The sequence below is a fragment of the Citrobacter sp. Cpo074 genome (assembly GCF_030332745.1).
GTDB classification, from domain to species: domain Bacteria; phylum Pseudomonadota; class Gammaproteobacteria; order Enterobacterales; family Enterobacteriaceae; genus Citrobacter; species Citrobacter portucalensis.
The window spans coordinates 167,538-282,880 of sequence record NZ_JAOWHG010000033.1; the positions used below are offsets into that span (position 1 = coordinate 167,538).

At 50.5% G+C, this 115,343-nt stretch carries 104 protein-coding genes, 1 pseudogene, 1 riboswitch and 1 other annotated feature (2 of these 107 cut by a window edge); of the genes and pseudogenes, 40 read left to right on the top strand and 65 right to left on the bottom strand.

The window, feature by feature from the left end; all coding sequences use genetic code 11:
• The 14 genes from OGX83_RS15145 to pduF all read right to left on the bottom strand — a co-directional run.
• Nucleotides 1-238, bottom strand: partial view of a cobalt-factor II C(20)-methyltransferase gene (locus tag OGX83_RS15145; RefSeq protein WP_234096303.1) — the start only. It extends 476 nt beyond the left edge of the window; the window shows 238 of its 714 coding nt (coding positions 1-238); it begins with the start codon at nucleotides 236-238; its stop codon lies off the left edge, out of view.
• Nucleotides 235-1,029 (bottom strand): sirohydrochlorin cobaltochelatase, encoded by a 795-nt coding sequence (cbiK, locus tag OGX83_RS15150; RefSeq protein WP_008785135.1) that lies wholly within the window; start codon nucleotides 1,027-1,029, stop codon nucleotides 235-237. The genes OGX83_RS15145 and cbiK overlap by 4 nt, the downstream gene beginning before the upstream one ends.
• Nucleotides 1,030-1,039: 10 nt before the next feature.
• A complete protein-coding gene (locus OGX83_RS15155) occupies nucleotides 1,040-1,825 on the bottom strand; it encodes a cobalt-precorrin-6A reductase (RefSeq protein WP_008785136.1) in 786 nt (261 codons plus the stop codon).
• Nucleotides 1,822-2,547, bottom strand: coding sequence for a precorrin-3B C(17)-methyltransferase (locus OGX83_RS15160; protein WP_003030278.1), 726 nt, complete (start codon nucleotides 2,545-2,547; stop codon nucleotides 1,822-1,824). Before OGX83_RS15160 ends, OGX83_RS15155 begins: the two co-directional genes overlap by 4 nt.
• Nucleotides 2,547-3,602, bottom strand: a complete 1,056-nt coding sequence (cbiG, locus tag OGX83_RS15165; protein ID WP_003834107.1) for a cobalt-precorrin 5A hydrolase — start codon at nucleotides 3,600-3,602, stop codon at nucleotides 2,547-2,549. The genes OGX83_RS15160 and cbiG overlap by 1 nt, the downstream gene beginning before the upstream one ends.
• Nucleotides 3,583-4,356, bottom strand: a complete 774-nt coding sequence (locus OGX83_RS15170) for a cobalt-precorrin-4 methyltransferase (protein ID WP_003030275.1) — start codon at nucleotides 4,354-4,356, stop codon at nucleotides 3,583-3,585. The genes cbiG and OGX83_RS15170 overlap by 20 nt, the downstream gene beginning before the upstream one ends.
• Complete coding sequence (locus OGX83_RS15175; RefSeq protein WP_048235107.1) at nucleotides 4,349-4,918, bottom strand: decarboxylating cobalt-precorrin-6B (C(15))-methyltransferase; 570 nt, start codon at nucleotides 4,916-4,918, stop codon at nucleotides 4,349-4,351. The genes OGX83_RS15170 and OGX83_RS15175 overlap by 8 nt, the downstream gene beginning before the upstream one ends.
• On the bottom strand, nucleotides 4,908-5,513 hold the full coding sequence (locus OGX83_RS15180) for a cobalt-precorrin-7 (C(5))-methyltransferase (protein WP_100272193.1): 606 nt from the start codon (nucleotides 5,511-5,513) through the stop codon (nucleotides 4,908-4,910). The genes OGX83_RS15175 and OGX83_RS15180 overlap by 11 nt, the downstream gene beginning before the upstream one ends.
• Nucleotides 5,507-6,643, bottom strand: coding sequence for a cobalt-precorrin-5B (C(1))-methyltransferase CbiD (gene cbiD / locus OGX83_RS15185; RefSeq protein ID WP_032943892.1), 1,137 nt, complete (start codon nucleotides 6,641-6,643; stop codon nucleotides 5,507-5,509). The genes OGX83_RS15180 and cbiD overlap by 7 nt, the downstream gene beginning before the upstream one ends.
• Nucleotides 6,640-7,272, bottom strand: coding sequence for a cobalt-precorrin-8 methylmutase (locus OGX83_RS15190; protein ID WP_008785140.1), 633 nt, complete (start codon nucleotides 7,270-7,272; stop codon nucleotides 6,640-6,642). Before OGX83_RS15190 ends, cbiD begins: the two co-directional genes overlap by 4 nt.
• Nucleotides 7,273-7,282: 10 nt before the next feature.
• Entirely contained in the window at nucleotides 7,283-8,242 is a 960-nt protein-coding gene (gene cbiB, locus OGX83_RS15195; protein ID WP_286588421.1) for an adenosylcobinamide-phosphate synthase CbiB, read from the bottom strand.
• Entirely contained in the window at nucleotides 8,239-9,618 is a 1,380-nt protein-coding gene (locus OGX83_RS15200) for a cobyrinic acid a,c-diamide synthase CobB (protein WP_204192293.1), read from the bottom strand. The genes cbiB and OGX83_RS15200 overlap by 4 nt, the downstream gene beginning before the upstream one ends.
• 88 nt (nucleotides 9,619-9,706) lie before the next feature.
• Nucleotides 9,707-9,881, bottom strand: a riboswitch (cobalamin riboswitch).
• 332 nt (nucleotides 9,882-10,213) lie between these two features.
• Nucleotides 10,214-11,125 carry a transcriptional regulator PocR gene (gene pocR, locus OGX83_RS15205; RefSeq protein WP_003834122.1) on the bottom strand — a complete coding sequence of 304 codons (912 nt, stop codon included), beginning with the start codon at nucleotides 11,123-11,125 and terminating at the stop codon, nucleotides 10,214-10,216.
• Nucleotides 11,126-11,328: 203 nt separating this feature from the next.
• A complete protein-coding gene (gene pduF, locus OGX83_RS15210) occupies nucleotides 11,329-12,138 on the bottom strand; it encodes a propanediol diffusion facilitator PduF (RefSeq protein ID WP_286588425.1) in 810 nt (269 codons plus the stop codon).
• 525 nt (nucleotides 12,139-12,663) lie between these two features.
• Between pduF and pduA the strand changes: the two genes are divergently transcribed.
• The 21 genes from pduA (at nucleotide 12,664) to OGX83_RS15315 (ending at nucleotide 29,424) form a co-directional block, all read left to right on the top strand.
• On the top strand, nucleotides 12,664-12,945 hold the full coding sequence (gene pduA / locus OGX83_RS15215) for a propanediol utilization microcompartment protein PduA (protein ID WP_003030255.1): 282 nt from the start codon (nucleotides 12,664-12,666) through the stop codon (nucleotides 12,943-12,945).
• Nucleotides 12,945-13,757, top strand: a complete 813-nt coding sequence (gene pduB / locus OGX83_RS15220; protein WP_003834129.1) for a propanediol utilization microcompartment protein PduB — start codon at nucleotides 12,945-12,947, stop codon at nucleotides 13,755-13,757. Before pduA ends, pduB begins: the two co-directional genes overlap by 1 nt.
• Before the next feature lie 18 nt (nucleotides 13,758-13,775).
• Nucleotides 13,776-15,440 carry a propanediol dehydratase large subunit PduC gene (gene pduC, locus OGX83_RS15225; protein WP_003030249.1) on the top strand — a complete coding sequence of 555 codons (1,665 nt, stop codon included), beginning with the start codon at nucleotides 13,776-13,778 and terminating at the stop codon, nucleotides 15,438-15,440.
• A 10-nt stretch (nucleotides 15,441-15,450) separates the two neighbouring features.
• Nucleotides 15,451-16,125, top strand: coding sequence for a propanediol dehydratase medium subunit PduD (pduD, locus tag OGX83_RS15230; RefSeq protein ID WP_003834131.1), 675 nt, complete (start codon nucleotides 15,451-15,453; stop codon nucleotides 16,123-16,125).
• A gap of 14 nt (nucleotides 16,126-16,139) precedes the next feature.
• A complete protein-coding gene (gene pduE / locus OGX83_RS15235) occupies nucleotides 16,140-16,658 on the top strand; it encodes a propanediol dehydratase small subunit PduE (RefSeq protein ID WP_103285490.1) in 519 nt (172 codons plus the stop codon).
• Nucleotides 16,659-16,673: 15 nt separating this feature from the next.
• Entirely contained in the window at nucleotides 16,674-18,506 is a 1,833-nt protein-coding gene (locus tag OGX83_RS15240) for a diol dehydratase reactivase subunit alpha (protein ID WP_286588428.1), read from the top strand.
• Nucleotides 18,496-18,846: a glycerol dehydratase reactivase beta/small subunit family protein gene (locus OGX83_RS15245; protein ID WP_136392085.1), complete on the top strand. Its 351-nt coding sequence runs from the start codon at nucleotides 18,496-18,498 to the stop codon at nucleotides 18,844-18,846. Before OGX83_RS15240 ends, OGX83_RS15245 begins: the two co-directional genes overlap by 11 nt.
• A gap of 19 nt (nucleotides 18,847-18,865) precedes the next feature.
• A complete protein-coding gene (gene pduJ, locus OGX83_RS15250; protein ID WP_001057752.1) occupies nucleotides 18,866-19,141 on the top strand; it encodes a propanediol utilization microcompartment protein PduJ in 276 nt (91 codons plus the stop codon).
• A gap of 24 nt (nucleotides 19,142-19,165) precedes the next feature.
• Nucleotides 19,166-19,630: a BMC domain-containing protein gene (locus OGX83_RS15255; protein ID WP_241177184.1), complete on the top strand. Its 465-nt coding sequence runs from the start codon at nucleotides 19,166-19,168 to the stop codon at nucleotides 19,628-19,630.
• Entirely contained in the window at nucleotides 19,630-20,262 is a 633-nt protein-coding gene (locus tag OGX83_RS15260) for a phosphate propanoyltransferase (RefSeq protein WP_008785145.1), read from the top strand. The genes OGX83_RS15255 and OGX83_RS15260 overlap by 1 nt, the downstream gene beginning before the upstream one ends.
• A complete protein-coding gene (pduM, locus tag OGX83_RS15265) occupies nucleotides 20,259-20,750 on the top strand; it encodes a microcompartment protein PduM (protein WP_008785146.1) in 492 nt (163 codons plus the stop codon). The genes OGX83_RS15260 and pduM overlap by 4 nt, the downstream gene beginning before the upstream one ends.
• A 3-nt stretch (nucleotides 20,751-20,753) precedes the next feature.
• Nucleotides 20,754-21,029 carry a EutN/CcmL family microcompartment protein gene (locus OGX83_RS15270; protein ID WP_003030211.1) on the top strand — a complete coding sequence of 92 codons (276 nt, stop codon included), beginning with the start codon at nucleotides 20,754-20,756 and terminating at the stop codon, nucleotides 21,027-21,029.
• An 8-nt stretch (nucleotides 21,030-21,037) separates the two neighbouring features.
• On the top strand, nucleotides 21,038-22,045 hold the full coding sequence (pduO, locus tag OGX83_RS15275; RefSeq protein WP_032943899.1) for a two-domain cob(I)yrinic acid a,c-diamide adenosyltransferase PduO: 1,008 nt from the start codon (nucleotides 21,038-21,040) through the stop codon (nucleotides 22,043-22,045).
• Nucleotides 22,042-23,427 (top strand): CoA-acylating propionaldehyde dehydrogenase PduP, encoded by a 1,386-nt coding sequence (pduP, locus tag OGX83_RS15280; RefSeq protein WP_286588431.1) that lies wholly within the window; start codon nucleotides 22,042-22,044, stop codon nucleotides 23,425-23,427. The genes pduO and pduP overlap by 4 nt, the downstream gene beginning before the upstream one ends.
• Before the next feature lie 10 nt (nucleotides 23,428-23,437).
• A complete protein-coding gene (locus OGX83_RS15285; protein WP_286588433.1) occupies nucleotides 23,438-24,550 on the top strand; it encodes a 1-propanol dehydrogenase PduQ in 1,113 nt (370 codons plus the stop codon).
• Nucleotides 24,547-25,902, top strand: coding sequence for a cobalamin reductase PduS (gene pduS, locus OGX83_RS15290; protein WP_286588435.1), 1,356 nt, complete (start codon nucleotides 24,547-24,549; stop codon nucleotides 25,900-25,902). The genes OGX83_RS15285 and pduS overlap by 4 nt, the downstream gene beginning before the upstream one ends.
• Before the next feature lie 2 nt (nucleotides 25,903-25,904).
• Nucleotides 25,905-26,459 carry a propanediol utilization microcompartment protein PduT gene (pduT, locus tag OGX83_RS15295; RefSeq protein WP_003030201.1) on the top strand — a complete coding sequence of 185 codons (555 nt, stop codon included), beginning with the start codon at nucleotides 25,905-25,907 and terminating at the stop codon, nucleotides 26,457-26,459.
• Nucleotides 26,459-26,809, top strand: coding sequence for a propanediol utilization microcompartment protein PduU (gene pduU / locus OGX83_RS15300; RefSeq protein ID WP_286588437.1), 351 nt, complete (start codon nucleotides 26,459-26,461; stop codon nucleotides 26,807-26,809). The genes pduT and pduU overlap by 1 nt, the downstream gene beginning before the upstream one ends.
• A 4-nt stretch (nucleotides 26,810-26,813) precedes the next feature.
• Entirely contained in the window at nucleotides 26,814-27,266 is a 453-nt protein-coding gene (gene pduV / locus OGX83_RS15305; RefSeq protein ID WP_008785152.1) for a propanediol utilization protein PduV, read from the top strand.
• On the top strand, nucleotides 27,251-28,465 hold the full coding sequence (locus OGX83_RS15310) for an acetate/propionate family kinase (protein ID WP_008785153.1): 1,215 nt from the start codon (nucleotides 27,251-27,253) through the stop codon (nucleotides 28,463-28,465). The genes pduV and OGX83_RS15310 overlap by 16 nt, the downstream gene beginning before the upstream one ends.
• A gap of 92 nt (nucleotides 28,466-28,557) precedes the next feature.
• A complete protein-coding gene (locus OGX83_RS15315) occupies nucleotides 28,558-29,424 on the top strand; it encodes a GHMP family kinase ATP-binding protein (RefSeq protein ID WP_003834174.1) in 867 nt (288 codons plus the stop codon).
• 40 nt (nucleotides 29,425-29,464) lie between these two features.
• Here OGX83_RS15315 and OGX83_RS15320 read toward each other — a convergent pair whose 3' ends face one another.
• The 7 genes from OGX83_RS15320 to phsA form a co-directional block, all read right to left on the bottom strand.
• Entirely contained in the window at nucleotides 29,465-29,800 is a 336-nt protein-coding gene (locus tag OGX83_RS15320) for a DUF496 family protein (RefSeq protein WP_003834176.1), read from the bottom strand.
• 238 nt (nucleotides 29,801-30,038) lie between these two features.
• Nucleotides 30,039-31,097 carry an FUSC family protein gene (locus OGX83_RS15325; RefSeq protein WP_008785155.1) on the bottom strand — a complete coding sequence of 353 codons (1,059 nt, stop codon included), beginning with the start codon at nucleotides 31,095-31,097 and terminating at the stop codon, nucleotides 30,039-30,041.
• 107 nt (nucleotides 31,098-31,204) lie between these two features.
• Nucleotides 31,205-31,672, bottom strand: coding sequence for a DNA gyrase inhibitor SbmC (gene sbmC / locus OGX83_RS15330; protein ID WP_008785156.1), 468 nt, complete (start codon nucleotides 31,670-31,672; stop codon nucleotides 31,205-31,207).
• A 123-nt stretch (nucleotides 31,673-31,795) separates the two neighbouring features.
• Complete coding sequence (dacD, locus tag OGX83_RS15335; protein WP_032941959.1) at nucleotides 31,796-32,968, bottom strand: serine-type D-Ala-D-Ala carboxypeptidase DacD; 1,173 nt, start codon at nucleotides 32,966-32,968, stop codon at nucleotides 31,796-31,798.
• 139 nt (nucleotides 32,969-33,107) lie between these two features.
• The gene (phsC, locus tag OGX83_RS15340) at nucleotides 33,108-33,875 is read right to left on the bottom strand and encodes a thiosulfate reductase cytochrome B subunit (protein WP_286588440.1); all 768 of its coding nucleotides are present in this window, start codon (nucleotides 33,873-33,875) and stop codon (nucleotides 33,108-33,110) included.
• Nucleotides 33,872-34,450 (bottom strand): thiosulfate reductase electron transport protein PhsB, encoded by a 579-nt coding sequence (phsB, locus tag OGX83_RS15345; RefSeq protein WP_003834185.1) that lies wholly within the window; start codon nucleotides 34,448-34,450, stop codon nucleotides 33,872-33,874. The genes phsC and phsB overlap by 4 nt, the downstream gene beginning before the upstream one ends.
• 14 nt (nucleotides 34,451-34,464) lie before the next feature.
• Nucleotides 34,465-36,738 (bottom strand): thiosulfate reductase PhsA, encoded by a 2,274-nt coding sequence (gene phsA, locus OGX83_RS15350; RefSeq protein WP_286588442.1) that lies wholly within the window; start codon nucleotides 36,736-36,738, stop codon nucleotides 34,465-34,467.
• Between the two features lie 400 nt (nucleotides 36,739-37,138).
• On the opposite strand from phsA, the gene sbcB reads away from it, so the two are divergent.
• Complete coding sequence (gene sbcB / locus OGX83_RS15355; RefSeq protein ID WP_286588444.1) at nucleotides 37,139-38,563, top strand: exodeoxyribonuclease I; 1,425 nt, start codon at nucleotides 37,139-37,141, stop codon at nucleotides 38,561-38,563.
• Nucleotides 38,564-38,621: 58 nt separating this feature from the next.
• On the opposite strand, the gene plaP is transcribed toward sbcB, so the two are convergent.
• The 4 genes and pseudogenes from plaP to OGX83_RS15370 all read right to left on the bottom strand — a co-directional run bounded on the left by plaP (nucleotide 38,622) and on the right by OGX83_RS15370 (nucleotide 42,048).
• The gene (gene plaP / locus OGX83_RS15360) at nucleotides 38,622-39,983 is read right to left on the bottom strand and encodes a putrescine/proton symporter PlaP (RefSeq protein ID WP_003834188.1); all 1,362 of its coding nucleotides are present in this window, start codon (nucleotides 39,981-39,983) and stop codon (nucleotides 38,622-38,624) included.
• Complete coding sequence (gene yoeI, locus OGX83_RS22805; RefSeq protein WP_099045591.1) at nucleotides 39,973-40,035, bottom strand: membrane protein YoeI; 63 nt, start codon at nucleotides 40,033-40,035, stop codon at nucleotides 39,973-39,975. The genes plaP and yoeI overlap by 11 nt, the downstream gene beginning before the upstream one ends.
• A 162-nt stretch (nucleotides 40,036-40,197) precedes the next feature.
• A pseudogene (locus OGX83_RS15365) lies at nucleotides 40,198-41,182 on the bottom strand (LysR family transcriptional regulator).
• Nucleotides 41,183-41,223: 41 nt separating this feature from the next.
• Entirely contained in the window at nucleotides 41,224-42,048 is an 825-nt protein-coding gene (locus OGX83_RS15370) for an SDR family oxidoreductase (RefSeq protein WP_008785162.1), read from the bottom strand.
• Nucleotides 42,049-42,222: 174 nt separating this feature from the next.
• Here OGX83_RS15370 and hisL point away from each other — a divergent pair, with 174 nt between their 5' ends.
• The 9 genes from hisL (at nucleotide 42,223) to hisIE (ending at nucleotide 49,576) form a co-directional block, all read left to right on the top strand.
• On the top strand, nucleotides 42,223-42,270 hold the full coding sequence (gene hisL, locus OGX83_RS15375; RefSeq protein ID WP_100250077.1) for a his operon leader peptide: 48 nt from the start codon (nucleotides 42,223-42,225) through the stop codon (nucleotides 42,268-42,270).
• Nucleotides 42,246-42,368, top strand: a sequence feature (His leader region). It overlaps the preceding gene by 25 nt.
• Before the next feature lie 46 nt (nucleotides 42,369-42,414).
• Nucleotides 42,415-43,314, top strand: coding sequence for an ATP phosphoribosyltransferase (gene hisG, locus OGX83_RS15380; protein WP_003834191.1), 900 nt, complete (start codon nucleotides 42,415-42,417; stop codon nucleotides 43,312-43,314).
• Nucleotides 43,315-43,441: 127 nt separating this feature from the next.
• Nucleotides 43,442-44,746 (top strand): histidinol dehydrogenase, encoded by a 1,305-nt coding sequence (gene hisD / locus OGX83_RS15385; protein WP_048235082.1) that lies wholly within the window; start codon nucleotides 43,442-43,444, stop codon nucleotides 44,744-44,746.
• Nucleotides 44,743-45,822, top strand: a complete 1,080-nt coding sequence (gene hisC, locus OGX83_RS15390; RefSeq protein WP_071445374.1) for a histidinol-phosphate transaminase — start codon at nucleotides 44,743-44,745, stop codon at nucleotides 45,820-45,822. The genes hisD and hisC overlap by 4 nt, the downstream gene beginning before the upstream one ends.
• Nucleotides 45,819-46,886, top strand: coding sequence for a bifunctional histidinol-phosphatase/imidazoleglycerol-phosphate dehydratase HisB (hisB, locus tag OGX83_RS15395; RefSeq protein WP_286588448.1), 1,068 nt, complete (start codon nucleotides 45,819-45,821; stop codon nucleotides 46,884-46,886). Before hisC ends, hisB begins: the two co-directional genes overlap by 4 nt.
• A complete protein-coding gene (hisH, locus tag OGX83_RS15400; protein ID WP_001103544.1) occupies nucleotides 46,886-47,476 on the top strand; it encodes an imidazole glycerol phosphate synthase subunit HisH in 591 nt (196 codons plus the stop codon). Before hisB ends, hisH begins: the two co-directional genes overlap by 1 nt.
• Nucleotides 47,476-48,213 (top strand): 1-(5-phosphoribosyl)-5-[(5-phosphoribosylamino)methylideneamino]imidazole-4-carboxamide isomerase, encoded by a 738-nt coding sequence (gene hisA / locus OGX83_RS15405; protein ID WP_057067501.1) that lies wholly within the window; start codon nucleotides 47,476-47,478, stop codon nucleotides 48,211-48,213. The genes hisH and hisA overlap by 1 nt, the downstream gene beginning before the upstream one ends.
• Complete coding sequence (hisF, locus tag OGX83_RS15410) at nucleotides 48,195-48,971, top strand: imidazole glycerol phosphate synthase subunit HisF (RefSeq protein WP_019077116.1); 777 nt, start codon at nucleotides 48,195-48,197, stop codon at nucleotides 48,969-48,971. Before hisA ends, hisF begins: the two co-directional genes overlap by 19 nt.
• Nucleotides 48,965-49,576, top strand: a complete 612-nt coding sequence (hisIE, locus tag OGX83_RS15415) for a bifunctional phosphoribosyl-AMP cyclohydrolase/phosphoribosyl-ATP diphosphatase HisIE (protein WP_286588450.1) — start codon at nucleotides 48,965-48,967, stop codon at nucleotides 49,574-49,576. The genes hisF and hisIE overlap by 7 nt, the downstream gene beginning before the upstream one ends.
• A 55-nt stretch (nucleotides 49,577-49,631) precedes the next feature.
• On the opposite strand, the gene wzzB is transcribed toward hisIE, so the two are convergent.
• Complete coding sequence (gene wzzB, locus OGX83_RS15420) at nucleotides 49,632-50,615, bottom strand: LPS O-antigen chain length determinant protein WzzB (protein WP_071445370.1); 984 nt, start codon at nucleotides 50,613-50,615, stop codon at nucleotides 49,632-49,634.
• Between the two features lie 399 nt (nucleotides 50,616-51,014).
• On the opposite strand from wzzB, the gene OGX83_RS15425 reads away from it, so the two are divergent.
• Complete coding sequence (locus tag OGX83_RS15425; RefSeq protein WP_286588452.1) at nucleotides 51,015-52,019, top strand: NAD-dependent epimerase; 1,005 nt, start codon at nucleotides 51,015-51,017, stop codon at nucleotides 52,017-52,019.
• A 201-nt stretch (nucleotides 52,020-52,220) separates the two neighbouring features.
• On the opposite strand, the gene OGX83_RS15430 is transcribed toward OGX83_RS15425, so the two are convergent.
• The 34 genes from OGX83_RS15430 to OGX83_RS15595 form a co-directional block, all read right to left on the bottom strand.
• Nucleotides 52,221-52,646 carry a MaoC family dehydratase gene (locus OGX83_RS15430; RefSeq protein ID WP_286588455.1) on the bottom strand — a complete coding sequence of 142 codons (426 nt, stop codon included), beginning with the start codon at nucleotides 52,644-52,646 and terminating at the stop codon, nucleotides 52,221-52,223.
• 3 nt (nucleotides 52,647-52,649) lie between these two features.
• Nucleotides 52,650-53,303, bottom strand: a complete 654-nt coding sequence (locus tag OGX83_RS15435) for an acetyltransferase (protein ID WP_071445365.1) — start codon at nucleotides 53,301-53,303, stop codon at nucleotides 52,650-52,652.
• A gap of 269 nt (nucleotides 53,304-53,572) precedes the next feature.
• A complete protein-coding gene (gene ugd, locus OGX83_RS15440) occupies nucleotides 53,573-54,739 on the bottom strand; it encodes a UDP-glucose 6-dehydrogenase (RefSeq protein WP_071445414.1) in 1,167 nt (388 codons plus the stop codon).
• 1,157 nt (nucleotides 54,740-55,896) lie between these two features.
• Entirely contained in the window at nucleotides 55,897-57,051 is a 1,155-nt protein-coding gene (locus OGX83_RS15445) for a glycosyltransferase family 4 protein (protein WP_071445363.1), read from the bottom strand.
• A gap of 1 nt (nucleotide 57,052) precedes the next feature.
• Nucleotides 57,053-58,333 carry an oligosaccharide flippase family protein gene (locus tag OGX83_RS15450; RefSeq protein ID WP_286588458.1) on the bottom strand — a complete coding sequence of 427 codons (1,281 nt, stop codon included), beginning with the start codon at nucleotides 58,331-58,333 and terminating at the stop codon, nucleotides 57,053-57,055.
• 1,748 nt (nucleotides 58,334-60,081) lie between these two features.
• Nucleotides 60,082-61,491 carry an NADP-dependent phosphogluconate dehydrogenase gene (gnd, locus tag OGX83_RS15455; protein WP_286588459.1) on the bottom strand — a complete coding sequence of 470 codons (1,410 nt, stop codon included), beginning with the start codon at nucleotides 61,489-61,491 and terminating at the stop codon, nucleotides 60,082-60,084.
• Between the two features lie 107 nt (nucleotides 61,492-61,598).
• Entirely contained in the window at nucleotides 61,599-63,515 is a 1,917-nt protein-coding gene (locus OGX83_RS15460; RefSeq protein ID WP_286588461.1) for a polysaccharide biosynthesis protein, read from the bottom strand.
• A gap of 84 nt (nucleotides 63,516-63,599) precedes the next feature.
• Entirely contained in the window at nucleotides 63,600-64,775 is a 1,176-nt protein-coding gene (locus OGX83_RS15465; RefSeq protein WP_286585885.1) for a DegT/DnrJ/EryC1/StrS family aminotransferase, read from the bottom strand.
• Between the two features lie 259 nt (nucleotides 64,776-65,034).
• Nucleotides 65,035-65,637: a sugar transferase gene (locus tag OGX83_RS15470; RefSeq protein ID WP_071444759.1), complete on the bottom strand. Its 603-nt coding sequence runs from the start codon at nucleotides 65,635-65,637 to the stop codon at nucleotides 65,035-65,037.
• A gap of 1 nt (nucleotide 65,638) precedes the next feature.
• A complete protein-coding gene (locus OGX83_RS15475) occupies nucleotides 65,639-66,847 on the bottom strand; it encodes a glycosyltransferase family 4 protein (protein WP_071444760.1) in 1,209 nt (402 codons plus the stop codon).
• A 55-nt stretch (nucleotides 66,848-66,902) separates the two neighbouring features.
• A complete protein-coding gene (wecB, locus tag OGX83_RS15480; RefSeq protein WP_286588465.1) occupies nucleotides 66,903-68,033 on the bottom strand; it encodes a non-hydrolyzing UDP-N-acetylglucosamine 2-epimerase in 1,131 nt (376 codons plus the stop codon).
• A 3-nt stretch (nucleotides 68,034-68,036) separates the two neighbouring features.
• The gene (wbjC, locus tag OGX83_RS15485; RefSeq protein ID WP_071444762.1) at nucleotides 68,037-69,149 is read right to left on the bottom strand and encodes a UDP-2-acetamido-2,6-beta-L-arabino-hexul-4-ose reductase; all 1,113 of its coding nucleotides are present in this window, start codon (nucleotides 69,147-69,149) and stop codon (nucleotides 68,037-68,039) included.
• Nucleotide 69,150: 1 nt separating this feature from the next.
• On the bottom strand, nucleotides 69,151-70,185 hold the full coding sequence (fnlA, locus tag OGX83_RS15490; protein WP_071444763.1) for a UDP-N-acetylglucosamine 4,6-dehydratase/5-epimerase: 1,035 nt from the start codon (nucleotides 70,183-70,185) through the stop codon (nucleotides 69,151-69,153).
• 497 nt (nucleotides 70,186-70,682) lie between these two features.
• On the bottom strand, nucleotides 70,683-71,576 hold the full coding sequence (galF, locus tag OGX83_RS15495) for a UTP--glucose-1-phosphate uridylyltransferase GalF (RefSeq protein ID WP_286588467.1): 894 nt from the start codon (nucleotides 71,574-71,576) through the stop codon (nucleotides 70,683-70,685).
• Between the two features lie 165 nt (nucleotides 71,577-71,741).
• Nucleotides 71,742-73,136 carry a colanic acid biosynthesis protein WcaM gene (wcaM, locus tag OGX83_RS15500; RefSeq protein ID WP_286588469.1) on the bottom strand — a complete coding sequence of 465 codons (1,395 nt, stop codon included), beginning with the start codon at nucleotides 73,134-73,136 and terminating at the stop codon, nucleotides 71,742-71,744.
• A gap of 11 nt (nucleotides 73,137-73,147) precedes the next feature.
• Nucleotides 73,148-74,368, bottom strand: coding sequence for a colanic acid biosynthesis glycosyltransferase WcaL (gene wcaL / locus OGX83_RS15505; protein ID WP_286588472.1), 1,221 nt, complete (start codon nucleotides 74,366-74,368; stop codon nucleotides 73,148-73,150).
• Nucleotides 74,365-75,645, bottom strand: coding sequence for a colanic acid biosynthesis pyruvyl transferase WcaK (wcaK, locus tag OGX83_RS15510; RefSeq protein ID WP_286588474.1), 1,281 nt, complete (start codon nucleotides 75,643-75,645; stop codon nucleotides 74,365-74,367). Before wcaK ends, wcaL begins: the two co-directional genes overlap by 4 nt.
• Before the next feature lie 23 nt (nucleotides 75,646-75,668).
• Nucleotides 75,669-77,147: a colanic acid undecaprenyl disphosphate flippase WzxC gene (gene wzxC / locus OGX83_RS15515; RefSeq protein WP_286588476.1), complete on the bottom strand. Its 1,479-nt coding sequence runs from the start codon at nucleotides 77,145-77,147 to the stop codon at nucleotides 75,669-75,671.
• Between the two features lies 1 nt (nucleotide 77,148).
• On the bottom strand, nucleotides 77,149-78,543 hold the full coding sequence (gene wcaJ / locus OGX83_RS15520) for an undecaprenyl-phosphate glucose phosphotransferase (protein WP_100272160.1): 1,395 nt from the start codon (nucleotides 78,541-78,543) through the stop codon (nucleotides 77,149-77,151).
• A 54-nt stretch (nucleotides 78,544-78,597) separates the two neighbouring features.
• Nucleotides 78,598-79,968, bottom strand: a complete 1,371-nt coding sequence (cpsG, locus tag OGX83_RS15525) for a colanic acid biosynthesis phosphomannomutase CpsG (protein WP_286588479.1) — start codon at nucleotides 79,966-79,968, stop codon at nucleotides 78,598-78,600.
• Between the two features lie 135 nt (nucleotides 79,969-80,103).
• Nucleotides 80,104-81,540, bottom strand: coding sequence for a mannose-1-phosphate guanyltransferase (gene cpsB / locus OGX83_RS15530; RefSeq protein WP_008785192.1), 1,437 nt, complete (start codon nucleotides 81,538-81,540; stop codon nucleotides 80,104-80,106).
• Nucleotides 81,540-82,766, bottom strand: a complete 1,227-nt coding sequence (gene wcaI, locus OGX83_RS15535) for a colanic acid biosynthesis fucosyltransferase WcaI (protein WP_286588482.1) — start codon at nucleotides 82,764-82,766, stop codon at nucleotides 81,540-81,542. Before wcaI ends, cpsB begins: the two co-directional genes overlap by 1 nt.
• Nucleotides 82,763-83,242 (bottom strand): GDP-mannose mannosyl hydrolase, encoded by a 480-nt coding sequence (locus OGX83_RS15540; protein ID WP_079934509.1) that lies wholly within the window; start codon nucleotides 83,240-83,242, stop codon nucleotides 82,763-82,765. Before OGX83_RS15540 ends, wcaI begins: the two co-directional genes overlap by 4 nt.
• A 2-nt stretch (nucleotides 83,243-83,244) precedes the next feature.
• The gene (gene fcl / locus OGX83_RS15545) at nucleotides 83,245-84,210 is read right to left on the bottom strand and encodes a GDP-L-fucose synthase (RefSeq protein ID WP_286588484.1); all 966 of its coding nucleotides are present in this window, start codon (nucleotides 84,208-84,210) and stop codon (nucleotides 83,245-83,247) included.
• Between the two features lie 2 nt (nucleotides 84,211-84,212).
• Nucleotides 84,213-85,334, bottom strand: a complete 1,122-nt coding sequence (gmd, locus tag OGX83_RS15550) for a GDP-mannose 4,6-dehydratase (RefSeq protein WP_048235024.1) — start codon at nucleotides 85,332-85,334, stop codon at nucleotides 84,213-84,215.
• A 24-nt stretch (nucleotides 85,335-85,358) separates the two neighbouring features.
• Nucleotides 85,359-85,913: a colanic acid biosynthesis acetyltransferase WcaF gene (gene wcaF / locus OGX83_RS15555; RefSeq protein ID WP_048235022.1), complete on the bottom strand. Its 555-nt coding sequence runs from the start codon at nucleotides 85,911-85,913 to the stop codon at nucleotides 85,359-85,361.
• Nucleotides 85,914-85,922: 9 nt separating this feature from the next.
• Nucleotides 85,923-86,669, bottom strand: coding sequence for a colanic acid biosynthesis glycosyltransferase WcaE (wcaE, locus tag OGX83_RS15560; RefSeq protein ID WP_048235020.1), 747 nt, complete (start codon nucleotides 86,667-86,669; stop codon nucleotides 85,923-85,925).
• A 5-nt stretch (nucleotides 86,670-86,674) separates the two neighbouring features.
• The gene (wcaD, locus tag OGX83_RS15565) at nucleotides 86,675-87,892 is read right to left on the bottom strand and encodes a colanic acid polymerase WcaD (RefSeq protein WP_234102665.1); all 1,218 of its coding nucleotides are present in this window, start codon (nucleotides 87,890-87,892) and stop codon (nucleotides 86,675-86,677) included.
• Nucleotides 87,867-89,084, bottom strand: a complete 1,218-nt coding sequence (gene wcaC, locus OGX83_RS15570; protein ID WP_286588487.1) for a colanic acid biosynthesis glycosyltransferase WcaC — start codon at nucleotides 89,082-89,084, stop codon at nucleotides 87,867-87,869. The genes wcaD and wcaC overlap by 26 nt, the downstream gene beginning before the upstream one ends.
• Complete coding sequence (wcaB, locus tag OGX83_RS15575; protein WP_286588488.1) at nucleotides 89,081-89,569, bottom strand: colanic acid biosynthesis acetyltransferase WcaB; 489 nt, start codon at nucleotides 89,567-89,569, stop codon at nucleotides 89,081-89,083. Before wcaB ends, wcaC begins: the two co-directional genes overlap by 4 nt.
• A gap of 2 nt (nucleotides 89,570-89,571) precedes the next feature.
• Nucleotides 89,572-90,414, bottom strand: a complete 843-nt coding sequence (gene wcaA / locus OGX83_RS15580; RefSeq protein ID WP_000206145.1) for a colanic acid biosynthesis glycosyltransferase WcaA — start codon at nucleotides 90,412-90,414, stop codon at nucleotides 89,572-89,574.
• Between the two features lie 72 nt (nucleotides 90,415-90,486).
• Nucleotides 90,487-92,649: a tyrosine-protein kinase Wzc gene (gene wzc / locus OGX83_RS15585; RefSeq protein WP_186413195.1), complete on the bottom strand. Its 2,163-nt coding sequence runs from the start codon at nucleotides 92,647-92,649 to the stop codon at nucleotides 90,487-90,489.
• Nucleotides 92,646-93,095 (bottom strand): low molecular weight protein-tyrosine-phosphatase Wzb, encoded by a 450-nt coding sequence (wzb, locus tag OGX83_RS15590; protein ID WP_032949610.1) that lies wholly within the window; start codon nucleotides 93,093-93,095, stop codon nucleotides 92,646-92,648. The genes wzc and wzb overlap by 4 nt, the downstream gene beginning before the upstream one ends.
• Nucleotides 93,096-93,100: 5 nt before the next feature.
• Nucleotides 93,101-94,240, bottom strand: coding sequence for a polysaccharide export protein (locus OGX83_RS15595; protein ID WP_003834266.1), 1,140 nt, complete (start codon nucleotides 94,238-94,240; stop codon nucleotides 93,101-93,103).
• Between the two features lie 655 nt (nucleotides 94,241-94,895).
• On the opposite strand from OGX83_RS15595, the gene OGX83_RS15600 reads away from it, so the two are divergent.
• Nucleotides 94,896-96,479 carry a TerC family protein gene (locus tag OGX83_RS15600; RefSeq protein ID WP_032943936.1) on the top strand — a complete coding sequence of 528 codons (1,584 nt, stop codon included), beginning with the start codon at nucleotides 94,896-94,898 and terminating at the stop codon, nucleotides 96,477-96,479.
• A 44-nt stretch (nucleotides 96,480-96,523) separates the two neighbouring features.
• Here the strand turns inward: OGX83_RS15600 and asmA are convergent, their stop codons facing one another.
• From asmA to udk, 3 genes are all read right to left on the bottom strand, one after another.
• A complete protein-coding gene (gene asmA, locus OGX83_RS15605; protein ID WP_286588490.1) occupies nucleotides 96,524-98,377 on the bottom strand; it encodes an outer membrane assembly protein AsmA in 1,854 nt (617 codons plus the stop codon).
• A 26-nt stretch (nucleotides 98,378-98,403) separates the two neighbouring features.
• Nucleotides 98,404-98,985: a dCTP deaminase gene (dcd, locus tag OGX83_RS15610; protein WP_003834269.1), complete on the bottom strand. Its 582-nt coding sequence runs from the start codon at nucleotides 98,983-98,985 to the stop codon at nucleotides 98,404-98,406.
• 91 nt (nucleotides 98,986-99,076) lie between these two features.
• Nucleotides 99,077-99,718: a uridine kinase gene (gene udk / locus OGX83_RS15615; RefSeq protein WP_003036776.1), complete on the bottom strand. Its 642-nt coding sequence runs from the start codon at nucleotides 99,716-99,718 to the stop codon at nucleotides 99,077-99,079.
• Between the two features lie 315 nt (nucleotides 99,719-100,033).
• Between udk and OGX83_RS15620 the strand changes: the two genes are divergently transcribed.
• Nucleotides 100,034-103,363, top strand: coding sequence for a diguanylate cyclase (locus OGX83_RS15620; protein ID WP_286588492.1), 3,330 nt, complete (start codon nucleotides 100,034-100,036; stop codon nucleotides 103,361-103,363).
• On the opposite strand, the gene alkA is transcribed toward OGX83_RS15620, so the two are convergent.
• Nucleotides 103,331-104,200: a DNA-3-methyladenine glycosylase 2 gene (gene alkA / locus OGX83_RS15625; RefSeq protein WP_234102669.1), complete on the bottom strand. Its 870-nt coding sequence runs from the start codon at nucleotides 104,198-104,200 to the stop codon at nucleotides 103,331-103,333. The two genes, OGX83_RS15620 and alkA, sit on opposite strands and share 33 nt — an antisense overlap.
• A gap of 136 nt (nucleotides 104,201-104,336) precedes the next feature.
• On the opposite strand from alkA, the gene yegD reads away from it, so the two are divergent.
• Entirely contained in the window at nucleotides 104,337-105,689 is a 1,353-nt protein-coding gene (yegD, locus tag OGX83_RS15630) for a molecular chaperone (protein WP_032943940.1), read from the top strand.
• Between the two features lie 99 nt (nucleotides 105,690-105,788).
• Here yegD and OGX83_RS15635 read toward each other — a convergent pair whose 3' ends face one another.
• Nucleotides 105,789-105,848, bottom strand: coding sequence for a type I toxin-antitoxin system Ibs family toxin (locus OGX83_RS15635; protein ID WP_100280300.1), 60 nt, complete (start codon nucleotides 105,846-105,848; stop codon nucleotides 105,789-105,791).
• 279 nt (nucleotides 105,849-106,127) lie between these two features.
• On the opposite strand from OGX83_RS15635, the gene OGX83_RS15640 reads away from it, so the two are divergent.
• The 5 genes in view from OGX83_RS15640 to baeS are tightly spaced (each overlapping or abutting the next) and all read left to right on the top strand, a layout consistent with a single transcriptional unit that may run on beyond the window.
• Nucleotides 106,128-107,375 (top strand): MdtA/MuxA family multidrug efflux RND transporter periplasmic adaptor subunit, encoded by a 1,248-nt coding sequence (locus tag OGX83_RS15640; protein ID WP_137377509.1) that lies wholly within the window; start codon nucleotides 106,128-106,130, stop codon nucleotides 107,373-107,375.
• Entirely contained in the window at nucleotides 107,375-110,497 is a 3,123-nt protein-coding gene (locus OGX83_RS15645) for an MdtB/MuxB family multidrug efflux RND transporter permease subunit (protein ID WP_008785211.1), read from the top strand. Before OGX83_RS15640 ends, OGX83_RS15645 begins: the two co-directional genes overlap by 1 nt.
• Nucleotides 110,498-113,578, top strand: coding sequence for a multidrug efflux RND transporter permease subunit MdtC (mdtC, locus tag OGX83_RS15650; protein WP_128612022.1), 3,081 nt, complete (start codon nucleotides 110,498-110,500; stop codon nucleotides 113,576-113,578).
• A complete protein-coding gene (locus OGX83_RS15655) occupies nucleotides 113,575-114,987 on the top strand; it encodes an MFS transporter (protein ID WP_003834276.1) in 1,413 nt (470 codons plus the stop codon). Before mdtC ends, OGX83_RS15655 begins: the two co-directional genes overlap by 4 nt.
• A protein-coding gene (gene baeS, locus OGX83_RS15660; protein WP_286588497.1) for an envelope stress sensor histidine kinase BaeS crosses the window boundary here: on the top strand, nucleotides 114,987-115,343 show its 5' portion. It continues 1,047 nt past the right edge of the window; 357 of the gene's 1,404 nt are visible here — the first part of the coding sequence; it begins with the start codon at nucleotides 114,987-114,989; its stop codon lies off the right edge, out of view. Before OGX83_RS15655 ends, baeS begins: the two co-directional genes overlap by 1 nt.

The following is a 115,343-nucleotide window of genomic DNA, read 5'->3' on the forward strand; positions in this document are numbered from 1 at the left end:
CTTCATCCCAGACGGCCTCTTTTTCAGCGCTATCGGCACTCATAGGAAAATGGCAGCAGCGGACTTCGGTCTGTTCACCGATATACTCACGTACAATCGACAATGCCAGACTGTCGCCGCCTTTACGCCCGGCAGGCGCATAGAGAATATCCAGCGCGCCCAGCGTGCGTGCGGCACGCACGGTAATCAAGTCGGAAGCACCTGGCCCGGTGCTCAATGCATACAGTTTTCCGCTCATGCTGCTTCCTCCAGCGCCACATTAAGCGCCTGCTGTAAATGTGCCACGAACATGGCGCGAACCGCTGGGTTCTCACCCAGACCACTAAGCCACGGAGTAGCCGGTATCCCTGCTGCATTGAACAACGTTTTCCAGGAATCATCTTCGTCGGAGGCCATATCGTTGATGGCATGGTCACCAGCGACTAACATCAGCGGCATCAGATGCACCGCCGTCACCCCTTCCTGAGATAAACTTTCAATCAGCACATCCACTTCCGGATAGCTTTCCACCGCCCCAACCCGCGCCGGAAAGCGCTGCGCCGTCATCATGTGGTCGAGACAGGCATAGGCGGCAAAAGCATGGTGGCTGGCACCGTGTCCCATAAAGACCACTTTTTCACTTTCGCCAAGCGCCGGCATCTGCTGTTGCAGCGCCAGCATCAACTGTGCGTAATCTTCATGGCTGCTCAGCAGCGGTACACCCAGCGTCAGGCGTGAAAACAGCGGACGCATACTTTGCACTTCGCGGACAATTTTTTCGTATTCGTCACCATTAATAATGTGCAGCGACTGAATAGCCACATCCTGATACCCCTGCTCCGCCAGTTTTTGCAGCGCCTGCAGCGGCGTGTCGATTTCAATGCCGTCGCGCTGCTTGAGCTTGCGGATTATCATCCCGGAGGTAAACGCCCGGAACAGGTCGCGGTCAGGGCAGCTAGCTGCGAGATCGCGCTCACAGGCCACAATATTTTTCTCGCAGGTGTCGTGATAGCTGGTGCCAAAGCTGACCACCAGAAGCGCCTTTTTCATCTCAAACTCCTTAAGCAGTGGCCAGCCAGCGCGTTAAACGCGCCCCAAAGGCGGCCTGACTTTCCAGTAACTCTTCTCCCGTCACCAACGGTGCCGGACGTGTAATCACGATGCAGGGGATTCCGGCATCCAGACAGGGTTGAACCTTTTCCTGATAACCACCTTCAGCGCCAGATGCTTTGGTGATCACCACATCAGCCTGGCACTGGCGATAAAACGCAGCGTTGAACTCGGCGCTAAACGGTCCGCACAGTGCGAAGATTTCACCGACGCCAAATCCCAGATCCGCGCATTGCTGAATGACCTCAGGAACAGGCAGAACGCGCGCCAGCAGCGTTTTTTCAGGCAACCCTTCGCGCCAGATAGCCAGATCTTTACTGCCGGTCGTCAGCAGCACACGATCGCCGAAGCGTCGCGCCAACTCACAGGCTTGCTGAATGCTTTGTACGGTATACAGGTGCGGGTGAGTTAAACCACTCAACTGCTCAGGACGCTGGTAGCGGCTCAGCAGTACGCCCGCCGCTTCGCAGGCGCTCATGATGTTGCGGCTCACCACCTCGGCGTACGGATGCGAGGCATCGATCACCCAGCGCGTCCGATTTTCCTGTAGCCAGGCAATCATTTGTTCGCGCTCCAGACGCCCGCAGCGCACCTGGCCTTTGATATCTCCCGCCAGTTGTTTCCCTGTTGGGGTTGCAACTGACAGGGTGTAGGCCACGTTTGCCGCATCCAGTTGCTGGCACAGCATGCGCGCATCGCTCGTACCGCCCATGACCAGCACATCACCGTAATTCACAGCACATAACCTCGTGGCGTGATCATCAGGCCGTCCTGAACATAGGTTGTTTTGTTACCCACGATCACAAGGCTGGTCATATCAACCGGTTCGAAATCCATTTCACCGAGCGTGGTTAACCATTTTTCCTGCTTTTTACGTCCGGCAGACTTCACAATACCAACCGGCGTTTGTGCGCTTTTGCTGGCGGAAAGCAGCTCAAATGCGCGCGCCAGATGACCTTCGCGACCCCGACTGCGCGGGTTGTAGAAACAGATAACAAAGTCTGCCTCACCGGCGGCAACGATGCGTTTTTCGATAACCGGCCATGGCGTTAACAGATCGCTTAAGCTGATGTGGCAGAAGTCGTGCATCAGCGGCGCGCCCAGCAAAGAGGCCGCGGCAATACTAGCGGTCATGCCAGGTATTAGCCTGACCTCAACATCCAGCTTTTGCTTGCTGACCAGTTCAAGCACCAGCCCGGCCATACCGTAAATCCCCGCGTCACCGCTACTGATCAGCGCCACGTTGTGACCCGCCTGTGCCAGTTCGATCGCCGCCTGGCAGCGTTCAATCTCTTTGCACATTCCGGTTTTGATCACCTGCTTGTCACCCGTGAACGCTTTTACCAGATGGGTGTAGGTTTTATAGCCAACGATGATTTCCGCTGCCTGCAGTGCTTCAACGGCTTCCATGGTCATCATTGCCTGCGAGCCAGGGCCAATTCCAATTACGCTTAACATCAGTGTGAAACTCCCAAAGTGATAGTGACGCCCTGTTCTCGCAGGGTCTCGCCTAACAGTTTTCCGTGGCTCAACAGCCAGGCTGCAGGACCGGAAACGCTTCCTGTACCCACCGTTTTGCGAACAAACGATGAGGCTGGAAAACGGTGCTCATGCTCACGCAGCGCGTCAGCGGTAAAGGTTTCGAAAGGAACGCGGCAGCACGAAGCCAGTTGGATCAGTCCCTGTTCATCCTTTTTCAGCGTGATGCTGCCAATCGCTTTTAGCGCCAACGGATCGAGCTGTTGAGCTTCAAGTTGCCGGGCAAGCAGCGCGGCCAGCAGAGGGAACGGCGTATCACGGCGACAGCCGATTCCGGCTACAACGCGCTGTGGCACCAACTTCCAGTGCGGAACAGGCAGGTCAGGTAAATTGGTGCGTAAGGTGATGCACACCAACGCATCCAGTTCAGGGAGCTGGTTGAGATCGGTAACCGTGATAAATCCGCGCCGGTCGCAATGGCTGACATCCTGCGTCAGTTCGTCATCCCACCACAGACCAACCCGCTTATTGCTAACCAGCATCTGATTCACGATCTTCACCGCCGAACGGAAATCACTCATCCGGGCATTCAGTTGAAATGCCAGCGTATCCAGTGCCGCCATATCGTTCACATCCGTCGCGGTAGTGATAACCGGGTCAGCGCCCAACATGCCCGCCAGATAACGCGCCAACGCATTGGCACCGCCCGCGTGACCGGAGAGCAGGCTGATGACGTGCTGGGCACGTTCATCAATAACCACCACCGCCGGATCGCAGAATTTGTCATTGACCAGCGGGGCCAGTACGCGCACCGCAATACCGGTCGCACCGATAAAAATCAGCGCCGAGTAATTCGTAAACGCTTCGCGTGCGGTATTCGCAAAGCCGTTTTCGAAGGGAATAAACCCCTCCTCCAGCAGCTTTTCACTGGTAAAACAGGTAACCGGCAGCATGGCTGCCAGACGTTTCGCCAGCACAACGCCGCCAGGAGTCAGGCAAAAAAGCGCAATTGACTCAGGCTTTACGGTATTCATGGCTAAAGTCCGCCGCATAGAGTTTGGAGTAGTGATACTCCGAGCCCAGGAAATTACCGACCAGAATAAGGGCCGTTTTACGGATGCCCGCATCGCGAACCTTGTCGCCAATATCCGCCAGGGTCCCGCGCACGGTCTGACTTTCCGGCCAGGTCGCTTTATAGATCACCGCCACGGGCGTGGTCGCCGGATAGCCGCCTTCAATCAGACGCTCAGCCACCCGATGAATGCGCTGGACGGAAAGATAAATCGCCATTGATGTCTGGTGGCTGGCAAAAGACTCCAGCTGTTCACGCTCTGGTACCGGGGTGCGACCTTCCAGGCGCGTAATGATCAGGCTCTGTGAAACTTCGGGCACGGTATACTCAACGCCCAGCTCTGCCGCCGCGCCGAGGAACGCGCTGACGCCGGGTACCACCTGCCAGTCAATCCCGCGTTTGGTCAGCTCCTCACCCTGCTCGCGTACGGAACCGTACAACGAGACATCGCCGGTTTGCAGGCGCACAACGGTCTTGCCCGCTTTCACTCCGGCCTCCATCAGATCAAGGATCTGCTCCAGATGCAGTTCGGCACTGTCGTGACATTCAGCACCGGCAGGGCAATACTCCAGCAATTCAGTGTTAATCAGCGATCCGGCGTAGATAACAACCTGCGCCTGCTGCAGCAACCGGTAACCTTTGAGGGTAATCAGCTCGCGATCGCCAGGACCTGCGCCAACAAACCACACGCTACGGGGATCAAAAATCTCAGACATGGTTTCCTTCCTTCTGACAGGCGATAACAAATACGGGGTTATTCGGTTTAAAATAGTGACCATTGCCAAGCGAGGTAAGCGAGGAAACCTGTAGCTGCAGGCAATCCACTCCCTGTACGCCAAGATGATCCAGATGTGCCAGCGCGGTGTTGAGGTTTTCCTGGAGGATAAACGTCATCACCAAACGCCCTGCGGGATGCAATTGGCGCATCGACCAGTCAATCAGTTCGGTCAGATGGCCGCCGCTACCGCCCATAAAAATGGCATCGGCTTTTTCCGCGATGGTCATGGGAGCAACGCCGGGAAAAATATCGATATTTGCGCAGGCAAAATGCTGGCGGTTTTCATCCAGCAACCTGAGCGCCGCCGGGTTACGTTCGATGGCCGTTACACGTAATCCGGGATATTGCAACGCGGCTTCTATCGACACGCTGCCGGTTCCGGCACCAATATCAATCAGGTGACTGGCGCGGTGTAATTCAAGTTTTGAGAGGGCAAGTGCGCGTACCGCTTCTTTGGTCATCGGCACTTTCTCTCCACGCAGAAACAGCTCATCTTTCATCAAGGATCACCACTGCATTCATGTCATAGTCAGCGTTAACTTCACGCACAGGCAGGAAATGGATCTGTTCGTTTTCCATCGCCAGGTTTTCGCCAATCACCATCCAGCGATGCCCCTTGCCTCGGGCAATGAGCTGCTGCGCGATTTCACGCGGGCCACACAGCGCATCAGTCACCATCGCCACCTTGTTATGTCGCGCCAGCTCATCAAAACAGACGCTGCGGCCATGGCTACTGGTCAGCCACATATCGTTCATATCAATACCGGACTGCGCGCACAGGTACTGCACCGCACTAATGCCGGGAATAATCCGCACATTCTCAATACCAAAATGCGCCACCATGCGCGTCCCGATGCCGTAAAACAGGGGATCGCCAGACGCCAGTACCACAACATGCTTCTCCTGGTGCGCGCTAATCCAGCTCAGGAGTTCCGGGATATTGGCGCCAAGAGCAAACTGTTCACCGGTAAAATCCGGGAATTGCTGCAAATGCCGCTTTCCACCGACCAAAACATCTGCCGCCGCGACCGCTTCACGTGCCGCAGGCGTCATCAAATGCAAACCGGCGGGGCCCATCCCTACAACGGTTAACATTGCATCTCCTCAGCAATCTCTGCGACCGGACGATTACTGCCAAGAACCTGATTATCAAAAGAAAACATGATGGCATCGCAGGTCGGGGGATTTTTGGTAAAGCGCAATGTTTGCAAGACACGCATACAAATGCGCTGAGCCAGATGGTCATAAATGTGCTGGAAACCGTACGCCTCGATATGTTCCATCGCCGCTTCGGTGGTATCGCACTCGCTGACCAACGTCAGCAGTTCCAGCGGTGCGCCAAGTAGCGCGAGGTGAGCCACCAGCGTTTCCATGCGGGCATCGGCAATATGGCTATGGGTATGGAAAATCCCCGCCGCGATTTTGACGAGCTTGCCTGGATGTCCCACCAGCACGATTTGCCGGAACCCCAGACGTACGGCTTCTTCAATCATGTAACCGACAAAGTTGCTCATGGTGACCACAACCTGGGTGTCGATACCCATCTGCTCGCGCACAAAACGCTCGCCGTGGTTTCCCGGCACCAGTACAACACGCTCCAGCCCTGCCGCCCGCTTAATTTCCAGCTCAAGCGACAGTGAACGCTTCCAGCTCTCTTCTGACATCGGCGTGACAATACCCGTGGTGCCGATAATCGAAATGCCGCCAAGAATGCCAAGGCGAGAGTTGTAGGTTTTTTGCGCCCGTTCTTCGCCTTCTGGCGCGAAGATTTCAATCTGCGCCCCACGATTTGGGCCAATCGCTTCGCGGACAGCTGATTCAATGGTCTGGCGAGGTGTACGGTTAATCGCCGAACTGCCCACCGGCAGGCCAATCCCCTTGCGGGTTACCGTACCGACCCCTTCACCGCCCTGTAAGGCAATCACGCCACTATCGTCTAACGTCACGCGGGCAAAAATCAGCATGCCGTGGGTGGCGTCCACATCATCTCCACCGTCTTTGCGGATGGCCGCTATTGCCTGCTGCCCTTCGATATGCGGTGACTCCACGTTCAGGCACAGCGTCACCCCGGAAGGCGTCACGATGGAAACCTGATGGATGAGGTGTTGGCGCAATACCATCAACGCGGCAACTTTTGCTGCCGCCGTGGCGCACGATCCCGTGGTATATCCTTTACGCAGCGCTTTACCGTTGTGCCACACCGGCGTATCGAAGGCCTCGCTCATCGCGCCCCCTGCATGTGATAAAGCATGGCGTTGACGATAGCGGCGGCAACGTTGCTTCCCCCTTTGCGGCCTAACGCTGCAATGGCGGGCAAATTGCTTTGGGTCAGGGCATCTTTCGACTCTTCAGCACCAACGAACCCGACCGGTACACCCACCACACCGCTGACGGCAACATCATGCTCAAGCAGGCGGAACAGCGCAGTCGGCGCGTTGCCAAAGACAAACAGCTTTTCCCCCTCTTCCTTCACCGCAATGTCGACTGCCGCCATGGACCGGGTAATACCCTGCTCTTTTGCCGTACGCACAACCCGCGGGTCGCTGATGTAGCAGCGGCATTCACCGCCGAATTTTGCCAGCAGCGTTTTATTGATCCCGGAAAGCGCCATCGTGGTGTCGGTGTAAATCACGCTCGAACGGCTAAGCGCCGCACAAAACTGCTCCAGCACATCACTGGAAAACCACAGAATGTCCAGCCAGTCGAAATCTGCCGTCGTGTGAATAACCCGCTTGATAATGGCTTCATGTAACGGACTGGCAAACTGATAGTCCGGACGGGTTTCACGGATGATCTCGCCAATAATGTCGAAACTTTTGGCTTCAATCGCCTGGGGTTGCTGGATGTATTGCATTATGTTGTCCTCAGGCTACACCGACCCACAGCCACCGCAGCGCAATAAACAGCGCCAGTGCCAGCGTCGATGCCACCCACATCAGTCGAATCGTATGGGAAATGTCGTCTACCGAAATGTCGCGTTGTGCATCACCGATCCACGGTTTCTCAACGCGCTCGCCAAAGTAGTCATTAGGACCACCCAGACGAATGCCTAATGCCCCGGCTACGGATGCCTCTGACCACGCACAGTTTGGGCTACTGTGGTTGTAGCGATCGCGCCAGCCAATCTGTAAAGCTCGCGAGCCGTCTTTACGGCATAAAAATGCCGCCACACCCAGCAGCAGCCAGCTCAGTCTTGCAGGAATAAAGTTCGCGACATCGTCCAGACGCGCGCTGACCATACCAATAGCGCGGTATTTTTCATGTTTGTAGCCCACCATGGAGTCAAGGGTGTTTACCGCTTTGTAGGCCATCGCCAGGGGCGCACCGCCGAGGAGGAGAAAGAACAACGGTGCGATAATGCCGTCTACGGTGTTTTCAGCCACGGTTTCCACCACCGCGCGATTGATCTGCTGCGGTTGCAGCTGTGAGGTATCACGCCCCACAATCCACGATAGTTTTTCCCGACTCTGAGCAAGGTCACCGGCCCGTAGCGGACGTTTGACATCCTGCGCGGCCTTTGCCAGGCAGCGTCCGGCCAGCACGGTAAAGATCATCCATACCTCTACCACCCACCCCAACCAGGGATGAATAGATTCTGCCAGTGCCAGCACGCCCCAGGACACAGCCCAGGTCAGACCAACCACCACAATCCACATCACCGCGCCGCCGATGCGCAGCGCACGGTCGCTATGGCAATAACGCCGAATAACTCGCTGCACGGCAGAAATCAGATTGCCAATCCAGCGCACCGGATGTGGCCAGTTCTGCGGATCGCCGATGATAAAATCAAGCAGCCAGGCAATACACCATGCAAGGATCGTCATAGCGCACTCCTCGCAGCTGCCAGCCAATGGTTAAGCATCTGCGGACGTTGAGCAAAATGAACGTGTAGATAGCTGGCGAAGGTGTTTCCGACCTGCCAGCCGCCGGACCAGGCTTGCAGAGTTTTACCATCGCGCACTTTGCGACAGTTCATCACCGCTGGCGTTTCAGGGGTAAAATCGGAGTAGTGGAATTCATGTCCGCGTAGCACTTCGCCTTCTGCAGCTAACAATGTTTGCTGCGCGGCCTGTGCTTCGCAGTAGCCAAATCGGGTCAGACGTTTCCCCATTTTGCTGTGGCCGGGAATGATATCCGCCATCAGCCAGGTATCGCCGTTGCTGTCCTCAAGCGAACTGCCGAGATACATCAGCCCGCCGCACTCTGCATAAATCGCGACGCCACGTTGATGTGCCTCTCGCAGTTGATTCAGCATCGAGACATTGCGAGCCAGCGCCGCAGCGTGTAGCTCTGGATATCCGCCGCCTAACCAGATCATCTGACAGTCCGGTAAACAGGTGTCGTGCAACGGGCTAAAACGGACAACTTTAAGCCCCGTACGTTCCAGCAGCGTAATGTTATCCGGGTAGTAGAAGTTGAAGGCTTCGTCATCGGCAATTGCAAGCGTTAGCCCTGCTCCGGCGTCTGCGGCAGGAAGCGCGGGCCATTCGGCAGCAGGAAGATTGGTTGACTGGCTTAATGTCAGAAGCGCGTCGATATCAAGGGTTTGCTCCAGCGTCGCGGCAAAAGCCTGCCACGGTTGCTGATTGATAACCGACTCACGTGCGGTTACTAAACCCAGATGACGTTCGGGAAGGGCAACACCCTCCATACGGGGTACGTAGCCCAAGACGGGTACATCGCAGTATCGTTCGATTGCGACTTTCAGTAACTGGTAATGCGTTTCGCTGTTAACCCGATTAACAATAACCCCGGCGATGTTCAGGGTGGAATCAAAATGCTGAAAACCCATTACCGTGGCGGCGATTGAAGTGGAAACGGCTTTGCCATCAACCAGTAAGATGACCGAACAGCCTAACTGTTTAGCCATCGCGGCGGTGCTGCAGTAGTTTGGATCGGTACCATAGCCGTCATACAGCCCCATCACACCTTCAATAACGGCGATATCCGCATGTTGCATCTGCTCGTTGAATAGAGCGTTCAGCGTGGGGACGGGAAGCATGAAGCTATCAAGATTGCGGGAAGCGGTACCGCATACCGCTGTATGCCAGCCGGTATCAAGGTAATCAGGACCCACTTTGCAAGGCTGGACGCGCAAACCGCGTTTTTTCAACAAGCTCAACAAGCCCAGCGTCACCGTGGTTTTACCACAGCCACTTCCGGTACCTGCAAGAACAAATGCGTGAAAATTGGCCGCCATACCCTGATCCTGTTCAGGGTGGTAGGGGTGTAGAGATACCCAGTCTCTCGACTGTATGCATCTGAACCACCCACTTCCCACCGAAGTTGTTGGTAGTCACTGACAGGCAGGTCTTCTGGCTTAGCGTCATCCTCACCCGTCCTTCCCAATCTTGCGATCAGTGGTCCATACGGGGTCGTCAGCATCACAGCAGCGGGGGCTGCGGGGGATTCTCACCCCCTTCCCTACCACAAATGTGGCAAACCTGTCAGTTCAAGAGCCTGGTTAATTAAGCTCTCTGTTATGAGGTAAATTCACGACCTCATGACAATAATTCAATTTAATATCTTTCCGAGTTCATTCAGCCAATTTTCTGGCCTTAACCCACTTATTCATACGTTCACTTTTTGAATGAAAGTATCAGCTAAGAATAAAGAAAGTCATTCACACAGACACTGTATCTCATCACAAAAATAAAAACTGGTGCAGTTTATCCCTCTAATACCATTATTTTGTTGCGCTATGACAATTTATTGACTGCTGTTGTCACATTTCATTTTATAATGACTAACATAGCGCCCGATATCAAAAATCGGCAATAGCAAAATATTGCTATTTAAGCGGATTCACCACGTGAAATGACATTTATTTGCTGGCGAAATGCCTGCGGCGTAACCTGATAGGTCTGGCGGAAAACTTTGCAAAAATAACTTGTTTGCGAAAAGCCTAAATTACGCGCAATGCTGGCTATGCTCCAGTCACTGTGACAAAGCAGCTCTTTGGCACTGGCCATTCTTTGCTGGTTTACCCATGCGTTAAAACCAATACCCTGATATTTTTTGAACAATTTGCTGAAATAGTACGGGCTAAGGAAAACATGAGAGGCAACATCTTCCAGACGTAGATCGTCTGATAAATGTGCATCAATATAGCGCAGGGCTTTTTTCATTTTACTGTCATGAGGGTTGGTACTACGGTTAGCGCGTACCGGCTCTGACTGCTGCGGGTTATCTTTGATAACAACAAAATTAAGTTGTTTCTTAAGGCAATTTTCGACAATGAGCTTGAGTAAATCCGCTGAAGCAATGACGCGAGAATAGTCCATTTCAGGTACATTACGGAACTCGTTTACCAGCTCTGGATCGGCTTGCCAGCGGTCATCGACGTTCAGAATATCAACGAGGCCTACATCGTTACTTAAGCGTACTTGTCCACAAAGCACGAACCCTACCAGGTGTCCCGCGATGACCAGCGGAATTGAGAAATCGGTAAGCCCGGCATGGCAGCGATAAATGCAGGGTTGATCGGATTTAGAGGCTTCCAACCCTCCACAGCGGTCGCTCATACGACAACGCGTACTATGCTGAGGATGCTGGCGCATCAACTGGCAAAAAGGAGTGAAATTAAAAAGCTCAGAAATTTCATCACCGTGAATATTGACAACCACAACAGCCAGACTGGTGGCCTGTGCAAAATCCTGTGCGATTTTATTAATGAGTTCTGAGTTCAGGGCACTCGCAGAAATCATGATAAAACCTCTCAGTTAATTTATTGTTATAAATAAAACATATTATTCACACATTCATTTTCATCTCGCGATCCAGCGCTCTGATGAAAGTCAGCATTGAACATAACAAAAGTCTCCCATTGTTGGGAGACTTTTTAAGCCGTTCAGGAAACCGGATCACGAAAACAGTTTTTACCTTTCAATAATAAACATCTTTCGTGAAGCTAGCTCTCGTTTTCCTCCAACTTACACGAATTACACGGTAAATTTTTGCCAATAAAATAACGATAAATTGCTGCGCCCGCACAGGCGCCGATGATGGGTGCCACAATCGGCACGATGAAATAAGGGATATCGCGCCCCCCGGTCATCGCAATATCACCCCACCCGGCCATCCAGGCAAACAATTTAGGACCAAAGTCACGTGCCGGGTTCATCGCAAAGCCGGTAAGTGGACCGGTTGATGCGCCGATAACAGCAACCAGAATACCAATCAGCAGTGGTGCTAACGGGCCTTTGGGAACACCGTTACCGTCGTCCGTTAGCGCCATAATCATCCCCATCAGAATGGAGGTAATCACCACTTCGACCAGTGCGGCCTGCCAGACACTCAGTGCGGCGGCAGGATACGTACTAAAAATGCTGGCAAGTTGCAGGCTTTCCAGACTACCGCGTACCATTTGATGGGCTGATTCATACTCAATAAATAAGCTGCCGTACAACAAATAGGCCAGCATAGCGCCACCAAAGGCCCCCGCTATCTGAGCGACAGAATAAGGTAGTACCTTACGACCCGGAAAACAGGCAAACAACCAAAGTGCGATGGTAATAGCGGGGTTAAGATGGGCCCCAGAAATCCCGGCTGTCAGGTAAACTGCAAGCGAGATCCCCAAGCCCCATATGATGCAGATCTCCCACAATCCCAAACTGGCACCCGCGACCTTCAGGGCGCTCAGGCACCCAATACCAAAAAACAAAAATAGCCCGGTACCCAAAAACTCAGCAATACATTGCGCTCTTAGTGAATCGTTCATTGTGACACCTTCTAAGCAGAGTTCGTGTCTTTACCAGCGGACTCCTTGCTGGCAGGAAGATTACTTCAAGGCTTACTATAAAAATCTGTATCGGCAAATTGTTGGCAATCTGCAAGCGACATGCCCTTAAAAATCGTGTTGTGATAGCAAATTCTTGCTATCACCATTATTAAAGCAGGCGGTAAAACGAGGATTTACCCTATTAAAAGTACATTTTCAAAATAATAAAATATTGCGAAAAGCAGAATTCTATTTTCAAACGATCATCACAATTTCATTTTTCTCGCATAGCAAATGATATTTAAACTGTCACTCGGAAAAGTGTAAATATGGAATTAACATAACCAAATAGTCACATTACTTAAACTAAAAATAACCAACAAAAACAAATTGTTATGATGATATATAGCAATTTTATCTCACCATAACCCCACTATTTTTTCACTCTTACTTTCAACTCAGCCATTCTTTTTCCTCGCTTCTTTTTATAGTCATGAAAATCGGGACAACCCAGGCGAGGTCTTTATGCAACAAGAAGCGTTAGGAATGGTAGAAACCAAAGGCTTAACTGCAGCCATAGAGGCCGCAGATGCAATGGTGAAGTCAGCCAATGTAATGCTGGTCGGCTACGAAAAAATTGGTTCGGGGCTGGTAACAGTCATTGTCCGTGGCGATGTCGGCGCAGTCAAAGCAGCAACAGATGCAGGTGCCGCCGCAGCCCGTAATGTGGGAGAAGTGAAAGCCGTACACGTCATCCCACGCCCGCATACCGATGTAGAAAAAATCTTACCGAAGGGAATTAGCTAATGAGCAGCAATGAGCTGGTTGAACAGATCATGGCGCAGGTGATTGCTCGCGTGGCAACGCCGGAACAGCAGGCTATCCCTGAAAATAATCCTCCAACACGAGAAACGGCTATGGCAGAGAAAAGCTGCAGTTTAACGGAGTTTGTCGGTACCGCGATTGGCGACACCGTCGGTCTGGTAATCGCCAACGTAGACAGCGCCCTACTGGACGCGATGAAACTTGAAAAACGGTATCGCTCCATTGGCATCCTTGGCGCCCGTACTGGCGCAGGCCCGCACATCATGGCCGCCGATGAAGCGGTAAAAGCCACCAATACTGAAGTCGTCAGTATTGAGTTACCACGTGATACCAAAGGCGGCGCAGGTCATGGCTCGCTGATTATTCTTGGTGGCAACGATGTTTCCGACGTGAAACGCGGCATTGAAGTCGCACTGAAAGAACTGGATCGCACCTTTGGCGATGTTTATGCCAACGAAGCCGGTCACATCGAAATGCAGTACACCGCACGCGCCAGCTACGCGCTGGAAAAAGCCTTTGGCGCACCGATTGGCCGTGCCTGTGGCGTTATCGTCGGCGCGCCAGCATCCGTTGGTGTCCTGATGGCCGATACGGCCCTGAAATCCGCCAACGTGGAAGTTGTGGCCTACAGCTCCCCTGCCCATGGCACCAGCTTCAGTAACGAAGCCATTCTGGTTATTTCGGGTGACTCTGGCGCTGTTCGTCAGGCCGTTATCTCCGCCCGTGAAATCGGTAAAACCGTACTCGGGACCCTCGGCTCAGAGCCGAAAAACGATCGTCCGTCCTACATCTGATATCAGTGAGGCTGATTCATGAGATCGAAAAGATTTGAAGCACTGGCGAAGCGCCCTGTGAATCAGGATGGTTTCGTTAAGGAGTGGATCGAAGAAGGCTTCATTGCGATGGAAAGCCCGAACGACCCCAAACCGTCGATTAAAATCGTCAACGGTACAGTCACTGAACTGGACGGTAAATCCGCCAGTGAATTTGACTTAATCGACCATTTCATTGCCCGCTATGGCATTAACCTGGCGCGCGCTGAAGAGGTCATGGCGATGGACTCGGTCAAACTGGCCAATATGCTTTGCGACCCTAACGTGAAGCGCAAAGACATTGTGCCGCTGACCACCGCAATGACGCCGGCAAAAATTGTCGAAGTGGTGTCCCATATGAACGTCGTTGAGATGATGATGGCGATGCAGAAAATGCGTGCTCGTCGTACACCATCTCAACAAGCGCACGTCACTAACGTCAAAGATAACCCGGTGCAGATTGCCGCTGATGCCGCTGAAGGCGCATGGCGCGGGTTTGACGAACAGGAAACAACCGTTGCCGTTGCACGTTATGCGCCATTTAACGCCATTGCGCTGTTAGTCGGCTCACAGGTTGGACGCCCGGGCGTATTAACCCAGTGCTCGCTGGAAGAAGCTACCGAACTTAAACTCGGCATGCTAGGCCACACCTGCTACGCGGAAACCATCTCCGTCTATGGTACTGAACCCGTCTTTACCGACGGCGATGACACGCCATGGTCGAAAGGCTTCCTCGCCTCGTCCTATGCTTCCCGTGGTCTGAAAATGCGCTTTACCTCCGGCTCTGGCTCAGAAGTTCAGATGGGTTACGCCGAAGGCAAATCGATGCTTTATCTGGAAGCCCGCTGCATTTACATCACCAAAGCTGCGGGTGTACAGGGCCTGCAAAACGGTTCAGTAAGCTGCATCGGTGTCCCTTCCGCCGTGCCGTCAGGCATTCGTGCAGTGTTGGCTGAAAACCTGATTTGTTCCTCTCTGGATCTGGAATGCGCCTCCAGCAACGACCAAACCTTTACCCACTCGGATATGCGTCGTACTGCGCGTCTGCTGATGCAGTTCCTGCCGGGTACTGACTTCATTTCTTCTGGTTATTCCGCGGTGCCGAACTACGACAACATGTTTGCGGGTTCGAACGAAGATGCTGAAGATTTTGACGACTACAACGTTCTCCAGCGTGACCTGAAAGTAGACGGTGGTCTGCGCCCGGTTCGGGAAGAAGACGTTATCGCCATTCGTAACAAAGCGGCACGTGCGCTGCAGGCCGTCTTTGCCGGGATGGGATTACCACCAATCACTGATGAAGAAGTGGAAGCTGCGACCTACGCCCACGGTTCGAAAGATATGCCGGAACGTAACATCGTTGAAGACATCAAGTTTGCACAAGAGATCATCAATAAAAACCGTAACGGTCTGGAAGTGGTGAAAGCCCTAGCTCAGGGCGGATTTACCGATGTCGCTCAGGACATGCTCAACATCCAGAAAGCCAAGTTAACCGGGGATTACCTGCATACCTCCGCCATTATCGTTGGCGACGGACAGGTGCTATCCGCCGTCAATGATGTTAACGACTATGCCGGTCCGGCAACAGGTTATCGCCTGCAGGGCGAACGCTGGGAAGAAATCAAAAACATCCCTGGCGCACTTGATCCCAACGAGCTTGGCTAAGGGGTGAAAAATGGAAATTAATGAAAAACTACTGCGCCAGATAATTGAAGATGTGTTGTCTGAAATGCAGACCAGCGACAAACCCGTCTCTTTCCGCGCATCTACAGCGGCAAGCGCACCTCAGGCTGCGGCGACACAGGGAGACAGCTTTCTGACCGAGATTGGTGAAGCCAAACAAGGCCAGCAACAGGATGAAGTGATTATTGCCGTAGGGCCGGCGTTCGGGCTCTCGCAAACCGTCAATATCGTAGGTATCCCGCATAAGAATATCTTGCGCGAAGTGATTGCCGGTATTGAAGAAGAAGGTATTAAAGCGCGCGTTATTCGCTGCTTTAAATCCTCCGATGTGGCGTTTGTCGCCGTTGAGGGGAACCGTCTGAGCGGTTCCGGGATCTCTATCGGCATCCAGTCAAAAGGTACCACGGTTATCCACCAGCAGGGGTTACCGCCGCTTTCAAACCTGGAGCTGTTCCCTCAGGCACCGCTTCTGACGCTGGAAACCTATCGTCAGATCGGTAAAAACGCCGCGCGTTATGCCAAGCGTGAATCTCCGCAACCGGTCCCTACTCTGAATGACCAGATGGCCCGTCCTAAGTACCAGGCGAAATCAGCCATTCTGCACATTAAAGAGACCAAATACGTTGTGACAGGCAAAAACCCGCAGGAACTGCGCGTGGCGCTTTGATAAAGGATACCTCCATGAATACCGACGCAATTGAATCGATGGTTCGGGATGTGTTGAGCCGGATGAACAGCCTGCAAGGCGAGTCTGCGACTCCGCCCGCGGCGAGTTCATCAGCACATACCGCGAAAGTCACGGATTACCCTCTCGCGAATAAACATCCTGAGTGGGTAAAAACTGCGACCAACAAAACGCTGGACGACTTCACGCTTGAAAATGTTCTGAGCAACAAAGTGACCGCGCAGGACATGCGCATCACCCCTGAAACACTGCGCCTGCAGGCGGAAATCGCCAAAGATGCCGGACGTGACAGGCTGGCGATGAACTTCGAGCGTGCAGCCGAGCTAACCGCCGTTCCTGACGATCGCATTCTTGAGATCTACAACGCGCTGCGCCCGTACCGCTCAACAAAAGATGAGCTGATGGTTATCGCCGACGATCTCGAAAATCGTTATCAGGCAAAAATCTGTGCAGCTTTCGTTCGTGAAGCGGCAGCGCTGTACGTTGAGCGTAAAAAACTCAAAGGCGACGACTAACTCAGGGAAAGGATCATGCGATATATAGCTGGCATTGACATAGGCAACTCGTCAACAGAAGTCGCTCTGGCTACTCTGGATGAGTCTGGCGTGCTGAGCATCACTGGCAGCGCGCTGGCAGAAACCACCGGAATTAAGGGCACATTACGTAATGTGTTTGGCATTCAGGAGGCCCTTACGCTGGCGGCAAAAAACGTCGGTATCAATGTCAGCGATATTTCGCTCATCCGTATTAACGAAGCCACCCCGGTCATTGGCGACGTGGCGATGGAAACAATAACCGAAACCATCATCACTGAATCCACCATGATCGGCCATAACCCTAAAACACCGGGCGGCGTCGGGTTAGGCGTGGGCGTCACTATTACGCCGGAAGACCTTCTCAGCCGCCCGGCGGATACGCCCTATATTCTGGTGGTGTCATCGGCATTTGATTTCGCCGATGTCGCTACGATGATTAATGCCTCCGTCCGAGCTGGATACCAGTTAACTGGCGTTATTTTGCAGCAGGACGATGGCGTGTTGGTCAGCAATCGTCTGACTCACCCCCTGCCCATCGTCGATGAAGTCCTTCATATCGACCGAATCCCGTTGGGGATGCTGGCTGCCATTGAGGTCGCTGTACCAGGAAAGGTCATTGAAACCCTTTCTAACCCCTACGGCATTGCAACTGTCTTTGGCCTCAATGCCGATGAGACTAAAAACATTGTTCCGATGGCACGGGCGCTGATCGGCAACCGTTCAGCCGTGGTGGTGAAAACGCCGTCAGGTGATGTGAAAGCGCGAGCGATTCCTGCCGGAAATCTGGAGCTACAGTCTCAGGGTCGTACCGTACGGGTCGACGTTGCCGCGGGCGCCGAAGCGATTATGAAAGCGGTTGGTGAATGCCGAAAACTGGATAACGTGACCGGAGAAGCTGGCACCAATATTGGCGGTATGCTGGAGCATGTGCGCCAGACGATGGCTGAATTAACCAACAAACCCAGTCATGAAATTTTTATTCAGGATCTGCTGGCGGTCGATACCTCGGTTCCCGTCAGTGTGACGGGTGGACTTGCCGGTGAGTTCTCGCTGGAGCAGGCTGTCGGCATAGCCTCCATGGTGAAATCAGACCGCCTGCAAATGGCGATGATTGCCCAGGAGATCACGCAAAAGCTCAACATTGATGTCCAGGTTGGCGGGGCCGAAGCCGAAGCTGCCATTCTGGGAGCCTTAACAACTCCGGGCACAACACGACCACTGGCTATTCTGGATCTCGGCGCGGGTTCAACCGACGCTTCTATCATCAATCCTAAGGGCGAAATTATTGCCACGCACCTGGCAGGCGCAGGCGATATGGTCACGATGATCATTGCCCGTGAACTGGGTCTGGATGACCGTTATCTCGCTGAAGAAATTAAAAAGTATCCGTTGGCGAAAGTTGAGAGCTTGTTCCACCTTCGCCACGAAGACGGCAGCGTTCAGTTCTTCCCTACGCCTCTCCCACCAACGGTTTTTGCGCGCGTGTGCGTAGTGAAACCCGATGAACTGGTGCCACTGCCTGGTGAACTGGCGCTGGAGAAAGTACGGGCCATTCGTCGCAGCGCCAAGGAGCGCGTTTTCGTTACTAACGCACTCAGAGCGCTACGTCAGGTCAGTCCGACCGGGAACATTCGGGATATTCCCTTTGTGGTACTGGTTGGCGGCTCATCTCTGGATTTTGAAGTTCCACAGCTGGTCACCGATGCTCTGGCGCATTATCGACTGGTTGCCGGGCGCGGCAACATTCGTGGTACCGAAGGTCCGCGCAATGCGGTTGCGACAGGACTGATTCTCTCCTGGCATAAGGCATTCGCTCATGGAAAGTAATCTCACCACCCCAGCCATCGTTATCTTCACCAGTGCTGACTGTGCTGACGTCTGGAATGACGTACTGCTGGGTATTGAAGAAGAAGGGATTCCCTTTGTGATTCAGGAGAGTGGCTCAGCTGACGTTATCCACAACGCATGGTTGGCCGCCTGCCAGTCTCCATTGCTGGTCGGTATTGGCTGTAGCAGCGAAAAACTGGTCGTGCACTACAAAAACTTACCCACGTCAGCACCACTTTTTACGCTGACGTATCAACAAAATAGCCACGATCGCCGCAGCATTGGTAACAACGCTGCGCGGCTGGTTAAAGGCATTCCGTTCCGGGAATGCCACTCATAACCCACAGGAGAAAAGCAGTATGAATAACGCACTGGGACTGGTTGAAACAAAAGGGCTTGTCGGCGCTATTGAAGCCGCTGATGCCATGGTGAAATCCGCAAACGTGCAGTTGGTTGGTTACGAAAAAATCGGCTCTGGCCTTATCACCGTTATGGTTCGCGGTGATGTCGGCGCAGTGAAAGCAGCCGTAGATGCTGGAAGCGCAGCCGCAAGCGCCGTTGGTGAGGTGAAATCCTGCCACGTTATCCCGCGTCCGCACAGCGACGTTGAAGCCATTTTACCTAAATCCGCATAAGTCGTTGCAACCAAGGAGCACAGCGTGAAGCAATCACTGGGATTACTTGAAGTTAGTGGTCTGGCATTAGCCATCAGTTGCGCGGACGTCATGGCGAAAGCCGCCTCCATCACGCTGGTGGGCCTCGAAAAAACCAACGGCTCAGGCTGGACGGTGATCAAGATAATCGGGGATGTGGCCTCCGTCCAGGCGGCCATTTCCACCGGTGTCAGTTTCGCTGACCAGCGAGATGGACTGGTGGCGCACAAAGTCATTTCCAGACCCGGGGACGGGATCCTGTCGCATAGCGTTGTCCTGGAGCCTGAGCCAACGCCCGAACCCATACCAGCCGTACCGCATGAAAAGATATTTGTGGACCATGCAGCCCCCGAAGAGCCACAAGATGCAGAGTTGATTAGCTGCAATTTGTGTCTTGATCCTGCCTGCCCTCGTCAAAAAGGCGAGCCGCGCACGCTTTGTCTTCACTCTGGCAAACGAGGTGAAGCGTAATGGATAAACAGCAACTGGAGACCACTGTCGCTAAGGTTCTGGATGAAATGCGCGAGCGCCCGATTCCGCTGGGGATCTCTAATCGTCATATTCATCTGTGCGCTGAAGATTACGGTCGCTTGTTTCCCAATCACCCCATTAGTGAGAAAAAAGGGCTGTTGCAGCCAGGACAATATGCAGCAGAGCAGACTGTCACGCTGGTGGGGCCAAAAGGCCAGTTAAAAAATGTGCGTTTACTCGGCCCGCTGCGCAGTACCAGCCAGGTCGAAATTTCTCGTACCGACGCCCGCACGTTGGGAATTGCTGCTCCGCTGCGGATGTCGGGCAATATTCAGGGCACACCCGGTGTTCGTCTCGTCAGCCCATTTGCTGAACTGGACTTAGCATCTGGGGTGATCGTCGCCCAACGGCATATCCATATGTCGCCGCTCGATGCTCTGATTCTGCGGGTTTCCCATGGTGATAAAGTCTCGGTCGCCATTAATGGCGATGAACGTCGACTGATTTTCGATAACGTCGCCGTACGCGTTTCGCCGGATATGCGCCTCGAAATGCATATCGATACAGACGAAGCCAATGCTGCAGGCGCTGATAATCCCCAGGCATTCGCCACACTGGTGACCTCACGATGAACAACGAACTGCTGCAACGCATTATCGAGGAGGTTGTTTCCCGATTAAAAAAACGCGCGGAAAGCACGCTCACTCTTAGCGTCGCGCAGTTACGGGAAATCGATTCACGGACAGTATGCTGCCAGTACTCGTCGCTCCATCTCCAGCAAGTGGATCTGCCATTACTGGAGCAAATTGCCGAAGGCTGCCCAGCCAACATGTCGGTGGGAAAGATTCACGACGCGCTGGCATGCGGAGTCCGCGTGAAAATTTCACTACAACACCGATTGTTACCCGCAATCCCCGTGAAAAAACTCGCACGTCTGCCGCTGGAGTTCAATGACGAACGGGGACGAATCATCTTTTTGCATCCTGAGAAGCTTCTCAGCTATGCCGACGTCGCCCAATTAAGGGATGGCGTACTGGTGTTGCGCCGTCGGTGTGTCGTGACGGCTCTGGCTCAGGAAGCAGTCAGTCTGCGGAATGTCCAACTAATTAAGCAGGAGTGAGCTATGCATCTGGCCCGGGTTACAGGCGTTGTGGTTTCCACGCAAAAATCCCCATCACTGGTGGGAAAAAAACTGTTGCTGGTACGTCGGGTAAGTGCTGACGGAGAGCTTCCTGCCTCCCCTGTGAGTGGAGATGAAGTCGCTGTTGATTCTGTCGGCGCAGGGACCGGCGAACTGGTATTACTCAGCAGCGGATCCAGCGCCAGACACGTTTTTTCTGGCCCTAATGAGGCCATCGATCTGGCTATCGTCGGCATTGTCGACACGCTTTCTCGTTAGGAGGAACTATGGCGATTTATACCCGCACTGGTGATGCCGGAACAACAGCCCTCTTTACCGGACAGCGCGTGAGCAAAACGCATCCACGCGTGGAAGCCTACGGTACGCTGGACGAACTGAATGCGGCGCTAAGTCTGTGCGTTTGTGCAGCGAAAACCCCGCAGCACCGGCAGTTACTTGAAAATATCCAGCTGCAGCTTTTTTGGTTCAGCGCCGAACTGGCAAGCGAAAGCGAAGAACCAACGCCAGAGCAGCGCTACATCAGCTCAGAAGAAATTGCGGCACTGGAAGCGGCCATCGATACCGCAATGGGAAGAGTACCGCCCCTGCGCAGCTTTATTCTACCTGGCCGCAGCGAAGCCGCCAGCCGACTGCACTTTGCCCGTACGCTGGCACGCCGTGCAGAGAGACGACTGGTCGAACTCTCCACCGAGATATCCGTCAGACACGTGCTGATGCGTTATATCAATCGCCTGTCCGACTGCTTATATGCGCTTGCACGGGCAGAAGATCATGACGCCCATCAAAACGACATCATTCAGAAAGTGGCTGAGCGCTATCTCGCTGCCGTTCAAGCACCAGCCATAAAGGAGCCGACTATGTCTCTGTCTTTTCAGGAGCTCCACCAACTCACTCGCGCTGCGGTGACGAGAGCAGAAGAACTTCAGGTTCCGGTCGTCATTAGCATTGTTGATGCGAACGGGACCCAAACGGTGGTCTGGCGCATGCCTGACGCATTACTCGTGAGTAGCGAACTGGCACCCAAAAAAGCCTGGACTGCCGTGGCGATGAAAACCGCCACACATGAGCTGACATCGGCAGTGCAACCCGGCGCTGTGCTTTACGGTCTGGAAAGCCATATGCAGGGAAAAGTCGTCACCTTCGGTGGCGGGTACGCATTATGGCGTGAGGGTTTACTCCTCGGGGGTCTTGGCATCAGCGGAGGAAGCGTTGAACAGGATATGGACATTGCAGAAACGGCCATTGCGGCGATTAACGTGAGAACACATCAATGAATACTTCAGAACTTGAAACCCTTATTCGTAACATTTTGAGTGAGCAACTCGCCCCGGCAAAAGCAGAAGTTCAGGGTAACGGTATTTTTCCGTCCGTTGGCGAAGCTATCGATGCAGCGCATCAGGCTTTTCTGCGTTACCAGCAATGTCCATTGAAAACCCGCAGCGCCATCATAAACGCCCTACGCGAAGAACTGACGCCTCATCTTGCTTCACTGGCCGCTGAGAGCGCAGCTGAAACAGGAATGGGCAACAAAGAGGATAAATTCCTCAAGAATAAAGCCGCGCTGGACAACACTCCAGGAATCGAAGATCTCACTACCACGGCGTTAACCGGTGACGGCGGCATGGTGTTATTCGAGTATTCCCCATTTGGCGTGATTGGTTCTGTCGCCCCCAGTACTAACCCGACAGAGACCATTATTAACAACAGCATCAGCATGCTGGCGGCAGGGAATAGCGTTTACTTCAGTCCGCATCCGGGTGCTAAAAAGGTTTCACTCAAGCTGATTGCCATGATCGAAGATATTGCTTTCCGTTGCTGCGGAATTCGTAATCTTGTCGTCACGGTCACAGAACCCACTTTTGAGGCTACCCAGCAGATGATGGCGCACCCTAAAATCGCAGTTCTGGCGATTACCGGTGGCCCAGGTATTGTTGCTATGGGCATGAAAAGCGGGAAAAAAGTCATCGGCGCAGGCGCAGGAAATCCACCCTGCATTGTTGATGAAACGGCCGACCTGGTTAAGGCGGCAGAAGATATCATCAATGGCGCATCCTTTGATTACAACCTCCCCTGCATTGCTGAGAAGAGCCTGATTGTTGTTGATGCCGTTGCCGAACGACTGGTTCAACAGATGCAGTCTTTTGGTGCGATGCTTCTCAATAGCGAAGAGGTAGACAAACTGCGCGCTGTCTGTCTACCAGAAGGCATAGCCAATAAAAAACTGGTGGGTAAAAGCCCGGCAACCTTACTGGAAGCAGCAGGAATACCGGTTCCGGCAAAAGAACCTCGATTACTGACAGGCATCGTCAAGGCTGACGACCCGTGGGTTACCAGCGAGCAATTGATGCCAATGCTCCCCGTCGTAACGGTGAGCGATTTTGACAGTGCATTAACGTTGGCCCTGAAAGTTGAAGAGGGATTGCATCACACCGCCATTATGCATTCGCAAAATGTGTCACGTTTGAACCTTGCCGCGCGCACGCTTCAGACCTCCATCTTTGTGAAAAATGGCCCCTCTTACGCCGGGATCGGCGTTGGTGGCGAAGGTTTTACAACCTTCACTATTGCGACGCCAACCGGTGAAGGAACAACATCTGCGCGCACTTTCGCACGCTCTCGTCGTTGCGTGCTGACAAACGGTTTTTCTATTCGCTAATGGGGCCGTTATGAATAGCTTTTCACTGCAAACTCGATTGTACAGCGGCCAGGGAAGTCTGGATGTGCTCAAGCGTTTCACGAATAAGCATATCTGGATTATTTGCGATGGTTTTCTCGCGCGTTCTCCCCTGATTGAAAAGCTGCGCAACGCTCTGCCAGCGGATAACCGCATCAGCATTTTCAGCGATATCACCCCCGATCCCACCATCGGCACGGTAGTTCAAGGGATTGCACAAATGCAGTCCCTGCAACCAGACGTCGTGATGGGTTTTGGTGGCGGCTCAGCACTGGACGCCGCAAAAGCCATCGTCTGGTTCAGCCGACAGTTCGGTATTGAAATTGAAACCTGTGTCGCAATTCCCACCACCAGCGGCACAGGCTCCGAGGTAACCAGTGCCTGCGTGATTAGCGATCCGGATAAAGGCATTAAATATCCATTATTCAATAATGCGCTTTACCCGGACATGGCCATCCTTGATCCAACGTTGGTCGTCAGCGTACCACCTGCCATCACCGCGAATACCGGCATGGACGTGTTAACGCATGCACTGGAGGCTTACGTGTCCACGAAGGCCAGCGACTTCACAGACGCACTGGCTGAAAAAGCGGCTCAAATCGTCTTCCAGTACCTGCCTGTCGCCGTCAGCAAAGGCGACTGTCTGGCAACCAGGGGGAAAATGCACAATGCATCAACGCTCGCGGGAATGGCATTTAGTCAGGCTGGACTGGGGATCAATCATGCGATTGCCCATCAGTTGGGCGGTCAGTTTCATCTGCCGCATGGACTTGCCAATGCGCTGCTGCTGACCCATGTCATTCATTTTAATGCCCGCGACCCGCGGGCTGCGAAGCGCTATGCCCGTTTTGCTAAAGCCTGCCACCTATGCCCGGATAACGCGAACGATACAGCGGCATTGAATGCGCTCATTCATCATATCGAGCTACTGAAAAAACAGTGTGCGTTGCCTTCTTTTGTTGACGCGCTTAAAGACGGAAAGCAAGCCTGGTCACAACGTATCCCATTGATGGTTCAGGCCGCGCTGGCTGACGTCACGCTGCAAACCAATCCTCGTGTTGCCGATGCCAGTACCATGCAGGAACTGCTTGAGGAATTATTATGAAGACAGCCATGACGGCAGAGTCCACGCTTTATGATGCGCAGACCATTCGCGAACGCGTTCGCGCAGCGGGTGTTGTCGGCGCCGGAGGCGCAGGCTTTCCTGCTCACGTAAAATTACAGGCGCAGGTCGATACCTTTCTGGTCAATGCGGCTGAATGTGAGCCAATGCTGAAAGTTGACCAGCAGTTGATGGCCGTCGAGGCTGATCGACTTATCCGCGGCGTTCAATATGCCATGACGGCGACCGGAGCCAGTGCCGGGATTATTGCGCTCAAAGAGAAATACCAGAAGGCTATCAATGCATTAACGCCCCTTCTGCCTACCGGGATCCGCTTACATATTTTGCCCGATGTCTACCCGGCTGGTGACGAGGTTCTGACCATCTGGATGGCAACAGGTCGGAGAGTTCCGCCTGCCGCGCTGCCAGTCAGCGTCGGTGTAGTGGTCAATAACGTCCAGACCGTACTCAACATCGCCAGAGCAGTTGAGCAGCAGTACCCCGTGACGCGTCGTACCCTGACCGTTAACGGTGCAGTCGCCAGTCCCATCACACTCACTGTCCCTATCGGAATGTCTTTGCGTGACGTTCTGGCGCTGGCCGGTGGCGCAACCGTTGACGATCCCGGCTTTATTAACGGTGGTCCGATGATGGGCGGCCTGATTACTTCACTGGATACCCCCGTAAGCAAGACCACCGGGGGCCTGCTGGTTTTGCCTAAGTCTCATGCGTTAATTCAGCGGCGGATGCAGGATGAACGCACCGTGCTTTCTGTAGCAAAAACCGTTTGCGAGCAGTGCCGTTTGTGTACGGATTTGTGCCCAAGGCATTTGATCGGCCATGAATTATCCCCGCACCTGTTGGTTCGTGCGGTTAATTATCAGCAGGCGGCCACACCACAGCTGCTGCTCACCGCCCTGACCTGTTCAGAATGCAACGTGTGTGAAAGCGTAGCCTGCCCGGTTGGGATTTCACCGATGCGCATCAACCGTATGCTGAAACGCGAACTACGGGCGCTCAACCATCGTTATGAAGGGCCGCTCAATCCTGAGGATGAAATGGCGAAATACCGGCTCATCCCGGTTAAGCGTCTTATTGCCAAACTGGGCCTTAGCGACTGGTATCACGATGCGCCACTGACTGAGACTGATTATTCCACAGATAAAACGACGCTGTTGTTACGCCAGCATATTGGTGCCAGCGCCATCCCATGTGTAGAACAAGGCGAACGCGTTGTTCGCGGTCAATGCGTTGCCGATGTGCCGTCCGGTGCATTAGGCGCGCCTGTTCACGCCAGCATTGACGGTATTGTCAGCGAAATCACTGAGCAATCTATCACGGTAATTAGAGGTTAATCATGTCTCAGGCTATAGGGATTTTAGAACTCACCAGCATTGCCAAAGGGATGGAAGCTGGTGATGCCATGTTAAAAAGCGCGAATGTGAATTTACTGGTCAGCAAGACCATCTGCCCGGGAAAATTTCTACTCATGCTCGGTGGTGACGTAGGTGCCGTACAACAGGCGATTGCCACTGGAACATCTCTTGCTGGCGATATGCTCGTTGACAGTCTGGTACTCCCCAACATTCATGCCAGCGTACTCCCCGCAATCAGCGGACTAAACAGCGTGGATAAGCGTCAGGCAGTTGGTATTGTCGAAACATGGAGCGTTGCTGCCTGCATCTGCGCCGCCGACCGGGCGGTTAAAGCCTCCAACGTCACGCTGGTACGCGTCCATATGGCATTTGGTATTGGCGGCAAGTGCTACATGGTCGTTGCTGGCGATGTATCCGATGTGAATAACGCAGTGACTGTTGCCAGTGAAAGTGCGGGTGAAAAAGGCCTGCTGGTTTACCGCTCGGTCATACCTCGCCCGCATGAAAGCATGTGGCGACAAATGGTGGAGGGATAATGGAAAGACAACCCACCACGGATCGAATGATTCAGGAATATGTACCAGGCAAACAGGTCACGCTGGCGCATCTTATTGCTAATCCAGGTAAAGATTTGTTCAAGAAGCTGGGATTACCAGATTCGGTTTCCGCAATCGGTATTCTGACCATTACCCCCAGCGAAGCCTCAATCATCGCCTGTGATATCGCCACGAAATCCGGGGCGGTAGAGATTGGTTTTCTCGACCGGTTTACCGGCGCGGTGGTACTGACGGGTGATGTTTCCGCCGTTGAGTACGCGCTGAAACAGGTAATCCGAACGCTCGGCGAAATGATGCGTTTTACCGCGTGTCCCATCACCCGGACGTAATCTCATGAAACGTATCATGCTAATTGGCCCCAGCCAGTGCGGTAAAACGTCGCTCACGCAGTGCATGCGGGGAGAGGCGCTTCACTATCAGAAGACCCAGGCCATAGTCTGGTCTCCTACGACAATAGACACACCGGGTGAATATCTTGAGAACCGCTGCCTGTACAGCGCGCTGCTGGCCAGCGCCTGTGAAGCAGACATTATTGCGCTGGTACTCAATGCTGACGCGCCGTGGTCACCATTTTCTCCCGGTTTTACCGGACCAATGAACCGACCCGTTATTGGCCTCGTTACCAAAGCCGATTTAGCCAATCCGCAGCGTATTTCTCTTGTGGAGAGTTGGTTAGTTCAGGCTGGTGCGCAAAAAGTATTTGTCACCAGCGCGCTGGAGAATACTGGGGTCGATGAGATGTTCATTTTTCTGAATGCAAAGGAACCTTCATGTCTCACAAAATAATGGCCATTAATGCAGGTAGTTCCTCGCTTAAATTTCAACTACTGGCGATGCCGCAGGGTGAAATGATCTGTCAGGGGTTGATTGAACGTATCGGTTTGTCTGATGCGCAGGTCACCCTAAAAACGCCAGCGCAGAAATGGCAGGAGACTTTGCCCGTAGCCGATCACCGTGAAGCCGTAACGTTGCTCCTGGAAAAACTGCTCAACCACCACATTATCAACAGTCTGGAAGAGATCGACGGCGTGGGTCATCGCGTCGCGCACGGCGGAGAATCTTTTAAAGACTCCGCGCTGGTAACTGATGAAACGCTGGCAGAAATCGAGCGACTCGCGGAACTGGCCCCTCTGCATAACCCGGTAAATGCGTTGGGGATCGCGGTATTCCGCCAGCTATTGCCCAAAACACCAGCCGTTGCGGTGTTCGACACCGCCTTTCATCAAACGCTTGATGAGCCTTCTTTCATCTATCCCCTGCCCTGGCGTTACTATGCAGAGTTGGGTATTCGTCGCTATGGTTTTCATGGTACCAGCCACAAATACGTTAGCTCACAGCTTGCTGAAAAACTGGGTGTACCACTCAGCGCCCTGCGCGTTGTTTGTTGTCATCTGGGCAACGGCAGCAGCATCTGCGCCATCAAAGGCGGACAATCGGTGAATACGTCAATGGGCTTTACGCCGCAGTCTGGCGTGATGATGGGCACGCGAAGTGGCGATATCGATCCGTCCATTTTACCGTGGATTGCCCTGCGAGAAGGCAAAACACCGCAGCAGCTCAACCAATTGCTCAACAATGAGTCCGGATTGCTCGGTGTTTCTGGCATCTCACCTGACTACCGCGACGTTGAACATGCCGCAGATACGGGCAATCACCAGGCGGCGCTGGCGTTGACGCTTTTTGCTGAGCGCATTCGTGCCACCATTGGTAGCTATATTATGCAGATGGGCGGTCTGGATGCCCTGGTGTTTACCGGTGGTATTGGCGAAAACTCCGCACGGGCGCGCGCTGCGATTTGTCGTAATCTGAATTTCCTGGGGCTGGCCGTTGATGAGGAAAAAAATCAGCGTAATGCCACCTTCATTCAGACTGAAAATGCGATGGTCAAAGTGGCGGTGATTAATACCAATGAAGAGCTGATGATTGCGCAAGACGTTATGCGTTTAGCGATATCTGAAACTGTGACATTGGGCATTCCTGCATAATACTGCCGCACCGCAAATTGCGGCAAATCATGGTAATAGCGCGATCGCCATGACACTATGCGCCGAAGATTGCTGATCACATAGGTGAAGACGTGGCTGTTGCGCAATGTCCCGCATCGTGCGGAGAACTTATCCAGGGCTGGATTCTGGGCAGTGAGAAATTGGTCTCCTGCCCGGTTGAATGGTATAGCACCGTTGAGGTCACTTCAGGTTCACCGCTGACAGATGAACGTCCACTTTCGCGGGCGATGGTTGAGAGGTTATTGCTGCACTGGCAATACCCGGCACAAATGAGTCAGGATATTCGAATTGATGTCCAATCAACCATTCCTGTCGCTAAAGGGATGGCCAGCAGCACAGCGGATATCGCCGCCACGGCAATCGCCACGGCGCAGTATCTGGGTCATCAGCTAGACGAATCTACTCTGGCGCAGCTTTGCGTTTCGCTGGAACCTACCGACAGCACCGTTTTCCGCCAGCTTACGCTGTTCGATCATAACGACGCCTCCACGCAAATTGCTTGTGAAGCCCAGCCTCAACTCGATCTGCTGGTTCTCGAAAGTCCGGAAACCTTGCTTACTGCTGATTATCACCGTACTCCACGCCAGTCAGGGTTACTGGCAGGCGCTCCAGCGCTGAAACGCGCATGGGAAAAGGTACAGGAAGCCTGTATCAGTCAAAATCCTTATCGGATGGGTGAAGCCGCCACGCTGAGCGCGATCGCCAGCCAGTTGCTGTTACCTAAACCAAATTTTGATTCACTTTTAGCGCTGGTAGAAGAATGTGATTTATACGGTGTCAACGTTGCGCACAGTGGCAGCGTAGTCGGTCTGATGCTCGACAGAAAGCGTCATGATGTGGACTACATTAAATGGATGCTGACGCAGAAAAAATTGACGGAACACTGGCCGGAACAGCATTTGTTGCGGATGGTAACTGGCGGGGTCGAACTGCAATAAGGGCCGCCGCTAAGCAGCGACCCGGACAAGCATAAAATCGTTACTCGGCTTTCGCTTCGCCGTTTTTCACTTCGCCCATCGCTTTCAGCTTTTTAGAGATGTCGCGGCGCTCTTTAGAGATCTCAGCGTTTTTGATGATGTAATCATCAACACGATCTTCATAATCGCTTTTCATGCTGGCGATAATGCCCTGAATCGCTTCCACGCTCATTCCAGGCTTGATGTAGTCGCTCAGGTTGTCCAGCAGCAGAACACGTTTCTGGTTGTCACGGATCTTTTTCTCAACGTCCTGGATTTCACGTTGCAGTTTGTTTTTACGACGGAACAGACGAACAAATTCCAGCACGTCCTGGAATGAAGGCTTGGTAGTTTCCATTTTTACACCCCTGATAATGTGAGATTCGGATTCGTTAAAACAACGGCTAAAGTGGGTCAACATTACTTTCATGCCCGCCATACTTCAAGTTGCATCTGCATCGACCATGCATGGTTGAAACCTGAATTATCGAGGGTAAAGCCATTGCAGTTACCAATGGTTTTAGCCTTTTTCAGTATCATACCTCTATTCGTTGCTGAATCGAAGCAGCAGTAGAACCAATCCCCTCATCTGCTCTTTATTTGCGCAGCGCGCGACAGATCAAATGAGAGAGCAACTCCAGCTGTCGCGCCATTTCCATATTTAGCCAAACGTAGCCGTGAATGGGCGTTTCAGCGACATTATCGCCCTTATGCTCAGCAATAAGCTGTCGTAACTCCACCACGGTGTCATTGAGTTTTTCCGTATTGGCAAGCACCGGTTGTGGATTACCTTCATACAATGCGTGGGTTATCGTCAGTAGCGCCTGTTGTGTCCTGAGCTGTGTTTCACGCAAAGTATGCGCATTCAACATGACAAAGTGGCTGGTACGGCTGGCCCAGAGCGCATTGATTTGCAGCTCAAGCATGCAGACCAGGTTGCGATTAACCGTCTGAATAGCTTCAAAGATTGATTTTTGAATGCGGGTTTCTTTGCTGGCAGGAACGATGAGCCCACGCATTTTGACAACATCGCTTAAAAGCTGTTGTAAATGCTTTTCCAGTCGCGGTTGCTCCAGCAGGTTGGGAGATAGCGCAGCCTGATACACCCGATTGTACCCCGTTACGCAATGCGCCAGCTGAATTCGCCAGTGTATAAATGCCCGCTGCGGCCAGATACCGGTAAACAGCATTGCCAGTAATGAACCCAAAATAACATCGCCACCGCGCCATAACGCTGTGTTCATATCACCAGCGGGAGCGCCCACAACAACCGCAAGCGTTATACCAATCAGCAACGCCTGATACGGCTTTTTACCCAGTGCCAGCCAGCCGCAGAGAAACATCGCCACCGCGCACCATATCAGCATTAGCGGAAGTGAAAAGAGCTCCAGACGAAGAGCCACCAGCCCAAGTACCGAACCCAGAATTGTCCCGCCAATACGCTCAAACGCTCTGGGGACAACGTTCCCCCAAAAGGAAATAGGCCCCATGATTACCACCAGCGTAATCAGAGGCCATGTACCTTCAGGAATGTTCAACAGGCGAACCAACAGAAAAGTAAAAAGAAACGCCAGCGCAATGCGAACACCATGCACCACACGATAATGACGATACAAACGAATTTCAAAAGGACTCAGTGACTTATCTGCACGCACTCATGCACTCCGTCAGGGAATTGCAAAGAACAGAATTGTACCTGTTTTTTGAGTGAAAACATCACCCTGATGACCAGGACATTCATCCTGATTTACACCAAAAACAGTTACTTCGACTGTACCGGCACGTACATTTCAATGTCCCAGTAGCCGTCCTCCATGCCATTGTTCATATAAACTTCAAAGCAGGGTTTAGCGGCTATCGCATACGTTGAATCCTGCAGCAGGCGTTCAAAGAACTGATACCACGGCGTCGCGAAGTCATGATTTTCAACGCGCGCAACGGCGATAGCATAGTCGCCCCCCGCCAGTTCGGTCTGGATCACCCCTTCGCTGTTTTCTGGGATCTCAAAACCTTCAGGCACAGACACCACGGTATCACAACGCAGTTTTTCCGCCGGAACAACGTCAGGATTGTCGTAATAAACGGCTATCCATTCCAGCGGTACGATCTGCTTACCGTCAACCCACATCATTAACTGCTCGAAACCCTGCTTTACCGTTTGTTCCCACGGTCCAACCATATGGAAACCGGCAATTATGCGTTTCTCGACCTGCTTTATCTCGTACTCCATATAACCTCCGCTATTACACTGTATTTATATACAGTGTAATTTTTAGGTATGACGGCCACAAGGAATCAGTGATTATTATGTGAGCAGATTCGCACTCTTGCCAGTCAGGCACATCAGGAAAAACTACGCCTTGTGGTGGAAGTAATCGCTCAAACGCGAGAAGACGCCGCCTTCGTTGACAGACTCCAGCGTAACAAGAGGCCAGTGCGCCACCAGTTTATCCCGATCGTAGAGTTCAATTTCCCCCACACGTTGATGGGCAGCAATGGGGGCAACCAGTTCTTTCTTATCAAGAACATATTTTGCCTTGATATTCGCGACTTCGGCTTTAGGCAGGGCCATCCAGAAATCCTGCTCTGTGCCAAGGCTAATTTTTTCTTTATCGCCGTACCAGATCCGTTCAATACCAACCTGCTTACCGCTACGTAATACCTGCACAGTATCGAAGTTCTGTTGTCCCCATTGCAGCAGTTTTCGCGCCTGGTCTTCACGCCCTTTCGCACTCTCCGCCCCCATCACAACTGCAATCAGGCGGCGCTGCCCATCAACGGCAGAAGCAATCAGGTTGAATCCAGCGCCGGAGGTATGTCCTGTCTTCAGACCATCGACGTTCATGGTTTTATCCCACAACAAACCGTTACGGTTTTGCTGCGTGATTCCGTTCCAGGTAAGGCTTTTTTCACTGTACATATGATAGAAATCCGGCTCTCCATGGATGATAGCTCTCGACAGCACGGCCAAATCGTATGCTGAGCTGTGCTGACCTGGCGCATCCAGACCATGTACCGTTTCAAAATGCGTGTCCCGCAAGTTCAGTTTTTGCACATAGTTGTTCATCATCGCGACAAACTGCGGCTGCCCTCCGGCGATGTAATCCGCCAGCGCCACACAGGCATCATTACCGGAATCAACAATTAACCCGCGACTCAGATCGCGCACAGAAACGCGATCACCTTCTTTCAGGAACATTAAGGATGAACCGACGAATACCGGATTATCTTTCGCCCAGGCATCTCGTCCTACAGTGACAATATCTGTCGGACTAATACGCTTGCTGTCGATTGCGCGATCGACAACATAGCCGGTCATCAGCTTGGTCAGGCTGGCAGGGTTGCGCTGCTGGTGTTCATTTCCGGCTGTCAGGATTTGGCCCGTGGTGTAATCCATTAATACCCACGCACCGGCATTAATTGCCGGAGGCTGTGGAGCGAAACTGGCGACGTCGGTCGCGTACGCGGGCGAAAAACTCATCGCAAATAGTGAAGCGGCAATAAACAAACGGCGTTTCAACAGCATGTCCTCAGAAAATGGAGAAATAGCCGTTCTTTTTACGGAAGTTCTGGCGAACAAACATGGATAAATTGCAAGAAAATGTGACATAAGGCACATTTTCTTGCTGTAAGGAAAGGTTTTCAGATATCAACCGCGGCGGGCATTACCCTTTGCGCGGTGCCGTTTCTGCGTGATGGCTGCGATGACGATGATAGCCATCTATCATGCTGCGGAAAATTTGCCCCGGAGTGTCACCCAGCGTGCACAGGTAAATATGTGCACAGATGAACAGTAAGCCGACAATCGCCAACACCATATGCAGCACCAGCATCACAGGCCCTGCCCCTATCACCTGCGGGTAGAGGCATAACAACCCGGTGATGATTAGCAGCGGAACCAGCGCATACATGATGGCCAGATAAGCCAGCTGTTGTAGCGGGTTAAATTTACTCTCTGCCGTTGCGGCAAACGGGTGTGGTTCACCCTTCATGATGCCATACAGATAAAAGCGCGTTTGCAACAAGCAGCGTGATATCAACCCATTAAACTTCACCCGGTAATGACAACCGTTGCCGCTGGTTGCGTTGATTAGCACAAAACCAACCCAGAAGGCCAACAAGGCGAAACCGCACCAGGTATGTACCTGCACCATCAATGCCACCGGTCCGACAGAGAAGTGACCAAACAGGCCACTCAGCAAAAGCAGGATAAAAAGCAGCGCATTACCCCAGTGCCAGCGGCGGACTGCCAGAGAATAAAGGTAATCCCGGTGCTCTTCTCCGGTTGCCGTCTTGGGTGCCAGCATCCGACGTAACAGCGCGTGCATAACCAGGCCCGCAATCATCAGCACAACAACAACGCCTGCATAAATGAGCCACAGCGGCCAGTAGTCCGGCGCATAGTTAAGCTCTGCTCCCCAGATAGAATTCATGCTTTACCCTCCTGATGGATCTCTTTACGCCGATAAACACTCACCGGACCGCTACGCGTATCCTGCTGGCGATAAACCTCTTTTTGATTTATCCAGTGCTGAATTTCCGGATCGTCACGACGACCAAATTTCAGCGCATCCGTCGGACAAACGGAAACGCATGCGGGCGATTGACCGCTCTCGAGTCGGGTATCTGCGCAGAAGTTACATTTGTCGGCAATTCCCGTTTGCGGATTGAGATAACGGACATGGAACGGACAAGCGGCAACGCAGTAGTCACAGCCAATACAGCGAGACTTATCCACTTGCACAATGCCATTTTCGTCGCGAAATGATGCACCGGTCGGACAAACGCTGACACACGGCGCATCTTCACAATGCTGACAGGAAACGCGAACAAACTGGAAGTGGGACAGCACCTCGGGTTCATGTTCGGGTGAACGGATCTGCACCTGTAGACGGCTAAATCCCTCTGGCACATCATTCAGAACTTTGCAGGCAACCGTACATGCCTGACAGCCGATACAGCGTTTCTCGTCATGCAGCATGACATAAGGGTTCGTAGATTGATTCATGATGTTCTCCTTTCTCATGCCCGACGAAGCGTAACGCCAGCGGTGTGGACCACCGTACCGGAAACCGGACTGGTAACATGCGGAAGCAAATTACCGCAATGGATACCGTGCGTTGTCGCAGCGGTTTTGGCTCCCGCCTTGGCGCCAAATCCCATATAAACAAACAGCGTATCGGGCCGAATTCCGGCGGTGACCAGCGCTTTGCCTTTTTCCTTGCCGGTCGCATTTTCCAGCCAGATGTCATCACCGCTTTTGATGCCTTTTTCACGGGCCGTTTGCGGGTGGATCCACACCGCGTTATCCCACATCAACTCGCTAAGCAGTGGCACGTATTGCGTCGCACCGTTGGTATGAACCGCCACTTTTCCCTGGATAAAATAGAGTTCACTGTCGCCTTTAAGCGCAAAATTGCGCGCGCGCGGAATACCGTATCCAGGCAGGAGCGTTTCCAGCTCTTCGGAATAGAGTTCGATTTTTCCTGACGGAGATTTAAAGCGCAGTTGCTCGCCATAGGTACCGTCGCTGTCAACCGCCACCGCGTCCGGATAGCGTTCCACAAACTGACGCACCGCTTCAGGTTCACGCAGCAGCAACGGAACACCCCACTCCCGATACCCTTTCTGACGCAATTCAGCAGATAGCGCATGATCGCCATTAAGCTGGTATAACTGACGCGTTTGCATATCCTGCCATGGGTAGAATTGGCCAAGGCCTAACTGCACGGCCAGCTCTTTCCAGATTTGCCAGCTCGGACGCGCATCACCAATAGGTTCTACTACCTGCTGACGCAGGGCATAGGCTGGATTCAGACCCGACATGTCTGAAACTTCTTCATCGCGCTCAAGGTAAGTACATTCAGGCAAAAGGTAGTCGGCATACGCCGCGCTTTCGCTTAGGTAGACATCACAACTGACCACAAGGTCGAGCTGTTCAACGGTTTTGACCAGATCTGGTCGACAGGTTACGGTTTGGAAAGGGTTGTGTCGGGACATAATCCATCCCTTCACCGGATAAGGCGTCTGGTTTAACACAGCATCAATGATGCTTTGCACCACACCACCGCCCGCCGCGATGTACTTAAACTGCGGGGCTACCAGATCGATACGCTGCGCCGTTGGCTTGGGTAATTTGACATCGGGTTTTGCCAGCACCGGAGCGACCTTCTCTCCAGCCAGCTTATTGTAAGTTGCCGCCGCTTTTTTCTGGTACATACCGCCTTCACGCTCAATATTGCCAAGCAGCACATTGAGGGTAAAAATCATGCGCCGCATATCAATTTCTTCTTGCGAAAACGTCGCGCGATGGCCCGGACTGACGATGGCATGAGGCGCGCAGGCGGCCATTTCGCGGGTGACCCGAACAATGACATCAGCAGGCACATCCGCGAGCTGCTGCGCCCATTCCGGCGTGGTCTCTTGTACCGCTTCTGCCAGTTGCTCAAACCCCGTGGTGTAGCGCGCAACAAAGTCCGCGTCATACAGATTTTCATTGATCATGACGTGACACATGGCCATCAGCACCGGTAAATCGCCGCCCGGCTTGAGCGCATGCCATTCATCCGCCTTGCTGGAGAATACGGACAGACGGGGATCGAAGCTGACCATCTTCGCCCCCTTCTCCTGCGCGGTCATCAGCTCATGCGTATCAGCAACCTCGATCCCTTCATAGAGGTTATGGCCAAAAGAGACCATATAACGGGTATTGGCGATATCCATGGCTAAATCGCCACCCATCATAACTTTAGCGGCAATGGCTTTACCGGCAGGACACGTTGATGCGTGAGTAAAGGTATTCGGTGACCCGAAAGCCGTCGCGAGGTGAAATAAATGGCCAGACAGCGAGCCAGATTTAGACGAGAAGACGACTCCCTGGGGACCATATTGCGTTTTTATTGCCGTCATTTTTTCGGCGATTTCTTTATACGCCTGTTCCCAGCTAATAACCTGCCAGTCACCGCTCCCGCGAGGTCCTGTGCGTTTCATGGGTTTAACAATGCGATGAGGGTCGTTGACCAGGCTAACGCCGCTGCCGCCGCGAGCGCAGACACGTGTCCCCTGCTGTGGCGCATTAGGGTTTCCCTGAATAAAAACCGTTTTATTATTAATCACCTGAGCCTGAATTGGGCAGCGAAAAGAACACATCTCGCACAAACTTGGCGTCAGGGATGTTTTCCCTTTGATACTCTCTGGAGAATTTCGCGCCAGTGCCCCAGGCGGGAAACTGCCTATCGCACAGGCTGAACAGCCTATACCCACTCCTCGCAAAAAATTACGCCGACTAATGCTCATATAACCTCCTGTTATTAGATATATCCAATAATTATATGGCGTTTAGATTATTTATTTTTTACATCAATCACATTTCATTACAATGCATGACAGCGAATTGACATAAATAAAAAAACCATTGTTTATAAAAGATTTTTAAAGTTTCCAGAACACAGTAAATAAAAGGGAAATAACAATAATGGTTATCAGTTAGATTATTTACAAACCCGCAACCTCAAGATATTTTATTTCCGTAATTTATTTTAACAGTGCGGAATTTATTAATTAATTCCATTAATGTCCTGTTTATCTCAATTTTATTGCGTACACAATCCAGCTTCGATAATGCCATAGCTGATTATCTCGCTATTTTTTGGTATTCTTGAACCAGCGCTAAATTGATCCCGGACATAACTGAACAATGAATGACGGCAAGCAGCAACCTGGTTTTCTCTTCCACGATTACGAGACCTTTGGTACCCATCCAGCGCTGGACAGACCCGCGCAATTTGCGGCTATCCGCACAGATAATGATTTCAACATCATCGGTGAACCAGAAGTCTTTTATTGCAAACCCGCGGACGATTATCTGCCGCAGCCTGAGGCGGTGTTGATTACGGGTATCACACCGCAGGAAGCACGAGAAAAGGGAGAGAATGAAGCCGCTTTTGCTGCACGCATCCACGCCCTGTTCACCGTGCCGAAAACCTGTATCCTGGGCTATAACAACGTGCGCTTCGATGATGAGGTGACGCGCAACATCCTGTATCGCAATTTCTACGATCCCTATGCCTGGAGCTGGCAGAACGATAATTCGCGCTGGGATCTGCTGGATGTGATGCGCGCCTGCTATGCCCTGCGCCCTGAAGGCATTAACTGGCCGGAAAACGACGACGGCTTACCCAGCTTCCGCCTGGAGCATTTGACCAAAGCCAACGGTATTGAGCATACCAATGCTCACGATGCTATGGCGGACGTATATGCCACAATCGCAATGGCGCAATTAGTGAAGTCGCGCCAGCCGCGTCTGTTTGATTATCTCTACAGCCATCGTAATAAGCACAAGCTGGCCGCGCTGATTGATGTCCCGCAAATGAAGCCGCTGGTCCATGTCTCTGGTATGTTCGGCGCATGGCGCGGCAACACCAGTTGGGTAGCGCCGTTGGCGTGGCATCCGGAGAATCGTAACGCGGTTATTATGGTCGACTTAGCCGGTGATATTTCGCCGCTGCTCGAACTCGACAGTGACGCCCTGCGCGAGCGGCTCTACACGTCTAAAGCGGATCTGAGTGATAACCCGGCCGTACCGGTTAAACTGGTGCACATCAACAAATGCCCGGTACTGGCACAGGCGAATACCCTGCGTCCGGAAGATGCCGACCGTCTTGGCATTAACCGCCAGCACTGTCTGGATAATCTCAAAGTCCTGCGCGAAAATCCGCAGATACGCGACAAAGTGGTCGCGATCTTTGCAGATGCGGAACCCTTTACACCATCAGATAACGTAGATGCCCAACTTTATAACGGCTTTTTCAGCGATGCTGACCGTGCGGCGATGAAAATCGTTCTGGAAACCGAACCACGCAATTTACCGGCGCTGGATATCTCCTTTGTCGATAAGCGCATTGAAAAACTGTTGTTTAATTACCGTGCACGTAACTTCCCGGGAACGCTGGACGAAGCAGAACAGCAACGCTGGCTGGACCATCGCCGCCAGGTATTCACACCGGAGTTTTTGCAAAATTACGCCAATGAACTGCAGTTATTGAGCCAGCAATATGCGGATAACAAAGAAAAGTTGATGCTGCTGAAATCACTCTGGCAGTATGCCGAAGAGATTGTATAAATCCCACGTATAAAAAAACGGAGAACATGTCTCCGTTTTTTTTAGTTAAATGCTGTTATTACGCGACATCTTCGTCGTACTGCGGTACCGGGTTGCGGAAGCTTTTGGTCACACAAGCCAGGTAAATCAGACCGATACCGGCCCAGATCAGACCCAGAACCATTGAGCTCTCTTCCAGATTCACCCACAGCGCACCAACGGTCAGCGCACCGCACATCGGCAGGAACAGATACTGGAAGTGGTCTTTCAGCGTCTTGTTACGCTTCTCACGGATCCAGAACTGGGAGATCACCGACAGGTTAACGAAGGTAAACGCCACCAGCGCACCAAAGTTAATCAGCGCCGTCGCCATCACCAGGTCGAAGTTGATTGCCAGCAGAGCAATCGCACCAACCAGAATGATGTTCATAGACGGAGTACGCCATTTCGGGTGTACATAACCGAAGAAACTTTTCGGGAACACGCCGTCACGCCCCATCACGTACATCAGACGCGCTACGCCAGCATGCGCCGCCATACCGGACGCCAGTACGGTAATGGTAGAGAAAATCAGCGCGCCAACCTGGAAGAACTTACCGGCGACGTACAGCATGATTTCCGGCTGTGAAGCGTCTGGATCTTTGAAGCGCGAGATATCCGGGAAGTACAGCTGCAACAGATAGGTGGAGACGATAAAGATCAGGCCACCAATCAGCGCGGTCAGGAAAATCGCACGCGGGATCACACGCTCAGCGTCTTTGGTTTCTTCTGACAGGTTGCTGATACCGTCAAAACCGGTGAACGAGAAGCACAGGATCGTAGCGCCCGTGATCATCGGGATCACGTGTGCATCACCTGACCAGAACGGACGGCTGCTCGCCAGCGTACCGGCACCTTCCCCTTCGAACACGCCATAAACGACCATGCCGAGGATCACTGCAATCAGCACCACCTGCAACAACACGATTACGGTGTTGAAATTCGCAACGGATTTAAGGCTGCGCAGGTTAAAGGCGGTCATAAAGGCCACCAGCGCCACCACGAATATCCATGACGGTATCGACGGCACCAGGGCTTCAAAATAAATTTTTGCCAACAGAATGTTGATCATCGGAGCGAACAGGTAGTCCAGCAGTGATGACCAACCCACCATAAAGCCAACGGTCGGGCTAATGGATTTCTGGGCGTAAGTGTAGGCAGAGCCTGCAGACGGATAGCGACGCACCAGTTTACCGTAGCTCAGTGCGGTAAAGAGGATGGCGATCAGTGCAAAGGCGTAAGCTGTCGGGACGTGACCATCGGTCATTCCTGATACGATACCGAATGTATCGAACAGCGTCATCGGCTGCATATAGGCAAGGCCCATCATGACAACCGGAACCAGCGTAAGCGTTTTACGTAATTCCACGCGAGAGGTGTTTGGAGTAGCGTTATGCGACATGGTTATCCCCCATTACGGCGAAAACCGTCGCGTAAGCAAAAAATTGCCCCATTTTTTGTTAATCCTCAGCGACAACAACTGTCGATTTTTAAGTAAGTATCTATCCGGTACGAAGCCCGGCCTCTTTTATGAATGATTGGTTTGATGCAAAAAAATAACCGACGCGTATTAAAACGTCGGTTAATGTCATTTTTTGCAAGCGGCGTATTTTGCCCTAAATTGGGGAGAAATAACAAGAGATTGAAGTAGCCACAAAAGAATATTTTTTCTTAACTGATTGATTTATCAGCAGCCGTTTTAACATACACCCCCGCAATAGCACTATTTGCTAAAATCTCATCCCGCCACCAGGCACTGGCCAACCCGGCGGTCTGTTCATTCCAGCCTATCCACACGGGTTCAAAGACAATTTGCGCGACCACTTTTTTCTCAATCAGTGCGCCGCTCTCCAGAAATCGCTGCGCCAGGTAGCGCGGAATATAGCCACATCCCAGACCGCTGATTTGCAGTTCCAGCTTGGTTTTGAAGTCAAAAACGGTAATGGCTTCTTGATCGTCAAGCACCTGGGAGCCTGAGACGTTGGCATGCTGCGCATTGTCCCCCACCACAATGGCGCGAAAACGGCGAACGGTACGACGATTTAACGGTTCCTGTTCCTGCGCCAGCGGGTGATGCGGCGCAACCACAAACACCTGTTCCAAAACCCCGAGCCGTGCAAAGCCAAATTCACTCGCTGCAGGGGGTTCATGCATGGCGCCAACGATAATATCCGCCCGGCCCTGAGTCAGGGCATCCCAGGAGCCGCCCAGCACGCCATTGATAAATTTCAGGCGCGTCACGCTGTGGTGTTGATAGAAAGATTCGATGAGTGGGGCCAGCAGTGAAAAGGGAAACGTATCATCTACGCCAATAACCAGTTCATTCTCCCAGCCTTCGTGAAGTTTAATCGCCTGCTTTTCAAGTTCGCGGACGGTGTGCAGCACCTCCCGCCCCTTTTCCAGCAGCATCTGCCCGGTGCGGGTGAACTTAGCCCGGTGTCCGCTGCGATCGAGTAGCTGAATATTAAGATCGCTTTCCAGCTTATGGACGGTGTAGCTGAGCGCAGACGGCGTCTTAAACAATTTTGCCGACGCCGCCGCGAAACTGCCCTCTTTTTCTAATGCATCGAGGATGATAAGAACGTCCAGCAGTGGTTTCATACTCGCCCCCTGGCGGTATACAGCGGCACTCTGCTGGATTGTCACTCCATCGGCATCACCAGCGGGTCAGGATACTGGTACTCAAACCCAAGCTCATTACAAATACGGTTGCCATCAATGACTTTACCTTTACCGTTATCCGTACCGCCGCGAAATTCCGGCGGCTCCATCCCCAACTGGCGGGCCATCTGCGGATAGAACACGTTACGCGCCGGATGCATAGGCGCACATATATTATAGATGTGTCCCCCTTTAGGCGCTTGCAGCAGTAACGTGATGGCAGAAACCACATCGTCCAGATGCACCAGATTGACGCCATGATGTCCGTCTGGTGCCGTCTTGCCGGCAAAGAAGCGACCAGGATGTCTTCCCGGACCGACCAACCCGGCCAGACGCAAAATATCCACCGACGTGCCTGGCAAATTGTGCAACCAGTCTTCAAGTTCTTTCAGGACACGACCGCTCGCCGTGACCGGATTACGCGGCGTCCCCTCTTTCACTGTGCCTTGAACGTCACCATAGACTGACGTCGAACTGGTAAAAATAATTCGTGGGATCCGATACGCCAGCGCGCTGTCGACCAGCTCCTGCATTGCCTGCAAGTAAAATGCTTCCCCAGGACCGCTACGACGCGCAGGCAGCGTAATAACCAGCGCATCGGCGTCCATCAGTGCATCGAGATCGTCAGCCTCACAGACCAGTTCAGGTTCCAGGCGCAGCGAATAACTCTCGATACCGCTCATGCGGGCCGCTTCCACCCCATCCAATGTGGTTTTGCTGCCGGTAACCTGCCAGCCTCTCGCCGCCAGCGACATGGCTAACGGCATGCCTAACCAACCTAACCCGACAATTGCGACCTTTTTCATGCCTTCTCTCCTGACTTTTGGCCTATAACGCAAGGCTACGCCAGCCCACGGTGGCTGACAATTCATAGTATCAATATGAAATGAATTAATGATCAAAAAAAGCCCTTGCTTTCCGTAGCTAAAGTGGTTTAGGTTAAAAGACATCAAATGAATAAACATTCATCGAGAAAATTTATGACACGCGCTCAATTCAAACACCATCATCACCATCATCCTGACTAGTCTTTCAGGCGATGTGTGCTGGGAGACGTTTAAATCTTCCAGCGGTGCATGAGCGTATGAGAAAGCCCCCGGAAGATTTCTTCCGGGGGCTTTTTTTTTGTGCGTGACCCAAACTGATTCAGACAGGATAACGAGGAATAAAGAATGTTAGACAACACCCGTTTACGCATAGCTATGCAGAAATCAGGCCGCTTAAGCGATGATTCACGCGAATTACTGGCCCGTTGCGGCATTAAAATTAATCTTCACACCCAGCGCCTGATTGCGATGGCGGAGAACATGCCGATCGATATTCTGCGCGTGCGTGATGACGATATCCCCGGTCTGGTGATGGACGGTGTCGTTGACCTCGGCATCATCGGGGAAAACGTTCTGGAAGAGGAACTGCTCAACCGCCGGGCACAGGGTGAAGACCCTCGCTATTTTACTCTGCGCCGTCTGGACTTCGGCGGCTGCCGTCTCTCGCTGGCTACCCCGGTTGATGAAGCCTGGGATGGTCCGGCAGCGCTGAACGGTAAACGTATCGCGACCTCTTACCCACACCTGCTCAAACGTTATCTCGATCAGAAAGGAGTTTCGTTTAAATCTTGTCTGTTAAACGGCTCAGTAGAAGTCGCTCCCCGTGCGGGTCTGGCTGATGCGATTTGCGATCTGGTGTCCACCGGCGCAACGCTTGAAGCCAACGGTCTGCGCGAAGTAGAAGTGATCTACCGCTCTAAAGCCTGTCTGATTCAGCGCGACGGCGAAATGGCCGAAGCCAAGCAACAACTGATCGACAAACTGCTAACCCGTATCCAGGGGGTTATTCAGGCCCGTGAATCCAAATACATCATGATGCACGCGCCGAGCGAGCGTCTGGACGAGGTCATCGCCCTGCTGCCCGGCGCTGAGCGCCCTACCATTCTGCCTCTGGCAGGCGACCAGCAGCGTGTTGCCATGCACATGGTCAGCAGCGAAACCCTGTTCTGGGAAACAATGGAAAAACTGAAAGCGCTCGGTGCCAGCTCAATTCTGGTGTTGCCGATTGAGAAGATGATGGAGTGATCTGATGCCTGATGGCGCTTCGCTTATCAGGCCTACAAGAATTGTCACAATCATTGATATTACGGGTTTTGTAGGCCGGATAAGGCAGCGCCGCCATCCGGCAACACCCGATAATGGAGTAACGACCATGAGCTTCAATACCCTGATTGACTGGAATAGCTATAGCCCTGAGCAGCAGCGCGAACTGCTGATGCGCCCGGCGATTTCCGCCTCTGAAAGCATCAGCCGTACGGTGGCCGAGATCCTTGAGAACGTCAAAAATAACGGCGACCGGGCGCTGCGTGAATACAGCGCAAAGTTCGATAAAACCGAGGTTGGCGCGCTGCGCGTGACCGAGGAAGAAATCCAGCAAGCCAGCAGTCGCCTGAGCGACGAACTGAAACAAGCCATGCAGGCGGCGGTGCGTAATATTGATACTTTCCACACCGCGCAGATCCTGCCACCGGTGGATATCGAGACCCAGCCAGGCGTGCGTTGCCAGCAGGTTACCCGCCCTATCGCTTCCGTGGGCCTGTATATTCCTGGAGGTTCGGCGCCGCTGTTTTCCACCGTATTAATGCTGGCGACCCCGGCGCGCATCGCCGGTTGCAAAAAAGTGGTACTGTGCTCACCGCCGCCGATTGCCGATGAAATCCTCTACGCCGCGCAGCTGTGTGGCGTAAAAGAGGTGTTTAATGTGGGCGGTGCGCAGGCTATTGCCGCGCTGGCGCTGGGCACCGAATCTATTCCTAAGGTCGATAAAATCTTCGGGCCGGGCAATGCGTATGTGACCGAAGCCAAACGCCAGGTCAGCCAGCGTCTTGACGGCGCGGCCATCGACATGCCTGCAGGCCCGTCAGAAGTGCTGGTTATCGCCGACAGCGGCGCGACGCCGGACTTTGTTGCCTCTGACCTGCTTTCTCAGGCAGAACACGGCCCCGACTCGCAGGTTATTCTCCTGACGCCAGACGCTACGCTTGCCGAAGGCGTTGCCAAAGCCGTTGAACGCCAGCTCGCTGAGCTTTCCCGCGCTGAGACCGCACGTCAGGCTCTCTCCGCCAGCCGCTTAATCGTGGCGAAAGATCTGGCGCAGTGCGTTGAAATATCTAACGCCTACGGTCCGGAACACCTGATTATTCAGACCCGCAACGCGCGTGAACTGGTTGATGAGATCACCAGCGCCGGTTCGGTGTTCCTCGGTGACTGGTCGCCGGAATCCGCAGGCGACTATGCTTCTGGCACCAACCACGTTCTTCCGACCTACGGCTATACCGCGACCTGCTCAAGCCTTGGGCTGGCTGATTTCCAGAAACGGATGACCGTACAGGAATTAACCCCACAAGGTTTCTCTGCCCTGGCCTCAACCATTGAAACACTGGCCGCTGCTGAACGACTGACTGCCCACAAAAATGCCGTCACCCTGCGCGTTAACGCCCTGAAGGAGCAAGCATGAGCACTGACAACTTTCTCAGCGTCACTGATTTAGCCCGTAAGAATGTTCGCGAATTAACGCCCTATCAGTCTGCCCGTCGTCTCGGCGGTAACGGCGATGTCTGGCTCAACGCGAATGAGTACCCCACCGCCGTTGAGTTCCAGCTCAGTCAGCAAACGCTGAACCGCTACCCGGAATGCCAGCCGAAAGCGGTGATTGAGAATTACGCGCAGTATGCTGGCGTCAAACCGGAGCAGGTGCTGGTCAGCCGCGGCGCAGATGAAGGGATCGAACTGCTGGTGCGCGCGTTTTGCGAACCCGGTAAAGATGCCATTCTCTACTGCCCGCCGACTTACGGCATGTACAGCGTCAGCGCCGAAACGATTGGCGTCGAATGCCGCACCGCTCCAACCCTTGATAACTGGCAACTTGATTTGCAAGGCATCGCGGACAAGCTTGATGGCGTGAAGGTGGTCTACGTTTGCAGCCCTAATAACCCAACCGGCCAGCTGATTAACCCGCAGGATCTGCGTTCACTGCTCGACATGACGCAGGGTAAAGCTATTGTGGTCGCTGATGAGGCCTATATTGAGTTTTGCCCGCAGGCCACGCTGGCAGGCTGGCTGTCTGAGTATCCGCATCTGGTGATATTACGCACGTTGTCCAAAGCGTTTGCTCTCGCCGGTTTACGCTGCGGGTTTACGCTGGCGAATGAAGAGGTTATCAATCTGCTGTTGAAGGTGATTGCCCCTTACCCGCTCTCTACGCCGGTGGCAGATATCGCCGCCCAAGCGCTGACGCCGCAAGGGATTTCCGCCATGCGTAAACGCGTAGAGCAGATCCTGGAAGAGCGTCAGTATCTGGTAGATAACCTGAAAACAATTCGCTGTGTAGAGCAGGTATTCGATTCTGAAACCAACTATGTTCTGGCGCGCTTCACCGCATCAAGCAGTGTATTTAAATCTTTGTGGGATCAGGGCATTATCTTACGAGATCAGAATAAACAACCTTCGTTAAGCGGCTGCCTGCGAATTACTGTCGGAACCCGTGAAGAGAGCCAGCGCGTCATTGACGCCTTACGTGCGGAGCAAGTATGAGCCAGAAGTATCTTTTTATTGACCGTGATGGAACCCTGATTTCCGAACCGCCAAGTGACTTTCAGGTCGATCGCTTTGACAAACTCGCCTTCGAGCCGGAAGTTGTTCCCGTTTTGCTGAAACTGCAAAAAGCAGGTTTTAAGCTGGTTATGATCACTAACCAGGATGGACTCGGAACCCAGAGTTTCCCGCAGGCTGATTTTGACGGTCCGCATAACCTGATGATGCAAATTTTCACCTCTCAGGGCGTGAAGTTTGATGAGGTACTGATTTGCCCGCACCTGCCAGCGGACGATTGCGATTGCCGTAAGCCAAAAGTGAAGCTGGTTGCACAGTATCTGGTTGAACAGGCCATGGATATGGCGAACAGCTACGTCATTGGCGATCGGGCGACCGATATTCAGCTCGCGGAAAACATGGGCATTAGCGGATTGCGTTACCATCGCGATACCCTGAACTGGGCGATGATCGGCGAGCAGTTGACCAAACGTGACCGCTACGCACACGTTGAGCGTAATACTAAAGAAACGCAGATTGACGTCAAAGTCTGGCTGGACCGCGAAGGCCGCAGCAAAATCAATACCGGCGTTGGCTTCTTTGACCACATGCTGGATCAAATCGCCACCCACGGCGGTTTTCGCATGGAGATTGCCGTCAAGGGCGATCTGTATATAGACGATCACCACACCGTTGAAGATACCGGTCTGGCGCTGGGCGAAGCCTTAAAGCTGGCGTTAGGCGATAAACGCGGCATCAACCGTTTTGGTTTTGTGCTGCCGATGGATGAGTGTCTGGCACGTTGCGCGCTGGATATCTCCGGCCGTCCACACCTGGAGTACCGCGCGGAGTTTACCTACCAGCGCGTTGGCGATCTGAGCACGGAGATGATCGAACACTTCTTCCGTTCACTTTCTTACACTATGGGCGTCACCCTGCACCTGAAAACCAAAGGCAAAAATGACCACCACCGTGTGGAGAGCCTGTTTAAAGCCTTTGGCCGTACGCTGCGTCAGGCGATTCGTGTAGAAGGCGACACGCTGCCCTCCTCAAAAGGAGTGCTGTAATGAACGTGGTGATTCTGGACACCGGTTGCGCCAACCTGCATTCGGTAAAATCCGCCGTCGCACGCCACGGATACGATCCTGTTGTCAGTCGTGACCCGGACGTGGTGCTGCGCGCCGATAAACTATTTCTGCCGGGCGTAGGCACCGCGCAGGCGGCTATGGACCAGTTGCACGAGCGCGAACTGATTGAACTGATAAAAGCCTGTACTCAACCGGTACTGGGGATCTGTTTAGGTATGCAACTGCTGGGCCGCCGCAGCGAAGAGAGTAACGGTGTCTCCCTACTGGGCATTATTGAGCAGGACGTCCCGAAGATGACCGATTTCGGTCTGCCGCTGCCGCATATGGGCTGGAATCGCGTCTATCCGCAGGCGGGAAATCGTCTGTTCCAGGGCATTGAAGATGGCGCCTATTTCTACTTTGTACACAGCTACGCTATGCCGGTAAACCCGTGGACCATCGCCCAGTGCAATTACGGCGAACCGTTTACCGCGGCAGTACAAAAGGACAATTTCTTTGGCGTACAGTTTCACCCGGAACGTTCGGGCGCGGCTGGGGCACAGTTGCTGAAAAACTTTCTGGAGATGTAATGATTATTCCGGCATTAGATTTAATCGACGGCACGGTGGTGCGTCTTCATCAGGGCGATTACGCTAAGCAACGTGATTACGGTAACGATCCTCTCCCCCGTTTGCAGGATTATGCAGCCCAGGGTGCTGAAGTGCTACACCTGGTAGATTTAACCGGCGCGAAAGATCCGGCGCAGCGCCAGATCCCGCTGATCAAAACGCTGGTCGCTGGCGTCAATGTTCCGGTACAGGTTGGCGGCGGCGTGCGTACGGAAGCAGACGTGGCGGCGCTTCTTGACGCAGGTGTGGCGCGCGTGGTGGTGGGTTCGACGGCGGTAAAATCCCCTGAGGAAGTCAAAAGCTGGTTTTCCCGTTTTGGTGCCGACGCACTGGTGCTGGCGCTGGACGTTCGTATTGACGAGCACGGGAATAAACAGGTGGCGGTTAGCGGCTGGCAGGAAGATTCCGGGGTTTCACTGGAAGAACTGGTTGAGACCTATTTACCCGTCGGCCTGAAGCACGTGCTGTGCACCGATATCTCCCGCGACGGTACGCTGGCAGGCTCAAACGTCGCGCTGTATGAAGAAGTGTGCGCCAAATACCCGCAGGTGGCATTTCAGTCATCTGGCGGCATTGGCGGAATCGAGGACGTAGCGGCCCTGCGCGGGACCGGAGTTCGCGGCGTGATCGTCGGACGCGCCCTGCTGGAAGGAAAGTTCACCGTTGAGGAGGCCATTCAATGCTGGCAAAACGCATAATTCCTTGTCTGGATGTCCGTGATGGGCAGGTGGTAAAAGGCGTCCAGTTCCGCAATCACGAGATTATTGGTGACATCGTCCCGCTGGCAAAACGCTATGCCGATGAAGGCGCAGATGAACTGGTGTTCTACGATATCACCGCTTCCAGCGATGGACGCGTAGTGGATAAAAGCTGGGTATCACGCGTGGCGGAAGTGATTGATATTCCGTTCTGCGTAGCCGGCGGCATTAAATCCATCGACGATGCGGCGCGCATTCTCTCCTTTGGGGCGGATAAAATCTCCATCAACTCCCCGGCGCTGGCCGAACCGGAACTTATCACCCGTCTGGCTGATCGCTTTGGCGTGCAGTGCATCGTGGTGGGCATTGATACCTGGTATGACGCCGAAACCGGCAAATATCATGTAAATCAGTATACCGGAGATGAAAGCCGTACCCGCGTCACTCAGTGGGAAACACTGGACTGGGTGCAGGAGGTCCAAAAACGCGGCGCGGGCGAAATCGTCCTGAACATGATGAACCAGGACGGCGTACGTAACGGTTATGACCTGGAGCAACTGAAAAAAGTGCGTGATGTTTGCCACGTTCCGCTGATTGCCTCCGGCGGTGCGGGCACCATGGAACACTTCCTGGAAGCCTTCCGGGATGCCGACGTTGACGGCGCGCTTGCCGCCTCCGTCTTCCACAAGCAAATTATCAATATTGGCGAATTAAAAGCGTACCTGGCAACACAGGGCGTGGAGATCAGGATATGTTAACGAAGCAACAATGCCGCGAGCTGGACTGGGAAAAAACCGACGGACTGATGCCAGTCATCGTGCAGCATGCGGTTTCCGGTGAAGTACTGATGCTGGGGTATATGAACCCGGAGGCGCTGGATAAAACGATCGAAAGCGGCAAAGTGACCTTTTTCTCACGGACCAGGCAGCGCCTGTGGACCAAAGGAGAGACCTCCGGTCACTTCCTGAATGTGGTGAGCATTGCGCCTGACTGCGACAACGACACCCTGCTGGTGCTGGTTAACCCGATTGGCCCGACCTGCCATAAAGGCACTTCAAGCTGCTTTGGCGACATTAGCCACCAGTGGCTGTTCCTGTATCAGCTGGAGCAACTGCTGGCCGAACGTAAAACTGCTGACCCAGCCAGCTCCTACACCGCGAAACTGTATGCCAGCGGCACCAAACGCATCGCACAGAAAGTAGGCGAAGAAGGCGTAGAAACCGCGCTGGCTGCGACCGTTAACGACCGTTTTGAGCTGACAAATGAAGCTTCTGATCTCATGTATCACCTGCTGGTGCTGCTGCAAGACCAGGACCTCGACCTGACGGCGGTGATTGAGAATTTACGTAAGCGTCATCAGTAAGTTGCAGATATGAAAAAACCGGGCACTGCCCGGTTTTTTGTTGTCAGCTTTAGACTTACTCAGCTTTGGCTTTGTAACCACGCAAAGCATTTCGCCCCAGCACCACACCGGCACCAATCATCCCACCGAGCAGAACCGCCAGCACGAGGGTAATCGCTTTTTTCGGGCTGTCACGACGAATCGGTAACGTTGGTTTCATCACATAGCGGTAGGCGTGTAACTCAGCCCCTTCAAGCTTAAGACTTTCAATATCCAAAAGCTTTTGCTTGGTCTGGAAGTAGTTATCAGACAATATCAAAGGACGTGTAGATTCGTGCTCAATCATGGACTTCAGGGCATCACTACCCAACAGGAACATACTGTCCTGTGTCACATCCTGCGTCTGCTGAATTTGCGGCTTAGTCACCCCGGCCTGCTCTGCATAACGCAGCGCTTCCTGAATTTGCTTAATTCGCAGATCTTTTTGCTCCTGCGCGACCACTTCCTGAGTTTTCAAAGAGTCCTGAATCGTGGTTGTTTGCAACTTGATATTATCAACCAGGTCAAGCTCCAGCTCTTTAGCAACCTTTTCATCTGTTTGTTGAATGTATTCAGCCAGTTGACGCTGAGCGTCTTCTGGTGAGCCACTCACATAAGAAATCGCCAACGGCAGTGGTTGACCTTTAACAGACTGATCAATCGTCAGTTTTTCTGGTTTTTCCTGATTATCTAGCATTTCAGCCAATGCGGATAAAGAGGTGCTGAATCGCCCGATCACATTTGCCTGAAGTTCAGTGGTCTTAGGCGCACTGGCACCATACAACACATTGAGGGCGTTGTTATATGTGGCGATCTGACCCACATCCGGTTGAGTAATAATGGCTGTTGAGGTCCATTTCTCCTTAGCAACTGCCAAATAGCCCACAGCAAGCACTATGGCAATAACAATTGCGGTAACGATTGTTACTTTCCCACGCCACAACTGTACCAGTAAATCAATCAGATCAATCTGTTCCGGATCGTGACTGCGTCCGGACATGTTGTTATCACTTACAGACATAGAAACCCTAGATAAGGAAAGACTTAAACTGGGATCAGTTTAGCTATAAATTGAGGTAATGCCATAGGATTAATGATAAAAAAATCAAATTGTTTCAGGGATTTTGATTGGTATTTCAATCACTACTGAAAAACGATACGATTAAACAAAGGTGTCAATACTCAAAGACCATCTTCATGCGCAAAAAACCATCAACACACAGGTTTCATGCCCGCTAATCGTTATACTTTACAATTCATTTTATTGAATTCATATCGTGAATACTTACCTTCTGACCAGTAAAAATGGTAGGTGTAAATAATATAACAATTAGCTTTTTTACCATCTAACGGTATCATTCCACTTTTTAGTAGCACCTGTTGGTGCCTGGCTATTATGTGGCCAAAAAGAGGAATAAACATGAAATACCTGGTTACGGGCGCCGCTGGTTTCATCGGCTTCCACGTTAGCAAACGCCTCCTTGAGGCTGGCCATCAAGTAGTCGGTATTGATAACCTGAACGATTACTACGACGTCAGCCTTAAACAAGCTCGTCTGGAATTACTGGCGCAGCCTGGTTTCCAGTTTCATAAAATTGATTTAGCCGACCGCGAGGGTATGAGTGAACTTTTCGCATCCGGGCATTTTGAACGTGTGATTCATCTCGCCGCACAGGCTGGTGTACGTTATTCACTCGAAAACCCGCATGCCTATGCAGACTCAAATCTCACAGGCTTTCTGAACATACTGGAAGGGTGTCGCCATAATAAAATCCAGCATTTACTCTACGCATCCTCCAGTTCAGTTTACGGCCTGAATCGCAAAATGCCTTTCTCTACGGATGATTCCGTTGATCACCCCGTATCCCTTTATGCGGCAACCAAAAAAGCCAACGAACTGATGGCCCATACTTATTCCCATTTGTACGGATTGCCCACAACCGGATTGCGTTTCTTTACCGTGTACGGTCCTTGGGGTCGTCCTGATATGGCGCTGTTCAAGTTCACCAAAGCGATGCTGGAAGGGAAAAGTATTGACGTCTATAACTATGGCAAAATGAAGCGTGACTTTACCTATATTGATGATATCGCAGAAGCAATCATTCGCCTGCAGGATGTCATTCCACTCACAGACACGCAATGGACCGTTGAAACAGGCACGCCAGCAGCCAGCATTGCGCCCTATCGCATCTACAATATCGGCAATAGTTCACCGGTTGAGCTAATGGACTATATCCAGGCTTTGGAAGATGCGCTGGGTATTGAAGCGAAGAAAAACATGCTACCGCTACAGCCTGGTGATGTACTGGAAACCAGCGCGGACACTAAAGCGCTGTATGATGTTATTGGTTTTACACCTGAAACCACGGTTAAAGATGGGGTGAAGAACTTTGTTGACTGGTACCGCGTGTTTTATAAAGTGTAACATAATGAATGCTAAAGCTAAGTATTTACTAAATCCCTAAATACCCCACTGATTGTGCAAAAATCCGTAGCCACTATGGGATAACGGATTTTTGCTCTTCTACATGGTCTGAATTCTATCTTATGATAAGCATCATAAATCTCCTCTGTACTTAGTGGTCTTTTTACATTCAGTACAAATTTAAGCTCTGAACTATGCCTATCATTTCTTTTCAGGAATATAGATCTCTGCTTCTCCAGTAATTACTTTTTTCCTTCCAACTTGACAGATGGTATCAAAAGTAATCTTTCTCTTTTCTATATCAACTGATTTTACAGTCACAGTAGCTAGTACCGTATCGCCAATAAAAACAGGATACTTGAAATTGAGCGTTTGTGAAGCATATACACAACCATAACCTGGTAATCTGGTTCCGAATAATGCAGAAAAGAAACCTGCTGATATTAAACCATGCGCAATACGTTTACCAAACCTGGATTCTGAAGCATAGGTATCGCTGACATGTACAGGATTATGATCCCCAGATACTCCAGCAAACGCTTTGATATCAGCATCAGTTATAGTTTGAGTATAACTTGCGCTCATGCCAACTTGTATTTCCTCGATTGAAACAGTATTACTAATCATTGTTCATCCCTTTCCAAGAGGCTTAGCTGGATTGCCAAAAACTGTAACCCCAGGAGGTACACTCTTAGTAACAACGGCCCCCATACCCACAATAGCCCCCTTTCCAATGACAATAGGACGCTTAGGCGTACCTTGTTTTATGACTACTCCAGTCCCTATATAGGCATGATCTTCTATGACAACACTGCCATTACATTTTACTGAAGGTGCAAAAGTAACGTAGTCTCCTATAATGCAATCATGTGCAACATAGGAATAAATATTGGCATGGAAGAATTTACCTATCTTCGCGTTTGATGTCACAGTAACGAATGGACATAATATCGCCCCCTCACCAATTATTGTATTATCAAGAATAACAACATTATCATGAGCAATAGTGAAGGCTTTGGCCTCCTTGGCGATCATTTCCGCAGAAATTCTTTCGCGTATCTGGCTATCGCCGATTGCAATATTGAATAACTTTTCTTCGAAATCTGAATCAAGGAAGTCCTTTAAGGACATTACCTTATAACCATTGACCTTATCAAGCGCATCGTTATCATCAATAAAAACCAGTTCAGAGGTTTCCCCTGAATCATCGATCATTTTTTTTACAAGAGGGATAGCCTCACGGCCAAAACCACCTGCCCCAACAACGCCATATATTTTTTTCATTGTCACCTCAATAAGCCCATGATAACAAGATATTAAAGCCACTAAAAAGTTATAACAAGTAGCAGCAAAAATGAAACCACTTTTAGAAACCCTTTATTCAAAATCTCAGCATTTTCTAGCCCTATTGACAGGGCTTTAAACGTTTGAACACAACTACGGAAGAGAATGACCACAACGTTAACCGTTGAGGTCATTTCTAAAAGTTGGTAAGACCCGCAAAAGACATACCTTGAAATCATCTGGCAGAATTAAAGAAAGTCGGATCAGATTTAGTCATTACCAAACAAATCACGGGTATAGACTTTACTTGCAACGTCCACCAACTCATCGGCCATGCGGTTAGAGATTATCACATCGGCTTCCTGCTTAAACGCCTCCAGGTCACACACCACACGAGAGTGAAAGAATTCATCTTCCGACATTACTGGTTCGTAGATGATGACCGTAACGCCCTTGGCCTTAATGCGCTTCATGATGCCCTGAATCGATGATGCCCGGAAATTATCGGAACCACTTTTCATGATCAAACGGTACACGCCGACCACTTTGGGCTTACGCGCCAGGATGGAATCTGCAATAAAGTCTTTGCGCGTACGGTTCGCATCAACGATCGCGCCAATAATGTTATTCGGCACAGACGCATAGTTCGCCAGCAACTGCTTAGTATCTTTCGGCAAGCAGTAGCCACCATAACCGAATGACGGGTTGTTGTAGTGATTACCGATACGCGGATCCAGGCACACACCTTCAATAATCTGCCGTGAGTTCAAACCAAGGCTTTCTGCATAGCTATCCAGTTCGTTAAAGTAGGCCACACGTAACGCCAGATAGGTGTTAGCGAACAACTTGATGGCTTCAGCCTCAGTCGAGTCGGTAAACAGAGTTGGAATGTCTTTTTTAACCGCACCTTCCTGCAGCAACGCGGCAAAACGCTCGGCGCGTTCAGAACGTTCACCAATAACGATACGGGACGGATGCAGGTTGTCGTACAGTGCACTACCTTCACGCAGGAATTCTGGAGAAAAGAATATATTGTCGATGCCCAACTGTTCTTTAATGGAGTTCGTAAAGCCAACCGGAATCGTTGATTTAATTACCATCACCGCATTTGGGTTGATTTCGACCACATCGAGGATCACTGACTCGACGCTGGAGGTGTTGAAGTAGTTGGTCTTCGGATCGTAATCAGTCGGTGTCGCGATGATAACGTAGTCCGCGTCGCGGTAAGCATCATACTTATCGGTCGTTGCACGGAAATTCAGCTGTTTTGTCGCCAGATATTCTTCGATCTCCTTATCAACGATCGGCGATTTTTTCTGATTCAGCATCTCAACCTTAGTCGGGACGATATCCAGAGCAACCACTTCATGGTGCTGGGCAATCAGAATACCGTTGGATAAGCCGACATAACCGGTACCGGAAATAGTTATTTTCATTTGATAGAAACTTTTTTGAGTTAAACCACGGTGAAAGTCCATCGACCATCACAAGAATTAGTTTTTTAACTCTGACATCTAGTTAATGTCAAGGTTGAGTCCTGTTACCGGGAGGATGTTAAGGCCCAATTAACGGTTCGCAATTTCAGCGATACCACAGAACCTCGGCATCTTGGGCACAAAGAAGGCCGATAATAAACTTCGGGGCTGGAGATTATGGATGATTAAATCAGATTAATCTGCAGGTAGTGATTGTATAACTACGCGCTGTGGTTTTGAACGTTAGAACACCCATTCCTCCCCATAATCAAGTTAAAAAGTAGCATTAATCATCATGAAAATGGTGGAATACAGTCGCTCTGGTATACAGTTCTATTCTATGCTCACGATGATACCTATCCGAAGGCTTTCATACTGACACCACCAAAATGACTATGGCGTCGGTTACAGTTGTAGAACACTTCAATGTAATCGAAGATATCCACTGGCCATGCTACAAATTTTATATAACTTCTTCCTGATGTGTTCTTTTCAGAGAACAACTCAGGTACAGGATTTTCCCTGCAGCGGCCCATGCTCAGTGCCTGATTATTAACGCAATAGAACAGTGGCCATGCTCATTCCCCTGATCTCTGCACACCATGATGTTTTCGCCGCCAGACCGCAATTCAAGTGCATCCAACGACAGCACTCGTAACAGTTTGGATTTCATCGTTCAGCCCACCATTTATGACTATGGCCAGATTCAATCAGTCCTGCCAGATACTGATGTAAGTAATATCGGTTGTCCTCACTTGATGAAGCTTCAGAGCAGTAAATTCATGCTGTAAGCAATTAGACACTATAAGTGATGGTCGAGTCGGAGTCCGCCAGGCACCTTATAACCATGTATATCTGTATCCTATTTTCCTCGTAACTCAAGCATCACGGTTGCTGCAGCACACCTCACAGATTTCAGAAAGAACACCGTAGATCCGGCGGTAACCATGAACTCCACTTCTCAGCGTATAAGTGCCACGGATGAGGTCGAGAAGCCGCTGGTTATCCTTTTCTCCGGCGGATACAGCTACATGGAACCAGACATAAAATCCATCTCAGACAACATTTTCCATAAATTCAGGGGGAGTCTATAGACTCCTCCGGCATTGTTTTATGATTTAGGGATTTAACGCTGATTTTAATCTCTTAGTAATAAACTTAACTGCCAAATTCGCCTGATAGTATTCCGCACCATTTTTACCTAATTCTTTACAATGGGAGGGATTATTCATCATTGTTTGTATACAGTTAACGACCTCATCAATTTGTTTATGGGTAAAACTATATCCAGCACAGGCTACTTTCTCAACAAACGTTCCATAGTCAGTAGATTCCTCAACTAAAGAAATAACGGGAATGGAACACCTAAAATAATCAATAGTTTTTGATGGAAATGTAGGAACATCAACATTATCGACTGTAGCAACTATTCCTAATTGACATGCTGACACCAACGCCAAATATTCATCACGTGGAACATAGTCATATAACAGAACATTTTTAATATTTTCATCAAAGATTCTTTTCTCAACGTCAGACTTTAATGAACCACTTCCCAATATAATAAACTTAACTCTATCAGAGTTTATATTCTTTTTAATATCTAATATACTATCAATACCACGTCCAGCTTCTAATTGTCCACCAAACACACAGACAAAATCATCACCAGCAATATGATATTTTTCTTTAATCAAACTTAGGCATGTGTTTTCCTGAAATATTTCATTTGGCCCCCATATGGGAATTATTTTCTTTTCACCGCAATAGTCAGGGTATTTATTATTGAAATACTCCATATTACGCTGACTCATCAACCCAACAAAATCACTTTTATAGATGTAAAATTTTTCAATCAATGAGAAAGGCTTAAGTAACAGTTTGGGCAGCAACCCTATCTGATAGTGATGATAAGGGAAAAAGTCCCATAGTATAAAAACAGATGTGCATTTATATTTTCTTTTAAAAATCCAGTTAAGAAAACCACAAGTCATCGCAGGTGAAAAATGAATAATTAAATCATATCTATCTCTATTTATTTTTTGTGACACATCACGCCACATCCCAACACCAGAAGTAAGCCACTTATGTAATTTACCATATTTATTACTTCTTGGACGAATAAGAAAAACACTCCCATCAGGCAATTCTATAGACTGTTCCACATTAATGGAACTCCAGTCATTAAATATAACATCCACTACATCACCTTCGGTTTTGAATTGTTCTATTAACTCATTAGTTAACCATGGTGATTTCCCAGAAACATCCATTTTACTGCACAATATCAGTATATTCAATTTTTCGAACCTTCTCATAATAAAAATATACATACAACAAAGTAATACTTTGAGTTATTACATATCCTATCAATGGAGCTCGCCACCCAACATATGAAATTAAAAACAAAGTAGCACCTATAAAAACTATAGAATTCAAAAACTCTACCGTAATAGAATATTTAACCTTTCCACAAGAAAGTATGTACATCAGAAGAGAACTATACAGAAGCTTAATGACATCACCAATGATTTGTAATTGTACATAGCTTGCTACTAACTTAAATTCCTTACCGAGCAGCAACCAGACAATAATATCCCTACCAAAATAAACGACAATAAGGCTACTAATTAACATTGGTATATAGAACACCATGAATCCTTTGAAATTTTTAACCTTAATGTCATTTTTATTTACAGATGAAAGCTTAGGATATAGATAACTTAATAAAAATATAGAAAAAAATTGAATATAAGCATCTGAAATTTTTATGCTTGCGAACCAGTAACCTACAACCCCCCACCCTAATTCAGTACCAATTTCCTTTCTCAAAATAAATTGTGAAACAGGCCACAGCACCGCACCTGAAATAGTAACCATTGCGTAACCGGATAGTTTTTTTACATACCCAGACTCTATTCTTGTTAATGAAAAAATTCCACAATATTGTTTTCTTTTTTTAAAGAAATATATTACCCCATATATCCCCATAAATAAATTAACAAACATAGCTGTATAGATCAAACTTTTTTCAGTAAAGAATAAAACCCCAATCAATACAGTAATCAAAAATAAAGCTGAGTTAAAAACTGTCTGCAGACTGCTATTCCACGTATCAACACTACTAATAAAAAACACATTCGAATATAAACCAAAAGCAACAAAAAGCTGCACTATCGCATAATATCGGATTATGTCTGCGTGCAAAACACTTGTGAAAATTAAGAATGAAAATTCATTTGCAAAAAAAAACAAAATAAAAAACAGTAAAATGTTTATAATGGCTATAATTGTAAAATTCTGATTAAAAACCTTAAGCCAACTATTATAATCTCCTTTATTTTCCGACAAATATTTAACCATTCCATTATTTCCTCCTCCCAGAGATAACATGGAAACAATAGCGACAAAGGTTAAAAACTGTCCTAAACTACCAAACTCTTCCGGAGTAATATAACTTGATAAAATCTTAAGATATATAAAACCCACCAACATTTTTATTAAGTTACTGCTACCTAACTTAATAAAATGTAGAGTCATACTGTTTTTTTCCACTTAACATCCTTAATAAAAATAACAATCCAAACTATGAATGCAGTATAGATTTCAGGTGCAATTGCGAGTTGGTTGCTCGCAGTGGAAAAATGACACCATAAAAAAAAATATAAAGACCATCACAGCAGAAAAAAAATCTCTAATACAGCAATCTTCCATGCAATTGCTAAGAACAGAGAAATTAATAATATAAAAGGAACAACAAGATAATAGGAAATATCATTAGCCAACCATGGATAGTTGATACTCCATGTATAACCATCACTCCAACCGACTCCATTTAGTTGTCCCATAAGCGAGCAACTATATAAATCAATATTCAATAGTTTATCAATTGCTGAAACAAGGAATGGAGAATGACCAACAAAGAAGATAAAACACTGATCCATTTCCAATGTTAAGTAGAGTCCATAATATCCCTGGGGTAGATAAGACGTAACATGCTAACCGAAAAAATATCTCGTCCGACATAAACGAATGAAATATGGAGTTTTGATTGGCGTAAGCAATATTATAAACACAAAAATCAAGATCTCCACTCAACCGCTCATATTTCCTAAAGAAAAAAACAATGAAGAACAACAAAACAAAATTATAAGAATTAAGAATACCCTTAAAAAATTAATAAGTCGAAAACTCGCCACTTCTAATTTTTTGAGCAATCTATACAAGCGTTATGCTAACAAGAAGAATGACTAACTCACCAATTTCTCTATCAGTACCTCGGAAGATTAAAAATAAGATCATTCCAATTGCAAATATAAATATAAACCCAAAGAATACTTGCTTTCTTGTTAAGTATTTCCAGCGCATAACCATTAAGGGAATGACCGCATAATACAAAGGAGCCATTATTATGGAGAGTATTATGTAAAGATAAAATCTCCGCTTCCTTTTTCTGCCTCGTATGTCAACATTGTCTGATAGGCTAATCGAGGATCAATCGCTAATTCAAAAATATTACCAAGCGAGTTTCCTGTATAGATAAAGATCGCCATTAGTGTAATGGTGAAAAGAATCGCTGCTATTGTCGAAAAATGCCTTGCTATTTTAGCCCAGAAACATAATTTTTTGATGATATAAATGCTTTCACATTTAGGCCTAAATAAATTCCTAGGTATGATGCACATATAATACAAGCTATAAATAGACTTAGTATCCACACCCCATTTGTATCTATTGGCCATAGAATAATATCTGACAGGAATAGCAAAAAGGTAAATAGCACATATAGCGGTAACAAATAAATTAGTGAGAGAAATTGAAACCTCAATATTTTTTGGTTTGAGAGTTTAGCTTATGATAGGGATTACCTCCACCTACAGCATATAAAACTGAAGAGAGATTTACTATATCTACGAAGTTATCGAAGTTTACACCAGAAAACACCATCACCCACTGAGAGTTAATATCTCTATAGTAAACTCAATGAAAACTTACATGATATTCCAACTATTAGCTATGCCCCGAAAAAAACATACAACTATAAAGATTATATATCAATAGCGATAAAATCACTTTACTAGCGGAATTGAATATAAGTATTGAAATTCCATATTATGTGTAACTTAGTCTCATTCCAATCATTTTTGTATTTGTCGCATAGCAAATAAACTATTAAGCTTAGCAAGATCTTATAGTGAGTAACTGCAAGAATTAACTCAGATATATAAAATGGAGAAATACAGCATCACTTAATTAAGCCAATAAGTAATTCAACTCTACTTATTGGCTATTAATAAAAACGGTTACTCTTGGAACCACTCAGTGTGGAACACACCTTCTTTATCGGTGCGTTTATACGTATGTGCACCAAAGTAGTCGCGCTGGGCCTGGATCAGGTTAGCCGGCAGTACCGCAGAACGGTAGCTGTCGTAGTAGGCTACCGCTGCAGAGAAGGTCGGTACCGGAATACCGTTCTGCACAGCATAAGCCACTACATCACGCAGCGCTTGCTGATATTCGTCAGCGATATTTTTAAAGTACGGAGCCAACAGCAGGTTCGCGATACCTTTGTTTTCAGCATAAGCGTCAGTGATTTTCTGCAGGAACTGCGCGCGAATAATGCAGCCCGCGCGGAAGATCTTCGCGATTTCACCGTAGTTCAGATCCCAGTTGTATTCGTCGGAGGCTGCGCGCAGTTGAGAAAAGCCCTGCGCGTAGGAGACGATTTTACCCAGATACAGTGCGCGACGAACTTTCTCAACAAACTCAGCTTTATCGCCAGCCAGTTTAGCCTGCGGGCCAGACAGCACTTTAGATGCCGCAACGCGCTGGTCTTTCAGAGAAGAGATGTAACGCGCGAATACGGATTCGGTGATCAGCGACAGCGGTTCGCCCAAATCAAGAGAACTCTGGCTGGTCCATTTACCTGTGCCTTTGTTGGCCGCTTCGTCGAGGATCACATCAACAAGGTATTTACCTTCTTCATCTTTTTTGGTGAAGATGTCTTTAGTGATGTCGATTAGGTAGCTGCTCAGCTCGCCTTCATTCCACTCAGTGAAGGTGGTAGCCAGCTCTTCGTTAGACAGGTTCAGGCCGCCTTTCAACAGGGAATAGGCTTCAGCAATCAGCTGCATATCGCCGTATTCGATACCGTTGTGCACCATCTTCACATAGTGACCGGCGCCATCGGCACCAATATAGGTTACGCACGGCTCGCCATCTTCGGCAATCGCAGCAATTTTGGTCAGAATAGGAGCAACCAGCTCATACGCTTCTTTCTGGCCGCCAGGCATGATAGACGGGCCTTTAAGTGCGCCCTCTTCACCACCGGAAACACCGGTACCAATGAAGTTAAAGCCTTCCTCGGACAGTTCACGGTTACGACGGATAGTGTCCTGGAAGAAGGTGTTACCACCATCAATAATGATGTCGCCTTTGTCCAGATACGGCTTCAGAGAATCAATGGCAGCATCGGTGCCAGCACCCGCTTTCACCATTAACAGGATACGACGAGGGGTTTCAAGAGACTCGACGAACTCTTTCATCGTGTAGTAAGGAACCAGTTTCTTCCCCGGGTTCTCGGCAACAACTTCTTCAGTTTTTTCGCGGGAACGGTTGAAGATAGAGACGGTATAACCACGGCTTTCGATGTTGAGCGCCAGGTTGCGCCCCATCACTGCCATACCGACGACGCCTATCTGTTGCTTGGACATTACATACTCCTGTCTGGTGTGGTCGCCGCGCTACTTATGCGCGGCTTGAATGTATTCTAGATGTTAACTCAGGATACTTGAAAGTAGATAGCAGTTGATGCGCTAACTCAACATGTCACATTCAAAGCGCATCCAGAGACATTATGCTTTGCATGCCATACCAGATCACAAATGCCATCAGTAGGCTGAAAACCTGTTGGAATTTTCAGTAAAAGATTACGAATGATATCATGCTCAAATTTAGTACATGCCTCATCCATTTGCTTAAGGTAACTTTCAAGTTCTGTCCAACTGAGCATATCTTCATGTGCAGTCATAATTCTCGGATGAGATGTACCAAGAACTTGCTCGCCAATCAGCAATTCTTCGTAGAGCTTTTCTCCTGGGCGCAACCCAGTGACTCTAATTTCTATATCGCCATCCGGATTTGATTCATCTTTAATTTTTAAGCCGCATAGTTTGATCATACGAGTAGCAAGGTCATATATTCGAACAGGATCACCCATGTCGAGCACAAAGACATCTCCACCTTTAGCCATGGCACCGGCCTGGATAACCAACTGAGAAGCCTCTGGTATTGTCATGAAATAGCGGATGATATCTTTATGCGTCAGAGTAACAGGCCCGCCTTGCTCAATTTGCTTTTCAAACAATGGAACAACCGATCCTGATGAGCCTAAAACATTTCCAAATCTAACCATGCTAAAGCAAGTTGTCGATTGTTCCTGTGCTAATGCCTGTAAGACTAGTTCAGCAACACGTTTTGTAGCTCCCATCGTATTAGTCGGTCTTACCGCTTTATCGGTTGAAACCAGGATAAAAGTCTCTACATTGGACGATATTGCTGCTTGAGCACAATATAATGTTCCGAAAATATTATTTCTGACACCTTCCACAACATTATACTCAACCAAAGGAACATGTTTGTATGCTGCTGCATGATAAACAGTATTAACGTTAAAAATTCGCATAATTGTTTCTAAACGATGTAATTTTTGTACTGAGCCCATTAATGGAATTATTACAACGTCATTATTGTTATTATGCGCGAGCGTAGTTAATTCTTTTTCAACCGAATAAAGTGCAAATTCAGACACTTCAAACAAAATCAATATCTTTGGATGTTGGAAGATAATTTGTCGGCAGATCTCAGAGCCAATTGAGCCACCAGCTCCAGTAACCATGACAACTTTATCACGAATATTTTTTGCTAATAATTCTGCGTCAGGAGAAACTGGTTCTCTTCCGAGCAGATCATCAATAGACACTTTTTTGAGTGCCATAATTTGAGCCTTTCCTTCAATAAGATCTACCATACCTGGTATGGATAAAACCTCACATGGAAAATCCTCTAAATATGTAATTACTTCCTTTCTTTTCTCAATTGAAATTGAAGGCATCGCTAGTAGTATTTTTTTAATGCCATAGCGATGAACTAATTTTTCAATATTTTTACGAGAATAAACAGTTACACCATGAATAACGACTTTATTCAATAGTGGATTATCATCAATAAATGCAACCGGAAAATATTCATCTACCTGCCTTAGTGCTGTTAAAAGTTGTCTGCCAGAAGCACCTGCCCCATAAATAATGACGGGCGTTCGTCCACGCACAGCATAGGTAAGCAACATTCTAAATAATAGTCTCGACCCGCAAATGAATAATAAAGAAAAAGCAAAATAAATTATTGGTATTGCTCTTGGAAGAAATATATCAAAGAAATAAGATAATGTTATAAGCAGTACGGTTGATATGCTAAGGCCTAGCAGGACGGTAACAAATATCTTCGCTGTCACATATCTTAAGACTGTACGATATAAACCGGTTCTTGCAAAGATACATACAGTAACAACAATAAGACAAGCCAGTAACTTCCAGTGCTCGTAGCTAGTATAAGGTGCAGAAACATCCATCCGGACCCAAAAAGCTCCCCAGAAAGCGATAAGCAATAAAACAAAATCTATTGCCACCATGATTATGCGTTTTATATTACGAGGCAAACTGAGTAGTTGCGTTAACATTCTATACCACATTTTTAAAAGAGGAGGCGGCGTAATCAGCCACCTCATATCAGATTAATCAATACTTATCGTTGCCAATAGATGTTAATTAAGTGCATTTTTCAAAACCTTATATGCAACTTCGCATGTTAGTTCAATTTCCGAACATGTTAGCGTCGGGTGTACCAGAAACATCAAGCTAGTCTCACCTAATTCAAACGCATTAGGTAGAGGAGTTTCAGGACGCCATGGAGTGTTATCGAATGCTTTTTCTAAATAAATCTCAGAACAACTTCCTTGATAACAAGGAACTCCAGCATTATTAATTTCATTAATAATGCGATCCCTAGTCCACCCTTCTTTTAATGCTGATGGCTTAATAAACACATAATGTTTATATTCTGCATGTTCAATATAATCTGGAATATTAACTAACCTAACACCACTCAGGTCTGCTAATGCTGCATCTATAGCTTTCCCATTTTCCTGACGTCGCTTAGTCCAATCAGCCATTCTTCTTAATTGAATTCGCCCAATCACAGCCTGCATTTCAAGCATGCGCCAGTTGGTACCAAAAGATTCATGCAACCACCGGAAGCCTGGCTTATGTTCACGATTATAAACAGCATCATAACTTTTGCCGTGATCCTTATAACTCCACATAGCAGACCACAATGATTTATCATTCGTAGTCACCATTCCACCTTCACCGCCTGTTGTCATGATTTTATCCTGACAAAATGACCATGCAGCGATATGGCCAATACTTCCAACACCTTTTCCTTTGTAACTTGCGCCATGTGCTTGGGCGCAATCTTCGATTACATAAAGATTGTGTTTTTCAGCTAAAGCCATAATAGGATCCATTTCAGCTGGCATCCCGGCTAAATGTACGACAATGACAGCCTTAGTATTAGGTGTTAAAACAGCTGAAATGGTCTCCGCTGTAATACACTGACTGTTGAGGTCTACGTCTGCAAATACAGGATTAGCGCCTGCAGTTACAATGCATGATGCTGATGCTAAAAATGTACGAGATGTGACAATCACATCATCACCAGGACCGATATTTAACGCCTTAAGGGCTACGTCTAGGGCTAATGTCCCATTACTTAATGCAACTGCATATTCTGTCCCTACCCACTCAGCAAATTCCTTTTCAAACAAACGGCATTCATTACCTGTCCAATAATTTACTTTGTTTGATAACAATACTGAGGTCACAGCGTCTGCTTCTTCTTGTGTAAACGAAGGCCATGGAGAAAAATTAGTATTTAACATTGAAACACCTTTGAATATTTAAAATTGAACTCATCTGACACATAGAAATATTTTCGATTAATTTATATATAGATATCCTTTATCATAAAATACTCTATATGCTGTTTCCCAAAGATCTGGGGCTATGAACTCTCTTTACTTTTCATTCTTACATAAGCATATCCACAAATGCCACGAGTAATATTATTTGAATGACATAACATCCATACAACGAAACAAAAGTATCGTCTGCAAAGTCACTAAATATCGAGTTTTGATATTACTTATCCGATGATTTCCCTTTAAACTCTGGCATAGTTGAGTGCCCCTCAGCAGAGATGCCTTCTCTAATTACAACTTTTTTTACAGTAAGAAAGAGAATTTTAATATCCAGCCACATTGATTGATGGTCTACATACCAAACATCAAGCCTAAATTTCTCATCCCAACTAATAGCATTCCTACCATTTACTTGTGCCCAGCCAGTTATGCCGGGTCTTACCTCATGGCGACGATTCTGTTCCTGGTCATAACGTTCAAGATAACTCATTAGAAGAGGTCTCGGGCCAACGAGACTCATATCACCTTTAAGTACATTCCATAATGCAGGTAATTCATCAAGACTTAGCGCCCTTATTTTTTTGCCAAACTCTGTAAGTCTCTCTTCATCTGGCAGTATATTGCCATTGGAATCAGTGGCATCTTTCATACTGCGAAATTTTATCATTTCAAAGGGTAGACCATCTTTTCCGGGCCTAATTTGTTTAAATAATGCAGGTGTACCCAATTTTTGTCTTACGAGAAGGTAGGTAACACCAATAATGGGGGATAAACATATTAGCAGTACTGAAGATACTGATACATCAAAAAAACGTTTAATCATATTATTGAATAACCTTCTTAAATATTGTGACGAATTTTTTCACACCTTCATGAAGACTTAATTTGGAGTAATAATATTGAGCCCCGTTATCACCCATTTCTTTTAACTCATTTGTAGATAATAATGTAAGCTTTTCAATTCCTGAAGAGATTGAATTAGGATCGTCAGAAGAGCAAATAATCCCAGCACTGGCATTTCTGACAAGTTCTGCAGCATCGCCATCAACAGCCATTATAATGGGTTTACCACATGCAAGGTAGGCTTGAGTTCTGGAGGGTATAGTGATAGTAAAAAGATCATCTTTAATAAGATGAACCAATAATGCATCAGCTTGTTGTAGTATATCTCCAATCTCGGTAATTGGCACTCGAGGTAAAAAGATTACATTATCAATATTATTCTCTGTAGCAAATTTCTCTGCATCAGCCTTTGCTAAACCAGCCCCAACAATGACAATATTGGCCTTAACACCTTTGTTTTTTAAAAGTTGCGCAGCAGATATAATAGAAGGTAACCCTTGTGCTAAACCGAGATTACCTGCAAAAACAACATTGAATCTATTTGATGGAAGAATAACATTACTTTTTTTATTACTTTTAAGATTTTCTTCATCACACCAGTTATAGATAACCTCAATTTTATCCTCAGGTACACCGCGAGAGACCAACTTAGCTTTAAAGCCAGGAGAGAGAACAACAATTTTTGCTGCGCGACGGTACACAAAATTGCATAAATAGTTAAGTGTATTTAATATTTTTTTGTTAGTTAACATTCCTGTAGAAGCTAATGTATCAGGCCAGAGGTCTTGAATATCTACAATAAATGGTTTTCTTTTGAAGAAAGATATCAATGATGCTGAAAGTGCTGTGGTTAAGGGTGGATGATAAGCATATATAACATCTACTTTCTGCCTGGACAAAACACCAAAGATCATGCTTGATAAAAAGAATGAACCATAATTGAATATTCTTTTTAACGCAGTAGAACCATGATCTGGATACAGTGGCACCCGATTGATTATTATATCGTCATGACTATCTTTTTGGAAAATCTTAATCTTATATCCATCATAAATCTTTCCACCTGGGTAATTAGGAAATCCTGTAATAACACTAACTTCTACATCCTGCCTTCTCAGTTCTTTTGCAAAAGCAAGACCTTTAAAGGTAGGTTCAGGATCAAACCATTGTGTCAACAATAAGACTTTCACTTTAATCTATACACCATCAAAAAGTCACTCTGGACTCGCCAGAGTGATGGCCTTATTAGTATTTACGCCAAACAACACGTTTAACATAATCAGTATAGGAGAGGATAATTCTTGCCACTTTATCAGAGACATTTGGCATTGAATAGTCACTCACTTGGCGTAGGAGTCGTTCATTATCACGTGGCTGATTTTTTATCATATCAAGAGCCTGAAGAATACGCTCAGGATCAACACCGGTCATAATTACCGTGCCTTCTTCCATTCCTTCTGGACGCTCGTGCGCCTCACGGATATTGATAGCAGGAAAATTGAGAATCGATGACTCTTCAGTAATTGTACCGCTATCAGAAAGGACTGCTCGTGCTTCCTTCTGTAATTTTACATAATCTTTAAAGCCAAGCGGCTTTAACAATTGTACGTGCGAGTTAAATACAATCCCTTTTGCATCAATTCTTTTCTGAGTTCTCGGGTGTGTAGAAACAATTACGGGTAACTGATAAGTTTCTGCTACTTTGTTTAACGACTCGACAAGATTCATTAAATTCTTATCTGAATCAATGTTTTCTTCGCGGTGAGCACTTACTACAAAATATTCGCCGGATTTGACATTAAGACGCTCAAGAATATTTGATGCTTTAATACCATCGGAATAATGAGTAAGAACTTCAAACATTGGGCTGCCAGTCTTAATGATACGGTCAGCTGGTAATCCCTCCGCAAGAAGATATTCTCGTGCTATATCACTATAGGTAAGATTAATATCAGCTGTATGATCAACAATACGGCGATTTATCTCTTCTGGTACTCGCATATCAAAACAACGATTTCCCGCTTCCATATGGAAGATAGGAATCTTGCGGCGTTTAGCCGGAATAGCGGCTAAGCAGCTATTTGTATCACCAAGGACTAGAAGTGCTTCTGGTTTGATGGATTCCAGCACTTCATCAATTTTGATAATAATTTGCCCAATAGTCTCTGCAGCATTTTTACCTGCTGCATTCAAAAAGTGGTCAGGTTTGCGGACGCCGAGATCGTCAAAAAAAATTTGATTAAGTTCGTAATCGTAGTTTTGACCAGTATGAACAATCGTATGTTCAAAATAATCATCTAGTTTAGCCATAACACGCGACAATCTGATAATTTCAGGTCGTGTACCAACGACAGTCATAACATGCATTTTTTTCATCTTTTACTCATCAGAGATTTTATAGTTAACTGTATCAGGATTCTCAGGATCAAAAATTTCATTTGCCCAGAGCATGACTATCATTTCATCATCACCAATATTCGTGATGTCATGCGACCAGCCAGGAACAGTCTCGACTATTTTCGATTCATCTCCATCAATAAATATTTCGTAATAGTCATTCGAATCAATATGTCTGAATGCAAATTTTGCTTTGCCCTTAATAACCAAGAATTTCTCATTTTTAGTATGATGATAATGCCCACCTCTTGTAATGCCAGGATGTGCAGTAAAAAATGAAAACTGACCAGACTCTTTGGTTTTGAGCATTTCAACAAACGTCCCGCGAGGATCGCTATGACGTTTGACTGAATAAGCAAATTCTGAGGGAGAATAATAACTCAGATAAGTTGCATACAGCGCTCTGGTTAAACCGGTACCAACGTGGTCGATTAGCAGGCCATGCTGCTTATTCTTAAATGACCTGATGGTGTCAACAACGTTACCGACACTCGTGCTATAAACAGGTGTGACTTCTGCGCTTTTCTCATCAACTTTGCCTTTTAAGCAATCAACGAATGATTTGCAGACATCATCAATATAAACCAGTTTTAGCGGGGCATCCGGATTATTTATAGTCACGTCTAACCCGTTAAGAATATTATAGCAAAAAGTTGCAACTGCTGAGTTATAGTTAGGTCTACACCATTTTCCAAACACATTAGGTAAGCGATAAATATACGTTTTTGCGCCAGTCTCTTTCGCATATTTGCTTACTGAATATTCTGCTGCCGCCTTACTTTTTCCGTAATGGTTGTCGAGTTCAGCTTGAATTGATGAAGTTATGAGTAAAGGAGTTTTATTACCAAAATAAACTAATTTATTTACAATGTAATCAGTTAAGTTAGCATTGCCCTCATAAAACTCTGAATCACTTGTTGGGCGGTTAATCCCAGCAAGATGGAAAACAAATTCCGCAGATTGCAATGCTTCATCAAGCTGCTCAAGTGAGTTGTCTCGATCGATACAAATTACATCGTCATACCCGTTTTCACGTAAATGGACACGCAGATTTTTTCCGATGAACCCATTAGAACCAGTAATGACAATCTTCATATTATTCATCCAGTTGATATTCTTTTTTATCGCAAATAGCTCTAATAAAAGCCAATTTTAGCAATAATTTTTTCATACCTTCTACATCAAGACGTTCTGTATTGTGTGAATTATAATCTTCAATTTGCGAAATTCGCTGATCGCCCTGTTCTACGTATTTCCCATAATTGAGGTCTCGAAGATCAGGTGGAACACGGTAATATTCACCCATATCTTCAGCAGCGACCATTTCTTCACGGCTCAGTAATGCTTCATACAATTTTTCACCGTGGCGGGTACCAATAATATGTACAGGATGTTCTGGAATCTCCATCAGTTCTTTGAGTGCAATAGCCAATGTTTCAATTGTTGCAGCTGGTGCTTTTTGAACAAAAATATCACCATTATTGCCATGTTCAAAGGCGTATAATACGAGATCAACCGCATCATCTAAAGTCATCATGAAACGTGTCATATTTGGGTCAGTAATCGTCAGAGGTTTACCCTCTCTAATCAAGTCCACAAATAATGGAATAACCGAACCGCGCGAAGCCATAACGTTTCCGTATCGAGTACCACAAATTACGGTTTTAGACTTATCAACATTTCGGGATTTAGCTACGATAACTTTCTCCATCATAGCCTTGGAAATACCCATCGCATTGATAGGATAAACTGCCTTATCTGTACTCAGGCAGACAACACGTTTCACACCATTTGCAATTGCAGCCTCGAGTACATTTTCAGTACCTAACACGTTCGTTTTTACTGCTTCCATGGGATGGAATTCACAAGATGGTACTTGCTTCAAGGCCGCTGCATGGTAAAGGAAATCTACACCACGAGTTGCATTTAAGATTGATTGATAGTCACGGACATCGCCAATATAAAACTTCAATTTCGAGTTATTATATTTTTTTCGCATGTCGTCTTGCTTTTTTTCATCACGACTGAAAATACGAATCTCTGCAATATCCGTATCTAAAAATCTTCTTAAAACCGCATTCCCAAAAGAACCTGTACCACCTGTAATTAACAAAACCTTATTTTTAAACATATAAAATTTCTCTCATTAGCTTTTTAGACGCTTAACGTCTTTTCCTACAACGTCTTTGACTGTAGTAAATTAAATATTAATCTTATAAAAATGAAATCTACTGGAAGTGTATGCAGTTTTGCTTTTTCTGATCGTTTATTAATCAACAAAGTTCAGAATTACGTTTAGAAAGATCAGGCATCGATATGCCTTCACGATCAAGCACGCTACCGCCCCTGGCTTTACAGCTACCAGATCACTAGCTAGATTCCAAAGATGATGGTCACTGCCAACTCAGGCAAAGACGCCAAAATCAAGCACTAATTGTCTTACCAAATGCTGACAGAAACAAGGAAAAACCCAACAAAAAACAGATTAAACTTAGTAGGTTAACTTATTATAATTAGTTGCTTTTCATATAAAAAACGACAGTAACACTCCGCTGCATAAAGCATAGACACCGGAATGTTAACTGCCGCTCTTTTTTCGGGCATACATCACAAAGACGTGAACATCTTCTACTCGCTCAACAACTTCTCAATGCCCTTCCGGAACTTCGGACCTTCCTTCAGGTTACGCAGCCCATACTTAACGAATGCCTGCATGTAGCCCATCTTTTTACCACAGTCGTAGCTGTCACCCGTCATCAGCATGGCGTCAACAGACTGTTTTTTCGCCAGCTCAGCGATGGCATCCGTCAACTGAATACGCCCCCAGGCGCCTGGCTGCGTATGCTCCAGTTCTGCCCAAATATCAGCAGACAGCACATAGCGCCCTACGGCCATCAGATCGGAATCAAGTGTCTGCGGCTGGTCTGGTTTTTCGATGAACTCAACGATACGGCTGACTTTACCTTCGTTGTCCAAAGCCTCTTTGGTTTGAATAACAGAGTATTCAGACAGATCGCCCTCCATACGCTTAGCCAGCACCTGACTGCGCCCGGTTTCATTAAAACGAGCAACCATAGCAGCGAGGTTGTAGCGCAGCGGATCCGCACTTGCGGTATCCAGAACGACGTCAGGTAATACCACGACAAACGGGTTATCACCAATGATAGGACGAGCACAAAGGATGGAATGACCCAGACCCAGTAACTGAGCCTGACGGACGTTCATGATAGTTACGCCCGGAGGACAGATAGACTGCACTTCGGCTAAGAGCTGGCGCTTAACACGCTGCTCAAGGAGTGATTCGAGTTCGTAAGAGGTGTCGAAGTGGTTCTCAACTGCGTTCTTAGACGCATGAGTCACCAGAACGATTTCTTTGATACCGGCAGCTACAATCTCGTCGACAATGTATTGAATCATCGGCTTGTCTACGATCGGCAGCATCTCTTTAGGGATTGCCTTCGTGGCAGGCAACATGTGCATCCCCAGACCTGCTACCGGAATAACTGCTTTCAAATTAATCATTAAGTCATTCACCTATTCAATTGTTGCTGAATTATAGCTTTTTAGCTTGTTTTAGCCAGTATGAATTACATTACTCCGATGCCGCGTATGTTACGCCGCTTATCTGCGGAATGCAGTAATCTTAATCCCAGGCGGGTACAACTTTTGCCAGGAATGGTCGCAAAGTTACCTCCCCTGCCCCGGCAGTCGAAAATTCACCGCTTCGACATTCACCACCTGATGGTTTACCCGGTCAATGTCAACTGAACTTTGCCCGCTTTCGTTTACTGCATGTACGTTGGCCAGTGAGAGCAGTGTGTCCTGCCTGGCCATAAACTTGCCGCGTACGTCCTGGCGCAGATCGAATTGCATCTTGAGCGCGGGTCCTGTTGTGGATTGCTGCATCACCCTGATGTTACGTAAAAAAAGATGCTGCGGTTGGTTGTGCAACTCAAGCGTGGCTCGCTTCATCTCCACGTTGGTGATGGCCACGAACGACGTTGCATTACCTGATGAGATCTGAATGCCGCGTAATTTATATTCAAGTTTCGTGTTATCCAGATGGATATTATTTAACTTAAAGTTCTGCGGGATGGATAAATATCGTCCTTTAATAACACCGTAGCCAATGAGCATACCTGCGCTATTTTCCATATTGATATTATCAATCACGAAATTATCGCAGCCATAAATAGCAACCGTTGCATTATCAATGCCTGCTTTCTTACTAAAATCTGGGGTAATATTTCGTGCGGTGATATTACGAATGATAAAATGTTTGCCGTTCTCTACATGGACTAACTGTCGACAGTCGGTGCCGGTGATATTCGCCACCACAAAGTTTTTTACCGCCAGCTCATCGGGATAGGTATTGTCATAGGTACTGCCCGCCAGCCCAATGCCGATGCCCCAGTTCACGTTGCCATTGGTACAGTTAATACGTTCAATGACATGGTCAGAAATGAGGATGTTGCTGTCGTTGATCGCCACATTCCACTCAATGGCATCTCCCTGTAGATCGCTAAAACGGCAGTTTGTAATCTTTACACCATCCATCCGGTTATGAAAGCCCTGACGCAGGATCCCATAGTTGGCGCGCGTGACGGTAATATCATCGATAATCAGATTGCGCATCAGCCTCGGTATTTTGCCGCCGATATAGACTTGTGTCACTGGGCCAAAACCACTCATGGAAATCCCTTTTATCACGCAGTCCGAACCGCGCACATCGAGGGTAACATTCCTCAGGCTCCCCCCCTGCTCACCCACTACCTTACATCCATCCTGCAGAACAAAGCGACCACGTCCATTGCCGCTGATTCTGCCTTGCAGGTGTAGCGTTTTGCCAGGAGGAATAACGACAGCGGTATTGAGATCCTTACATTCCAGTTCTTTGGGTACGACTACCGTTTGTCCTTCTTTGAACGCCTGCCGGAAAGAAGCGACCCAATCCTTTGGGTTGTAATCCTGAATGTTGATGCTGCCCGATGATTCAAGCGCCCGGACAACAGGAGTATGCAATACGACAAGCGCAGAGCCTGCCGTCAGAAAAGTACGGCGTGAGAGTTTGTTCTCTGACATACAACCTCGATTTACATCGTTTGCAGCAGACTGGCTAACTGTTTATTGATCGCTAACTGATTAAATTCAGTTTCAATTTTTTCTTGCGCACACTGCACAATCGGCTGTACCTGCTCACTGCCGAGCAGGCTAAATGCCGCTAACCTCTCAGCCAGTGCCTGCGCATCGTTTTCTGGAGCCAACCAGCCAGACTTACCCGACTCGACCAGCTCCGGGATCCCGCTGTGAACGGTAGAAATCACCGGAATACCTACCGCCATCGCCTCCATCAGCGCCACCGGGATCCCCTCCATATCGCCGTCTCTTCCGGTAATCGACGGCAGCAAAAATACATCCGCCTGCTCAAGCATCTCCTTCACCTGATGGCTGGGCTTAAAGCCGGGCATCTCAATCACGTCATCGAGTTGATATTGCTCGATCAGTGTGCGTAAACGTCGCTCCCAAGGGCCGATACCCAGAATGCGATAACGAAATGAAACGCCCTGCTCTTTTAACTGACGACAGGCTTCGATGGCGACGTGCAGTCCTTTTTTCTCGGTTAACCGGGCGACAGAGATAATTTCCAGCTGTGCAGCTGGTGCTTTCAGTTGGCGAGGGGTAAAACGCGTCATGTCGATACCCATACGCGAAACCGCGATTTTATGCGGCGGGCATCCCATGTTTTTTAAACGTCCGGCCCAGAGATTGCTGATGGGTAACATCAAATCTCCACGTTGAAACAGCTGCTGATACTCAGGGGTATAGCGGGTAAGCACATCCCGATGCGAAACATCGACGCCGTGAAATACCGTAGCGATTTTTCCGCGGATCATCCCAAGCTCACGCAGCTTAGCGGCCGTTACGCCTGCTGGCCCAAAATGAGCAATAAAGACATCCGCTTCAAACGCCCGCGGATTCCCACCGCAAATGGCCGCCAAAATCAGATTGCGCGCTTCCTCGCCATAGCGTGCAACATTCAACGCTTTCCAGGTCGCTGCGCGGGTGAGACCGTGCAGAGCCGCCGCCGCCCTATATTTCAGCTTCGCCAGTTTGCTTTCCGGTTCATTCAGCAACCAGCGCGTTTTTTCACCCAGCCGATAGGTATTAAATGAGGCATGCGTATTTTCAAGATCGCCCTTCTGCAAAGCGACAATCTCCACGTCGTAGCCCATATCGATAAATGCGGTTATCTGATTGAGTACAAAGGTCTCAGAAGAGAGAGGAAATTTAAGCAGGAAAAAGCCAATCTTCATTTTTCCCCCTCAATACGCGTTAAAACCGACTGCACCATGTGTACCCCGCGTTCGCGTTCGCGTGTCACAGCATCCCCAAGCCGTATGTTCAGTTCAGGTAGCTGTCCGAGGGTACCGGCGACCTTTCCTTCCAGACTGCCATCGAGCAGATGGCGAATATCGACAGCCATCTCCGGCAACCCCAACTGTTGCATGATCCCTGCCGATTTATGCTCGTAGTTAATGGCGATGGCCGGCGTCATAAAATTCATCGAGATGATGGCCGAGTGCAACCGAGTACCCACCGTCAGATCGCATGCCCCCAGAATCTTCCCCATCTCCAGATCGTTAAGTTCATCCATCACCACATGATATCGGGCCGGGTCGTTAACATACTGGCGCAGGTTTAACGCCACCATGCGATCATCTTTGTTGTAACTATCAATACCGGTGCAGGTTGACAGTGCAATCACCTGGTAACCTTCATCGAGTATGCGGTTCACTACCCCGGCAAAGGCTTGCTCATAGGCCTGCTGCGTTGTCCCCAGACGCTTATCAAAAGGCGCCAGCTCGCGCAATGTAATGGCAACGGTCTTCTGTTTAGCCGCCATGTCTAACCAGTGCTGTACCGCATAACCTGGCTCAAAATCCTCATGATGATTGTCGACCAGCCAGGCCGTATCCACGCCTGTTTCAACTTTAACCGTGGTAATTGCGCTGCGCTTCATCAGATCAAGACTGACGGATTCACGTAAAATCAATGCATTACAGTGGCCAAACACGTAGTTCGCCAGTTGATTAAACTGCTCATCCTGGAATGGCCCCACGCTGTGACCAATCATGTACAGCGGTTTTTTCGCCATAAACGAACACAATGCATGTTCAAACTGCGGCACACCATACAGATCGACAAAGAACGATCCGCCGACCTGGATGATGGCGTCATAGCGCGACAACAAACGAACAAAATCGGTAAAACCCTGGGCGATAGCGATATTGCGCAGATTACCGGAGTCGGTAACACGCGAGAGCAGTACCTGATGCTGATAGCGACGACGCAGCACTTTCTTCACGCGCCCCATAACACCCACTGCATTGTTGTGTTGTCTCATCTGCAAATACAGCGGATCGCCCATCACCGGGCGGTTCAGCAACCATGAGGAGCTCACTGGGTAACGGCTCATAACATCCACTTCAGTCTCAGGACGCAACGCGTTAATGGCATCCAGCAAACCGCGCAGGATCGCGCTATCCCCTCGGTTCCCGCAGGTATGGTTGCCCAAAATTAATAGTTTCATTATGACCTCTTAAAGCGTTGTTCTTATCCTGCACGGAGCAAGGTTTTCATTTTTTCACTGCGACAGAGCTGGCATTTTATTTCCACCACCAGCGGATGACGCGACAGCACTATCATTAGCGCAAACGCCAGCGCCCCTGCCGCTATCTGGCTCCCCAACAACACGCCCAACGACAGTTGGCCATGCAGCATTACGCCCAGCGCATAGCTCACCACAAGGGTTGGCAAGGAGAGATACAACGGCAGCCAAAGACTGAGCATGTACTGGCGGTAGCTGGGGCCAAGAACAGGTTTAATCATCACGAAATAGCTGAGGACGGTGTTAATCACCTGGACCAGTAAAAAGCCCAGCGTCACGCCAATTGCCCCGGCCAGATGTCCACCGATGAAAATGGCGGGAATAAACAGAAAGGTTTTGAACACATTGAATTTAAAGCTGATATCGACCCGCGCTTTCGCCATCAGCAGTGAACCGATTGGATTCCCCACCGAGCGCAGCAGCCCAACAATGCACAGCAGTTGCAGGATGGGGATAATGCCGTTCCACTTCTCACCGAATACCAGCGGCACCACGTTATTCGACACCACCATCAGTCCCAGCAGCGCCGGGAAGTTGATAATTCCAACCACCGACAGCAGCTTGTAAAAATTCACTCGCAGCTTTTCACTGTCGTCCTGGATTTTGGCAAACGCCGGAAACAGCACGCGGGTGATAATCGGGTTCAGTTTGATCGGGGGGACAACCGCCACATTCCAGGCGAGATTGAATCCGCCCGCCACGCCAGCTCCCAACGTGCGGGCTAAAACCAGCGTGGAAAGGTTGGTATTGATGTAATTGATGATGCTGTCTGCCGTCAGCCACGCACCAAAACGCAGATTCGACGAAACGGATGCCAGCGAAAAATGCAGCCCCGGACGGTAAATCCGGCGACCAAAATAGCCGAACAGCAGCGTACGTAGCGTACTGTTTACCAGATACCCGAGAATGGCCGTCAGTGCGAGCGGCCAGAAATGGGCGCTGACTACGGTAAAGATAAAACCAGCCAGTACCGAACTGGTTTCAATCATGCCAATTTTGTTGAAGGCCAGCTCTTTTTGCATCAGCGCACGAAACTGCTGCCCGTGCGGTATCACCACAAACGCCAGCGATAACGTTTTGATGAGCGGTGCCAGTTCTGGGTTATTAAGTACGCTGGCAATCGTCTCGCTCAGCAGAAACATCGCTACGCATACCACGATACCCAGCCCCACGTTGAGCCAGTACAGCGTGGTCAGTTCAAGATAGCCAATCTCTTTGCGCTGAATAATTGAGTTGGCAATACCAAAGTCAGACAGTGTATCGGCCAGCGCGATGATCACCAGCGCCACGGTTAACAACCCGAACTGGTGGTTATCAATAATCCGTGCCAGTACGGTCATCTGGATAAGACCCAGACCAATGATGATCACCGTGGCAATCGCCGACCACTTTGCGCCGTTCAGCGTTTTTTCTCGTAAGCTCATGTTAATACGCCGCTTTGTTGACAAAGCCTTTGAATACCGTCAGAAAAACAATTTTGATATCGAACCACACGCTCCACTCGCGAATGTATTCGAGGTCAAATTCCACACGTTTTTCCATTTTTTCCAGCGTATCGGTTTCACCGCGCCAGCCGTTGATTTGCGCCCAGCCGGTAATACCCGGTTTCACCTTATGGCGTAACATGTACCCCTCGATAAGCTGGCGGTACTGTTCGTTATGCGCTACCGCATGCGGGCGTGGCCCGACAATAGACATGCCCCCGGTCAGCACGTTAATAAACTGCGGCAGTTCATCGAGCGACGTTCGGCGCAGGAAATTCCCCACAGGGGTAACGCGCGGATCGTTTTGCGTCGCCTGCGTCACAACCGCGTCGTTTTCCATCACTTTCATCGAGCGAAATTTCCAGACTTTGATCGGTTTTCCGTCCATGCCATAACGGGTCTGGCGGAAAATCACCGGTCCTTTGGAGGTCAGTTTTACCAGTAGCGCTATGCCACACAGCACCGGAGAAATAAGCAGCAGGATCAGCGAAGCCAGCACGATATCTTCCGCGCGTTTCAACAGGCGATTGATCCCCGAGAGCGGCGTGTCATACAGCGGCACCACCGGAACGCCATTCATCTCTTCAATCCGTGAATGCAGAATGTTGAATGTAAAGACATCAGGAATAAGGATCACTGAGCAGGTAGTGTCGGCCAGCGCGCGAACCAGTTTTTTGACGCTGGCGCCATCGCTCATCGACATGGCGATATAAACGTTATGAATACGTGAGGCTTTGGCGTCGTCCACCAGCTGTTGCAGATTACCGGCCCAGTCACGGGAGTTTTTTCCAGGGATAGGATCGTGATAGACCCCCGCCACTTCAAACCCCAGCCACGGTTCATGGCGAAAGCTGTCCAATAGCATTTGTCCGGCGGGCAGGTCCCCTGCCACCGCCACCCGGCGCGTGTTATACCCGCGATTACGCAACCATCCCGCGCCGTAGCGAATAAACGAACGGCTCAACACCAGGCCAACGCTGGATAGCAGATACCACGCCAGCCAGACGGCGAGACGGTTATCAAAATCGTTATTAAAGGCGATCAGACCTGCGCAAAAAATCAGACTCAGCGTCCAGTTTTGCAGCAACAGCACCAGCTCAGTGGAAATTTTGACACCGCGCCAGGAGCGATAAAAATCCGTTATGCCACCGAGCATCTGAAAAACGACCAGCGTGATCAGCGCCACCAGCAGGTGCATGTACAGGAAAGGCAAACCGCTTAATTCGCAGATTACCCACAACCCGCCAAACATGATGGTGATATCTGAAAAGCGTTGCACCATCGAAATTAACGACGCATTGGTTTTGGCGCGTTCGCGCTTTTTTAGATGTGTCATCGTGGTTCCTGTTAGTCACCCTTTGCCCAGAATCGGGCAAAGGAAGCACCAGCATTACTGATTCAGTAACGCCAGAAGAGTGCGCGTTCGCGCTTCCATCAACGGAATATCTCCGCGCGATTCCACGTTCAGGCGCACCACCGGTTCGGTATTGGAAGAGCGTAAATTGAAGCGCCAGTCGACAAACGACATGCTGATACCGTCCGTTCTGTCCACCGACAGCGCCTCACGAGAAAAATGCTGCTCCACGCGCGCAATCGCTGCCGTCGGCTCTGCCAGCGTACTGTTTATTTCACCACTCGCCGGGTAGGCCACCATCCGGTCACGGACCAGTTCGCCCAGCGACTGTCCTTTCAGACACAGCAGTTCCGCCACCAGCAGCCACGGGATCATTCCGCTGTCGCAATAGGCAAAATCGCGGAAATAGTGGTGCGCGCTCATTTCGCCACCATAAATGGCATCTTCATGACGCATCCGCTCTTTGATAAACGCGTGCCCGGTTTTTGACATCACCGGTTTACCGCCTGCCGCCGTCACCACATCCACGGTGTTCCAGGACAGGCGTGGGTCGTGGATAATTTTCGCCCCCGGATTCTTCTCCAGAAACGCTTCCGCCAGCAGGCCGACAATGTAGTAGCCCTCAATGAACTGACCTTTTTCATCGAACAGGAAGCAGCGATCAAAATCACCGTCGAAGGCAATCCCCATATCCGCGCCGTGTTCAATCACTGCATGGCGCGTGTCGGCCCGGCATTCCGGCAGCAGAGGATTGGGAATACCGTTGGGGAAGTTGCCATCCGGCGTGTTGTGAATTTTGATGAACTCGACCGGCACGCCCAGCGCCTTGAAACGGACTTCAATGGCGTCAACCACCGGACCTGCCGCGCCGTTGCCGGAATTGAGCACCAGCTTCATCGGTTTCAGGTTGGCGGGATTGATGTAACCCAGCAGGTGGTCAATGTAGGCATCACGGGTAGTAATGCGCTGGTAGCGGCCACGTTTTGTCTCATCAACCGTTGGGAAGTCATTGGCTTCCGACAGGCGCTGCACGTCGCGCAGACCGGTATCACCGCTGATGGGCCGTGCCCCTTCCCGCACCAGCTTCATGCCGTTGTAATCCATCGGATTATGGCTGGCGGTCACTTCAATACCGCCATCAATGCCCAGGTGGAAAGTGGCAAAATAAATCTCTTCGGTGCCCGACATGCCAATATCCAGCACATCCACCCCCGCGTCCTGTAGTCCTTTCGCCAGCGCCAGCTTCAGCGTCTCACTGGTCAGGCGCACATCGCCGCCGAGGACAATCGTTTTTGGCTTCAGGTACTCGCCGTAAGCGCGGCCAATGCGCCACGCGATATCTTCATTCAGCTCTTCGCCCAGCCTGCCGCGAATATCGTAGGCTTTGAAACAGGTTAATTTCGTCATGATTTACCCTTCTTCAGGCAACAGGAGGCCCTGACTCTTAATGAGCCTTTTAATGAGTGTTAAATGCATTTCCCGGAGCGCTTCGCTTATCGGCCCTACGGTGTTGTAGGCTGGATAAGCGCAGCACATCCGGCATCAGGTACGCCCGTATCTGTCCGCAAACCGCACCACATCATCCTCATCGAGATAAGATCCGGAGCGCACTTCAATCAGATCGAGCGGGATTTTCCCCGGGTTCTCCAGACAATGGGTCGCCCCCAGCGGAATATAGACAGACTCGTTTTCAGCGAGCAGTTTGATGTCGTCATTGATTGTCACCTTCGCGGTACCAGCCACCACAACCCAGTGTTCAGCCCGGTGATGATGCATCTGCACGGACAATCCCTCACCGGGTTTAACGGTAATCCGCTTCACCTGGTAACGGTCTCCGGCATCAATAGAGTCGTACTTGCCCCATGGACGGTAAACTTCACGGTGAATATGGTGCTCATGACGTCCGTCAGCTTTAATTTGCTCCACCACTTTTTTGACGTCCTGCACCGCGTTGCGATCGGCGATCAGCACCGCATCTTTGGTCTGCACCACCACCAGATCCTTCACCCCGACGGTCGTCACCAGGCCAGATTCGGCATACACGTAGCTGTTTTCCGTTTTATGGCTAATGACGTCACCATGATGCACATTACCTTCAGCAGTATGGGCGCTGATTTCCCACAATGATGACCAGGAGCCAACATCGCTCCAGCCTGCGTTCATGGGCATCACCACCGCATCGGCCGTACGCTCCATTACCGCATAGTCCACAGACTCTTCCGGGCAGGCGAGAAACGCCTGTTCATCAACGCGGATAAAATCGAGATCGGGGTCAACCGTACTCATGGCGTTTTCGCAGGCCTCAAGAATGTCGGGGCGATATTTTTTCAGTTCTTCCAGATAGCGCCCGGCCCGGAACAGAAACATGCCGCTGTTCCAGTAGTAGTCGCCGCTCGCCACATAAGCCTGCGCGGTTTCCAGATTGGGCTTTTCAACAAACTGCGCCACCTCAAAAGCCACGGCGTCGGTATTGGTCGGCGAAACCTCGCCGCGACGTATATAGCCGTAGCCGGTCTCCGGCTGGTCCGGCACGATACCAAACGTCACCAGCTTACCCGCGCTGGCATACGGCATTGCATTGCGAACCGCCTCGCGAAATGCCTCTTCATCGGCAATCATGTGATCGGCCGCCAATACCAACAGCAGCGGATCTTCCCCCGGACTTTGACGTTTTGCCGCCAGCGCGGCCAGCGCTATCGCCGGTGCCGTATTGCGCCCGGCGGGTTCGAGAATAATATTCTCAGTCAGCTTATGCAGTTGTCGTAGCTGTTCCGCCACGATGAAACGGTGTTGTTCATTACAGATAACCACCGGGCTTTCACACTCCACGCCGTTCAGACGACAAATCGTTGTCTGCAGCATGGTGAGATCGCCTTTCAGGCACAGGAACTGCTTTGGATACAACACGCGGGACAGAGGCCATAAACGGCTACCCGAGCCACCGGCCATCACCACCGGAAAGAGTTTGTTTTGACTCATCATGTACCCCGAATATCTGCAATAAATTGGCTCAGCACGTTTTCTTTATCCAACGTGCGTTCGGCATACTCACGTGCCACCGTGTTAATCTTTGGCATGGTTAACGCCTGTTGAATCCCGCCAACCAGCGCATTCACTGATTCAGGCTCGACACACACCGCGATGCCTGGGTGAGCGTCACACAGCTGACCCAACTCGGTCTCAGGTTCGGCGGTAATCACCGCGTTACCGCCAACGGCGAGGATATTGGTCAGTTTGGAGGGCAATACGGCATCCGCCGCACCGCGCTTTTGTACCACCAGATGGCAGTCCGCCATCTTGAGCAGCGCAGGCAGCGCGTCATAAGATTGCAGCGGAAAGAAGATCACATTGTTCAGGCAGCGTTCGCCAGACATACTCTCCAGCCGCGCTTTACCCCCGCCCTGCCCGACAATCACAAACAGCCAGGGCTGTTCGCTCAACAGAGCCGCTGCGTCGATCACACTCTCCAGCCCTTGCTTTTCACCGATATTGCCTGAGTAGAGAATGATTTTTTTATCATCAGGCAAGCCCAGTTGCTGGCGCAACGCCAGAGCATCAGCATCGTTCACGTCACGAAAACGTGCTACTTCTGACCAGTTCGGAAAGAAAATGACCTTCTGTGCATCAACGCCCTTCTCCTGCGCTTTATTCATCATTGAGCGAGAAATGGTCGAAATATGATCCATATTCAACAGCCCACTGCGCTCAAAGGCGCTGGCCAGTTTTGCCACCGCGCCACGCTTGCCATTGCCCGCCATGCCAAGCCCCAGCATGGCATCGACTTCGTAATCCTGAATATGCAGCAGCGTGCGCGCCCCGGACAGCTTCGCCAGCAGACGCATGCCCGGCGTACAAAACAGCGTTGGCACTACCCCAATGATGCGATCCGGCTTCCAGCGACGCTGCGCCAGCAGCGGGAAGAAACTGCTCAGGGCGAAACTGCCTAGATGCAGCAAGCGCTTGAGCGTAGAAGGCTGCTCAGGCACATACAGCGGACAACGCCAGACGATGGCATCGCCCTTTTCACGACGATAGCGCCAGGATGAATAGCGACCGTTGACCTTCCACTGCGGATAATAAGGCGGCGCAGTGATCACCCGTACGTCATGCCCCTGTTGCGCCATCCACTCCACCATTTCACCGGTGTATTTACCGATACCGGTCAACTCCGGCGAATAGTTGATGCCATACACAAGGATCTTCATAGCCCGGGTACTCCGGCCTGACTCTTCTCACAGAAGTAAGCCCGGCTGTTGTCGTGCACGTGGTCACTGGTCAGAATCTCTTCAATTGCCAGCCAGCGGTACGCGTCATGTTGAACGTCAGGCAGTTGCAGGTCGTTTTCCGACACCCGCAGACGAAATCCCAGCACGATGTAATGCGTTGAGAAATCTTCCCCGGAAAAGTTGTCGTCATAGAAGTGCTGCCAGACCCCGTAAAACTTTGCAGCGGACAGCGGTAAACGTAACCCCAGCTCAGCGTCAGTAAGCCGCTCAAAGGCCGCGCGCAGCGGTTCATCTTTTTGCACCCGACCGCCGGGCACGAACCAGTACCCCTGCGCCGGACGATTGAGGCGCTTGCCAAGCAGAAATTCGCCGTGGGCGTTTTCCACGATCAAATCGATGGAAATCAGCGGAGTTGAACGTACAACGGTGGCAAAATCCTCATGACGTAAAAACATGCTTACCCCCGGTAACGGTGCTGGTTTTCAAGGAACCACTGATATGTACTGGCAAGCCCCGCTTCCAGAGATATCTCGTGATACCAGCCCAACTGATGCAGACGCGTAACATCGAGCAATTTGCGCGGCGTGCCGTCCGGTTTGCTGGCGTCAAACACCACGCGCCCCTTGTAACCCACGGCCTGCGCGATAGTCTGGGCCAGTTCACGGATGGTGCAGTCCACACCGGTGCCCACGTTGATATGCGACAGCATTGGTTGGGTATATTCCTGCAACACTTCCTGAGCCAGCTCCATCACGTGGATACTGGCCGCCGCCATATCGTCGACATGCAGAAATTCACGCATTGGCGTCCCGCTTCCCCACACCACCACATCCGGCGTATTTTGCTCGCGAGCTTCATGAAAGCGGCGCAGCAGCGCCGGGATCACATGCGAATTACTCGGATGAAAGTTGTCATGCGGTCCGTACAGATTGGTCGGCATCACCGAGCGATAATCACGGCCATACTGTCGGTTATACGATTCGCACAGCTTGATACCGGCAATTTTGGCAATCGCATACGGCTCATTGGTCGGTTCAAGTGCCCCCTGCAACAGTTCACTTTCGGCGATCGGCTGGGTGGCTTGCTTGGGATAAATACAGGATGACCCGAGGAACAACAGTTTATTCACGTTATGCAGATGCGCTGCATGAATAATGTTGCTCTCAATCATCATATTTTCATAAATAAAATCAGCAGGATAAGTATTGTTCGCCACAATCCCCCCCACTTTTGCCGCCGCCAGATAAACCTGGTCAATACGTTCAGCGGCAAAGAACGCCTGCACCGCACCGGCGTCCAGCAGATTAAGCTGGTCGCGGGTACGCAGCACCAGCTCTACGTTATTTCGCTGCGCCAGTTGTCTGACGATGGCGGCCCCCACCATCCCGCGATGGCCCGCCACAAAAATACGTTGTGTCTTCATCCTCAGTACTCCAGCGCGATAGCGACCTCGTAACCGTGCGACTTGAGCAGGGAATGTTTCTTCGCCGCATCAAGATCGTTGGCAACCATTTCCGAGATCATCTGGCGCAGCGTGATTTCCGGTTTCCAGCCCAGTTTTTCATGTGCTTTGGCCGGATCGCCCAACAGCGTTTCCACCTCAGCCGGACGGAAGTAGCGCGGGTCAACGGCAATCATGACATCCCCAGGTTTCACCCCCGGCGCATCGTGTCCGGTCACAGAAACCACGATGCCTTTCTCATTCACGCCCTCGCCTTCAAAGCGCAATTTAATCCCCAACTGAGCGGCCGCCATTTCCACGAACTGGCGCACGGAATACTGCACGCCGGTGGCAATCACGAAATCTTCCGGCTTATCCTGCTGCAGCATCATCCACTGCATCCTGACGTAATCTTTGGCATGCCCCCAGTCGCGCAGTGAATCCATGTTGCCCAGGTACAGGCAAGACTCCAGCCCCTGAGCGATGTTGGCGATCGCCCGGGTAATTTTGCGAGTGACAAAGGTTTCGCCGCGGCGCGGAGATTCGTGGTTGAACAGAATGCCGTTACAGGCATACATCCCGTAAGACTCGCGGTAGTTGACGGTGATCCAGTAGGCGTACAGCTTGGCAACGGCATACGGTGAACGCGGATAGAACGGCGTGCTCTCTTTCTGTGGGATTTCCTGTACCAGACCGTACAGCTCAGAGGTGGACGCCTGATAAAAACGGGTCTTTTTCTCCAGACCAAGGAAGCGGATCGCCTCCAGCAAACGCAAGGTGCCGATCGCATCAACGTCTGCGGTGTATTCCGGTGAGTCAAACGACACCGCGACGTGACTCATGGCGCCCAGGTTATAGACCTCATCCGGTTGGACCTCTTTTAAAATACGGGTCAGGTTGGATGAATCCGTCAAATCACCATAGTGCAGATGAAATTTGGGATTGCCTGAATGCGGATCCTGGTAGATGTGGTCCACACGTTCGGTGTTGAATGATGAAGCGCGACGCTTAATACCGTGTACTTCGTACCCTTTTTCCAGCAGGAGTTCTGCCAGGTAAGAACCATCCTGCCCGGTTACGCCAGTAATGAGAGCGACTTTTGACATGTTATAACCTCTTCAGTGATCCCCTCAGGGAGTAACTTTCTCGACGCGTTCGCGCGTGACTACTGCGGGATTTCCCCGACAAATGACATTTGCTGGCAGCGATTTAAATACGCTGCTTCGTGCTCCAACGACGGTGCCATCGCCAATCGTCACGCCAGGCGCGACAAAGACATCTGTCGCCAGCCAGCATTTAGCGCCAACCACAATCGGCGTGGCGTTAATATCAAAATGTTGACTGGCATAATCATGACTCCCGGTGCATAAATAACTTTTTTGCGAAATAACCGCATGGGCGCCAATCGTAATATCACCTAACGTATATAAAACCGCGTCGTCACCCACCCAGGCATAATCTCCCAGGGTTAATTTCCACGGATAAGTAATTTTTACTGAAGGCCGAATGACTACGTTTTTTCCTATTTTTGCGCCAAACATTCGTAATAAAAATGCACGCCAGCGATACATGACCTGTGGAGACCAGCGAAATAATGTTGCTTGCACCGCCCACCATAATTGCACTTTAATAGCACCACCACCGCGAAAACCTCCAGGCACTTTAAATCCGCTTAAGTCCTGCATAATATGCCCTTACGTTTTCCCATATAAGGTTTTTGTTTTAGCGGTTGTGCGCAGACGTAAATACTCTGACAAACCGGTCCAAAAACCTGGCATGTGTAATATCTGGCGCTGTACTTTTTTGGCATCCCGACACAATTCCAGATTATTCGTCGTTGACACTCCGCCCATAGAAAACTCCGATACCAACCCGTTCAACTTTTTAAAAGCGTAACCGGACTTGTATAATTGGGCTGCCAACGCGTAATCAGACGATATTTTATATTGCAAATCATAATGCCAGACATTCAGTCCTGAGAGCGGAAAGAATATCGCCTGATGACTGGCGGGCAGGCTGTGATAAATATACCAACCCGGTTTTGCCCGGCGCTTAATTTTGTTGCCATTGCCGAAATCCAGCAACGCATCGCCAATGACCATGGTCTGGTCGCTCTGCATTTTTAGCTGGCGGATAAAATGTGCCGCGTCCGCATGCAAAATATCCCCGGAGTTGAGGAACAGCGCGAACCGTCCGCGCGCCATCGCGATGCCTTTGTTCATCGCATCATAGATGCCGTTATCCGGCTCGCTGACAAACCGTAACCGGTGTTCCCCACTAAGCCCTTCAAGAAACGCCGACGTACCATCCGAGGAGCCGCCATCAACAACAATCCACTCAAAACTGATATCACCCGCTTGCGCCAGATGTGCCAGCGATGCGTGAGTTTTGACGATCCCTTCCAGATTGCGAAAGGCGACGGTAATGATACTGAGCAGCATGTGAGTTACCTCGCGATATTCAGCGCCTTGCGCAATATAAACGGACACACAATTAAAAATGCGTATTCCGGACTAAATACTGAACCTGTAAAAAACAGTGACAACGGTGTAAAAAGATAAAGCTGCACCCGATAATTCTGATTATCGCCAAACGCATTGATCATCATTTTCATGACCTTCCCCATGTACCACAGGGCTAATATCACCGCGAACCATGAAAAATAAATAATCAGCAGATACAAACCATTGTCTATTGTTTTACCGACATCTGCACCGTTAAAAATTCCGAATGACGCAACGTATTCATAAAGTGAGCCAAATCTCACTACGCCATCAACATTCAGTAATGAATAACCGACCATCACCAATGGTCCTACGATACGATAATACGATGACGAACCTTCAGTTCCTAAATCACCAAGCCGCGTTGCGATGTACGGAAAAGCAAATATCACCCCAACTAAAAACACGCTTAATGAGATTATCGCCAGGGGTAGCTTCTTTTTTATCGCATCCTTATTCAGGTACTGGAACGCCCACTCCAGGAGATAGAACAAAATAAACGTCATTACCCCTGAAAAAGATCCTGATAATATTATCCCTGCCAGAATCATAGCATTGGACTTAGGTGTTTTGATACCAAACTGTTTGATGCTGAGCCAAATTGAGATTAACGCCAGAGCGAAGAATGCCGGTTCGAAATAGAGCGCAGTGGTACGTTTCCCACCAAACTTAATAAAGTTCAGAACATAGCTGTTACTGTAAATAAGATATTTCGAAATAACTTCCATTAAACTGCTGCCGCCGCTGAGAATTATCTGTGCCATTTCAACCGCAGCTAACCCCACCACCAGCCCCACCACCAGCCAGAAAAAACGCAAAATCTTAATGTAGTTATGCGGTGAAATGGTTTTAAAGCGAATACTCCACACCATGCCAATAATCACCACGGTATAAACAAACAGCATCGCTGACGTTACGTACTTGCTGGCATCCAGTGATTGGCCGAACAGGTAGTTAAACGCCGTCAGCCCGCCCCCTACCCCCAGCGCGATCATTAATTTTTTGATATTGATGCGCTCGACAAACAGCAACAACAGAACGGGCAAGAACGTGACGATGGTTATCGGGAAGCTCTCGCCAAGCTGGGCAAGTTTGACGTTAACCAGCAGATAAAGCAGCGGTAGCACCAGATAGCTACAGATTCTGATAGAACGAGACATATTCCTCCAGCATCTGTTGCCCACTGTATGCCACCCGACTGCGCTGACTGAACGCGGTAAGGGACGTGTCAAATACCGCCTGCGCAATGTCTGATTTTTTCAGTTGCACCAGTTGCATTACGTCCGCTTCGCTGAACGTTTTGCCGCCTGATTTAGCCAGCACTTCCTGCGCGGCATCGCTGTGCGTGGCAATTACCGGTACGCCGATGGAAAGCGCTTCACAGAGAATCAGCGGGTAGTTATCGACACGGGAGCTGAACACCAGTCCATCCATCTGGTTAAGCGCACTCATCAACGTGCGCTTATCGCTCTCAAAACCGTGGTTGATGACGTTATCTCCCGCAAATGGCGAAAATTTGCCGAAGGTATGCAGCTCAATTTTGTCCCCAAGCGCGCTAATCGCTCGCACCAGTTGTTGACTGGTTTTGCCGTCATAGCGCAGGTCATGAGCTACCACGGCAATTTTCGGCCGACCGCTCTCCGCAGGCATCGCGGGTAGTTCGGCAAGAATGGCTTCAGTTGCTACATCAATACCGTTGTTAATAATGTGACATCGTCCCACGCCATACAGGCTGTTGAATGCCTCGGCCACATGCTGACTGGGTGAGATAAACTGGCAGCCCAGCGCCAGCATGGCGCGAAACATCTGCCGCTTGCCGGGCAACTGCTGATGGGCTTTATCGATTTTTACCGGCGGATAGTTGCTGAGCGTTGGGCATTTCTGGCAGCCCGTTTTCCAGCCTTCGCAGCCATCAGTAAAGGCACAGCGCCCGGTCACGCTCCAGTGATCGTGCAGCGTCCAGACGAAGGTGATATCCGGTTTATGCGCCTTCACTTTTTGGCAAAAGGTCACCACCTCTTCCAGGTTCAACCAGTAGCTGTGCAACACATGAAAATGCAGTACCAGTGGGCCGCTGGTGCGGGTAACTTCACGGTATAACTTGTTGAGATTGCCAAACATGTCGCGGTTCGAGAAACGAAACAGCGCAATGTTCGCCGCCGACGTCAGGCGCGGCGTATATTTGATAACCTGCGGGTAATTCGCATGACTGGCGCTTTTTTTACCGCCTTTGCCATAGCCATAGACAAACCGCGACGACAGCCCTTTTTCCAGCGCGCGAAGATGCAAATCTAACGCCACGCCTGCCGCCCCACCTTCTGCGAGTCGCACATTAAACTGTAATATCTTCATTTTATTACCTTCACCCGTGCCTTCTCGCCCACCACCAGCGTATTCTCCGGAACGCTATCCACCACAACGCTCCCGGCGCCAATCGTCACGTTATCGCCAATAGCAACGTCGCCGAGCAGAGTAACATTGGCCCCCAACTCAACGCCGTTACCGATGACCGGACAAGATGGATCGTTGGCACCAAGATTGCCGATAGTGACGCCGTGGCGTAGGGTAAAATCGTCCCCTGCCACCACGTGTTTATTGATCACCACCCCATAGCCATGATGGATGGTGAAACGACGACCGATTGATGCAGCAGCCTGAATTTCATAGCCAAACATGCATTCGGTGATAAGGCGATACATCACCAGCACCGGGGCAGCCCACAGGTTGTTTATGATGTTTTTTTTACGCCAGACGGAGCAAAAATGGGCAATCCGATAGGCCGCCACCATGCAACAGGGGCGCAGACTCCAGCCGTTCGCGCGTAAATCTTCCAGCATAATTAGCGTCCTCGCAGTCCGTCGGCCAGACGCTTACTGTTACGAACAGAAAGCAGCGTCAGCAGCGTGCGCCAGTTCATCCGTTTGTTGCGGATCTGATAGAGGGTAAACAGCTGATATTTCTTGCTGGCCCGGTCAAATTTGCCTTTGTGCTTGCGGTAAAACTGAAAGTAACCGGAGAATTTATTCGGCGATGAGGTAATACGCATCTCGCCGTGATTCACATGCAGGATCTGCGTCGCCTCTTTGACCTTCCACGGTTTGCCATACGCCACCACCATGCGCAGGAAGATGTCGTAATCCTGCGCCGCTTTCAGCGTGGTATCGAACAGGCATGCTTTAAACCGCCATGCCCAGGTAAATACCTGATTACCAATGATGTTGCGTTTATAAAACCTGCGGCGTGAATATACGGACTTCGGATAGAGCGGCAGACTGGTCGGCTGCGAATACACTTCGCCCTCACAGACATAGTCATTGGCATACAGAAACGCCCGTGTGACCAGTTGATGCCGGTACTGCAGGAACACGCTCAGGCGGTTCGGCGTCCATTCATCATCATCATCAATCCCCGTAATGTATTGCCCGTTGGCCTGCATAATGGCCTGATTACGCACCGCACAGGCCCCGGAGTTGGTGGAATTATGCGTATACGACACGCGCGGATCGTTGAGTTCCTCAACAAACTGCTGCAACTGCTCATATGAGGAAGAGCAATCATCCACAATGATCATCTCCCAGTGAGGGTAGTCCTGGCGCAATACCGATTTAATCGCCCGAATGGCCAGCTGCTGGCGGTTCCAGGTTGGCATATAAATTGAAATTAGCGGGTTTTCTGTCGTCATTTTCGTTTCCGGATAGATACGCTTTTGTAGGCCGGATAAGGCGTTTTCGCCGCATCCGGCAGGGTTGGTGATTTATTTCGCATCCGACGTGTATTCGTATTCGTAGTAGCCGTAATCCTGATACCCGCTGGCACGGCGGAAGATCGAGTTGAGGATCACCCCTTTCACCTGAATGCCGTTTTGCTCGAAGCGACTCAGGCTGGTTTCCACCTCTTTCAGCGTGTTGACCGCATAACGCGCCACCATCAGCGTGGTGCCGACATGACGGCCAACAATCGCCGCGTCGGTCACCGCCAGAATTGGTGGGGTGTCAATCAGCACCAGGTCATAGTGCGAGCTGGCCCAGGCAATCAGTTCGCCGAAACGCTCGCTCATCAACAGCTCGGAAGGATTGGGAGGGACTTGACCGCGAGGGATCAGATCAAAATGCGGAATCGATGTCGGTTTGGCGCTGGATGAGATATCCCCCTTACCAATCAGGATCTCAGACAGGCCGTTGACGTTATTGGTCCCCAGCAGTTCGTGGGTATAGCCTTTGCGCATATCGCAGTCGATCAACAGCACGCGTTTGTTGGTCTGGCTGATGACTGCCGCCAGGTTGGCGCAGACAAACGTTTTGCCAATCGACGGGCTGACGCCGGTCAGCATCAATACGTTGTTACGCGCCTGCATCATGGCAAAGTGCAGACTGGTACGCAGGCTACGGACCGCTTCTATGGCGAGATCGGTTGGATTACCCACGGCCAACAGCTGGCTTTGCTTGTAGCGTTTCACACCTTTAATGGTCTGAACGTTATCACGTGCTTTTTGCCATTCGGACAGCGGAATACTGGCATACACGCTGATACCATGCTCTTCCAGCGCCTGGGGGCTTTCAATACCGCGATTAAACAGAGAACGCAGCAGTACGCCCACCACAGAAAGCATCAAACCAAGAATGATACTGCCGAGAATAATCAGCGCCGTTTTCGGCTTCAGCACGCCAGGCTGGGCAATCGCGGGATCGACAATGCGCACATCGCCAACCGTACTGGCCTCGGTAATCTTCAGTTCCTGTTGCTTGTTCAGCAACTGCATATAGACCTGCTGACCGGACTCCACATCACGCGTCAGACGAACAATTTCCTGCTGCGTTTTCGGCATCGCCGTTACGCGCCCGTTCAGCTTACTTTTCTCATCTTCCAGCGCCTGGCGTTTTTCCAGCAGCGTGCGGTACGCCGGATGCGCTTTGGTGAACAGCTTGGAAATCTCCGCTTCTTTGAAGGTCAGTTCATTCAACTGCGCATCGATATTCACCATCGAATCCAGCACCGCTTTGGCTTCCAGCGGCAAATCCACGGAGTCTTTATCCTGACGAAAGGCGTTCAGCTTGTTTTCAGCAACGTCAAGCCGATTACGCACCTCAGGCAGTTGCTTTGCCAGAAACGCCAGACTTTTGGCGGCCTCTTCAGATTTACGTTCCACGTTTTGTTGCAGATAGTTGCGGGTAATACTGTCGAGGATCTGGCGGATTTGCTCGCGGTCTTCGCCGGTAAAGGTCAGGCTCAATACGCCGGTGTCTTTGCCAGTTTCCGTCACCATCAGGTTATTTTGCAGGGTGTTTATCATGCCCAGCGTGGAGAATTTGCTGACGGTAAATTGGCTCTCCGGGCTGGCATGAATCGCCTCAACCAGCATCGTCACGCCATCATGTTCCAACACCTTGCCGACTTGCCCCCGGGCGCTAAAACCCCCGTCACTCACCAGTTGATAGCTTTTGTCATTCAGCACATTGAGCGTGAAGGTCTGTTCATTCATTGCCTTTGGCAGCGTGAAGGTGGTCACATTAACCGTTTCGTTCTGACGCCCCATCAGCCGGTCCCAGCCCGCGCCAAAAATAGGGAATGTATCTTTGGTAACGGCGATATCGAGGTTAAGATCGTCTACCGTTTTCCCTAATACCAGTCGCGACTGAATGAGCTGAATTTCCGCTTCCGAGGCCGGCGGTTTGTTCGACAACGCCGAGCCAATATCCTGCACCAGTGAATTTCCGGTATTTTGCTCAATTTGCACCAGCGCGTCCGCACTGTAGATAGGTGTGGCGAACAGCGTGTAGACCGCGGCACACAATGCAAAGCCCGCGGTAATGCCAAGAACCCACCAGCGGGCTTCCACTACCGTTGCGACCAGACGACCAATATCGATTTCATCATTGCCCGTTACCGGCGCAGCAGACTGTTTAACTTTTTCTGTCATTGTTTTCCCTGCTCTGCGTTCAGTGCCTGAGCCCATTGGCGGGCAGACCGTTCAAGTAATGCGTACACCGCGTCAAACGCATCACGGCTTTTACGATACGGATCGGGAATTTCGCGCTCGCTGTCCCAGTGCCCAAAAAGCATCACTTTGCCGCGCATCTCCGGCACCATTTCACACAGGGCAGAGATATGGCGCTTTTCCATGGTCAGGATCAGGTCATACTCCCGGCACATTCGTCCCGAGATCTGCCGGGCACAATGATTATCCAGTGACAGGTTGTGCGCCTGCGCCACGCTAATAGCACACGGATCCGCGCCTTTCCCCACCAGCGCCCCAAGACCGGCTGAAGAGACCGTTAACGCCGGATGAAATTGCCTTAATAAGCGCTCTGCCGTCGGGGAACGACAAATGTTCCCCACACAGACAACTAAGATTTTGTTAAACATGATGATTACCAGTTGTGAAGGTCGCTGGCCGTGTCCGTCATATAGCGAACACCGCTAATAGTCGGCAGCAACTGATTGATCAAACGGTTCCAGCGAGCAACCGGCGCGGTAGTGACGTACACCACATCGTATGGCTGGAGTCGGAATGATGTTGCCATCACCAGCGACGTCGCATCGGACATATCAAGCTGATAGATATTGGCGATCTTGCCGTTGTTCCCGCCCTCGCCTTTCAATGGTCGAATAACGAAAATGCCGCTGGCATTGGAGGTGGTCAGGTCAATACCTTCGGCATTGCCCAGCGCTTCGGTAAGCGTCATGCCGCTGAAGTCCATTTTGAGGGTGCTCTGTTTTTTCACTTCCCCCATTACGAAGACTTTCAGATCGTCATTACGCGGAACAAACAGAATGTCGCCAGGATAGAGCAGACGGTTCTGGCTCAGGTCGCCATTTTGCATCAGCGCTTGCAGTGAAATGCGTTGCTCCTGCCCTTTATGAGTCAGCACAACGTTGCGCCAGTCTGCTGCCTCGGTGAGACCGCCAGCGGCGTTAATGGCATCGAGAACGGTAAGCGGCACGTTGGTGATGGCCTGCTGGCCGGATTTGTTCACCTGCCCGGAGACATAGGCCTTCTGCGAGCGGAAAGCGGCGATATTAACGTCCACCTGCGGGTCAGCAATGTACTTCGCTAAGCGCCCGGTAATATCACTACGAATCTCTGCCAACGTTTTTCCCACCACGCTAACTTTGCCGATGTAGGGGTAAAACATGGTGCCATCAGGCTGCACCCAGTTGCCGGTATCGCTTGAGCTACGGTACTGCCCGGCTGGCGTGGTGAGTTCAGGATGGTCCCAGACGGTCACATTCAGGACATCCCCCGGGCCTACCCGGTACTGATATCCGGAAATCTCCTGGTCCAGCGACATATTAGGCTGTGCAACATTTGGTCGAGGACGTAATTGTTCGACCAGCCGTGGCGTGAGTGGATAAACATTCACCATGCGATCGATATCAAAATCAGCGTCCTGCTGTTTAATCACATCTTTGCCCATCGTAGACATATTGCTGCCCGGAAGCACGGTACAACCGTTTATCAAGATCACCGATACCAATACTGGCATCAATTTAAGTTTGGATTTCATCATTGATTATTTATCACTTTGGCAGAGTATTTATCACATGCAATCTAAATAGCGACTTCGCCTGTACGTATTTACCTTGCCGTTAATTGAAATGGAATTTAACTGGCATCAGTCCTAAAAAAAATGAATTCATCTGCGGTCTCTTGACAGAATAATTTAGGCTTGTTTCAGGCGACCAGACACGCTACCGCCCCTGGCTTCACTAGCTACCAATGCACTGATTAATTTAAATTTTTATCTTCTCCTTTATTTTCATCACATTTACAGCGTTAACGCATCGGGAATGGCGCCACTGATTGATGAAGAAATATTTATCTTTTGATTATTACCGCAAGAATTGTTGCAGCTATGCGAATATCAGGCAAGATAGCAAACCGCCGATACCTGGCTTTTAAGATTAATATTAAGCGTCGGATTTATATATTTTTAGGATTTTATTGATATTGACAATGTTGATATAGAAATATTCCACCTGCGATATTTCCTAAATATATTTAGATTAATAAAATCATTTCCTGTAGTTACATTAAGGCTATTATCCTGCATCAGTTCTGATATAACCGACAGAGAAATCCCTTCTCGCCATTGCATTTTTCGCCAGTTTTACCCATGATCGAATTGTGACAATTGTCATACAACTATGGGTATAGCATTTACTATGGAATGGATTGCCGATCCGTCAATCTGGGCCGGACTGGTCACGTTAATCGTGATCGAACTTGTTCTTGGCATTGATAATCTTGTTTTTATTGCCATCCTCGCGGAGAAACTACCTCCTGCCCAGCGGGATAAGGCGCGTATTACCGGGCTACTGCTGGCGATGGTTATGCGCCTGCTGCTGCTGGCATCAATATCCTGGCTGGTAACGCTGACCACGCCGCTGTTCAGCATTCGCGATCTCAGCTTCAGCGCCCGCGATCTGATCATGCTGTTCGGTGGTTTCTTCCTGCTGTTTAAAGCCACTATGGAGCTCAACGAACGGCTGGAAGGGAAAGACAGCGATAACCCCACCCAGCGTAAAGGCGCTAAGTTCTGGGGTGTGGTCGCGCAAATCGTGGTGCTGGACGCCATCTTCTCTCTGGATTCCGTCATTACCGCTGTTGGCATGGTCGATCACCTGGCGGTGATGATGGCGGCAGTCATTATTGCCATCAGCCTGATGTTGCTGGCCAGCAAGTCGCTGACGCGCTTTGTTAACAGCCATCCAACTATTGTTATTCTGTGCCTGAGCTTCCTGCTGATGATTGGTTTCAGTCTGGTGGCCGAAGGGTTTGGTTTCCATATTCCGAAAGGCTACCTGTACGCGGCCATCGGCTTCTCGGTCATGATCGAAGCATTGAACCAGTTGGCTATCTTTAACCGTCGTCGCTTCCTCTCAGCCAACCATACTCTGCGCCAGCGCACCGCCGAGGCGGTAATGCGGCTGCTGAGCGGGCAAAAAGAAGATGCCGAACTGGATGCCGAAACCGCGGCGATGCTGGCGGATCATCATGAAGGTCAGATTTTTGCGCCTCAGGAGCGGCGGATGATTGAACGTGTGCTGAACTTCAATCAGCGTACCGTCAGCAGTATCATGACCTCGCGCCACGATATTGAACATATCGACCTCAATGCGCCCGAAGCAGAAATCCGCGCCTTACTGGAAAAAAACCAGCATACGCGTCTGGTGGTCACTGGCGAAGACGAGCAGGAGGAACTGCTGGGCGTGGTGCATGTCATCGATTTGCTGCAACAGTCTCTGCGCGGCGAACCGCTCGACCTGCGTGTATTGATTCGCCAGCCGCTGGTGTTCCCGGAGACCTTGCCGCTGCTTCCGGCGCTTGAGCAGTTCCGTAATGCCCGCACGCACTTCGCGTTTGTAGCCGATGAATTTGGTTCCGTCGAAGGGATTGTGACGCTGAGTGATGTGATGGAAACCATCGCCGGCAATCTGCCAAACGAGGTAGAGGAAATCGACGCCCGCCATGATATTCAGAAAAACGCCGATGGTTCGTGGACCGCTAACGGACATATGCCACTGGAAGACCTGGTGCAGTACGTGCCTATCCCGTTAGACGATAAGCGTGAGTATCACACCATTGCCGGACTGTTAATGGAGTATTTGCAGCGTATCCCAAAAACCGGGGAGGAAGTTCAGGTTGGCGACTATCGGCTAAAAACCCTGCAGGTGGAAAATCATCGCGTGCAAAAGGTCCAACTGATACCGCTACACAGTGAAGAAGAGATGGATTACGAGGTGTAAGTCACGAGCCGGATGGGGCATTAGCCACCATCCGGCAATATGAATCAGAGCTTATCCAGCAACTTTTTAACATCTTTGCCGTTGCGGGAATCTTTATTGCGATCTGCCCAGTCATTCAGACGACGTTTTGCTTCATCCTGCAGATGCTTACGCAAAAGCTGATCAACTTGCAGACTGTAGTTCAGTGATTGCCACTGGCCATAGACCCTGAGAGGAACCGGGGTGGCCTTCAGGAAACTAATCAACTTACTTTCGCCATCCCAACCGCCCAGCACGCGAATGTTAAACAGCGTGTCGCAATTCTGCTTCACCAGATCTAACGTTCCTTCGCCGGTTAGCGCCAACATCGCGGACTCGCCTGCCATGTTATCCAGCGTCACCTCTCCGTTATCCAGCGTCATATCGGTTACAAAATGATCCAACCGGGTCACGTTATCGAGGTTTTGCTGAGATTTAACATCCCCACCGCTGCGTTCTACAGCCTGTTGAATCATCTGCTGGAAGTTCATCCCTTCCATTCGCGTATCGTTCATTTCGACATGGGCCTGCCCTTGCCAGCTATGGCGAAACGCCTGGGCATCAATATCTGAGCCGGAAAAGTCTCCCGCCAGCGACAGCTTGCCGGTGAGTGCGATGGGGTAATCAAAGGCCTTCAGAATCGTGCCAATTTCCACACCTTCCAGACGCGGATGAAAGACCGCTCGCGGTTCTCCCTTTCTGGCATCCAGCGTGCCGGGCAGTGAGATCAGCCCGCCATCACTTTTTCCCTGCAACTGCGCAATGTTCAGTAAGCCGAACTGGTTGTCTATTTTTGCCGAAACATTCTCAAACGCCATTTTCCGCCACAGCACTTTGTCAGCCTGCAAAGCGATGTCTGCCGAAAAACCCTTGAGTCCCTGATACGAAACGGCATCAACCTGGGAAGCAATGACGGGGCGCGCCAGCGTTGACTGACTCTGACCTTGCTGAACGTCATCTTTTGCTGTCGCCGCTGCGTCATGTTGTACGAGCAGGTTATCCAGATTGAGCTGACCAAATTTCAGGTCGACGGCCCATTCCGGTTTTTCCAACAAGGATACGTGTGCTTGCCCGGAGAACGAAGAGTCATTGGCGGTCAAATTTATCTGACTAAACGAAAGCTGTTTTTTCTCTTCCAGCCATTGTGTCTGAAGATGTCCCTGACCGTTGATCCCCTGGGGCGGCAAATCGGCCCCCTGCAATTGCCAGCTTAACTGCTCGATATTCGCAGATAAGTTGTGCGGATAATCGGAGGCATCGACCGTGCCGTTAAAGGATAACGCGAGATCGCGCTGATCGCGGTTCACACGCCCGGAAAAATCAAACGTGCCGCGGTGCTGGCTATCTTGTTCCATCTCCAGACGAATATCACGAACGGTAACTTGTTCATCGTCTTCATGCTGGAATACCAGAACACTGTCGGCAACGCGCAAACGGGCGATATCAAACGACCACCCTTTGTCTTCCGCCAGATCGGGCAACATATTGTCTTTTGGGGCAACGGGCGCATCTTTACCGCGCACCGCCTCAGTTTGCGGGGTCAGTTGAATCACTGCGCCTTTGAGCATCACCTGCTTCACGCTGAGCTGGTGGCTCAACAGCGGCCACAACGCGACGTCGAGACGCATATTGTCGGCACGAACCAGAGGCTCGCTGGCGCCTTCAGCTGTTAACACCACTCGCCCTGAGAGGATACTCAGTTGCGGCCATACGTGCCAACGCAGGGGGCCATCCAACTGCAGCTGATATCCGCTACGTGCGGCAACCTGCTTGACCATATACGCGCGGAAATCATTCGGATTCACCAACAGTACTAACGCAGAAAAGCCAGCCACCAGCACGACCAGAAGAATCATCAGCGTCGTCAGAAATCGTCTCATGCTATCCCCAATGGACTGAAAAACACTCAGTCTTTATCGATCCGGCTGGCAACGGCGCCCTGCTGGTCGCGATACTTCGCATCCTGACGACGGTTGTATGGTCGCGCTGCCGGACCGGAAAGCGGTTCGAAACTTAGCGCGCCAATCGGCATGCCCGGACGCAGAGCCAGCGGTAATTTTCCGGAGTTGTAAAACTCCAGTACAATACAGCCAGACCAGCCCGGATCGATACGGTGTGCGGTGACGTGTACCATCAGTCCCAGACGCGCCAGAGATGAACGGCCATCTAACCAACCGACGAGATCGGAAGGCAACGTCACGGATTCGAATGTTACTGCCAGCGCAAGCTCACCCGGATGCAAGAAGAATGCCTCGCCGTCCTTGAGGACGATTTCATCACTCATCACGCGATCCAGCGCGGCGCTGACTTCATCTTTCGGTCCGCTCAAATCGATATACGCCGCCGTATGACCGCGGAACGTACGGAATTTGTTGCCAAGACGCACATCTACCGTGGCGCCATTGATTCGCTCGACAGGAGGGCGTGGAGTGATCGACAGGCGACCTTCATCCAACCAGGCTTCAATATCTCGGTCACATAAACGCATGGCACTTTCTCCTTTCGTGCTTCAAACCCTTAATGCCAGGTGCGTTAAGGGTGAACCAGGTTATCACTGAACGGTACACAATTCGCTGAACTTATTCAAAGAACTGACTGATTTTAGCCTTCAGAATATCGATGGCGATGCGGTTTTTACCCCCGCGAGGCACAATGATGTCGGCGTATTGCTTTGAAGGCTCAATAAATTGCAGGAACATTGGACGGACGGTTTTCTGGTATTGCGCCATCACCGAATCCATTGAACGACCACGTTCATTCACATCGCGCTTAATACGGCGCATCAGACAAATATCCAGCGGCGTATCAACAAAAATAGAAAAGTTCATCTCATCGCGCAAACGCGCATCCGTCAGCAGCAAAATGCCTTCCAGGATAATGACTTTCTTCGGTTCGATATGAATAGTGTCTTGCGTACGCGTGTGCTCAACATAGCTATAAACCGGCAGCTCAATGGCAGAGCCGCGTTTCAGCGTTTGCAGATGTTGAAACAGCAGGCTGTGGTCCATCGCGTTCGGATGGTCGTAGTTGGTTTTTACGCGTTCTTCCATCGACAGATGGCTTTGATCTTTGTAATAGCTGTCTTCGGGAATAACGCCAATATGTTCGTCACCGACTTGTTCACGCAATTCGCGATAAAGAGTACTGGCAATAAGGCTCTTGCCGGAAGCCGATGCGCCGGCAATGCCGATAATGACGCACTGATGGGACTGATCAGTCATAAATTTAGCGACCTGATTAACCTGGATGTAAGGAAGGGCGGCGCCGAAACGCCAAACGCGGCAATTATAGGGATTTCAGCGGCGCGATGCCACCCCAGGCTGCACCAATGCTGTCCCTGTCGCAAATTAAAATGGTCAGATTTAGAACAGCCGCTATATTTATTCACCTGCCTTAGGAATTAATAGCTTGGGAGTGTTAATTTATGAGCAGCTGGCGTATAAATTGTAAATTGTTTGTACTAGCATAATCCCAGATTAAATGTGATGCGTCCGGCATCTCTGCTGGGCGACAACGGCTATTTGGGTAGAGTGGTAATGAGTAAACAATCCCAACATGTTTTAGTTACCTTACCCCATCCTCTACTGCGCCTGGCCAGTTTAGGTCTGGTGGCTTTCATCTTTACGTTGTTTTCGCTGGAACTATCACGTTACGGCGCACAGCTTGCCCCTCTGTGGTTTCCAACCTCTATCATGATGGTGGCTTTTTACCGTCACGCGGGAAAGATGTGGCCTGGGATCGCGCTGGCTTGCTCATTCGGTAGCATCGGCGCCTCTTTACTTTTTTTCCCCGGACAGTCGCTTAATTTCGCCTATACGGTCATTAACATTATTGAGGCTGTTGTTGGCGCAATGTTATTGCGTAAACTGCTGCCCTGGTACAATCCCTTACAAAATTTGAATGACTGGGCGCGCCTGGCATTTGGTAGCGCGGTTGTTCCACCACTGTTGGGCGGCATTTTGATGTGGTTGTTGCTGCCGAAGGACACGTCGTTAAATACCTTTCTCATTTGGGTACTGTCAGAATCCATTGGCGCACTGGCGTTGGTGCCGTTAGGTTTACTGTTTAAACCACATTACCTGTTGCGCCATCGCGACCCGCGATTATTGCTTGAGACCCTGATTACCCTGCTGGTGACCTTAACGCTCAGTTGGCTGTCCATGATGTACATTCCATGGCCATTTACCTGCGTTATTGTCCTGCTGATGTGGAGCGCTGTCCGTCTGCCGCGTATGGAGGCATTTTTAATATTCCTCAGCACCGTAATGATGGTTTCGCTGATGCTGGCCGCCGACCCTTCGCTGCTCTACACCCCTAAATTGACCGTATTGACCAGCATACCGTGGCTACCGTTTTTGATGATCCTGTTGCCCGCCAATATGATGACCATGGTGATGTACGCGTTTCGAGCCGAACGCAAGCACATTTCAGAAAGCGAGTCACGCTTTCGCAACGCCATGGAATATTCCGCGATTGGCATGGCGTTAGTCGGTACCGAGGGGCAATGGTTACAGGCCAATAAAGCCTTGTGTCAGTTTCTGGGCTATAGCCAGGAGGAGTTACGTTCACTGACCTTCCAGCAATTAACCTGGCCGGAAGATTTGAACAACGACATTGAACAGTTGAACATGCTGGCACGCGGAGAGATTAATAGCTATTCCATGGAAAAACGCTATTACACCCGTTCGGGCGACGTCGTCTGGGCGTTGCTGGCCGTTTCGTTGGTGCGTCATAGCGACAATACCCCACTCTATTTTATCGCGCAGGTTGAGGACATTAACGACCTGAAGCATACCGAGTGGATTAACAAACGGTTGATGGAGCGCATTACCCTCGCCAATGAAGCCGGGGGGATTGGGATCTGGGAATGGGAACTCCAGCCTGACGTGATCAGCTGGGATAAACGGATGTTCGATCTCTACGAAGTTCCTGCGCATATCAAGCCCAGTTGGCAAGTCTGGTATGAGTGCGTGGTACCCGAAGATCGTGAGTACGCCGAAAATGTGATTCGTGACTCACTGGCCGCACGGGCTCCGTTTAAGCTTGAGTTTCGTATCGCGGTAAAAGATGGCATACGCCATATCCGCTCGTTGGCCAACCGGGTACTGAATAAAGACGGTGAAGTTGAACGCTTACTTGGTATCAATATGGATATGACCGAAGTCAAGCAGCTTAACGAAGCGCTGTTTCAGGAAAAAGAGCGCCTTCACATTACGCTGGATTCAATCGGCGAAGCGGTGATTTGTATTGATGTCGATATGAACGTGACCTTTATGAATCCGGTTGCTGAGAAAATGAGCGGCTGGCAGCAGGACAGTGCCATCGGCATTCCGCTATTGACGGTACTACATATTACTTTTGGCGAGAACGGTCCGCTGATGGAAAATATCTACAGTGCTGACATGTCACGTACGGCAATCGAACAGGAAGTGGTCCTGCATTGTCGTAACGGCAACAGTTATGACATTCAGTACAGCATCACGCCCCTCAGCACCCTCGACGGCGGCAGCATTGGCTCGGTGTTGGTTATTCAGGACGTTACCGAGTCGCGGAAGATGCTCCGCCAGCTTAGCTACAGCGCCTCGCATGATGACCTGACGCAGTTGGCAAACCGGGTCAGCTTCGAAAACCATCTAAAACAATTGCTGCATTCGGTACACGACACGCACCAGCGCCATGTGTTGGTTTTTATCGATTTGGATCGTTTTAAAGCAGTGAACGACAGCGCGGGTCATGCCGCCGGCGATGCTCTGCTGCGTGAACTCTCAGCGCTTATGCTCAGCATGTTGCGATCCAGCGATATGCTGGCACGCCTGGGCGGCGACGAGTTTGGTCTGTTGCTACCGGATTGTAATATCGAAAGCGCCCGCTTTATTTCAGGTCGCGTCATCAGCGCCATTAATGATTACCACTTCATATGGGAAGGCCGCTTACACCGTATTGGCGCCAGCGCAGGGATTACGCTCATTGATGAGAAAAACCATATCGCGACCGATGTGATGTCTCAGGCCGATATCGCCTGCTACGCGGCGAAAAACAGCGGCCGTGGACGAGTATGTGTCTATGAACCTCAGCAAAGCCAGGCCCATGCCGCGCGTAGTCAACTGACATTGGATGAACAAAGACACACCATTATGCACAACCCAATGCTGATGATCGCCAGAGGTGTGGCTTCCCCGCGTATACCGGAGACGTTTAGCTTCTGGATTATTTCGCTTCGCTTAGGCACCGCTGAGGGTGAAGTCATTGAGGAGCAAGCCTTCCGCGCTGGGCTGGTCGATCCCGCGTTAAGCAAGGCGCTTGACCGTCGGGTATTTAGCGAGTTCTTCCAGAACTCTGCCCAAGCAGTAGCCAGTAAGGGCCTCAGTATTGCCCTGCCCCTTTCCGCCGTCGGCCTGCTCAACACAGAACTTATCGATGAGCTGCTGGAGCACTTGCAACGCAGTCCACTACCGCCGCGATTGCTGCATCTGACCATTCCGGCAAGCGTCATCAAAACCAACCCAACGCAGGCGGTGTCTGCCCTGCATCGGCTGCGCCAGTACGGCTGTCGAATTGTATTAAGTCAGGTTGGTCGCGATTTAGAGCTCTTTGACAACCTGAAATATCGCTTTGTCGATTACCTGTTGCTCGACAGCGAGCTAAGTGCCAGCGCTCCCGGCAACCTGATCGACGAAATGTGGGTGTCCATTATTCAGGGTCATGCCCAGCGCCTGGACATAAAAACTATCGCCGGTCCGGTTCAGTTGCCACTCATCATGGATACGCTTTCTGGCATCGGTGTTGATATGATTTATGGCGATATTATTGCCGATGCCCAACCGCTGGATCTGCTACTGAATACCAGTAATTTCGCCATCAACTGACGGTTGCCAGCCATCCGTATACCAAATATGTAACAGCGCATAGGAGCGCCAGGGTTTCCAGCGCTCTGCATACCGTCGGATCTGGGCCGGTGTCATGCCGGGAAAACGCTGTTTAATCAGATAATCATCCGGCAGAAAAACGTCCTTCGCCTGCCAACCACGTAGCGCGAAATAGTTGGCGGTCCAGCGCCCTATCCCGGGAAACGTTTGTAGCTGCTTAACGCCTTGTTCGATATCGGCAGGGGCTGTTGTCGCGAGCGTTCCTTCAAGGGTTGCATGAGCCAGGTGAATCAACGCTTCAGCGCGTTTGAGCGGCATTCCTAACGCTTTCAGGCGTAGCGGATCGGCATTGGCAAGCGCTTCCGGCGTAGGAAAACACACATACTCGGGCGCATCCTCCAGCGCTTCCCCGTAAGCGTGCGCCACTTTCGCCGTCAGTTTAGCGGCCATCAATACGCTGACTAACTGCCCTAAAATCGCCCGTACCCCTTGCTCAAACGCATCGACACATCCCGGCAGGCGCAGTCCCGGACGCGCCGCACCGAGGCTACCCAGCGCGGCGATAATTTGCTGCGGGCAACAGCCAAGATCGAACAAGCGCGTTATTTTTGCCAGGCACTCGGAGGCGACCGGCTGTAACCCTGTGCTCAACGTCACGTGTAGCACGTTGGCGTGCAGATCCGGGACAACGCGCACCAGACCACGATGCCCCCCTACGCACAGGCTTCTGACATAGCTCAGTTCCTCTACGGTTTCGACACCTTCAACCGCACGGGCGGCAAGAAATCCCATCATCCAGGGCCAGTCATAAGGTGGTTGCCAGCTCAGCGTGAACATTCAGTTTTCCTTTTTACGCAAACCTACAGCATAAACGGTATTCAATCAGTATGCCTTGCTTTCATATTCCAGTTGTCGGGGCGTCAACTATTCGTTAAAGTCACGCCCCTTCTTCACTGGCATGGGGATTTTTACGGTGTTTATTGGTTTTGACTACGGTACGGCAAACTGTTCAGTGGCCGTTATGCGTGACGGGCAGCCCCACCTGCTCAAAATGGAAAATAACAGCACGCTGCTACCCTCAATGCTGTGCGCACCAACGCGCGAAGCGGTTAGCGAGTGGCTGTATCGCCATCATGACATCCCAACTACGGATGATGAAACGCAGGCGCTGCTTCGCCGTGCGATGCGCTACAACCGCGAAGAAGACATCGACGTTAACGCCAACAGCGTACAGTTCGGTCTGGCATCGCTGGGTCAGTATATTGAAGACCCGGAAGAGGTGTACTTCGTTAAATCGCCAAAATCATTTTTGGGCGCCAGCGGTCTGAAGCCTCAGCAGGTTGCGCTGTTTGAAGATCTGGTCTGTGCAATGATGCTGCACATTCGCAACCAGGCGCAAAGCCAGCTGCCGGAAGCTATCACTCAGGCCGTGATTGGTCGGCCCATCAACTTCCAGGGATTAGGTGGCGATGACGCCAACACCCAGGCGCAGGGTATTCTTGAACGTGCGGCCAAACGCGCCGGTTTTCAGGATGTCGTCTTCCAGTACGAGCCGGTAGCGGCGGGACTGGATTACGAAGCGACGCTGCAGGAAGAAAAACGCGTGTTGGTGGTGGATATCGGCGGGGGTACGACCGACTGTTCACTGCTGCTGATGGGGCCGCAATGGCATCAGCGTGCCGATCGCGAAAACAGCCTGCTGGGACACAGTGGCTGCCGCGTAGGCGGGAACGATCTGGATATCGCGCTGGCGTTTAAACACCTGATGCCACTGCTGGGTATGGGCGGTGAGACAGAAAAAGGTATCGCCTTACCGATTCTCCCGTGGTGGAACGCGGTCGCAATCAACGACGTTCCCGCGCAAAGTGATTTCTACAGCAGCGCCAACGGTAGATTGCTCAACGATCTTGTCCGCGACGCAAGAGAAGCCGATAAAGTCGCTCTGCTGCTTAAAGTCTGGCGCGAGCGTCTGAGCTATCGCCTGGTGCGCAGTGCAGAAGAGAGCAAAATCGCACTTTCCGACCAGACCATTGTAACGGCGGCGATACCGTTTATCAGCGACACGCTGGCAACCGATATCAATCAACACGGACTGGAAGCTGCGCTCAATCAGCCCCTGGCGCGTATTCTGGAGCAGGTCCAGCTGGCGCTGGACAACGCACAGGAAAAACCGGACGTGATTTATCTGACCGGCGGCAGCGCGCGTTCGCCGCTGATTAAAAAAGCCCTCGCCCAGCAGCTTCCCGGGATCCCTATCGCGGGTGGCGATGACTTCGGTTCTGTCACCGCCGGACTGGCCCGCTGGGCTGACGTTGTTTTCCGCTAAGCCGCTCGCATGCTGAAAAGTGTGCGTATTGACATCATCCTTGCTGTGACTTATTTTCAGGAGTGAGGGTTAGGGAGGGTTTCCCCTCCCCCTGGTGTCTTAGTAAGCCGCGAAGCTAATGACTAAGAGTATCACCAGTATGATGACCTGCTTCATCATAACCCTTTCCTTATTTTGGCCCCTTCCTCGGGAGGGGCTTTCCCGTTACAGCGTCCTGCTGAAATCTCTGGCTTTCCTCCTTTTTGCCTTGTCAGCACTCTATCGCACAATTGCGTATTCGCTATCTTCACCACCGATTGTTGCGTAACGCCTCGCAAAGCCGCGTCAGCATTCAGACGAATCCCGACAGTGTTTCATAATTCCTCCATTTTTCTCCCTTGTTCACTGGCTAAACTAGTATCATTCCGCGAATCGTTTCAGGATGAGAAACTCATAACAATGAAAGGCAGTAATAAATCCCGCTGGGTGATAGCAATCGTGATCGTCGTGGCCGCCGTCGCCGCCATCTGGTTCTGGCAAAGCCGCAGCGCATCCCAGGGAACCGCACCGGGCGCGACCAAACCCGCGCAGCACACGGCGGGGTCAGGACGGCGTGGAATGCGCTCCGGACCGTTGGCTCCCGTGCAGGCTGCCACCGCCACCGAGGAAGCCGTGCCACGCTATCTGACAGGGCTGGGGACCGTTACTGCCGCAAATACCGCCACGGTGCGTAGTCGGGTGGATGGTCAACTCATCGCCTTACACTTTGAGGAAGGACAACAGGTTAAAGCCGGTGACCTGCTGGCAGAGATAGATCCCAGCCAGTTCAAAGTTGCTCTGGCTCAGGCGCTGGGACAACTGGCAAAAGATAAAGCCACGCTGGCGAATGCCCGTCGCGATCTTGCCCGCTATCAACAGTTGGTTAAAACCAATCTGGTCTCCCGTCAGGAGCTGGACGCCCAGCAGGCGCTGGTCAACGAGACGTTAGGCACAATCAAAGCGGATGAAGCCAGTGTCGCCAGCGCTCAGTTGCAGCTCGACTGGAGCCGGATAACCGCGCCTGTCGATGGTCGTGTCGGCCTGAAACAGGTCGATGTCGGTAACCAAATTTCCAGCGGCGATACCACCGGAATCGTCGTCATTACGCAAACGCATCCCATCGACCTGATATTTACGTTGCCTGAAAACGACATTGCTACCGTGTTGCAGGCACAAAAATCGGGGAGCCAGTTGAAGGTCGAAGCCTGGGACCGAACCAATTCGCAAAAGCTGAGCGAAGGCGTCCTGCTCAGTCTCGACAATCAGATTGATGCCACCACCGGAACAATCAAAGTTAAGGCTCGTTTTAACAATCAGGATGATGCTTTATTCCCTAACCAGTTCGTTAACGCCCGCATGCTGGTCGACACGGAACAAAATGCCGTTGTGATCCCAACTGCCGCCCTGCAAATGGGTAACGAAGGCCACTTTGTCTGGGTACTGAATAGCGACAATAAAGTGAGCAAACACCTGGTTAAACCGGGTATTCAGGATAGCCAAAAAGTGGTGATTGCCGCCGGGCTTTCTGCGGGCGATCGGGTCGTGACCGACGGGATTGACCGTCTGACGGAAGGCGCAAAAGTCGAAGTCGTTGAGGCGCACGACGCCTCTGTTTCCGACGAGAAAACAGCTCCACGCGGATACGGCAAAAAAGGAGCTAACTCCTGATGCAGGTGTTACCTCCGGACAACACAGGCGGACCATCGCGCCTGTTTATTCTGCGCCCCGTCGCCACCACGCTGCTGATGGTCGCGATTTTGCTTGCCGGAATTATCGGTTATCGCTTCTTGCCAATCGCCGCCTTACCTGAAGTGGATTACCCCACGATTCAGGTCGTTACGCTCTACCCTGGCGCCAGCCCGGACGTCATGACCTCGGCGGTCACCGCACCGCTTGAACGTCAGTTTGGACAGATGTCTGGCTTAAAACAGATGTCATCACAAAGCTCCGGTGGCGCATCGGTCGTTACGTTACAGTTTCAACTGACGCTCCCGTTGGATGTTGCCGAGCAGGAAGTTCAGGCCGCGATTAACGCCGCCACCAATTTATTACCCAGCGATCTCCCTAACCCTCCGGTCTACAGCAAGGTAAACCCGGCAGATCCACCGATCATGACGCTGGCGGTCACATCCAGCGCCATGCCGATGACGCAGGTGGAAGATATGGTCGAAACCCGCGTCGCGCAGAAAATCTCTCAGGTCTCCGGCGTGGGTCTGGTAACACTTTCTGGTGGGCAACGTCCGGCGGTCCGCGTGAAGCTTAACGCTCAGGCTATTGCCGCACTCGGTCTGACCAGCGAAACCATCCGTACGGCCATTACCGGTGCCAACGTCAATTCGGCAAAAGGGAGTCTTGATGGCCCAACGCGTGCCGTTACCCTTTCAGCCAACGACCAGATGCAGTCCGCGGATGAATATCGTCAGCTCATTGTTGCCTATAAAAACGGGGCACCGGTTCGTCTGGGCGATGTTGCCACCGTTGAGCAAGGGGCCGAAAACAGCTGGCTGGGCGCATGGGCCAATAAGCAACAAGCTATAGTGATGAATGTTCAGCGTCAGCCTGGCGCAAACATCATCTCCACGGCAGACAGTATCCGCCAGATGCTGCCGCAGCTCACCGAGAGCCTGCCCAAATCGGTTAAGGTCAGCGTACTTTCCGATCGTACAACCAATATTCGTGCGTCCGTAGCGGATACCCAATTTGAATTGATGCTGGCGATTGCGCTGGTAGTCATGATTATCTACCTGTTTTTGCGCAATATTCCGGCAACCATTATTCCTGCGGTCGCCGTACCGTTATCGTTAATCGGTACTTTCGCGGTGATGGTATTTCTTGATTTCTCCATCAACAACCTGACCCTCATGGCGCTAACCATTGCGACAGGTTTTGTGGTGGATGACGCTATCGTGGTTATCGAGAATATTTCACGCTATATCGAAAAAGGCGAAAAACCGCTGACTGCTGCCCTGAAGGGCGCGGGCGAGATTGGTTTTACCATCATCTCTCTGACATTTTCACTGATCGCCGTACTGATCCCACTGCTATTTATGGGTGATATCGTAGGTCGATTATTCCGGGAGTTCGCTGTGACGCTGGCCGTGGCGATTCTGATTTCCGCCGTTGTCTCGCTCACTCTTACGCCGATGATGTGCGCGCGTATGCTGAATCAGGCCTCATTGCGTAAGCAAAACCGCTTCTCCCGTGCCTCAGAGCGCATGTTTGATCGCGTTATTGCCGGGTACGGCCACTGGCTGGCGAAAGTGCTCAACCATCCGTGGCTCACGCTGAGCGTTGCGCTCGGCACGCTGGCGCTGAGCGTTATGCTATGGGTCTTTATCCCCAAAGGCTTCTTTCCGATCCAGGATAACGGCATTATCCAGGGCACGCTGCAGGCACCGCAGTCCAGCTCATTTGCCAGCATGGCCCAGCGCCAGCGTCAGGTTTCAGATGTCATTCTGAAAGATCCGGCGGTAGAAAGCCTGACCGCTTTTGTCGGTGTGGACGGCACTAATACGGCATTGAACAGCGCGCGCTTACAAATCAACCTTAAGCCGCTGGATGAACGCGACGATCGGGTGCAGAAAGTGATTGCGCGCCTACAGGATGCGGTTGACAGAGTTCCCGGCGTTGACCTTTATCTTCAGCCCACTCAGGATCTGACGATTGATACTCAGGTCAGCCGGACGCAATATCAGTTCACGCTGCAAGCGACATCCCTTGATGCCCTCAGCACCTGGGTTCCACAGCTGATAGCAAAACTAAATCAGCTACCGCAACTGTCCGATGTCAGTAGCGACTGGCAGGATAAAGGGCTGGTAGCATATGTGAACGTCAATCGTGACAGCGCCAGCCGTTTGGGCATCAGCATGTCAGATGTCGACAACGCCCTGTACAACGCCTTCGGCCAGCGACTGATTTCAACCATCTACACCCAGGCGAATCAGTATCGCGTAGTGTTAGAACATGATACCAACAATACGCCAGGGCTTGCGGCACTGGATACAATTCGTCTGACCAGTAGCGACGGCGGCATAGTACCGCTCAGCGCGATCGCCAGTGTTGAACAGCGTTTTGCCCCGCTGTCGATTAACCACCTCGATCAGTTCCCGGTCACCACCATCTCGTTCAACGTGCCAGACGAGTGGTCGCTGGGTGATGCGGTACAGGCCATTCTGGATACCGAAAAAACGCTTAACCTGCCCGCAAATATTACCACCCAGTTCCAGGGCAGCACGCTCGCCTTCCAGGCCGCGCTGGGAAATACCATCTGGTTGATTGTGGCTGCGGTTGTCGCGATGTATATCGTCCTCGGCGTGCTGTATGAGAGCTTTATTCACCCAATTACTATTCTCTCCACGTTGCCGACGGCGGGCGTCGGGGCGCTCCTGGCGTTAATGATTGCCGGGAGCGAACTGGACGTCATCGCGATTATCGGCATTATTTTGCTCATCGGTATCGTCAAGAAAAACGCCATCATGATGATCGACTTTGCCCTTGCCGCGGAGCGCGAACAGGGAATGTCACCACGCGATGCCATTTTCCAGGCTTGTCTGCTGCGTTTTCGCCCGATCCTGATGACTACACTGGCGGCACTGCTCGGCGCGTTACCGCTGATGTTGAGTACCGGTGTGGGCGCAGAGTTACGTCGCCCATTAGGTATTGGCATGGTCGGTGGGCTGCTGGTGAGTCAGGTATTAACCCTGTTTACCACCCCGGTGATTTATCTGCTGTTTGACCGTCTGTCGTTGTACGTGAAAAGCCGCTTCCCACGTCAGGAAGAGGAAGCGTAAATGAAATTTTTCGCGCTTTTCATTCATCGTCCGGTGGCGACCATTCTCATTTCGGTAGCCATCACCCTGTGCGGCATACTCGGATTTCGTCTGCTGCCGGTCGCTCCGCTACCGCAGGTGGATTTTCCGGTGATCATGGTCAGCGCATCGTTACCGGGTGCCTCACCCGAAACGATGGCGTCCTCGGTCGCAACTCCGCTGGAGCGCTCGCTGGGGCGCATTGCGGGCGTGAACGAAATGACATCAAGCAGTTCACTTGGAAGTACGCGTATTATTCTCGAATTCAAATTCGACCGTGACATCAATGGCGCGGCGCGGGACGTTCAGGCCGCAATTAACGCCGCGCAAAGTCTGCTACCCAGCGGGATGCCGAGCCGACCAACGTATCGCAAAGCCAACCCTTCCGATGCGCCAATCATGATCCTAACGCTGACGTCGGACACCTACTCGCAGGGCGAACTTTACGATTTCGCATCAACACAACTGGCGCAGACCATCGCGCAAATCGACGGCGTGGGCGACGTGGACGTTGGAGGCAGCTCTCTGCCTGCCGTGCGTGTAGGGCTTAATCCGCAAGCGCTGTTTAACCAGGGCGTGTCGCTGGATGACGTGCGTAGCGCAATTGACAACGCCAACGTGCGTAAGCCGCAGGGTGCTATCGAGAATGATACTCACCGCTGGCAGGTCCAAACCAACGATGAGCTGAAAACCGCCGCCGAATACCAGCCGATTATCATCCACTACAATAACGGCGCGGCGGTACGACTGGGCGACGTTGCGTCTGTAACCGACTCGGTGCAGGACGTACGCAACGCGGGGATGACCAATGCCAAACCGGCCATTCTGTTGATGATCCGCAAGCTACCGGAAGCCAATATCATTCAGACGGTAGACAGCATTCGCGCCAAATTACCGGAGCTACAAACGCTGGTACCGGCCGCCATCGATCTGCAAATCGCCCAGGACCGCTCGCCGACCATTCGCGCTTCACTGGAGGAAGTCGAACAGACGCTGATTATCTCCGTGGCGCTGGTTATCCTGGTGGTCTTTGTTTTCCTGCGCTCCGGGCGTGCGACGCTGATCCCCGCGGTAGCGGTTCCGGTCTCGCTGATCGGTACCTTTGCCGCCATGTATCTGTGCGGATTCAGCCTGAACAACCTGTCGTTGATGGCGCTCACCATTGCTACGGGATTTGTCGTCGATGACGCCATCGTTGTGCTGGAAAATATTGCCCGCCACCTGGAAGCAGGAATGAAGCCGCTCCAGGCGGCGTTACAGGGTACGCGCGAAGTGGGATTCACCGTGCTCTCCATGAGCCTGTCGCTGGTGGCGGTGTTCCTGCCACTGCTGTTAATGGGCGGATTGCCTGGACGCTTGCTACGCGAATTTGCCGTCACGCTGTCGGTTGCTATCGGTATCTCACTGCTGGTGTCGCTGACATTAACGCCAATGATGTGCGGCTGGATGCTCAAATCCAGCACCCCGCGCGAACAGTCTCGTAAACGGGGTTTTGGTCGTGTGCTGGTGGCGCTGCAACAGAGTTACGGCACCTCGCTTAAATGGGTGCTGCGCCATACGCGGCTGGTAGGCGTGGTGTTACTCGGTACCATCGCGCTGAATATCTGGCTTTATATTTCCATCCCCAAAACCTTCTTCCCGGAACAGGATACGGGTGTATTGATGGGTGGGATCCAGGCCGACCAGAGCATCTCATTTCAGGCCATGCGCGGCAAACTGCAGGACTTTATGAAGATCATCCGCGACGACCCGGCGGTGAATAACGTCACCGGTTTTACCGGTGGTTCGCGGGTCAACAGCGGGATGATGTTTATTACCCTCAAGCCACGTGATGAGCGCCATGAAACGGCTCAGCAGGTGATCGACCGCCTGCGCGTCGCGCTTTCAAAAGAGCCAGGTGCGAATCTGTTTTTAATGGCGGTGCAAGATATTCGCGTTGGTGGACGCCAGGCCAACGCCAGCTATCAATACACATTGCTGTCCGACGATCTCGCGGCGCTGCGTGAGTGGGAACCGAAGATCCGTAAGGCGCTTGCCGCCCTGCCCCAACTGGCAGACGTCAACTCCGATCAGCAGGACAATGGCGCGGAGATGAATCTGATTTACGATCGCGACACCATGTCTCGTCTGGGGATCGACGTGGCAGCCGCCAACAGCCTGTTGAATAACGCTTTCGGACAACGACAGATCTCTACCATCTATCAGCCGATGAACCAGTACAAAGTGGTGATGGAGGTCGATCGACGTTACACCCAGGACATCAGCGCACTGGACAAAATGTTCGTCATCAACAATGACGGTAAAGCGATCCCGTTATCGTACTTTGCTAAATGGCAGCCGGCGAATGCGCCACTGTCTGTGAACCATCAGGGCTTGTCTGCCGCCTCAACCGTGTCGTTTAACCTGCCGACAGGTTCTTCACTGTCAGAAGCGACAGAGGCCATCAACAGAACCATGACCCAGCTCGGCGTCCCTTCCACGGTTCGCGGTAGCTTTGCCGGTACCGCACAGGTATTTCAGGACACCATGAATTCGCAGGTGATCCTGATTATCGCCGCCATCGCCACGGTCTATATCGTGCTGGGTATGCTGTATGAAAGCTATGTCCATCCGCTGACCATTCTCTCCACGCTACCTTCGGCTGGCGTCGGGGCGTTGCTGGCGCTGGAGCTGTTTAATGCCCCGTTCAGCCTAATCGCCCTGATAGGGATCATGCTATTAATTGGCATTGTGAAGAAAAACGCCATCATGATGGTCGATTTTGCGCTGGAAGCGCAGAGAAACGGCAAACTACAGCCGGAAGAAGCTATTTTCCAGGCCTGCCTGTTGCGCTTTCGCCCAATAATGATGACCACGCTGGCGGCGTTGTTTGGCGCGTTGCCGTTGGTGTTATCCGCAGGGGATGGCTCTGAACTGCGTCAGCCCTTGGGGATAACCATTGTCGGTGGGCTGGTCGTGAGCCAGCTCCTGACGCTGTACACCACGCCCGTGGTCTATCTCTTTTTCGACCGTCTGCGTCTGCGTTTTTCGCGTAAAAACAGCAAACCGGTAGCAGAGTTATGACAGAACTTCCCGACAGCACCCGCTGGCAACTTTGGATTGTGGCATTTGGCTTTTTTATGCAGTCGCTGGATACCACCATCGTTAACACCGCGCTTCCCTCGATGGCGGCAAGCCTCGGGGAAAGCCCGTTACACATGCATATGGTCATTGTGTCATATGTTTTAACTGTTGCCGTGATGCTGCCCGCCAGCGGATGGCTGGCGGACAAAGTTGGCGTGCGTAATATCTTCTTCACCGCCATCATCCTGTTTACGCTTGGCTCGCTGTTTTGTGCCGGGTCCAGCACGCTCAACGAGCTGGTGATGGCGCGCGTCTTACAAGGCGTTGGCGGCGCGATGATGGTGCCGGTCGGCAGGCTAACGGTGATGAAAATCGTCCCGCGTGAGCAATATATGGCGGCGATGACGTTTGTCACTTTACCCGGTCAAATCGGCCCGCTGCTGGGCCCGGCGTTAGGCGGAATTCTGGTTGAATACGCCTCCTGGCACTGGATATTTTTGATTAACATTCCGGTAGGCATTGTCGGCGCAATAGCGACGTTAATGCTGATGCCCAACTACACCATGCAAACCCGACGTTTCGACCTCTCAGGGTTCGCGATGCTGGCGGTCGGCATGGCGGTACTGACGCTAGCGCTCGATGGCAGCAAAGGAACCGGCCTCTCCAGTATCACGCTGGCGGCGCTGGTTATCTGCGGGGTGTTGGCTATTGCGCTGTATCTGAAACACGCCCATCGTAATCCGCGTGCGCTATTCAGCCTGAATCTGTTTCGCACACCAACCTTCTCGCTAGGTCTGTTCGGCAGTTTTGCCGGACGCATCGGCAGCGGCATGTTGCCGTTTATGACACCGGTGTTTTTACAGATTGGCCTCGGTTTTTCACCTTTTCATGCCGGGCTGATGATGATCCCGATGGTGCTGGGCAGTATGGGCATGAAGCGCATTGTGGTGCAGGTCGTTAACCGCTTTGGTTACCGTCGTGTGCTGATTACCACTACGCTTGGCCTGTCGCTGGTCAGTCTGTTGCTAATGACCACGGCACTGCTGGGCTGGTATTACGCCCTGCCCTTCGTGCTGTTTTTACAGGGAATGGTCAACTCAACGCGTTTTTCATCCATGAACACGCTTACGTTAAAAGATCTGCCTGACGATCTGGCCAGCAGCGGTAACAGCCTGCTGTCGATGATCATGCAGCTATCGATGAGTATTGGTGTGACCATCGCTGGCCTGCTGCTGGGCATGTTCGGCCAACAGCATATCGCCATCGACAGCGGAAGTACGCATACCGTCTTTATGTATACCTGGCTGTGCATCGCCTTCATTATTGCGCTGCCCGCCATTATTTTTGCCCGCGTGCCGAACGACACGCAAACCAACGCGGTGATTTCACGGCGCAAAAGGAGCACCTGATGAAGTTCTGGCGGCCCGGTATCACCGGCAAACTGTTTCTGGCGATTTTCGCCACCTGCATTGTGTTGCTGATCAGCATGCACTGGGCCGTACGCATTAGCTTCGAACGTGGTTTTATTGACTATATCAAGCACGGCAACGAGCAGCGGCTGCAAATGCTCAGCGACGCATTAAGCGAGCAGTACGAGCAGCACGGCAACTGGCGATTCTTACGCAATAACGATCGTTTTGTTTTCCAGATCCTGCGCTCTTTTGAACACGACAACGACGATGATAAACCGGGTCCAGGCATGCCGCCGCACGGCTGGCGTACACAGTTTTGGGTTGTCGACCAAAACGCCCGTGTGCTTGTCGGC

What these genes read in the sequence shown, in the direction of transcription:
- fcl (WP_286588484.1), bottom strand. Translation starts at nt 84,210, where the DNA reads ATGAAGACACAACGTATTTTTGTGGCGGGCCATCGCGGGATGGTGGGG.
- OGX83_RS15200 (WP_204192293.1), bottom strand. Translation starts at nt 9,618, where the DNA reads ATGGCGGCCAATTTTCACGCATTTGTTCTTGCAGGTACCGGAAGTGGC.
- udk (WP_003036776.1), bottom strand. Translation starts at nt 99,718, where the DNA reads ATGACTGATCAGTCCCATCAGTGCGTCATTATCGGCATTGCCGGCGCA.
- OGX83_RS15175 (WP_048235107.1), bottom strand. Translation starts at nt 4,918, where the DNA reads ATGAAAGATGAGCTGTTTCTGCGTGGAGAGAAAGTGCCGATGACCAAA.
- OGX83_RS15370 (WP_008785162.1), bottom strand. Translation starts at nt 42,048, where the DNA reads ATGAAAAAGGTCGCAATTGTCGGGTTAGGTTGGTTAGGCATGCCGTTA.
- gnd (WP_286588459.1), bottom strand. Translation starts at nt 61,491, where the DNA reads ATGTCCAAGCAACAGATAGGCGTCGTCGGTATGGCAGTGATGGGGCGC.
- pduM (WP_008785146.1), top strand. Translation starts at nt 20,259, where the DNA reads ATGAACAACGAACTGCTGCAACGCATTATCGAGGAGGTTGTTTCCCGA.
- OGX83_RS15640 (WP_137377509.1), top strand. Translation starts at nt 106,128, where the DNA reads ATGAAAGGCAGTAATAAATCCCGCTGGGTGATAGCAATCGTGATCGTC.
- OGX83_RS15645 (WP_008785211.1), top strand. Translation starts at nt 107,375, where the DNA reads ATGCAGGTGTTACCTCCGGACAACACAGGCGGACCATCGCGCCTGTTT.
- ugd (WP_071445414.1), bottom strand. Translation starts at nt 54,739, where the DNA reads ATGAAAATAACTATTTCCGGTACCGGTTATGTCGGCTTATCCAACGGT.
- cbiK (WP_008785135.1), bottom strand. Translation starts at nt 1,029, where the DNA reads ATGAAAAAGGCGCTTCTGGTGGTCAGCTTTGGCACCAGCTATCACGAC.
- wzxC (WP_286588476.1), bottom strand. Translation starts at nt 77,147, where the DNA reads ATGAGCTTACGAGAAAAAACGCTGAACGGCGCAAAGTGGTCGGCGATT.
- OGX83_RS15260 (WP_008785145.1), top strand. Translation starts at nt 19,630, where the DNA reads ATGGATAAACAGCAACTGGAGACCACTGTCGCTAAGGTTCTGGATGAA.
- pduV (WP_008785152.1), top strand. Translation starts at nt 26,814, where the DNA reads ATGAAACGTATCATGCTAATTGGCCCCAGCCAGTGCGGTAAAACGTCG.
- phsB (WP_003834185.1), bottom strand. Translation starts at nt 34,450, where the DNA reads ATGAATCAATCTACGAACCCTTATGTCATGCTGCATGACGAGAAACGC.
- OGX83_RS15465 (WP_286585885.1), bottom strand. Translation starts at nt 64,775, where the DNA reads ATGTTAAATACTAATTTTTCTCCATGGCCTTCGTTTACACAAGAAGAA.
- OGX83_RS15655 (WP_003834276.1), top strand. Translation starts at nt 113,575, where the DNA reads ATGACAGAACTTCCCGACAGCACCCGCTGGCAACTTTGGATTGTGGCA.
- wcaI (WP_286588482.1), bottom strand. Translation starts at nt 82,766, where the DNA reads ATGAAGATCCTTGTGTATGGCATCAACTATTCGCCGGAGTTGACCGGT.
- OGX83_RS15285 (WP_286588433.1), top strand. Translation starts at nt 23,438, where the DNA reads ATGAATAGCTTTTCACTGCAAACTCGATTGTACAGCGGCCAGGGAAGT.
- OGX83_RS15270 (WP_003030211.1), top strand. Translation starts at nt 20,754, where the DNA reads ATGCATCTGGCCCGGGTTACAGGCGTTGTGGTTTCCACGCAAAAATCC.
- pduA (WP_003030255.1), top strand. Translation starts at nt 12,664, where the DNA reads ATGCAACAAGAAGCGTTAGGAATGGTAGAAACCAAAGGCTTAACTGCA.
- pocR (WP_003834122.1), bottom strand. Translation starts at nt 11,125, where the DNA reads ATGATTTCTGCGAGTGCCCTGAACTCAGAACTCATTAATAAAATCGCA.
- pduU (WP_286588437.1), top strand. Translation starts at nt 26,459, where the DNA reads ATGGAAAGACAACCCACCACGGATCGAATGATTCAGGAATATGTACCA.
- wcaK (WP_286588474.1), bottom strand. Translation starts at nt 75,645, where the DNA reads ATGAAACTATTAATTTTGGGCAACCATACCTGCGGGAACCGAGGGGAT.
- wzb (WP_032949610.1), bottom strand. Translation starts at nt 93,095, where the DNA reads ATGTTTAACAAAATCTTAGTTGTCTGTGTGGGGAACATTTGTCGTTCC.
- OGX83_RS15320 (WP_003834176.1), bottom strand. Translation starts at nt 29,800, where the DNA reads ATGGAAACTACCAAGCCTTCATTCCAGGACGTGCTGGAATTTGTTCGT.
- hisA (WP_057067501.1), top strand. Translation starts at nt 47,476, where the DNA reads ATGATTATTCCGGCATTAGATTTAATCGACGGCACGGTGGTGCGTCTT.
- OGX83_RS15460 (WP_286588461.1), bottom strand. Translation starts at nt 63,515, where the DNA reads ATGTTAACGCAACTACTCAGTTTGCCTCGTAATATAAAACGCATAATC.
- mdtC (WP_128612022.1), top strand. Translation starts at nt 110,498, where the DNA reads ATGAAATTTTTCGCGCTTTTCATTCATCGTCCGGTGGCGACCATTCTC.
- pduP (WP_286588431.1), top strand. Translation starts at nt 22,042, where the DNA reads ATGAATACTTCAGAACTTGAAACCCTTATTCGTAACATTTTGAGTGAG.
- sbcB (WP_286588444.1), top strand. Translation starts at nt 37,139, where the DNA reads ATGAATGACGGCAAGCAGCAACCTGGTTTTCTCTTCCACGATTACGAG.
- OGX83_RS15540 (WP_079934509.1), bottom strand. Translation starts at nt 83,242, where the DNA reads ATGTTTTTACGTCATGAGGATTTTGCCACCGTTGTACGTTCAACTCCG.
- dacD (WP_032941959.1), bottom strand. Translation starts at nt 32,968, where the DNA reads ATGCTGTTGAAACGCCGTTTGTTTATTGCCGCTTCACTATTTGCGATG.
- OGX83_RS15435 (WP_071445365.1), bottom strand. Translation starts at nt 53,303, where the DNA reads ATGAAAAAAATATATGGCGTTGTTGGGGCAGGTGGTTTTGGCCGTGAG.
- wzc (WP_186413195.1), bottom strand. Translation starts at nt 92,649, where the DNA reads ATGACAGAAAAAGTTAAACAGTCTGCTGCGCCGGTAACGGGCAATGAT.
- OGX83_RS15180 (WP_100272193.1), bottom strand. Translation starts at nt 5,513, where the DNA reads ATGTTAACCGTTGTAGGGATGGGCCCCGCCGGTTTGCATTTGATGACG.
- alkA (WP_234102669.1), bottom strand. Translation starts at nt 104,200, where the DNA reads ATGTTCACGCTGAGCTGGCAACCACCTTATGACTGGCCCTGGATGATG.
- OGX83_RS15170 (WP_003030275.1), bottom strand. Translation starts at nt 4,356, where the DNA reads ATGTCTGAGATTTTTGATCCCCGTAGCGTGTGGTTTGTTGGCGCAGGT.
- wcaJ (WP_100272160.1), bottom strand. Translation starts at nt 78,543, where the DNA reads ATGACACATCTAAAAAAGCGCGAACGCGCCAAAACCAATGCGTCGTTA.
- hisH (WP_001103544.1), top strand. Translation starts at nt 46,886, where the DNA reads ATGAACGTGGTGATTCTGGACACCGGTTGCGCCAACCTGCATTCGGTA.
- sbmC (WP_008785156.1), bottom strand. Translation starts at nt 31,672, where the DNA reads ATGGAGTACGAGATAAAGCAGGTCGAGAAACGCATAATTGCCGGTTTC.
- plaP (WP_003834188.1), bottom strand. Translation starts at nt 39,983, where the DNA reads ATGTCGCATAACGCTACTCCAAACACCTCTCGCGTGGAATTACGTAAA.
- OGX83_RS15160 (WP_003030278.1), bottom strand. Translation starts at nt 2,547, where the DNA reads ATGTTAAGCGTAATTGGAATTGGCCCTGGCTCGCAGGCAATGATGACC.
- fnlA (WP_071444763.1), bottom strand. Translation starts at nt 70,185, where the DNA reads ATGTTTAAAAATAAGGTTTTGTTAATTACAGGTGGTACAGGTTCTTTT.
- pduO (WP_032943899.1), top strand. Translation starts at nt 21,038, where the DNA reads ATGGCGATTTATACCCGCACTGGTGATGCCGGAACAACAGCCCTCTTT.
- cbiD (WP_032943892.1), bottom strand. Translation starts at nt 6,643, where the DNA reads ATGAGCGAGGCCTTCGATACGCCGGTGTGGCACAACGGTAAAGCGCTG.
- wbjC (WP_071444762.1), bottom strand. Translation starts at nt 69,149, where the DNA reads ATGAAGATTGTCATTACTGGTTCTAATGGGTTCATCGGAAAAAATCTG.
- pduJ (WP_001057752.1), top strand. Translation starts at nt 18,866, where the DNA reads ATGAATAACGCACTGGGACTGGTTGAAACAAAAGGGCTTGTCGGCGCT.
- OGX83_RS15425 (WP_286588452.1), top strand. Translation starts at nt 51,015, where the DNA reads ATGAAATACCTGGTTACGGGCGCCGCTGGTTTCATCGGCTTCCACGTT.
- pduF (WP_286588425.1), bottom strand. Translation starts at nt 12,138, where the DNA reads ATGAACGATTCACTAAGAGCGCAATGTATTGCTGAGTTTTTGGGTACC.
- OGX83_RS15190 (WP_008785140.1), bottom strand. Translation starts at nt 7,272, where the DNA reads ATGCAATACATCCAGCAACCCCAGGCGATTGAAGCCAAAAGTTTCGAC.
- galF (WP_286588467.1), bottom strand. Translation starts at nt 71,576, where the DNA reads ATGATTAATTTGAAAGCAGTTATTCCGGTAGCAGGTCTGGGGATGCAC.
- OGX83_RS15600 (WP_032943936.1), top strand. Translation starts at nt 94,896, where the DNA reads ATGGAATGGATTGCCGATCCGTCAATCTGGGCCGGACTGGTCACGTTA.
- OGX83_RS15470 (WP_071444759.1), bottom strand. Translation starts at nt 65,637, where the DNA reads ATGATTAAACGTTTTTTTGATGTATCAGTATCTTCAGTACTGCTAATA.
- wcaM (WP_286588469.1), bottom strand. Translation starts at nt 73,136, where the DNA reads ATGTCAGAGAACAAACTCTCACGCCGTACTTTTCTGACGGCAGGCTCT.
- pduE (WP_103285490.1), top strand. Translation starts at nt 16,140, where the DNA reads ATGAATACCGACGCAATTGAATCGATGGTTCGGGATGTGTTGAGCCGG.
- phsA (WP_286588442.1), bottom strand. Translation starts at nt 36,738, where the DNA reads ATGAGCATTAGTCGGCGTAATTTTTTGCGAGGAGTGGGTATAGGCTGT.
- wcaB (WP_286588488.1), bottom strand. Translation starts at nt 89,569, where the DNA reads ATGCTGGAAGATTTACGCGCGAACGGCTGGAGTCTGCGCCCCTGTTGC.
- wcaE (WP_048235020.1), bottom strand. Translation starts at nt 86,669, where the DNA reads ATGCTGCTCAGTATCATTACCGTCGCCTTTCGCAATCTGGAAGGGATC.
- cpsG (WP_286588479.1), bottom strand. Translation starts at nt 79,968, where the DNA reads ATGACGAAATTAACCTGTTTCAAAGCCTACGATATTCGCGGCAGGCTG.
- cbiG (WP_003834107.1), bottom strand. Translation starts at nt 3,602, where the DNA reads ATGAATACCGTAAAGCCTGAGTCAATTGCGCTTTTTTGCCTGACTCCT.
- OGX83_RS15620 (WP_286588492.1), top strand. Translation starts at nt 100,034, where the DNA reads ATGAGTAAACAATCCCAACATGTTTTAGTTACCTTACCCCATCCTCTA.
- pduB (WP_003834129.1), top strand. Translation starts at nt 12,945, where the DNA reads ATGAGCAGCAATGAGCTGGTTGAACAGATCATGGCGCAGGTGATTGCT.
- asmA (WP_286588490.1), bottom strand. Translation starts at nt 98,377, where the DNA reads ATGAGACGATTTCTGACGACGCTGATGATTCTTCTGGTCGTGCTGGTG.
- hisF (WP_019077116.1), top strand. Translation starts at nt 48,195, where the DNA reads ATGCTGGCAAAACGCATAATTCCTTGTCTGGATGTCCGTGATGGGCAG.
- dcd (WP_003834269.1), bottom strand. Translation starts at nt 98,985, where the DNA reads ATGCGTTTATGTGACCGAGATATTGAAGCCTGGTTGGATGAAGGTCGC.
- hisD (WP_048235082.1), top strand. Translation starts at nt 43,442, where the DNA reads ATGAGCTTCAATACCCTGATTGACTGGAATAGCTATAGCCCTGAGCAG.
- cpsB (WP_008785192.1), bottom strand. Translation starts at nt 81,540, where the DNA reads ATGAGTCAAAACAAACTCTTTCCGGTGGTGATGGCCGGTGGCTCGGGT.
- phsC (WP_286588440.1), bottom strand. Translation starts at nt 33,875, where the DNA reads ATGAATTCTATCTGGGGAGCAGAGCTTAACTATGCGCCGGACTACTGG.
- hisB (WP_286588448.1), top strand. Translation starts at nt 45,819, where the DNA reads ATGAGCCAGAAGTATCTTTTTATTGACCGTGATGGAACCCTGATTTCC.
- wecB (WP_286588465.1), bottom strand. Translation starts at nt 68,033, where the DNA reads ATGAAAAAAATGCATGTTATGACTGTCGTTGGTACACGACCTGAAATT.
- hisG (WP_003834191.1), top strand. Translation starts at nt 42,415, where the DNA reads ATGTTAGACAACACCCGTTTACGCATAGCTATGCAGAAATCAGGCCGC.
- pduT (WP_003030201.1), top strand. Translation starts at nt 25,905, where the DNA reads ATGTCTCAGGCTATAGGGATTTTAGAACTCACCAGCATTGCCAAAGGG.
- OGX83_RS15595 (WP_003834266.1), bottom strand. Translation starts at nt 94,240, where the DNA reads ATGATGAAATCCAAACTTAAATTGATGCCAGTATTGGTATCGGTGATC.
- wcaD (WP_234102665.1), bottom strand. Translation starts at nt 87,892, where the DNA reads ATGTCTCGTTCTATCAGAATCTGTAGCTATCTGGTGCTACCGCTGCTT.
- OGX83_RS15445 (WP_071445363.1), bottom strand. Translation starts at nt 57,051, where the DNA reads ATGGATGTTTCTGGGAAATCACCATGGTTAACTAATGAGTTAATAGAA.
- OGX83_RS15240 (WP_286588428.1), top strand. Translation starts at nt 16,674, where the DNA reads ATGCGATATATAGCTGGCATTGACATAGGCAACTCGTCAACAGAAGTC.
- wcaA (WP_000206145.1), bottom strand. Translation starts at nt 90,414, where the DNA reads ATGACGACAGAAAACCCGCTAATTTCAATTTATATGCCAACCTGGAAC.
- pduS (WP_286588435.1), top strand. Translation starts at nt 24,547, where the DNA reads ATGAAGACAGCCATGACGGCAGAGTCCACGCTTTATGATGCGCAGACC.
- cbiB (WP_286588421.1), bottom strand. Translation starts at nt 8,242, where the DNA reads ATGACGATCCTTGCATGGTGTATTGCCTGGCTGCTTGATTTTATCATC.
- wcaC (WP_286588487.1), bottom strand. Translation starts at nt 89,084, where the DNA reads ATGAAGATATTACAGTTTAATGTGCGACTCGCAGAAGGTGGGGCGGCA.
- gmd (WP_048235024.1), bottom strand. Translation starts at nt 85,334, where the DNA reads ATGTCAAAAGTCGCTCTCATTACTGGCGTAACCGGGCAGGATGGTTCT.
- wcaL (WP_286588472.1), bottom strand. Translation starts at nt 74,368, where the DNA reads ATGAAGATTGGCTTTTTCCTGCTTAAATTTCCTCTCTCTTCTGAGACC.
- pduD (WP_003834131.1), top strand. Translation starts at nt 15,451, where the DNA reads ATGGAAATTAATGAAAAACTACTGCGCCAGATAATTGAAGATGTGTTG.
- OGX83_RS15245 (WP_136392085.1), top strand. Translation starts at nt 18,496, where the DNA reads ATGGAAAGTAATCTCACCACCCCAGCCATCGTTATCTTCACCAGTGCT.
- wcaF (WP_048235022.1), bottom strand. Translation starts at nt 85,913, where the DNA reads ATGCAGGACTTAAGCGGATTTAAAGTGCCTGGAGGTTTTCGCGGTGGT.
- wzzB (WP_071445370.1), bottom strand. Translation starts at nt 50,615, where the DNA reads ATGTCTGTAAGTGATAACAACATGTCCGGACGCAGTCACGATCCGGAA.
- hisIE (WP_286588450.1), top strand. Translation starts at nt 48,965, where the DNA reads ATGTTAACGAAGCAACAATGCCGCGAGCTGGACTGGGAAAAAACCGAC.
- pduC (WP_003030249.1), top strand. Translation starts at nt 13,776, where the DNA reads ATGAGATCGAAAAGATTTGAAGCACTGGCGAAGCGCCCTGTGAATCAG.
- hisC (WP_071445374.1), top strand. Translation starts at nt 44,743, where the DNA reads ATGAGCACTGACAACTTTCTCAGCGTCACTGATTTAGCCCGTAAGAAT.
- OGX83_RS15310 (WP_008785153.1), top strand. Translation starts at nt 27,251, where the DNA reads ATGTCTCACAAAATAATGGCCATTAATGCAGGTAGTTCCTCGCTTAAA.
- OGX83_RS15430 (WP_286588455.1), bottom strand. Translation starts at nt 52,646, where the DNA reads ATGATTAGTAATACTGTTTCAATCGAGGAAATACAAGTTGGCATGAGC.